Annotated in this window: 76 protein-coding genes, 1 other RNA gene and 5 pseudogenes (1 of these 82 only partly in view); 41 read left to right on the forward strand and 41 right to left on the reverse strand. The window is 41.7% G+C overall.

The window, feature by feature from the left end; genetic code table 11:
- The 3 genes from V7L12_RS08290 to V7L12_RS08300 all read right to left on the reverse strand — a co-directional run.
- A protein-coding gene (locus V7L12_RS08290) for an NACHT C-terminal alpha/beta 1 domain-containing protein (protein ID WP_335083760.1) crosses the window boundary here: on the reverse strand, positions 1-3,981 show its 5' portion. It extends 132 nt beyond the left edge of the window; the window shows 3,981 of its 4,113 coding nt (coding positions 1-3,981); it begins with the start codon at positions 3,979-3,981; its stop codon lies beyond the left edge, outside the window.
- Positions 3,982-4,250: 269 nt separating this feature from the next.
- Complete coding sequence (gene tilS, locus V7L12_RS08295; protein ID WP_335083762.1) at positions 4,251-5,273, reverse strand: tRNA lysidine(34) synthetase TilS; 1,023 nt, start codon at positions 5,271-5,273, stop codon at positions 4,251-4,253.
- 86 nt (positions 5,274-5,359) lie between these two features.
- Entirely contained in the window at positions 5,360-5,713 is a 354-nt protein-coding gene (locus tag V7L12_RS08300) for a KGK domain-containing protein (RefSeq protein ID WP_335083764.1), read from the reverse strand.
- A 398-nt stretch (positions 5,714-6,111) separates the two neighbouring features.
- On the opposite strand from V7L12_RS08300, the pseudogene nrdJ reads away from it, so the two are divergent.
- The 8 genes and pseudogenes from nrdJ (at position 6,112) to V7L12_RS08345 (ending at position 16,982) form a co-directional block, all read left to right on the forward strand.
- Positions 6,112-8,700: pseudogene (gene nrdJ / locus V7L12_RS33145) on the forward strand (ribonucleoside-triphosphate reductase, adenosylcobalamin-dependent).
- A 177-nt stretch (positions 8,701-8,877) separates the two neighbouring features.
- Positions 8,878-9,099 carry a hypothetical protein gene (locus tag V7L12_RS08315; protein ID WP_335083766.1) on the forward strand — a complete coding sequence of 74 codons (222 nt, stop codon included), beginning with the start codon at positions 8,878-8,880 and terminating at the stop codon, positions 9,097-9,099.
- Between the two features lie 295 nt (positions 9,100-9,394).
- Entirely contained in the window at positions 9,395-10,564 is a 1,170-nt protein-coding gene (locus tag V7L12_RS08320) for a pyridoxal phosphate-dependent aminotransferase (protein WP_335083768.1), read from the forward strand.
- Between the two features lie 101 nt (positions 10,565-10,665).
- The gene (locus V7L12_RS08325; protein WP_335083770.1) at positions 10,666-11,103 is read left to right on the forward strand and encodes a secondary thiamine-phosphate synthase enzyme YjbQ; all 438 of its coding nucleotides are present in this window, start codon (positions 10,666-10,668) and stop codon (positions 11,101-11,103) included.
- Between the two features lie 184 nt (positions 11,104-11,287).
- Positions 11,288-12,340, forward strand: coding sequence for an aromatic ring-hydroxylating dioxygenase subunit alpha (locus tag V7L12_RS08330; RefSeq protein WP_335083773.1), 1,053 nt, complete (start codon positions 11,288-11,290; stop codon positions 12,338-12,340).
- Positions 12,341-13,165: 825 nt separating this feature from the next.
- Positions 13,166-13,879: a 2Fe-2S iron-sulfur cluster-binding protein gene (locus V7L12_RS08335; RefSeq protein ID WP_335083775.1), complete on the forward strand. Its 714-nt coding sequence runs from the start codon at positions 13,166-13,168 to the stop codon at positions 13,877-13,879.
- A complete protein-coding gene (locus V7L12_RS08340; protein ID WP_335083777.1) occupies positions 13,876-14,871 on the forward strand; it encodes an FAD binding domain-containing protein in 996 nt (331 codons plus the stop codon). The genes V7L12_RS08335 and V7L12_RS08340 overlap by 4 nt, the downstream gene beginning before the upstream one ends.
- Positions 14,868-16,982 (forward strand): xanthine dehydrogenase family protein molybdopterin-binding subunit, encoded by a 2,115-nt coding sequence (locus V7L12_RS08345; RefSeq protein WP_335083779.1) that lies wholly within the window; start codon positions 14,868-14,870, stop codon positions 16,980-16,982. The genes V7L12_RS08340 and V7L12_RS08345 overlap by 4 nt, the downstream gene beginning before the upstream one ends.
- A gap of 35 nt (positions 16,983-17,017) precedes the next feature.
- Here the strand turns inward: V7L12_RS08345 and V7L12_RS08350 are convergent, their stop codons facing one another.
- Together V7L12_RS08350 and V7L12_RS08355 are read right to left on the reverse strand one after the other, a co-directional pair.
- Positions 17,018-17,695 carry an SDR family oxidoreductase gene (locus V7L12_RS08350; RefSeq protein WP_335083782.1) on the reverse strand — a complete coding sequence of 226 codons (678 nt, stop codon included), beginning with the start codon at positions 17,693-17,695 and terminating at the stop codon, positions 17,018-17,020.
- Positions 17,696-17,706: 11 nt separating this feature from the next.
- Positions 17,707-18,690, reverse strand: coding sequence for an alpha/beta hydrolase family protein (locus V7L12_RS08355; RefSeq protein ID WP_335083784.1), 984 nt, complete (start codon positions 18,688-18,690; stop codon positions 17,707-17,709).
- 206 nt (positions 18,691-18,896) lie between these two features.
- Here V7L12_RS08355 and V7L12_RS08360 point away from each other — a divergent pair, with 206 nt between their 5' ends.
- The 11 genes and pseudogenes from V7L12_RS08360 (at position 18,897) to V7L12_RS08410 (ending at position 30,160) form a co-directional block, all read left to right on the forward strand.
- Complete coding sequence (locus V7L12_RS08360; protein ID WP_335083786.1) at positions 18,897-19,292, forward strand: hypothetical protein; 396 nt, start codon at positions 18,897-18,899, stop codon at positions 19,290-19,292.
- Between the two features lie 432 nt (positions 19,293-19,724).
- Complete coding sequence (locus tag V7L12_RS08365; RefSeq protein WP_335083788.1) at positions 19,725-21,494, forward strand: WD40 repeat domain-containing protein; 1,770 nt, start codon at positions 19,725-19,727, stop codon at positions 21,492-21,494.
- A gap of 31 nt (positions 21,495-21,525) precedes the next feature.
- The gene (locus V7L12_RS08370; RefSeq protein WP_335083790.1) at positions 21,526-21,804 is read left to right on the forward strand and encodes a hypothetical protein; all 279 of its coding nucleotides are present in this window, start codon (positions 21,526-21,528) and stop codon (positions 21,802-21,804) included.
- A gap of 370 nt (positions 21,805-22,174) precedes the next feature.
- A pseudogene (locus V7L12_RS08375) lies at positions 22,175-24,790 on the forward strand (NACHT domain-containing protein); the annotation flags it as partial.
- Positions 24,791-24,855: 65 nt separating this feature from the next.
- A pseudogene (locus V7L12_RS08380) lies at positions 24,856-25,065 on the forward strand (pentapeptide repeat-containing protein); the annotation flags it as partial.
- A gap of 150 nt (positions 25,066-25,215) precedes the next feature.
- Entirely contained in the window at positions 25,216-25,650 is a 435-nt protein-coding gene (locus tag V7L12_RS08385; protein WP_335083792.1) for a hypothetical protein, read from the forward strand.
- A gap of 146 nt (positions 25,651-25,796) precedes the next feature.
- On the forward strand, positions 25,797-26,357 hold the full coding sequence (locus V7L12_RS08390; RefSeq protein ID WP_335083794.1) for a Uma2 family endonuclease: 561 nt from the start codon (positions 25,797-25,799) through the stop codon (positions 26,355-26,357).
- A 124-nt stretch (positions 26,358-26,481) separates the two neighbouring features.
- Positions 26,482-26,823, forward strand: a pseudogene (locus tag V7L12_RS08395) (ATP-binding cassette domain-containing protein); the annotation flags it as partial.
- A gap of 632 nt (positions 26,824-27,455) precedes the next feature.
- A complete protein-coding gene (locus V7L12_RS08400; RefSeq protein ID WP_335083796.1) occupies positions 27,456-28,448 on the forward strand; it encodes a hypothetical protein in 993 nt (330 codons plus the stop codon).
- A 284-nt stretch (positions 28,449-28,732) separates the two neighbouring features.
- Positions 28,733-28,924: a hypothetical protein gene (locus tag V7L12_RS08405; protein WP_335083798.1), complete on the forward strand. Its 192-nt coding sequence runs from the start codon at positions 28,733-28,735 to the stop codon at positions 28,922-28,924.
- Between the two features lie 90 nt (positions 28,925-29,014).
- Positions 29,015-30,160, forward strand: coding sequence for an AI-2E family transporter (locus V7L12_RS08410; RefSeq protein ID WP_335083800.1), 1,146 nt, complete (start codon positions 29,015-29,017; stop codon positions 30,158-30,160).
- Between the two features lie 6 nt (positions 30,161-30,166).
- Here the strand turns inward: V7L12_RS08410 and V7L12_RS08415 are convergent, their stop codons facing one another.
- Positions 30,167-30,607 carry a hypothetical protein gene (locus V7L12_RS08415; RefSeq protein WP_335083802.1) on the reverse strand — a complete coding sequence of 147 codons (441 nt, stop codon included), beginning with the start codon at positions 30,605-30,607 and terminating at the stop codon, positions 30,167-30,169.
- Between the two features lie 620 nt (positions 30,608-31,227).
- On the opposite strand from V7L12_RS08415, the gene V7L12_RS08420 reads away from it, so the two are divergent.
- Entirely contained in the window at positions 31,228-32,397 is a 1,170-nt protein-coding gene (locus tag V7L12_RS08420; protein WP_334822212.1) for a homocysteine biosynthesis protein, read from the forward strand.
- An 87-nt stretch (positions 32,398-32,484) separates the two neighbouring features.
- Here V7L12_RS08420 and V7L12_RS08425 read toward each other — a convergent pair whose 3' ends face one another.
- On the reverse strand, positions 32,485-33,510 hold the full coding sequence (locus tag V7L12_RS08425; RefSeq protein ID WP_335083804.1) for a hypothetical protein: 1,026 nt from the start codon (positions 33,508-33,510) through the stop codon (positions 32,485-32,487).
- 378 nt (positions 33,511-33,888) lie between these two features.
- On the opposite strand from V7L12_RS08425, the gene V7L12_RS08430 reads away from it, so the two are divergent.
- The gene (locus V7L12_RS08430; RefSeq protein WP_335083806.1) at positions 33,889-34,782 is read left to right on the forward strand and encodes a tetratricopeptide repeat protein; all 894 of its coding nucleotides are present in this window, start codon (positions 33,889-33,891) and stop codon (positions 34,780-34,782) included.
- A gap of 123 nt (positions 34,783-34,905) precedes the next feature.
- Here the strand turns inward: V7L12_RS08430 and V7L12_RS08435 are convergent, their stop codons facing one another.
- The 4 genes from V7L12_RS08435 to V7L12_RS08450 form a co-directional block, all read right to left on the reverse strand.
- Entirely contained in the window at positions 34,906-35,526 is a 621-nt protein-coding gene (locus V7L12_RS08435; protein WP_335083808.1) for a TMEM165/GDT1 family protein, read from the reverse strand.
- A 309-nt stretch (positions 35,527-35,835) separates the two neighbouring features.
- On the reverse strand, positions 35,836-36,288 hold the full coding sequence (locus tag V7L12_RS08440; RefSeq protein ID WP_335083810.1) for a DUF29 domain-containing protein: 453 nt from the start codon (positions 36,286-36,288) through the stop codon (positions 35,836-35,838).
- Between the two features lie 111 nt (positions 36,289-36,399).
- Positions 36,400-36,720, reverse strand: coding sequence for a hypothetical protein (locus tag V7L12_RS08445; protein ID WP_335083812.1), 321 nt, complete (start codon positions 36,718-36,720; stop codon positions 36,400-36,402).
- A gap of 148 nt (positions 36,721-36,868) precedes the next feature.
- Complete coding sequence (locus V7L12_RS08450) at positions 36,869-37,828, reverse strand: protochlorophyllide reductase (RefSeq protein ID WP_335083814.1); 960 nt, start codon at positions 37,826-37,828, stop codon at positions 36,869-36,871.
- Between the two features lie 426 nt (positions 37,829-38,254).
- On the opposite strand from V7L12_RS08450, the gene V7L12_RS08455 reads away from it, so the two are divergent.
- From V7L12_RS08455 to V7L12_RS08465, 3 genes are all read left to right on the forward strand, one after another.
- Positions 38,255-39,661, forward strand: a complete 1,407-nt coding sequence (locus V7L12_RS08455; protein WP_335083816.1) for an AAA-like domain-containing protein — start codon at positions 38,255-38,257, stop codon at positions 39,659-39,661.
- A gap of 139 nt (positions 39,662-39,800) precedes the next feature.
- Complete coding sequence (locus V7L12_RS08460) at positions 39,801-41,363, forward strand: AAA-like domain-containing protein (protein ID WP_335083818.1); 1,563 nt, start codon at positions 39,801-39,803, stop codon at positions 41,361-41,363.
- A gap of 178 nt (positions 41,364-41,541) precedes the next feature.
- A complete protein-coding gene (locus V7L12_RS08465) occupies positions 41,542-43,383 on the forward strand; it encodes an eCIS core domain-containing protein (RefSeq protein WP_335083820.1) in 1,842 nt (613 codons plus the stop codon).
- Positions 43,384-44,091: 708 nt separating this feature from the next.
- Here V7L12_RS08465 and V7L12_RS08470 read toward each other — a convergent pair.
- The 4 genes from V7L12_RS08470 to V7L12_RS08485 form a co-directional block, all read right to left on the reverse strand.
- Complete coding sequence (locus tag V7L12_RS08470; protein ID WP_335083822.1) at positions 44,092-44,322, reverse strand: type II toxin-antitoxin system HicA family toxin; 231 nt, start codon at positions 44,320-44,322, stop codon at positions 44,092-44,094.
- Positions 44,319-44,555 carry a type II toxin-antitoxin system HicB family antitoxin gene (locus V7L12_RS08475; RefSeq protein ID WP_335083824.1) on the reverse strand — a complete coding sequence of 79 codons (237 nt, stop codon included), beginning with the start codon at positions 44,553-44,555 and terminating at the stop codon, positions 44,319-44,321. The genes V7L12_RS08470 and V7L12_RS08475 overlap by 4 nt, the downstream gene beginning before the upstream one ends.
- Positions 44,556-44,710: 155 nt before the next feature.
- Entirely contained in the window at positions 44,711-45,019 is a 309-nt protein-coding gene (locus V7L12_RS08480; RefSeq protein WP_335083826.1) for a helix-turn-helix domain-containing protein, read from the reverse strand.
- Positions 45,020-45,087: 68 nt separating this feature from the next.
- On the reverse strand, positions 45,088-45,300 hold the full coding sequence (locus V7L12_RS08485; RefSeq protein ID WP_335083828.1) for a type II toxin-antitoxin system HicB family antitoxin: 213 nt from the start codon (positions 45,298-45,300) through the stop codon (positions 45,088-45,090).
- A 220-nt stretch (positions 45,301-45,520) separates the two neighbouring features.
- Here V7L12_RS08485 and recQ point away from each other — a divergent pair, with 220 nt between their 5' ends.
- The 4 genes from recQ to V7L12_RS08505 all read left to right on the forward strand — a co-directional run bounded on the left by recQ (position 45,521) and on the right by V7L12_RS08505 (position 50,114).
- Complete coding sequence (gene recQ / locus V7L12_RS08490) at positions 45,521-47,677, forward strand: DNA helicase RecQ (protein ID WP_335083830.1); 2,157 nt, start codon at positions 45,521-45,523, stop codon at positions 47,675-47,677.
- A gap of 49 nt (positions 47,678-47,726) precedes the next feature.
- Complete coding sequence (locus tag V7L12_RS08495; RefSeq protein ID WP_335083832.1) at positions 47,727-48,275, forward strand: hypothetical protein; 549 nt, start codon at positions 47,727-47,729, stop codon at positions 48,273-48,275.
- Between the two features lie 63 nt (positions 48,276-48,338).
- The gene (locus V7L12_RS08500) at positions 48,339-48,911 is read left to right on the forward strand and encodes a Uma2 family endonuclease (protein WP_292722106.1); all 573 of its coding nucleotides are present in this window, start codon (positions 48,339-48,341) and stop codon (positions 48,909-48,911) included.
- Between the two features lie 12 nt (positions 48,912-48,923).
- A complete protein-coding gene (locus tag V7L12_RS08505; RefSeq protein ID WP_335083834.1) occupies positions 48,924-50,114 on the forward strand; it encodes an MFS transporter in 1,191 nt (396 codons plus the stop codon).
- Positions 50,115-50,281: 167 nt separating this feature from the next.
- Here V7L12_RS08505 and V7L12_RS08510 read toward each other — a convergent pair whose 3' ends face one another.
- Positions 50,282-50,449 carry a hypothetical protein gene (locus V7L12_RS08510; protein WP_335083836.1) on the reverse strand — a complete coding sequence of 56 codons (168 nt, stop codon included), beginning with the start codon at positions 50,447-50,449 and terminating at the stop codon, positions 50,282-50,284.
- Between the two features lie 918 nt (positions 50,450-51,367).
- Between V7L12_RS08510 and V7L12_RS08515 the strand changes: the two are divergent.
- Together V7L12_RS08515 and V7L12_RS08520 are read left to right on the forward strand one after the other, a co-directional pair.
- Positions 51,368-52,603, forward strand: a pseudogene (locus tag V7L12_RS08515) (glycosyltransferase family 4 protein); the annotation flags it as partial.
- Positions 52,604-53,195: 592 nt separating this feature from the next.
- A complete protein-coding gene (locus tag V7L12_RS08520; RefSeq protein ID WP_335083838.1) occupies positions 53,196-54,923 on the forward strand; it encodes an Rqc2 family fibronectin-binding protein in 1,728 nt (575 codons plus the stop codon).
- 114 nt (positions 54,924-55,037) lie between these two features.
- On the opposite strand, the gene V7L12_RS08525 is transcribed toward V7L12_RS08520, so the two are convergent.
- Together V7L12_RS08525 and V7L12_RS08530 are read right to left on the reverse strand one after the other, a co-directional pair.
- Positions 55,038-55,364 (reverse strand): helix-turn-helix domain-containing protein, encoded by a 327-nt coding sequence (locus V7L12_RS08525; RefSeq protein WP_334822095.1) that lies wholly within the window; start codon positions 55,362-55,364, stop codon positions 55,038-55,040.
- Positions 55,365-55,445: 81 nt separating this feature from the next.
- Positions 55,446-58,076 carry a DNA polymerase III subunit alpha gene (locus V7L12_RS08530; protein ID WP_335083840.1) on the reverse strand — a complete coding sequence of 877 codons (2,631 nt, stop codon included), beginning with the start codon at positions 58,074-58,076 and terminating at the stop codon, positions 55,446-55,448.
- Between the two features lie 193 nt (positions 58,077-58,269).
- Between V7L12_RS08530 and V7L12_RS08535 the strand changes: the two genes are divergently transcribed.
- Positions 58,270-59,562 (forward strand): dicarboxylate/amino acid:cation symporter, encoded by a 1,293-nt coding sequence (locus V7L12_RS08535; RefSeq protein ID WP_335083842.1) that lies wholly within the window; start codon positions 58,270-58,272, stop codon positions 59,560-59,562.
- A 40-nt stretch (positions 59,563-59,602) separates the two neighbouring features.
- On the opposite strand, the gene V7L12_RS33150 is transcribed toward V7L12_RS08535, so the two are convergent.
- From V7L12_RS33150 to V7L12_RS08550, 4 genes are all read right to left on the reverse strand, one after another.
- On the reverse strand, positions 59,603-59,782 hold the full coding sequence (locus V7L12_RS33150; protein WP_442947877.1) for a hypothetical protein: 180 nt from the start codon (positions 59,780-59,782) through the stop codon (positions 59,603-59,605).
- A 346-nt stretch (positions 59,783-60,128) separates the two neighbouring features.
- On the reverse strand, positions 60,129-61,202 hold the full coding sequence (locus tag V7L12_RS08540; RefSeq protein WP_335083844.1) for a TIGR03032 family protein: 1,074 nt from the start codon (positions 61,200-61,202) through the stop codon (positions 60,129-60,131).
- A 443-nt stretch (positions 61,203-61,645) separates the two neighbouring features.
- Positions 61,646-63,358 carry a diflavin flavoprotein gene (locus V7L12_RS08545; protein ID WP_334822089.1) on the reverse strand — a complete coding sequence of 571 codons (1,713 nt, stop codon included), beginning with the start codon at positions 63,356-63,358 and terminating at the stop codon, positions 61,646-61,648.
- A gap of 223 nt (positions 63,359-63,581) precedes the next feature.
- A complete protein-coding gene (locus V7L12_RS08550; protein ID WP_335083846.1) occupies positions 63,582-65,321 on the reverse strand; it encodes a diflavin flavoprotein in 1,740 nt (579 codons plus the stop codon).
- A 1,167-nt stretch (positions 65,322-66,488) separates the two neighbouring features.
- Here V7L12_RS08550 and V7L12_RS08555 point away from each other — a divergent pair.
- Positions 66,489-66,944, forward strand: coding sequence for a helix-turn-helix domain-containing protein (locus V7L12_RS08555; protein ID WP_335083848.1), 456 nt, complete (start codon positions 66,489-66,491; stop codon positions 66,942-66,944).
- 471 nt (positions 66,945-67,415) lie between these two features.
- Here the strand turns inward: V7L12_RS08555 and ssrA are convergent.
- The 12 genes from ssrA to petL form a co-directional block, all read right to left on the reverse strand.
- Positions 67,416-67,806: a transfer-messenger RNA gene (gene ssrA, locus V7L12_RS08560) on the reverse strand.
- Between the two features lie 7 nt (positions 67,807-67,813).
- Positions 67,814-68,428, reverse strand: a complete 615-nt coding sequence (locus tag V7L12_RS08565; protein ID WP_335083850.1) for a class I SAM-dependent methyltransferase — start codon at positions 68,426-68,428, stop codon at positions 67,814-67,816.
- Positions 68,386-68,637 (reverse strand): hypothetical protein, encoded by a 252-nt coding sequence (locus tag V7L12_RS08570; RefSeq protein WP_335083852.1) that lies wholly within the window; start codon positions 68,635-68,637, stop codon positions 68,386-68,388. Before V7L12_RS08570 ends, V7L12_RS08565 begins: the two co-directional genes overlap by 43 nt.
- A gap of 104 nt (positions 68,638-68,741) precedes the next feature.
- Entirely contained in the window at positions 68,742-69,689 is a 948-nt protein-coding gene (locus V7L12_RS08575) for a F0F1 ATP synthase subunit gamma (protein WP_335083854.1), read from the reverse strand.
- Positions 69,690-69,857: 168 nt separating this feature from the next.
- Positions 69,858-71,378: a F0F1 ATP synthase subunit alpha gene (gene atpA / locus V7L12_RS08580; RefSeq protein ID WP_292729036.1), complete on the reverse strand. Its 1,521-nt coding sequence runs from the start codon at positions 71,376-71,378 to the stop codon at positions 69,858-69,860.
- A 161-nt stretch (positions 71,379-71,539) separates the two neighbouring features.
- The gene (atpH, locus tag V7L12_RS08585; protein WP_335083856.1) at positions 71,540-72,094 is read right to left on the reverse strand and encodes an ATP synthase F1 subunit delta; all 555 of its coding nucleotides are present in this window, start codon (positions 72,092-72,094) and stop codon (positions 71,540-71,542) included.
- The gene (locus V7L12_RS08590; RefSeq protein WP_334822081.1) at positions 72,091-72,663 is read right to left on the reverse strand and encodes a F0F1 ATP synthase subunit B; all 573 of its coding nucleotides are present in this window, start codon (positions 72,661-72,663) and stop codon (positions 72,091-72,093) included. Before V7L12_RS08590 ends, atpH begins: the two co-directional genes overlap by 4 nt.
- Before the next feature lie 187 nt (positions 72,664-72,850).
- Positions 72,851-73,282, reverse strand: a complete 432-nt coding sequence (locus tag V7L12_RS08595; protein ID WP_292781174.1) for a F0F1 ATP synthase subunit B' — start codon at positions 73,280-73,282, stop codon at positions 72,851-72,853.
- Between the two features lie 183 nt (positions 73,283-73,465).
- The gene (gene atpE, locus V7L12_RS08600) at positions 73,466-73,711 is read right to left on the reverse strand and encodes an ATP synthase F0 subunit C (RefSeq protein WP_013192016.1); all 246 of its coding nucleotides are present in this window, start codon (positions 73,709-73,711) and stop codon (positions 73,466-73,468) included.
- A gap of 149 nt (positions 73,712-73,860) precedes the next feature.
- Entirely contained in the window at positions 73,861-74,622 is a 762-nt protein-coding gene (gene atpB, locus V7L12_RS08605; RefSeq protein WP_334822079.1) for a F0F1 ATP synthase subunit A, read from the reverse strand.
- A 60-nt stretch (positions 74,623-74,682) separates the two neighbouring features.
- Complete coding sequence (locus tag V7L12_RS08610; protein WP_335083859.1) at positions 74,683-75,123, reverse strand: ATP synthase subunit I; 441 nt, start codon at positions 75,121-75,123, stop codon at positions 74,683-74,685.
- A gap of 270 nt (positions 75,124-75,393) precedes the next feature.
- Positions 75,394-75,489, reverse strand: coding sequence for a cytochrome b6-f complex subunit PetL (gene petL / locus V7L12_RS08615; protein WP_334907096.1), 96 nt, complete (start codon positions 75,487-75,489; stop codon positions 75,394-75,396).
- Positions 75,490-75,700: 211 nt separating this feature from the next.
- Here petL and aroB point away from each other — a divergent pair, with 211 nt between their 5' ends.
- The 3 genes from aroB (at position 75,701) to V7L12_RS08630 (ending at position 78,171) form a co-directional block, all read left to right on the forward strand.
- Complete coding sequence (aroB, locus tag V7L12_RS08620; RefSeq protein ID WP_335083861.1) at positions 75,701-76,813, forward strand: 3-dehydroquinate synthase; 1,113 nt, start codon at positions 75,701-75,703, stop codon at positions 76,811-76,813.
- Between the two features lie 186 nt (positions 76,814-76,999).
- On the forward strand, positions 77,000-77,578 hold the full coding sequence (locus tag V7L12_RS08625) for a Uma2 family endonuclease (RefSeq protein ID WP_335083863.1): 579 nt from the start codon (positions 77,000-77,002) through the stop codon (positions 77,576-77,578).
- Between the two features lie 317 nt (positions 77,579-77,895).
- Entirely contained in the window at positions 77,896-78,171 is a 276-nt protein-coding gene (locus V7L12_RS08630; protein WP_335083890.1) for a hypothetical protein, read from the forward strand.
- Positions 78,172-78,327: 156 nt separating this feature from the next.
- On the opposite strand, the gene V7L12_RS08635 is transcribed toward V7L12_RS08630, so the two are convergent.
- Positions 78,328-78,543 carry a hypothetical protein gene (locus V7L12_RS08635; protein ID WP_335083865.1) on the reverse strand — a complete coding sequence of 72 codons (216 nt, stop codon included), beginning with the start codon at positions 78,541-78,543 and terminating at the stop codon, positions 78,328-78,330.
- Between the two features lie 279 nt (positions 78,544-78,822).
- On the opposite strand from V7L12_RS08635, the gene V7L12_RS08640 reads away from it, so the two are divergent.
- Together V7L12_RS08640 and trxA are read left to right on the forward strand one after the other, a co-directional pair.
- Positions 78,823-79,134 carry a hypothetical protein gene (locus V7L12_RS08640; RefSeq protein WP_335083867.1) on the forward strand — a complete coding sequence of 104 codons (312 nt, stop codon included), beginning with the start codon at positions 78,823-78,825 and terminating at the stop codon, positions 79,132-79,134.
- A gap of 231 nt (positions 79,135-79,365) precedes the next feature.
- Positions 79,366-79,704: a thioredoxin gene (trxA, locus tag V7L12_RS08645; RefSeq protein WP_335083869.1), complete on the forward strand. Its 339-nt coding sequence runs from the start codon at positions 79,366-79,368 to the stop codon at positions 79,702-79,704.
- Between the two features lie 77 nt (positions 79,705-79,781).
- Here trxA and V7L12_RS08650 read toward each other — a convergent pair whose 3' ends face one another.
- The 3 genes from V7L12_RS08650 to V7L12_RS08660 form a co-directional block, all read right to left on the reverse strand.
- Positions 79,782-80,315 (reverse strand): dihydrofolate reductase family protein, encoded by a 534-nt coding sequence (locus V7L12_RS08650; RefSeq protein ID WP_334823012.1) that lies wholly within the window; start codon positions 80,313-80,315, stop codon positions 79,782-79,784.
- A 188-nt stretch (positions 80,316-80,503) separates the two neighbouring features.
- The gene (locus V7L12_RS08655) at positions 80,504-80,758 is read right to left on the reverse strand and encodes a TIGR03643 family protein (RefSeq protein WP_334823010.1); all 255 of its coding nucleotides are present in this window, start codon (positions 80,756-80,758) and stop codon (positions 80,504-80,506) included.
- 39 nt (positions 80,759-80,797) lie between these two features.
- Positions 80,798-82,600, reverse strand: coding sequence for an ABC transporter ATP-binding protein (locus V7L12_RS08660; protein ID WP_335083871.1), 1,803 nt, complete (start codon positions 82,598-82,600; stop codon positions 80,798-80,800).
- A 191-nt stretch (positions 82,601-82,791) separates the two neighbouring features.
- On the opposite strand from V7L12_RS08660, the gene V7L12_RS08665 reads away from it, so the two are divergent.
- Positions 82,792-82,971: a hypothetical protein gene (locus V7L12_RS08665; RefSeq protein WP_335083873.1), complete on the forward strand. Its 180-nt coding sequence runs from the start codon at positions 82,792-82,794 to the stop codon at positions 82,969-82,971.
- An 81-nt stretch (positions 82,972-83,052) separates the two neighbouring features.
- Here the strand turns inward: V7L12_RS08665 and V7L12_RS08670 are convergent, their stop codons facing one another.
- Positions 83,053-84,831 (reverse strand): ABC transporter ATP-binding protein, encoded by a 1,779-nt coding sequence (locus tag V7L12_RS08670; RefSeq protein WP_335083875.1) that lies wholly within the window; start codon positions 84,829-84,831, stop codon positions 83,053-83,055.
- Between the two features lie 214 nt (positions 84,832-85,045).
- Between V7L12_RS08670 and V7L12_RS08675 the strand changes: the two genes are divergently transcribed.
- Positions 85,046-86,107 carry an L-histidine N(alpha)-methyltransferase gene (locus V7L12_RS08675; protein ID WP_335083877.1) on the forward strand — a complete coding sequence of 354 codons (1,062 nt, stop codon included), beginning with the start codon at positions 85,046-85,048 and terminating at the stop codon, positions 86,105-86,107.
- Between the two features lie 525 nt (positions 86,108-86,632).
- On the opposite strand, the gene V7L12_RS08680 is transcribed toward V7L12_RS08675, so the two are convergent.
- Both V7L12_RS08680 and V7L12_RS08685 read right to left on the reverse strand, forming a co-directional pair.
- The gene (locus tag V7L12_RS08680; protein ID WP_289795047.1) at positions 86,633-86,845 is read right to left on the reverse strand and encodes a type II toxin-antitoxin system HicB family antitoxin; all 213 of its coding nucleotides are present in this window, start codon (positions 86,843-86,845) and stop codon (positions 86,633-86,635) included.
- A complete protein-coding gene (locus V7L12_RS08685) occupies positions 86,829-87,095 on the reverse strand; it encodes a toxin HicA (protein ID WP_104908170.1) in 267 nt (88 codons plus the stop codon). The genes V7L12_RS08680 and V7L12_RS08685 overlap by 17 nt, the downstream gene beginning before the upstream one ends.
- Before the next feature lie 526 nt (positions 87,096-87,621).
- Here V7L12_RS08685 and V7L12_RS08690 point away from each other — a divergent pair.
- Positions 87,622-88,392, forward strand: a complete 771-nt coding sequence (locus V7L12_RS08690; RefSeq protein ID WP_335083880.1) for a pentapeptide repeat-containing protein — start codon at positions 87,622-87,624, stop codon at positions 88,390-88,392.
- Between the two features lie 84 nt (positions 88,393-88,476).
- A complete protein-coding gene (locus tag V7L12_RS08695; protein ID WP_335083882.1) occupies positions 88,477-89,106 on the forward strand; it encodes a TenA family protein in 630 nt (209 codons plus the stop codon).
- Positions 89,107-89,311 lie beyond the last annotated feature (205 nt).

Here is an 89,311-nt window from a genome sequence, read left to right on the forward strand (position 1 = left end):
GCAGAAGGTGATAACTGCCTGATTGGTTTCGCAGCTATTGATAATTAACGCTATATTTTCTTTTTGCAGATACTTTTTAATTGGTAGAATAATACGTTCTAGTTGGAATGCATTATTAACTTCTGGTATGATTTCTAAGTTTGAAAATGTTTGTTGATAGATACGGGTGCAAATTCCTTGAGCAATAGCACTAATATCTGTTTCGTCTTGAAGTGTTTTTAGATTGAGGGTAAGCGAATGTGTTTTATCTGTAGTTTGCAGATGATTAAGGATTGAAGAAATATCTGTAAGTTGAGTTTCTAAGTTTTGAATTAGAGATGATTGACTATGCCAAACGCGATAGAATTCAGAATAACTCATATTTTTGGCACAGTACCAGACATCTTCTTTAGATTCTGTCATATATATGGATTCTGAGTTCAAATTTTCATTGAAAATTTTTGTGGGTAGTTTATCAAAGTGTAAATTTTTCCACAAGTCCTTAGCAAAGCCTGACTGCATATTAGGTGGAAACCATTGACTGAGAACTTCAGTAGCTCTGGAATTTCCTGGGTCAATTAATAATAGAATATCGGCTGCTGTATACGAAATATCTTCATATTGGCTATAACCTAACAACATAGTTAGCACATTAATTGCGTTCATGTTGTGAGTATTAATAGCAATTTTTTCCAAAGTCTCTAACGCTTGTTGCCAAGTTTTATAATCTTCAGAGTTTTGTAGTAAGTTAGCTACAGTTGCTATAGCTTTATCATTCCCTACACTAATTTTTTTTAAACTCCACATCACATTTTTGCAAGTGGATTCATCCTCACTATTAATAAGTAAGTGAATTAATGCGTCAGTAGCTTCTGTATTTCCAGGGTCAGCTATACCCAAATTTTCTGCCATTTGTTGGTGAATTCGTTCATCATAGTCATTTTTTAGCAGATCACTAAGAGCATAAATAACCTTTAAATTTCCAGTACCTATTTTCGCTAAAATATTAGAAACTTTTAGACTAGTTTCCGTTTCTTGGCTGGAGTATAGTAAATTAATTAATTTGTTAATAATTATTAAATTATCAACCCCAACTGCTATCAAAGCTTGTTCTGCATGATTACGATAATCTTCTCCAATTTCAGTAGTTTTATCACCAGTGAAAAAATCTTCGCTTTCGTACATTATTTGACTACCTTTGCAAAGTAGTTCAATTAAAATGTCAATTGCTTCTTGATTATTAGGCTCTACTTTAGCAAAAATTTCAGCGGCTGCTCCCCGAACTGATTGATTATCGCATTGTAGTTTTTTCCTCAACTCTGAAATTGCCTCTGATTCATGGAGACCAATCTGTTGGAGTAATGAAATAGCGTTGTCGTAAGTACACCATGCACTAATAGACCAACAGGATAGATTTATTAGAGCTTTTATAGCTTCAGGGTTGCCTGGGTCAATTTTATATAGACTCTCGGATGCTCTGAAATTGAGTTCAGGCTTATTATTCAGTATTTTTGAACGAGTTAATAGTTGATCCAATTCGGAAATAGAATTTGACTCCGACTCAGCTTTTAAATCTGGTGAAGCTGCAAGTTCATCATGAACAGTAGTACGAAGTACTTGAAGTAAAGCATTGATGACTTCCGAATTACCAAAAGAAATTTCTCCTAAAATCCTTGCTGCTTCTTGACGAACTGACCAATCTTGACTTGTTTTTAATAGATGAATCAGGATAGTAATAGCATAATTATTTTCAGGGTCAATTAAGCCTAAACACTCAATATCTAGTAATTTTATCTTTCCTTCTTGCCGCAGTTTATCTTCTATTAAAGATTCCAAACATTCAACTGCTAAGATACTGTTAGTTCTTCGTAGAGCTTTCCTAGCAAAATTTTGAATATACAGGGGTAAATCCTGCCATTGTTGTTCCTGCTCATTGAAACAACCAACTACCCAAAAAGAAATTGACCATACAATATTTTCGGCAATACTACAGTCTTTATACTCTATAATTACAGTCGATGCAAGTGCAATTGCTTGATACCGATAAAAACTATTACAAGCATCTTTAAACACAAATAAGCCATTGATAAACTCTTCTTTTTGGTCTTGATCTGCCTTACATACAACTTTTTTACCAAACCATAACAAAATCACTTCTTGCCATTGAGGTTCAAAAATGTGATAAATACCATCTTCTGGATTTTGGGGGACATGATTAAGAAAATAATGCCAGTTATCAATCACTAACGCAGCAAAATATTCTTGAAAGTTGGGATGAAATAAAGCATATACAGGTTCATCATTACCTGCATCTCTATCTACCAAATTTAACCAACCTACATCACAAGCTAATTTGAATAGCTTTTCCCCTATTTCCTGAACAGCTAGACTTGCTTTCAAACGAAACCTACAATTGCTGTTAATTCCTGCTAAAGCTAATTTGCCTAATGCTTGATGTAATTCTTGTTGCAGTTCATAAGAGTCAATCAACTCTTGAGCTACTACATCAGATTTCCACTCATAAAAATACCGAGTGAATATCTCGTAAAGTTGAGCTTTTGTTTCTGGTAACTCTCCTTGCCCATTTTTGTAAAAAATCTGACACAATAGGGCTAATCTAAGAGGATTTTTCACTAATTCACGAATACGCTCTTGTCTTAGTTCCTTTAATTTCGCCTGTAGTTCTTTACCACGCTGTATATTCTCAGCACAGGTAAACCATTTTTCAATAAATTCTTCAACTTCTTCTGACTGAAATTCCTGAGTTTTATACGTCTGAAAATCTATCAATATATTATTGTTGGTATTTGCATCCCAAACATTTAAGCGACAAGTCAGTACTACCCGCGCCTGTCCTGGCCAGCCCCTTAGTTCTCTAGAAATTTTGGCTAATGCTTGTACTGGTGAAGATGCACCCATCTCATCTACACCATCTAAAAGTAACCAAATACCACCTTTGCGAAAACGTGTAATTAGCTGATTCTCTATTTCTGGAGTGGAGATAAATTCAGTATTAACTAATCCCATTGCTTCTGGGAGCCATTTTTTAAGTAGATAATCTTCTAAAGTCATCCCTTGCAAACTGGCGAGAGATATACAGATGATTAAGTCTTGATTTTCGTTTTTGATGTATGAAGCGATCGCACTTAGTAAAGTAGTCTTCCCTGCTCCCGGTTCCCCAACTATAGCAATATGCTTATTTTTACCTGCGTTCCGTTGAGTAATTACCTGTTCTAGAAATTCCTTATGGGCGTAAATTTTAGTGATAGCTTCTTTCTGTAGCTGATACACTTGCTCTCGTTCAACATTTTCATTTCGACGTTGTTGCTGTTTGCGTTCTACCAATCCTAGTGGGACATGAATATTTACTTCAAATCCCATTGCTGTTGCTTTGCGCCTAATTTGCTGAGATTCTTGCTGCTTTTCTAGTATGGTGTGGCAAACTTGCTTCCAATCAATATTATTTGTATTAACTGACGACTGATTATAATTTATAACAGGTCCAGGCTGAGAGCTAATAGCTACTTCGGATGTTTTTTTAATCTGTACCGTTGATGGTAGTGAACCCAACTTTTGCTTTAACTGCTTCACTTCTTGGGCTGCTTTTTTGTCATCAATAGCAGTTAGAAGACGCTCCATGCTGTCTAATGCGCGAAAAGTATAGTCATAATCGAACTGATTTAGATCATTATGCTTAACTTTATTGCGTACATCCAGCAATTCACTCACTAGGCAGCGCTGAGAATGATCAAACCTTTGTGGCTTACGAAAAACATCGTTCCAATGGTTTAAAATTAGTTTGAGTACCACTTGAGGATCGTTCCAGTTGAGATCATTTCCTTCAATATGGTATTCCTGTAAACCCAATCTTGCATTCTGCAACCAATTGTTGCCGTATTTCTCCTTCATTTTGCGCTCAATAAAAGGTTTAAGTGCTGGTGTTAAAATTTCTTCTAAAGCTTTATCGACTATATCTTTATTAATCTTGTTTCGGCTCTGCATACTTTAAAAGTAGACTTTGTAGTTAATTGTGTTATGTAAGCCAAATTTCTTGGCATAACAGAGGCACTTACCCTTGTATATTTAATAAGCCCAAAACCCAAGGTGAAATATCAAAAATATTCAATAAAATGATTGTTTTTGATCCAATTGCGCTCGCAAGCATAAAATGAGAGTGAGCGACACTGCCATTCAAAACGCTTGTACTAAAGCAATTTGAACTTTGACACAACAAATTTTTCCTGCTTTTTATATAAAGGCTATACTCAAAACTATTTCAAACAGATCCAGTCGCCTTCTACTTGAGCGATCGCACCACCAGGAAATGGATCGGTTTGCGATCGGTTGGGCGCTATAATTAAAGCCGTTAATTTTTCGATGTGTTCAAAACTGGGCGCATCAGTCAGTATTTGCTGCAATACCTGACGCATCACCCGACGTTGCAACGCCAATGGTGCTTTCTGCAATACCCGACGATTTAACCTCAAGGGAAGAAAAGAAGTAAGAGAATCTTCTTCATGCCCGATGCCCAATTCCCCATGCCCAATGCCCGTTTCCATAGCCTTTTCCCGCAACTGCTGGGCAGCTTTTTCCAAATATTCCACTTCCGCTTGGAGAAGTTCTGCTGTTTGGGCTAAGGCTGATTCTACTTGGGGGTTGAAATTATCTCGCAAATATGGTATTAATTCTTGGCGAATGCGGTTACGGGCATATTGCAAATCTTGATTGGTGGAATCTTCCCAAATTGGTAATTTAAATTCTTGACAAAATTGCTCTGTTTGTATTCGAGTAATTTCTAAAAGTGGACGTACTAATATAATGCCTGTAATTAGAGAGCGTTGCCAAGTTAGGGCTTGTAAGCCATCAGCACCAGTACCGCGGATTAAGTTGTAAAGGAGAGTTTCGGCGCGATCGCTGGCGGTATGTCCTGTAACTATATATTGATAATTATTTGCCTGAGCGATCGCACTTAAAGCTTGATATCGCCAATCACGTGCAGCAGCTTCACTATTTATCGCTTTATTCGTTGTTTCTAAATAAAAAGATATACCCCAAGTTTTAGCTAAGTTTTCGACGTGGTTAGCATTAGCTTCGGAGTCAGAACGCCAGCGATGATCGCAGTGAGCGATACCTAAATACCATCCCCATTTGGATTGTAAATCTAAAAGTAATTTTATTAAACATAGAGAATCTTGTCCGCCGGAAACAGCGACTAATAGCCGCTGGTTGCGCTCAAATAAGTGGCGCGATCGAATTGTGCGATGGATTTTTGCATGTAGGGGAGTCCATACCATTTTGTTTTTTTTAGCGCACACGGATACAGATAATTTTCTATTATATTGGTGTCTACCAACGTGCATCGACGGTTACAATTTTGGTATTAATTTTCACTTTCCTTGAGTTGCTGCCGAAGGTCGTCGAGCGGAGAGCTTTCCTGTTTGATTTCTAATCCATTCTCTTCTGGTTTGTCTTCGATTTCAGTTTCATCAGGGCAAAATTCTAGGCGTACTCTAATTTTGCCTGTTCGCCATTGTTGACCAGGTATTAAAACATAACATTCAAATCCTTCCCCAAATATTCTTGATCCTGACGATGTACAGTATTTTGCCCAAATTTTCTTGACTTCCTTTAATAACTGAAACACTATTTGAGTTCGGGGTAAATTTTCAAATGCTTCTTGATGAAAATGCACAACATCATCATCAGGATTTAGAGGTTCCCATTCATCATTCATAATCAATTTCCTGTAACTCAATTTATAGTTCCCAAGAGTTCGGAATTAATTGTTAGATTGAACTTGCAGCCACAACTTGTTTAAATGTCACCACTGAGTTGGGGAAAAGTAATGAAGAGTCCTGAGTACTGTTAGCGGATAGCTAAGGTTGAGCCTGTACTGAGTAGTGATAATCAACCTGAAGATGAGGCGATAGAGATAATTAACTTAAAAACAATGGTGCTAATTAAAACTTGGTATATACTTCCTACCCAAGGGTCAGGGACATTATACATCATAAATTTCTGTTGTAATTAGTGCAGAGTAGAGCTAGCGTAAAGTGGACAATTTGACAATCTTTAATACTCAAACTACTTGGCGTATAGTCATAATCTGTCCGCACACAAGACACTTAATATATGGTTCAGAATCTCGAAAGAACACGCCAGAGTGCAAGGTTTCCAGAAACTGCACCGGCTGCTAATCCCGTATTTTTTAGAACTTATAGCCGCCGTACAAAGGCGGGACTAAGGGAAACATGGGATGAGGTATGCGATCGCACTCTACTCGGCTTAGTCGAGTTGGGAAAGCTAACTCAAGAAGAAGCTGTCATCTTGGATAAGATGCAGCGCAACTTGAAAGCTATGCCTAGTGGGCGCTGGCTCTGGGTTGGTGGTACAGACTGGATAACCAAGCCAAAAAATTTTTCCGGGGCTTATAATTGCACCTCTACCAATCTCGAAGACTGGAGTGCCTTCGGGTTAATGATGGATCTGGCAATGATGGGCTGTGGTACTGGAGCCGTCTTAGAACCACAATTTATTAACCAGTTGCCCCTCATTCGTAATCAACTGAATGTCACTGTACAAGGTGAAATTGGCAGCACTCCTGTCCAAAAGCGACGTGAATATACTGAAACTCATATAGAAGGCAATAACGTCACTATTCACGTTGGAGATAGCCGTGAAGGTTGGGTTGAATCATATCAAGCCTTATTAGAACTCTCTACTGATGAACAATTTTCAGCAGAAGTTGAAGTATTAGTTGATATCAGCGATGTCCGCAAAGCAGGAGAAACTCTCAACGGCTTTGGAGGAGTTGCAAATCCGGTGAAATTGCCCGGACTTTATCAGCGTTGTGCTTCCATCCTGAATAAAGCTGTGGGAAGACAATTAAATTCAGTTGAATGCTGTCTGTTAATCGATCAAGGGGCTGTCACAATTGTTGCCGGTAACATTAGGCGATCAGCTGGTATGAGGCAAGGTTCTAGTCAAGATAGTTTGTTTGCCGATGCCAAAGATAACTTATGGCAGCAAGATGAAAATGGCAACTGGCGAATCGATCCAGAGCGTGATGCACTCAGGATGGCAAACCATACCAGAGTTTTTCACAGTAAGCCGACCTTAGAAGAATGTGTTGATGCTGTCCGCAAACAATATTACAGCGGCGAGGGAGCAATTCAATGGGCTGGTGAAGCCGTAGCGCGATCGAACATTGATTTACTGCCAACACAGGCTGTGAAAGTAAATTTTTTGCAAGCTTATGAACAAGGAACAGCAAAACAATGGTTAAAAGAACGTTATCCAAATCTGGATGCTAATGAGTTAGAACATCGTTTAGCTCGTTATGGTTTAAATCCGTGTGGTAATTGATTTTGCCTCACGTTAAAAACCTCGCAAAAACGGGGAAAGCTGAGATGCTAATCCCGTGGTAATCAAAGGAAGTAAAAAGCCTTTGACACCGTACAGCGTAGAGAGTGAAACTAGATTACATCAAAAATTTGTGTCTAGAATATAATCTCTCCAAGAGTGCGGGGGCGGATGTGAAAAACACTTTTATTATCTGAAGTCACATCTGCAAAATGTACGCGGAACTACTGCGAATAATCAAGCAGTAGAACTAGGGGATAAAAAGCCTCTAGGGTAACAAATATGGAAATCATCGGTAGTAACTTCCACTGCAATTTGTCTGAGGTTCATCTCAATCAAATCGACCCACATAATTACAAAGAACAGGAAGAAGCTTTCACTGCCGGAGCGCTATCTGTAGCAGCACTTTTAAATCACAAATTCCTGGAACCACGCTATCAATACAGCCGTGAATTAGACCCGATTGTGGGAGTTTCTTTTACAGGTTTATTTGATTTCTTTGTCCATGCTTTTGGTGTTGATTGGCTGCGCTGGTGGGAAGAAGGAAGACCTGCAACTTCACAAGGATTAGCTTTCAAGCGTGAGGAAGAGAAATACCTCAATTCTTGGAGAGATATTGTACATCGGGTGGTTTGGGATTACTGCGATTGCCACAATCTCAAGCGTCCAAATCGTTGCACTACAGTCCAACCCAGTGGCACTAAAGCTTTATTAACTAATGCTAGTTCAGGGTGGCATCCTCCCAAAGCCCAAAGATTCATTCGTCGAATCACCTTCGGCAAAAATGACCCAGTAGCCTTAGCTTGTATTGACTATGGTTACAACGTCATTCCCTCTCAATCAGACAAAGATGAACAGGGCAATTTGCTTAACGATCCCTTTGATTCACGGGTGAGTGAATGGCTAGTGGAAATACCTGTTTCTGTGACTTGGGCTGATTTACCAGGGGCTGATGAAATTGATGTTTCTAAATTTTCAGTCTTAGCCCAATTTGATTTTGTCCTCCAGGTTCAACGTTGGTACGTGACTCACAACACATCAGCTACTTTGGAACTTCGCTCTGATGAAATCGAGCCTTTGGGACAGCGCATTTACGAAACCATCCAGAATGATGAAGGATATATTTCAGCGGCTCTTTTAGCGCGTTTTGACGATTTGCAATCATTCCCACGTTTGCCATTTGAACCAATAAATAAATCAACCTACGATCGCTTGACTCAAGAGGTGAAAGCGCGGCGCAAAACAGATGATTTCTGTGCAGTACTAAGCCGCTACGATTTAGGCGAAATGACAGAGGCTGGCCCTAGTGGTTGTGATTCTGATAAGTGTATGTTTCCCGATCAGCAACCAAGCTCATAAGGCGAAATGACTGTGGATTGGGGACTAGGGGCTAGGGACTGTAAAAAAGAGGAGAATAATCAATGCCCAATGCCCAATGCCCCATACCCAATCCCCAATGCCCCATACCCAATCCTTTAACACGTTACGATTAATTAAGAAGTAATAATTTTTTACGGCAGTGCCAGGAGCCTTTTTATGTTCATTGATGAATTGTCGCCTATATTCAGAGAATTTACTCGGCATCCAGTCTCATTTGTGGGTGGGTTTTTCTCTGGTGTGCTTCGACTCAATCTTGCAGATGATCCAGTTAAAAGCTGGCTAGATAAACAGATTCGCTCAAATAGTTACACTAGCAACACCATAACGGATGCACATAACGGCAAAGCCACTGGCCCTCAGCAGATTTCGATTGACTAAAGACTTCAACCATAGATAGTTGAATTTACTACAAAATAGAGAGTCAGTGCTGCTGTCGGTAGCACTGACTCCCTATTTTCTACAATAATTATTTTTACTTTGATTTTTACTTCGGGGATTGAGATGCTAACGAGTAAACATATCATTAATTTGGAATGGTGAGGCAGTCCGGTCTTGGGGGTTCCCCCCATGAGGAACTGCCGAACCCGAAGGGGTGGTTTATTTCCGCCGTACTGTACTAGTTGGTTGTTCCCCTATTAAGAGATACTAAAGGCAGGTACATAGGCAAGGAAATATGGAATCCCTAACCTCTCGTATGCAGGCGGTACAGTCGCCAATTATTCCTGTGGTTGGGGAACTGATTAAAAACTCTCCTGGAACAATCTCTCTAGGACAAGGTGTTGTTTCTTACAACCCACCACATGAAGCCATAGAATTTTTAGCCAAATTCTTAGCCGAACCAGCTAATAATTTATACAAATCAGTTGAGGGAATTCCCCCTTTGCTGACAGCACTTGCCGGAAAATTGCAAGCCTTCAACGGGATTGAAATCAACGAGGAAAACTGCATCGTTGTGACAGCAGGGAGCAATATGGGATTTATGAATGCCATTCTTGCTATCACTAACCCAGACGACGAAATTATTCTGAATACGCCCTACTATTTCAACCACGAAATGGCGATCGCAATGGCTGGTTGTCATCCAGTATTAGTTGCGACAGATGAAAATTACCAACTGCGAAAAGAAGCGATCGCTCAAGCAATTACTCCCAAAACCAGGGCTGTGGTAACGATTTCACCAAATAATCCGACTGGAGTTGTCTATTCTGAAGCCGCATTGCGCCAAGTAAATCAAATTTGTGGCGATCGCGGCATTTACCACATCAGCGATGAAGCCTATGAATACTTTACCTATAACGGGGTAAAACACGTTTCCCCTGGTGCATTTGGGAGTAGTAGCGAGTATACTATTTCTCTTTTTAGCCTTTCCAAAGCATACGGTTTTGCCAGTTGGCGGATTGGCTACATGGTGATTCCCATACACTTGCTTGTCGCCGTCAAAAAAATCCAGGATACAATTTTGATTTGTCCGCCAGTAATTTCTCAATATGCAGCTTTAGGGGCATTGCAAGCAAAAGAGGAGTATTTGAAGAGTAATATAGGTGCGATCGCTCAAGTACGCCAACTAGTATTAGACTCCCTTAACCGTCTACAAAGCTTATGTAGCATTATTCCTGCCAATGGCGCTTTCTATTTTTTCCTCAAAGTTCATACCCAGATGGATGCTTTTGAGTTAGTCAAAAGACTGATCAAAGAACATAAAGTAGCAGTTATTCCAGGTACAACCTTTGGTATGGATGACGGATGCTACCTACGCGTTGCTTATGGGGCGCTGCAAAAAGAGACGGTAAAAGAAGGTATAGAGAGATTAGTGCAGGGGTTGGAAACTATAGTTAGGAGTTAGGAGTCATTCAATTTTGGATTTTAGATTTTTCCTTAAATTTATCAGGGCGTTAAGCTGTGTTAGCGTACCTCGTTTGTAATCCCAAATATAAAATTCAACAGATGCCAATTATTAATAAGTTAATTGAAATTCAAACTAAGCCACAAATTAATATTCATAATATCACCCCACAAATTCAAGATTTTATTACCTCAACATCAATTAAAAATGGACAAGCTTTAGTCTTTTCTCGACACACTACAACAGCATTAGCTATCAACGAAAATGAAGTCAGATTATTAGAAGATATAAAAGTGTTCTTGCAAAAATTAGCACCAGAATCAAACAGCTATTTGCATAACGATTTGCATTTAAGAGATGTTCCGGAAGATGAGCCGATTAATGCTCATTCTCATTTAATGGCAATGATGCTGACCACGAGTGAGATAATTCCCATTGTGGATGGTAAATTAGCTCTGGGAACCTGGCAATCTGTGTTGTTTTTTGAGTTGGATGGCCCGCGTAAAAGAACGGTATTTGTACAAATTTCTGGCGAATAATGCAACTTCACACTCGTAGTTATCCCAGAACAACCTAAATCTGAGAAAATTACGAACACGACCAACAACTCTATCAGTTGAATTTACCTACAGCAATTTAAAACCTGAAAGAATGTTTTCCAACATAACCTTCCTTTCCACAAACCAGGACTTTCATTGTGTCAAAGGCAGACACCATTAAGTTATGAAAAATAACGATAATTTTGTATTACGTAATACTTGGTACTATGCTCTGCCTAGCAATCAAATCAAGCCAGGTATGATGATCAGCCGCATTTTCTTAGAAGAACCGGTGCTGTTAGTTCGCAGTCAGGATGGCAAAGTGTCTGCAATGACGGACATTTGTCCCCATCGTGGTGTGCCCTTAAGTTGTGGGAGATTCAATGGGCAGGAAGTTGAATGCTGTTATCACGGTTGGCGCTTTAACTCCGCTGGGCGCTGCACTGCGATACCTTCTCTTGTAGAGGAGCAGCAAATGGATTTGAGTCGCTTTGATGTGCAGTCATATAGTGTTCGCGAAGCCCAAGGAAATATCTGGATATATATGCCCGATCCCGATAAACCTCAACCGGCTTCTGAGATGGAAATTCCGGTAATTCCAGGGTTTGACGATCGCTCTCACCAGTTCGTAGAGGTGGTAAAATTCCCTTGTTTTATAGATCATGCAGTCGTAGGTCTGATGGACCCTGCTCATTCACCTTATGTTCATCGCGCTTGGTGGTGGCGAAATGAGCAACTGCACGAGGAAGTGAAGCAATTCGATGCTTCACCCTACGGCTTCACGATGCGACGACACCGATTGCCAGCGAATGGCGGTCGATTATACTGGCTGATTGGCGGTGGTGTGCCGGAAACGGAGATTTCTTTTCGTTTACCTGGCGTGAGAATAGAAGAAACCACAATAGGCAACCATCGAGTCGTTAATTTAACCGCAGTTACACCTATTTCAGACACAGAAACAGAGGTAACTTTTGCTCTTTACTGGACACTTCCTTGGGTGGGGTTTTTCAAACCATTACTACATTTGCTGGCGCGGACTTTCATTGGTCAAGACCGCACGGTTGTGGAAAAGCAGCAAATTGGTTTGCAATATAATCCTGTGCTGCGACTGATTAAGGACTCAGATATGCAGGCGCAGTGGTACTACCAGTTAAAGCGAGAGTATGCTCGGTCTGTCGCTGAAGGACGAGAATTTGTGAATCCTGTCAAGGGTCAAATACTCCGGTGGCGTGCTTAAAATTCAGATTTACGGCGTTGCATTTGGGATGATTTAGCAGCAACTAAGTACGGTTTTGCATAAAATCGTATCGTTTATTAAATGCAGAGGGATGCTATGCCATTGCAGAGGGATGCTATGCCATTGCAGAGGGACGCTATGCCATTGCAGAGGGATGCTATGCCATTGCAGAGGGATGCTATGCCATTGCAGAGGGACGTATTGCCATTGCAGAGGGACGCTATGCCATTGCAGAGGGATGCTATGCCATTGCAGAGGGACGTATTGCCATTGCAGAGGGACGCTATGCCATTGCCAAATTTAATTCGCTACGAATTAATGAAATGCTGTACTAAGGCTGATTTCTCCTGCTTGCCCAAATTCATCGCAGTGTTCTACAACGCCAGATTTACTTCTCTTACCACGTCAATAATACTGATGAATGACGCTCCACTACTGGATACTACGTATTGAGAATATATTTTTCTAAAGAGGCAGTCCAGCAGAAGTGGTTGACGCAAAAAACAAAGGTATTGTTTTAATCAAGCTTTTAGACTGAACTTCTAATGCGTAGGCGTAGCCCGCACTTCGGCTGCGCTCAGTGACCGTCGTAGACATCGCCTAAAAACCAAAACTGAGAATTTAGCCTCAAACAGCAATATCATGCTAAATCCACGGCTGAGAAGATGATCCGGCTCTTTGGGTAAGCGTACTTTGTCTGATTTTTTCCTTATTTCTCCAGACTCTTACCTGCACTCGACCTTAATTATGTACACAATATTAAATAGCTATGCATATCCCTAAGTTCTCAGAATTACCGCATTATTCAATTTAGAAGTACGAATTATGGAACACAAAAAAAGGGCAGAAATAACATCCCAACCCGGTTTTTTGGGACAGGCACTGACTGCTGCCGGAACAGCTATAGCCGCTCCCTCATTACTCAATCAGGCAACTATACCAAAGGAAGCTAGCCAAAGTAACCCAGGTGAGATAAACGTGAAACTTACTGTTAATGGTGAGCAGCAAACCCTCGACCTTGAGCCGCGTGTCACACTCTTAGATGCCCTGCGCGATCGCTTGGGGCTAGTGGGCAGCAAAAAGGGATGCGATCACGGACAGTGTGGGGCTTGTACTGTTCTAATCGATGGTGAGCGAGTTTATTCCTGCCTGACTCTGGCAGTGATGCAGGAAGACAAGGCGATCGTCACCATTGAAGGGCTGGCGAAGGGCGATACTCTCCATCCAGTGCAGGCAGCATTCATTGATAACGATGGCTTCCAGTGCGGCTATTGTACCCCAGGACAGATTTGTGCTTCTGTTGCCTTACTTGATGAAGTCAAACGTGGCTGTGCTAGCGTTGTCACCCCAGATTTGGCTAGTCCCCCACAGTTGGCTGAACTCTCTGAAGCTGAAATTCAGGAACGACTGAGTGGTAATCTCTGTCGATGTAGCGCTTACAACGGCATTGTGGCAGCAGTCCAGCAGGTAATGGGACAAAAACCGCCCTCTCCTGCCGCAGTTGTGATGGTCAATGAACCCCAGGAGATGCTCAGATGAATAACTTCACTTACACCCGTGCCACTTCTGTGAAAGATGCGGTTGAACGGGCAACAAATGACCAAAATGCGATATTGATTGCAGGCGGTACGAATTTGGTTGACCGTCTCAAAGTCTTCTTAGATGAGCCATCGCAACTTATCGACATTTCTCGATTAGAGATGAAGCGCATTGAACGGACAAGTGAGGGTGGTCTGAGCCTTGGAGCGCTGGTAACTAACACAGCAGTGGCAGACCATCCTGATATTCGCCGCGATTATCCAATCCTGTCCCGGGCGATTCTTTCTGGTGCGTCTCAGCAAATCCGCAATATGGCAACCGTAGGGGGCAACCTACTACAACGCACTCGCTGTCCCTACTACTACGATACCGCCTTCCCTTGCAACAAACGGCAACCGGGAAGCGGCTGTCCAGCAGCAACGGGGATCAACCGGATGCACGCTATCCTTGGGGCCAGTGACCAATGCGTGGCAGTTCAACCCTCGGATATGTGTGTCCCTCTTGCGGCTCTGGATGCTGTTGTTGTTGTGGAAGGCCCCAACGGGAAGCGGCAAATACCATTGACAGACTTTCACCGACTACCAGGGAACACACCCCAGCGAGATACCAACTTAGAGCCAGGTGAGTTGATTACCTCTGTGGTTCTGCCCCCAGTGCCGTTTGCCAAATCAGGGGTTTACCTAAAGTTACGCGATCGCACTTCCTATGCCTTTGCGTTAGTCTCTGTGGCAGCTGCGGTTGAGTTGGCGGGTGAGCAGATTCAGAATGTGCGCTTGGCAATGGGTGGTGTAGCCCATAAACCTTGGCGCTCAAAGGAAGCAGAAAAGTTTTTGATCGGCAAGAGTGCCAATACTGCAACGTTTCAACAGGCGGCAGAAATTGCACTTCAAGAAGCTAAACCATTAACTCATAATAGTTTCAAAGTTGACTTAGCAAAGCGGGCAATTCGTCGCGCACTCACAGTGTCAGCTAAAGGAGGAGGCGTAGTATGAACAAAGTAATTGGGACTGCCGTGAATCGCAAGGACGGACGGGCAAAGGTTACGGGCACGGCAACCTACGCCGCAGAACATCAAATTTCAGGTCTGGTTCACGGTTATCTTGTCACCGCCAGCATTGCCAATGGGCAAATTAAAAACATCGACACCAGTGTGGCAGAAAAGGCAATAGGTGTCATAGATGTTTTCACGCATAAAAACTCGCCGAAAGTGTTTATGCCAGCCAACGACTTGATGACCTCGAAAATCTACGAGGCTCGTCTGCCGTTGTCGGATGACAAAATTCACTATGCAGGGCAAATTATCGGTTTGGTAGTAGCAGACACCTTCGAGCGGGCGCGTGATGCAGCGCATTTGGTCAAGGTGGAATACACAAGCCAAAAGCCAGTCGTGGAAGCTGCACTCGCCACCTTCAAGGAGGCACCACCGCAGTTGGGTCAAGAGCTAAAGTTTGAAAAGGGGAATTTTGCGGCAGGGGTGGCGAGTGCAACAACGAAACTTACAGCCACTTACAAGACAGCCATCGAACTGCACGCGGCGATGGAACCCCATGCGATCATTGCCCACTGGCAAGATGCAAACTCACTCACTGTTTACGAACCGTCCCAGTGGGTGTTGGGAAGCCAGCGCACCTATGCACAACTCTTTGGACTGCCAACTGAACAGGTTCATGTCGTCACACCTTTTTTGGGTGGAGGTTTCGGCTCTAAAGCCTTTCCCTGGCCCCACGGTATTCTCTGTGCTGCGGCTGCCCGTGAACTTCAGCGTCCTCTCAGAGTCGTCCTCAGCCGACGGCAAATGACAGCGAACGCCGGACACCGCTCCGAAACCGAGCAAACTATGCGCTTGGGAGCAACTGCTGATGGTAGTTTAACTGCGATCGCCCATGAGGTTAAATCCTGTACCTCACCAGTGGATGTCTTTACAGAACCCTGTACCTCGGTCACGCCAGTTATGTACACAGCGCCGAATTTGCAACTGAAGCAGGAACTAGGAGTGCTGAACATCGGTACACCAACATTCATGCGCGGGCCAGGAGAGAATCCTGGGATGTGGGCGATGGAGTCAGCGATGGACGAGTTGGCCTGGATGCTAAAGATTGACCCGGTAGAACTGCGCCTGAAAAATGAAACTAAAGAACACCAACGCGAAGGTCAGCCATTCTCAGCCAAACATTTTGCTGACTGTTTGCTCTTGGGTGCGGAGCAATTTGGCTGGAAAGACAGACCAAAACAGCCCCGTTCTTTGACACGCGATGGTAAACTCGTTGGTTGGGGGATGGCGGCAGCAACCTACCCTGGCAGGCGAGGTGCAGCATCAGTCAAGGTACGGCTGCTACCAGATGGTACTGCCCATGTTCTCACCGCCGGGAATGATATGGGCACTGGCGCATATACCGTTGTTGCGGCCACAGCAGCAGATGAATTGGGGCTACCCGTCGAACAGATACAAGTAGAGTTGGGCGACTCCTTACTACCAGATGGAGGCATGGCGGCTGGTTCCATGATGACAGCATCTCTCCTCCCGGCGGTCATGTCAGCTTGTGAGCAAGTTCTGAAAACTGCTAATGCTAAGACTGTACAAGAGGCGTTTGCAAATCTGAGTCAGTCCGGCCAGGCAGCAATTGAGGCCACAGCATCCTCTGCTCCTGGCGATGAAACCAAGGAATGGTCCTTCCAATCTTGGGGCGCACATTTTTGCGAAGTCAGCGTGGATGAAGAAATCGGACGTTTGCGGGTGACGCGCTGGGTGTCAGTGATGGATATCGGGCGAATCATCAACTCTAAAACAGCAGCCAGTCAAGTCCGTGGTGGCGTGATCATGGGTATTGGGCAAGCCTTAATGGAGGAGTGCCAAGTTGATCCAAACATCGGCTACCCCGTGGTTTATGACCTTGCTACCTATCACTTCCCAGCCCATGCAGATATTCCTCGCATTCAGGTGACCTTCGTCGGCGAACCTGACTTCAACTTCAACCCAGCAGGTGTAAGAGGTGTAGGCGAAATTGCGATCACAGGTGTTTCAGCTGCGATCGCCAATGCAGTTTACCATGCCACAGGTAAGCGCATCCGTGATTTACCCATTACACCTGACAAGTTGATCTAAAAGGCATTGGGCATTGAAAAAAAGCTTTAGGGGCACTAACCCAAACTAAATTCTGCAAATTCTCTTTGCCCAAACAGCATATTTCGGTCTACGGCTGACAAAATTTTATGATTGGCGTGTTGGCTATTTAAACAGCGAACAACTAACTGGGCGACATCTGCACGATTGATGCTACCAATAATCTGCGGATCTTCGGTTAAAACGCCATTACCCGTTGCTGGTTCTGACTTGAGTCCACCAGGACGGATGATTGTATAGGTGAGTCCACTGGCAATTAAGTGTTGTTCAGCTTTGTCTTTCTCAGCTAAAACTTTTCCCAGAACCTGTAAAACTTGGGGTGACGCAGCAACAACACTATTGCCAGTACCAATGGAAGATACAAGAATAAACTTTTGCACTCCAGCTTTAACTGCTGCATCGATCAGATTTCTATTACCAGGGTAATCGGGCCTTTCTACATCTGATGGTAAACCGCCAATTGTACTGATAACAGTGTGAATAGGTTCATCTGTCTGGATGGCACGTTCTACATCGCCAACATTCAAGGCATCTCCCTGAACTACTTCAATACCCATTGTTTCTAGTTCACTAGCAACTGTTGCTGTTCTCAGGAGTGCTTTGACCTTTAGCTGTTGCGCTGTGAGATATTGAGCAATTTCTCGACCAACACCGCGACTTGCCCCAGCCAGAAAAATATAAGATGCACTTGTCATAATAAACTTAACTATTTACGCTCAAAGGATTTTATCAGAGGATTGGCAGTATTCAATAATTGCTCAAGCAACTGGGATGCTTCGGGTTGGTGGCGAACATGAGTGTCAATAAACAAACTAATGATTTCACCCATCAGCAAACGGAAGCTTTCTTGGGGTTGGGTGGCGGGAAAGTCCAACAAGGGTGTATCTAAGGTGGAGTCTGGCTGATCAACGATCGAAAAGTGATTTGCCCCATCCAAAAGTACTAGATAGCTGTCATTTCGTCCTCCAGTAATTGCTTCTTGGAATGTACGGATGACTGGGGTGGTAGTATTTCCAGGACTTACACCATAGCGATCGCTGCTGTAAGCAATCACTCCATCGCAGGTTCCTCCCATCAGTAGAAGTGGTAGGGAGTCTGGTAAGGGTAAGATAGTACCTGCTTCATACCCTAATAATAACGATCCCATAGTGTGTGAGCCATAACCAAAAGATGCTGCAACTTGAGGGAAAAAATGGGAATCAGCATTTTCGATTGCTACTCTACCACCTGCGGAGTGTCCACCTAAAATTATTCGTTGCAGATCAAGCATTCCAGCTAAAATACCCTCAGACTGTAACTGCTCCACTTTCGCTAGCAGTGTTGGCAAAGCCAAAGCAGTGGGAACACTACGATAAATTGTTGGTTTCATCTTTTCAAAATCAACCCCTGGATTCAGACTAATTATTCCTGGTATAATTTCCGCAATCCAGTTAAAGAGAATCACTACTAGTCCACGTTCAGCGAGTTTAACTGCCAACCATTGATATTGTTGAGCATCACAGTTAAAGCCGTTGAAGAAAATCACTACTGGAAAAGGTGCCTTTTCTAAATCAACTGGCAAAATTCCCCTATTTTTTTCTACCTTACCCTTCGACATCTGTACTGGATAGAGAATTTTCAGGTGAATGGTATCGTAAGGAGACTGGAAACCCTCGATTTTAGCAGCTTGGAAAAAAGCACGAACTGTCATCTGGTTCTTCCTAATATCATTTTCAGAAAATTTTTCTATTCCCCAGGTGCAAATGCTCCTAACAATCCCAATCTAGCGATCGCAAATAACTGAGTAACTATAATTACAAAAATATTAGGATAGCAATTATACTTAATCCAATTGTAGGAAGTCTTTCAGTAAACATTTGTGCAAATGTAGAAAATAACTTTTCAATGGATTGACTTATGGCTAAAAAATCTCAACCCAATCTAGAACAATACCAAGATGTCAGATTATCTGCTACCACAAGAATTTGGGTAATTACAGTAGCCATTCTGGGAGTTTGCGTCCCATTGTCAGCCGTTACTAGAAGCGGTGCTATTCTTCCTTTAGTTGCTATTGGTGGCGCAGCTGTTGGTACAGTTGCTGTTTGGCGTTCTGATGAGCAAAAATCCAAAACTAACTATTTGCACCAACAGCAAATAGAACTGCTAGAGCAAAGATTAGCGAATTTAGAAACAATTGTTAGCAGTGATGACTTGAACTTGCAAATGAAAATTAAACAGATTGAAGCAAGGGATACTTTTGGTAACTCTTCTGATGTAAGTACTACACCCAGACAACCAAAACGCAAAGGTTAAAATAATTCGTAATTCGTAATTCGTAATTACTATACTGCAAGGGTTTCATTGATTTGGAATGGGTGATTTACTTCTGCCGTGCTGTACTACGTTATTTTTGTGTATGTATTTGTTAACTTAAGGTTACTGCAATCTTTGAAATCCGTCTCAAATTCAACTTTCTTTTACAGCTAGAAGTGTTTCTAGCAAAACAGTATCTCGTTATCCATCTCCGTTAGAATTGACTGATATCATCTAATTCTATATACTTCAACCGCATCAGTTCATGAAATGTCTAAGTGCTATCCATCTATCTCTTTCACGGAAACATTTGTTAATGGCTGTGTTTTATTAGACTGTTAATATTACTGAATTTTTAATTAACTAAGGTTATAAACTTGAGTAATTGCATTTGTATAGCTTACCGTAGGTATGCAATAGTTTGCCGCAAGAATGCAGATGGATTGGATTAGCTTACTTAAAGCTCAACAAACTGACTTCCTTCAACGTGTGAAAAAACCTAAAACTTATGACTTATCTTTGCTGGAAAGTCAAGTTAAAGGTTGTCACACTGAAGTTATGGCCTTTTGGGGCGAGCCATTGGCTAGACTCCAAGAACTTTCTCGCCAACAAGCAGAAGTTCTCGCCAAAAATCCGCCGCCGACACCGCCGGAATATCCTGAGCCTCCTGACTGGACGATACCTTTTCCCAAATACTTCCAACAACAAGCCCAAGATTATCTTTTACGAGAGCATATTGTTGACAGGGTAATAACTGAACGCTTGGGCAAGTTAGTAAAAAAGGTGTCACAAGATACTTTGCAAAACATGATTTTAGATGATGAGGGGAATTTGGGTGGCGAAAGTAAATTTCCTTATATACTCAAGGATCGTCCTCAGCTAAGTGTTCAAGTTTACGTTGCTGATGGAGAAAGTTTTAATGGTATTAAGAAAGACAAAATTAGGTGGTCGGTTACTCAAGAAGATTTAAAAAATCACCAAGTATTAATTTTTCTGTGTTTGTTTTATCCATCTACAGGTAATTTAGGTTACGAGAAGCAAAGCATAATAACGGGATTTTTACCTACAAATCAACTTGAATTTAGCGAACCAAAATTGTATGTCACTCCGAGTAATTTGTTATATGCAGGGGGGTTGAGTTGGTATTTAGAATCACTTATGGGTAAAAAAGACACGTCGCCAGTAATTAACTCAAGAGCGATCGCACATACAATACAGACTCTACCATCAGAACATTGTCTCAAGGATATAGTCGGTGACTGGGAATGCTGGCAGACTTTGCAAGGACACACCAGAGGTATTAATTGCCTAGCTTTCAGTTCTGGGTGTAACAATGGCAAAGCCTTACCCATATTGGCAAGTGGTAGTCGTGGAGAGACAAAACTCTGGGATTTAAGCAAGGGTGAATTAATAGAGACATTATCAGAGTATCCTTGGGTAATATCTGGGCTGGTGGATGAAGTGAATTCCCTAGCTTTTAGTGCAGATGGACAGACTTTAGTGAGTTGCGGTGCAGATTCGACAATTAAGCTTTGGCACGTAGGCGCTTTAGACTTGATAGATATTTTGCACAAACATAATGGGGTAGTGCGGTGTGCTGCTTTCACCCCAGATGGCAGAATGTTAGCGACAGGCGGAGATGACAGAAAAATTCTCTTTTGGGATTTGATGCAACGTCAGGTAGCGATCGCACTTTCTTTAGATGATACAGCTGCTCATTCCCTGGTTTTAAGTCGAGACGGAGAAACTCTGGTTACAGGTAGCTACCGCAAAATCAAAGTTTGGCGCACCTTACCCCAAACGGGGATCAAAAGTTTAAAGGATGCACAACCACTGCATACCCTCATGGGTCATTCTCACATCGTTTGTTCTTTAGCAATCAGTGCAGATGGTAAAATCCTCGTGAGTGGTAGCTGGGATCAAACGATTAAAGTTTGGCAATTGGAGACTGGGGAATTACTTCATACCCTTAAAGGGCATAGAGATAGAGTATATGCGATCGCTTTAAGTCCCGATGGACAAATTATTGCTAGCGGTAGTGCTGATAAAACTATCAAATTATGGCATTTACAAACCGGAGAATTGCTGGGTACGTTTACAGGTCATGGCAATATAGTCACAGCATTAGCTTTCACAGCATCCGGTGAGATGTTAGTTAGCGGGAGTTTGGATAAGACGATTAAAATTTGGCAAAGAAGTTAAAAGTAATTCGTAATTCGTAATTATCCAGTCTTTGAATTCTGTTGATGAGTCTTTAATACTCGCGGGAGAGTCTTTGATACTCGCGGGAGAGTCTTTGATACTCGCGGGAGAGTCTTTGATACTCGTGCGAGAGTCTTTGATACTCGCGAGAGAGTCTTTGATACTCGCGGGAGAGTCTTTGATACTCGTGCGAGAGTCTTTGATACTCGCCGGAGAGTCTTTGATACTCGTGGGAGAGTCTTTGATACTCGCCGGAGAGTCTTTGATACTCGTGGGAGAGTCTTTGATACTCGTGAACAACAAAATTTAAAAACTCTCTGCGCCTCTGCGCCTCTGTGTGAAACTTAAAACTCTGCTAACAGCGTTTCCAGGCAGCAAGTGAAATTATATACAATAACTTATCAGTTGCCTACATTCACAGATACCGAATTAGAACTGACAGTTAAACAAGTTTTTAGCTGGTTGACTATGAGTTAAGTAATATAGCAGTTCTCAGTTAAGTGCAATATACACCTAACCCCCAACCCCTTCCCTACTAGCGTTGGGGAGTAAAATTCAAAGCCTCTCTCCTTTTAGGAGAGAGGAATGGAAGTGAGGTCAAAATCTATTGCATACAAACGAGAAGCTTTATACAACTACCTTTTTACCAAATTAATGCTGTTGGAGAATAGTCTATGGCGATGACGAAACTCTGGAAGTTTTTGCGAAACATTCAGGATTTGAACTGGGGACAAAGCGTAGAGGTAACAAAGACTGGAGCCGAAGCAGCTAAAGCCGTGCTTGATTTGGCAAAAGCAATTAAAGAGCAAAAACCCAATATTCAAAACTTCAAACCTTATGTAGAGCAGATTTCGTCGCTATTAGATGTATTTAATTCTCCTCTCGGTCAAATTACCAAGGAAGTGATTCCCTTTGCACCCGTCGCCATTACCATCCTCAAGTTCATTATTGATGCAACCAACAAAGAGCCAAGTTTAGAAAACTGTGTGCTACTAGTTAGTCAAGCTGCCTACATAGATAGCTTTCAGGATATTCTCAAACAAGATTCGGAATTACTTCAGAAAATTGATCAAAACCGTGAAGCTTCTAAGACTTTAGCTTTGCAGATTCAGAAATTAGGTGAGCAAGAATTTGATGAGCGGGAAGTGAAAAAAGCTATTCTCTATTTTCACGAATCTCAACTAGCAGAATCATTTAATCAGATTTTACAGCAACGCTTGCAAGAAGCCGGATTATTCGAGGCAGAAGCAAAAACCTTCACTGAAAGGGTGGCGCGTCACACCGATGAAAATATGCAAGAGGCATTGGTAGAAGTCGGAGAGAAAGCGGACAAACTTTGGAAATGGTATAGCGCCGGAGGAAAAGAAAAGCTAGAGAAAAATCTGAATATTGAAGATTATTTAGAACAGGTAATTAAACCAAAGCCAGAAGAAAACATTTTTGATGAAACCCATATTACATTTCGGGATTTGTATGTATCTTTGCAAGTCAAAGAACTGGATGCCAAAGACAATGCAAATGTTGAATTGGAAGAATGGGTTAAGGGAATACTGAATGACCCAGATACAAGACACAAACAAGTTTTGTTTATTCAGGGCGAAGCCGGACGTGGTAAGAGTGTCTTTTGTCGGATGTTTGCCGATTGGGTACAACGCGAATTACATCCTAGCTTTACCCCAATTTTGATTCGGTTGCGAGATTTGCGCGTACTAAAAGATAACTTAACTGATACTTTAGAGAACTATTTACAACACCTTGATTTTGTCACCAGTGATTCAGGCTGGCTGACAGATAAAAATACTCAGTTTTTGTTTTTACTAGATGGGTTTGACGAGTTATTACTAGAAGGACGAGCCAGTGGCGGCTTGAAAGAATTTCTGGAACAAGTGGAACAGTTTCAAAAAGACCGCCTTTGCCATCATCAGTTTTTGATTACTGGTCGTCCCCTAGCGCTGCAAGGAATTGAGCGGCTACTTTCACAAACCAAAAGCTTGAAGCGCGTCGAACTTCAGCCAATGGATGACTCACTTCAGCAAAAATGGCTGGAAAAATGGGCAATTGCGGCTCAAGTTAACAAGGGTGAGTTTAAAGAATTTTTGCTGGCCTGCCCTAATGAAGTCAAAGATAACCTAGCACGAGAACCTTTACTGCTTTATTTACTGGCACGGATGCACCGAGAGAACCGTCTCAATGTCCAAATGTTTGCAGACGCAGAGGGTATTAAGGCAAAAATCCGCATTTATGACGAATCGGTGAAGTGGGTACTAGAAAAACAGCGTGACAGTGAAAATCAGAATGATAACTCCCGCTTGACTGGATTAGAGAGTGAGGATTTACGGCAGTTTCTCACGGAAGCCGCTTTGTGTGTGGTGCAGTCTGGGAATGAATCTGCGAGAGTGACGATGTTAGAAGCACGGCTCAAAGACAGCAACAACCCAGCTGCAAAGTTAATTCAGGATGCCAGACAGGAGAATGCCTCCCAAAAAAATCAACAAGATAAGCTACTCAATAACCTGTTGACGGCATTTTATATTAAACCAGCCTCCGGTGATAAAGGCGGCTCAGTTGAGTTTGTTCACAAGAGTTTTAGCGAGTTTTTATTCGCGGAACGGTTACTCAAAAGCTTTGTAGATTGGATAACCAAGGTAAGCAAACGTGACTTTATTACCACGGAGGTAATGGATAAGCAGATTTACGATTTATTCGGGTATGGGAATTTAACGCCTGAGATTGTGGAATATTTGATGGGGTTGTTGGCTGAGAGTTCAGAATTTCACGATGTAGAACGCTTGTGTCAACTTTTTCAAAGATTAGTGCAATTCTACTTCCGTTGGTGCGATGGGGAATTTATTGATGCAGAAGATGCAAACCTGCCTCTAATAAAGAAAAAACAATTGCGGGAGCAATTACCAGAGCGAGAAATTGAGTTGGGATTGCGTCAGGTGGATGTGTATACAGGGCTGAATGTGATGATTTTGCTTCTAGAGTTACATCGCTATGCCCAAACAAAAGACGACCTCAAAGACAAAATTACCTTTCACCCCTGCGGTGAACCTAATAACGATCAATTTGACTCAGAACGCTTACTCGGTATTATCGGCTATAGCCATTGCCTTAGTGTCTCTGCCTTTAGCGACAACTTAGGACTATTTCTCAGCGATGCCAACCTCAGCGGTACCGACCTCAGCGGTACCGACCTCAGCCGTGCCAACCTTAGCCGTGCCAACCTCAGCGATGCCAACCTCAGCGGTACCGACCTCAGCGATGCCAACCTCAGCGGTACCGACCTCAGCGATGCCAACCTCAGCCGTGCCAACCTTAGCGGTGCCGACCCGGTGCCAACCTCAGCCGTGCCTACCTCATCGGCGCCAACCTCAGCCGTGCCTACCTTATCGGTGCCAACCTTAGCCGTGCCGACCTCAGCCGTGCCGACCTCAGCGGTGCCAACCTCAGCGGTGCCAACCTCAGCGGTGCCGACCTCATCGGTGCCAACCTCAGCCGTGCCAACCTCAGCCGTGCCAACCTCAGCCGTGCCAACCTTAGCCGTGCCGACCTCATCGGTGCCAACCTCAGCCGTGCCTACCTCAGCCGTGCCAACCTCAGCCGTGCCAACCTTGAAGCACTTGTATGGAACAGTGACACAAAATGGCTCAATGCAATAGGGCTGCATGAAGCAGTAAACGTATCTCCAGAGTTAGCCCAAGACAAAGCTTTTGGGGCTGTGGTTGCCTTGAGTCAGGGCATCAGTTGGGTGAGAGAAGGCAAAATTAAAGAAGCACAGGAAGCTTTCAAGCAAGCCCAAATATTTGACCCTGGTTTGAGAAACTCTGCTGAATTTCAAAATAGGATTTGCTGGGTTGGCTGTTTACACGGTTATGCTCAAGGTGTTTTCAAAATCTGTGAAAAAGCTGTTACCTTAGACCCTGACAATAAAAACTATCAAGACAGTCGAGGGCTGGCTAGAGTTTTAACTGGCGACTTGGCAGGGGCATTAGAAGACTTTCAGGCTGCTGTAGACAGTGGCGCACTTGATTACTCAAATGATGTGAAGCAGCGACGGTTACGCTGGATAGAAGCACTGAAGTCAGGAAATAATCCCCTCACGCCAGAGGAATTGGAGGAGTTGCGGGAAACTGAGGATTCGGCTAATTCGTAATTCGGGGGTAGTCTCATGCAAAGACGTAAAGATAAGATGCTATGCCGATGATCGCACTTTCTGCCAAAATCTCTGTCACTTGGCGATGCCTGCGGTGAGCTTGGCTAACGCGCATAATAAAACCATCCCCTTTATTTCACTCACTTATGGCGATCGCAACTCAACCCCAACTAACTTTAGAAGAGTTCCTCAAACTGCCAGAAACTGAGCCAGCATCAGATTTTATCAACGGGGAAATCATTCAAAAACCCATGCCCCAAGGTGAACATAGCCTACTGCGGGGAGAATCTTGTCATGTCATCAATCAGATAACCGAAAGGCAAAAAATTGCTTTGGCTTTACCCGAACTACGCTGTACTTTTGGTGGCGCTGCGATCGTCCCTGATGTGTCTGTGTTTCGCTGGGATAGAATTCCTAAAACTCCATCTGGCAGAATTGTTAATCGCTTTGAAATTCATCCCGACTGGGCAATTGAAATTCTTTCCCCAGACCAAAGGTTAAAAAAAGTGTTGAGTAAGTTATTGCATTGTTCGCGCAATGGTACTGAACTCGGCTGGTTAATCAACCCAGAAGACGAAAGTGTGCTGGGGATTTTTCCTGGACAGCGAGTGGAATTATACGAAGGTGCTGATAAATTACCCATTCTTGAGGGTATCGAATTGGAACTGACTGTTGAACAAGTTTTTGGCTGGTTGAGTTTGACGTAAAAAAGCGTTCCGTAAAGTTGCTGGATTCTGACTTTTCAGGTCATCTGGAAAGATCCACGAAAAACCTAACCCCCTTCCCGTTGCAGTCAGGGAAAAATTCAAAGTCTCTAACGATGGATGAAGCTTGGCAATGCAAATCCATACAGTGGTGAGTCAAGGAGGTAGTAATCTCTCTGGCGGACAACGACAACGGCTGTTGATTGCGAGGGCGTTGGCGTTCAAACCCAGGATTTTGCTATTTGATGAAGCGACTAGTGCCTTAGATAATAGAACCCAGGCAATTGTCAGTCAAAGCTTAGAGCAGTTAGTGAGGAGAATTGCGATCGCTCATCGCCTTAGTACCATCCAAAACGCTGACCGAATTTACGTACTTCAAGCTGGCAAGATAGTACAGCAAGGTAGTTTCACTGATTTGGCAAATCAGCCAGGGTTGTTTGCCCAACTCATGTTCAGACAGATTCTTTAGCGATTTCTAGTCGCCGGGTGCTTACAACTGTGGAAGTTTCAAAATATATATGTAAACTTTAATCACAAAGTTATTTATTATGCCAAAAGCAATTTAAAACCGCACAGTTTTAGCCCAGAACGATAATACCGTAGTTGTTGAAAACAACCATTATTTCCCTACTGACACAATTAGCAAAGAATACTTTCAAGATAGTAACAATTGTCTCAACTAAAGGGTGCATTAGGCTTAACGCTGTAACGCACCCAGCCTACTGCTTTGTGTTTACTAGCAAAGCCAGACTAACAGTAAGTATACTACCAGCGATCGCGCTAGTTTCTGGCAATGATTTCAATATCAAGTTAATAAATGTAATAAAAATCTATTTTCTACATTTAATTTTAGGGTTAGATGAATATAAAATCCGATACCTGTGTTGTTTATTGGTTGTTTATTGCTGTACATATTCATTTTTATAAAGGCAACTAACTAGGTCTGTTTAAACAGATATAAATAAAATTTTGACTAGACTTTACGGACACTTTATAGATAATTTAAGCTTAGTTGATATTATTAGATATCTATCCTTTAGCGTGTAAGTTAGAATGCAGCTAGACAACTAAAGCTTGGATACTGTTAATTAATAAAACATAATGTTTATTTCACAACGTGGCATTATCACCTATGCTTACGGAGCATCTTATTATCTCGAAATGGCAAAGTCATTAGCACGTTCTCTACGTCTTCATTCCCCAAACGTTCTGCGTGCTATTGTTACTGATAATGAGAAAGATCAAGATTTACTAGGACTTTATGATTACGTTATAAATATTAAATATGAATACGGTTCTAACGTAAAACAAAAGCTTCATATATATAATTATTCTCCATTTAAATATACACTTTCTATTGATAGTGATTGCATAGCAGTGAGGGATATTAACTTTATTTTTGATGATTTTAAAGGCAGAAGTTTTAGTGTGGCAGGTAATGTATATCTTCAAGCAGGCGATAAAGATAAGTTCATTGATGTAGATGACACACTCAAACGATTTAATCTCACAAAATTACCTAGATTTAATGGAGGTCTCTATTATTTTGAAAAAAACGATACTGCTAAGGCATTTTTTGAAACAGCACTAGAATTGGCAAGGGACTGGAAAAAGCTAGGTATTAGTGAATTTCGTGGTGATGGCCCTAATGATGAACGTATTTTTGGTCTAGCTATGATGCTACACAATCAAAGTATGTTTGAAGATCATGGTCAGATGATGCGAACACCTATCGGTCTTCGTGGTTCTTTTAATATAGATGCGATTACAGGTCAATCTACTTTTAAAAAATACAATCAGGTAGTGTCTCCTGCTCTTGTACACTTTGCCTGCGTTTGGGGAGAACATCCCGTATATCATCGTGAAGTATCAAAGTTAAAAAATCTAGACAAAGGTTTAGCTAACCAGGTCAAGTCTAATATATTTTCCGCAATTAAATATAAGTTTGGCTATCAGATTGCTTTCTTAAGGTATATAGCTAAACGTGTACCTAAAAATTCTAAATATATTCAAGCTAGAGTGAAAAAATTTTTGATAGAATTGCCTGAGTTGATTAAAGCTAAATATAGAATTGAGCCAGTTCGGAGCAAATAAAGTTTGGTAAAACTCTGCATTCCTTTGTGCTTAATTTAAATTACTCAAAGGCTGCTTTGGTTACTTTCTGTATAGCTTTAATAGTGTATAATCTGCTGTCTGTGGTTCAGACAGCACTAACAAAGTGCAATAGCGATCGCGCCTCACATCCTTCGCTCCTGACAGGTCCTAGAAATTATATTTTTGTGAAAACGACAAGGATTGTATCTGTGGGTTTATTCTAGAAACTACACGGTACAGCGCAAATTTGTATGTACCACAAAAATCTGTATTGCCGTACTTTTATGGAAAATCAACTAGGATTAATTCTGAAACTGCTTATACTCTCGGCTTTGTTATCAGTATTGATTAAGTATGCAGGGCCAAGTCTACCAATTCCGGCGACAGCAACCAACGCGCTGATTATAGTATTGTTACCGATTGCGATCGTAGCGATCGCTCTCCTGTGGCGATTTCAAGCACAAAAACAAAACTAACTCAAACCATTTACGCACAAGTTCCTAAAATCAGCTAATCTAGCTGAATTACAATAAAATTGCATCTCGCCAACCGTTGGGAGTTAGCCTGTGAACCTGGGTCAATGGATCGGCTTAATCGCCATACTTCTTTGTTTATACATCCTGTGGCAAATTCGGGAAGTGCTTTTGCTGATGTTTGCCGCAGTTGTGTTAGCCACCACCTTAAATCGCCTAGCTAAACGCTTTCAAAGATTTGGGATGAGGCGTGGATTCGCCGTCCTCCTAGCAGTAGCTATCTTTTTCGCAGGTGTCGTGGGTTTTTTCTGGCTAATTGTGCCGCCATTTGCCCAGCAGTTTCAAGAACTAACCTATCAAGTTCCTAAAGGGTTTGGACGCTTTAATAGTTGGCTTGATGCCCTGAGAACTCGTATTCCTGACCAGTTAGTTCCTTATATCCCAGATATCAATAGTCTCATCCAACAAGTACAGCCCTTCGCCAATCGGCTATTGGGAAACTCCTTTGCTTTTGTATCTGGTTCTTTAGAAGTCGTCCTCAAGATTTTGCTAGTGTTGGTTTTAACAGGAATGATGTTAGCCGACCCCATAGCTTATCGCAAAGTATTTGTGCGGCTTTTCCCCTCATTTTATCGGCGGCGGGTAGATGGGATTTTAGATAAATGTGAAGTCTCTTTGGAGGGATGGATTACAGGCGCTTTCATTGCCATCTTTGTAGTGGGGGTGATGAGTCTGATTGGCTTATCAATTTTGCATGTCAAGGCAGCACTTGCTTTAGCGGTTTTAGCGGGATTTTTTAACTTGATTCCCAATTTGGGACCAACATTGAGTGTAATCCCAGCAATGGCGATCGCCTTCTTGGATGAACCTTGGAAAGCGATCGCTGTTTTGATTCTCTACTTTATCATTCAACAGGTTGAGAGTAATTTCATCACGCCCGTTGTCATGGCGCATCAAGTATCATTGCTGCCAGCCATAACCTTAATTGCCCAGCTATTTTTCGTGACTTTCTTTGGCTTTTTAGGGTTATTTCTAGCGCTACCTCTAACTGTTGTCGCTAAAATTTGGTTGCAAGAAGTGTTAATTAAAGATGTTTTGGATGAATGGGGGAATAACAATAGAAAAGAGACTGAGTTTGTGATAGTTTCTGAATCTCCTGGAACAGATGATAATTGGACGGCAGAAAATCCAGATATAAATGAGAATCCCTCGATTGATGATGATATCTTGAAAAAATAAGATTAGTCACTCGGAGTTATATGAAGTCTTGCAAATTTTGAAGCGATTGGGATAATGAGTGCTGGAGTGAAAAAACAATAAGATTCCCAACTTATTAAAAAAGTTGGGAATCTCATATTTTTGAGATAAATAAGTATAGAGTTCAGCTTTTTTGGTGAGTTCAGATTTATAAGCGGCCTGCTTATAGTTCTGAGATACTTGTCTATTGATAAGCAACAAAAAAAACAAAAAAGTTAGAGATACTGCACCAGAAATTTCAACTGTTTTATCATCTGAAAAAAAAATAATAAAGAGTCCAGCAGAGACAAAAGCTGCAAGTAATAAATACTCTATAACCTTCAATTTAAACAGCTTTTTTTCATCTGATGGAGAGGATAAATTTTCAATACTATCAGAAATCTTACTTTGGTTTCTTTGATCAAGATTAGTTAATTCAGAAGTAGTCATTGCCTCTTACTCAATTCGTTATCAGGTCAAATGTAGCAATAAAATCAATAGCAATAAGTAGAATTGCTTTCAGGAGGTAGAAGTCAGAATAAGTTCGCCAGAAAGCAGCTTCTTTTTGCTTAGACATCGCTTCTATTACCGCTCTTAAATAATTTCTCCTTTCTCAAAACTTTTTAGCATCTGTTATTAACTCCCACTTTGCGATTGACTAGTTGGCTTAGAATACTTTACAAAAACCAGAAATGTTTCTTTCGGTTGACGTAAAATTATTTAAGTTCAGTAAGTCAACTTAATCATAACCATACATTTAAAGGCTTTGTTTATAGTAATTTTACGTAGAATATTTTTTTTGGATACATGCAGCTTGTTTGCCCCAAAAAATATATCATTTTAATTTTGCAATACTTGAATTGTTTTTTGGAATTTTATCCTTATTCGGGGTGTTAAGCTGTCGCGCAGAGATTGGCGATAAGTATTTCGAGATGAAATTATCCAAAGGTCTGGATCATCTGCGCTTACAAGGAGCAATGAAAATTTCTTTTCCCTACTGCTTAGTACAGATGCGATTAATCGCGTCTTTGCCCATTCCCCACTCACCAGGAAGCGTAAGCACTGATAAGATGCGAACAATTGCCGAAATTAACGAGAAAATTAAGCGCCAACGTGCAGTGGTGTTGACAACTGAAGAATTAAAAGCACGAGTTGTAGAAATCGGTGTTACTAAAGCTACTAAAGAAGTTGACGTAATTACCACTGGTACTTTTGAGCCGATGGAATCAAGTGGTGCAATTATCAATCTGGGACATACTGACCCTCCGATAAAAATTCGCCGTTGTTGGTTAGATGGCGTGCCAGCATACTCTGGTTTTGGGGCAGTAGATTTATATTTGGGTGCAAGTTGTGCTGTAGAGACGACAGATGGGGAAGAAATGCGAGAACGTGGTGGCGGTCATGTAATCGAAGATTTAATCGCTGGTAAATCTATACAAGTAAAAGCGCAAGGACAAGTAACAGATTGTTACCCCAGAGCAAATTTTGAAACTACAATTACCAGTGACACAATTAATCAGTTTTATTTATTCAATCCGCGCAATCTTTATCAAAATTTTATTGTTGGTGTAAATGGTGGCGATCGCCCCCTCTTCACCTATCTCGGCCCTTTACAACCGCGTCTGGGGAATGCTGTTTATTCTAACCCCGGTGCTATTTCCCCCTTACTCAACGACCCCGATTTGCAACTTGTTGGTATAGGTACTCGAATTTTTTTAGGCGGTGGTGTTGGATATGTCGCCTGGGAAGGCACTCAGCACTTCCCCTTACAAAAGCGTTTAGCTAATCGTACACCGATTGGGCCTTCTGCCACTTTAGCTTTAATTGGTGATGCCAAGCAAATGGATGCTCATTGGGTGCGGGGGTGTTACTTCAAAAGTTATGGCCCCTCATTAATGTTAGGGGTTGGTGTACCACTACCTGTATTAAACGAACAAGTAATTGAACACTGTGCCGTCCAAGATCAAGACTTAGTAGCCCCAATAGTAGATTTTTCCATTCCCCGGCGCGTCCGTCCCACCTTTGGTTTGGTGAGTTACGCCCAACTGAAATCTGGGCGGATCAGCATAGAGGGCAAAGCAGTACGCTCTGCCCCCTTAGCGAGTTTGTTTTTTTCTAGGCAAGTCGCTCTAGAGTTGAAAAAGTGGATCGAAGCAGGTACGTTTACCCTCACAGAACCAGTTTCTCCAATTCCGATGGAGCGATCTTTCCTACCCCAAGACCGTCGGACGGATTTTTGATTGGGGGAGCAGAGGGTAGAGGAGAAGAAGTAGCAGTAAGTCTTTCCCCTCTGCCCCTCCGCACCTCTGCCTCTTGTGCCCCATTCCCTACTCTTGAGTCGGCTTCGGTCGCTTGATGGGTTTAGGAGCAGGTGTTCTTGGTATAGGTTTTGACACCACTGAGGTGTCGCCGCCTGTACTTGTTTTCTTGATAGGACGAGGGGTTTCGCCAGTGCGTCTGGGGGGAAATGGTTTTCTACCACCAGCACCACCAATGCCAGCACGAGGCCCACCTTTAAATGGTGGTTTGCGTTTTTTGGGCAAATCAGCGATCGCCTCAGCTTTTTCTACTACTAAAACGTCTGCTTCCCGCTTGGCTTGGAAGTCCCAGAATTTACCCACTGCTTTGGTGGTTAGCACACCCCTCAATTTCAATTTAAAATACTTGGGTTTGTCAGTTGATTTGCGTGGAGCCTGCCTAATTTTAACTACCAAGCTTTTAGCATCAAAAGATTGGTATACTACTTCACCACGAACAGAAAAACCACCATCTGCAACTTCTGATGAAGGTCTGGGGGCAGTTGTATTTAGTTCAGAGTTCTCGGATAAGCCATCATCGAGTGTCTCTAACTCTTGCAACTCAAAATCCGATTCGTCCTCATCTGTTAAGTTTTTAGCCAGATTTTCTGGCTCCCAAACTCCGACGATTTGGATGTGCAAGGTATCATTTTCTTGTCTGGTACGTGGATATACTACCCACAAGTGTTCTTTTTCTAAGTCTAGATGATTCTTGACTAAGCTCATAATCCGGCCTAGGAGGACGGCGTTGAGTTCTACACCATCTGCGGTCAGCAGCGTACCTTGAGTAAATTGTTCGCTGCTAGCATGATAGCGACCCCGGACTAACCCGATCGCTCGATACTGCATCGGTTCACTGGGAGGCGGAATCGGTTGCTGGCGATTAATCAAGTTCCCATTTGAGTCAGTCTCGCTGGGGTTGACAGGCAAATTGTCAACTTCTTTAGAGGACTGGGCTGCTATATGAACATTAGCGGCTGCCTCTACGTTAGTTGGGCCCTGGTTAGAGGCAGGAGAATTGGAAGATTCAGGCAACGGCATCAGGTCGGAATTCATAAAAACTCCTTGCGGCGGAGACACATCCCATTGTGGGATTTTACAAAGGCAGCTGGAAAGAGCATTTGTGCGACTGATGAAAGTATATTGGCTTTTCACAAAATCACACTAGGGTACTCTATACAATCCTAAAGGCGCTAAATTTAATGTATAAACACTAAATGTCTAATTTAGCGGCTTTACACTAGTTTCGGAAGCATATCATAGCTACAATTCTGACGGCTCCTCCTAAAGTCATCACTTACTTTAGCAGTGTGGATAGTTAATTGTTATAAAATTCACAGGCAATTGGCGGTATTCCGCAAAGTTTTGGAAATTTTTAACTTTACGATTTGTGTAAATGATAATGTCATTAAAGTTCAGGAGAAAGACAAAACTGTGTCTCAACCGCGCAATCGTTGGATAGTTCAAGTCGTCTTAGCGGTGGCAATTCTTGCTTTTGTGGGTGTTTCGGTGATTCCCATAATTGGAGCATTTAATAATACGCCACCCTCAAGTCAGAATACTGCTAACACCAGAGGTAGTTTGCCCTCCGCTGACCAAAAATCAAAACTGGAAGACGAAGTACGGGGTTATGAACAGGTTTTGCAAAGGGAACCAGAAAATCAGACTGCGCTTAAGGGTCTGTTACAAGCACGGCTGCAATTACTGAGTCAAAAAGATAAAAGCGAGGTCAAACCAGCTGATATCCAAGTTGTCATTGAACCCCTAGAAAAGCTAGCCAAGCTGAATCCCGAACAGTCAGAATATTCAGTGTTACTAGCTCAAGCCAAACAGCAAATTGGCGATCGCGAAGGAGCCGCTCAAGCTTATCGCTCGATTTTATCTACGAAACCAGGTGATTTGAAGGCTTTGCAAGGAATGGTGGCTCTATTGATCAGTCAGCAACGCCCCGAAGCAGCCATTGGTTTGTTGCAAGAAACCCTCTCTAACGCAGCCCAAGCAAATACAATTCAGCCTGGAAGTGTAGATATAGTAGCCGTGCAGGTGCTGTTAGGTTCTGTTCATGCTTCCCAGAAACGCTACGCTCAAGCTAGCTCTGTTTATGACCAGGCAATTAAGAAAGATCCCAAGGATTTTCGCCCCGTCGTGGCAAAAGCGATGCTCCTGAAACAACAGGGCAAAGACGCAGATGCAAAACCTTTATTTGATAGTGCCGCAGCTTTAGCACCTGCTAAGTACAGAGACGAAATTAAGAAGGCAGGAACGGTTTCCCCCATTCCTAAATCTGCTTCATCTCCCGTGCCTTCATTGGGAAATACTTCTAAGTAATGGGCATTGAGCATTGGGCATTGGGAATGGGGCATTGGGAAAGAGGAGGCAGGAAGCAGTAGGCAGAAGGCAGAAGTTCTTTAATTTTGGATTTTGAATTGATTTCTCCCCTACTTCTTCTCTTCACGCTCCTTCAATGGCAGCAACAATACCAAAGACTAAAAACAGGCATCCGCCAATCAGGGTGAGTTGACGCTCAGAAATGCGTCCGGCAATCATTTTGCCGCCGATAACTGCGATCGCAGCACAAATGGAATGTCCTAAAATTGCACCTATTGTCACTCCAATGGGGTTATTGCCTGCTGCTAGGGCAATAGTGGCAATTTGGGTGCGATCGCCCCACTCGGCCATAAATGTCAACACAAAGGCTTCTATGACAATTGCTAAGGAAGTCTTTTGCTTTGGTAACTGTAAATCTGCTTGTTTCACCGCAGCCTCAGCTTCTTCTACAACTTCTGTATCACAAGCAGCAGCTGACATTTTACTAGCATCATATAACAGCTTGATACCAAAGGCTATAAATAAAGCTATTTCAGCGTAATGAATATAAACTTTTGGCAACAAAGATACTGCTTGTCCAAATATCACCGAAAGGATTGTCATCGCGGCTAGAGCAGCTGTCACACCTATAAATACCAGCCGCCGCGGGTGGTGCATTGCCAAAATTACAGCAATAAAAAATGTTTTATCACCTAGTTCTGAAACTGTAATTAGTAATAAACCTGCGGTAAAAGCTGTTAACACTCTCTCAAGCTCCTGAAGAATCGTTTACCGATGTGAAGCTTGATGAGAGCCAAAAGACCTCACCAAGTTTACACTTTTCGGTGTGAACTTAGTGAAGGTCTCGCTTTCAAATATTGATTACTTGCCACCTGAACCAGGCTCATCGCCAGTATGTTGATTCAGATGTACTGGCTTTTATGTTTTTTGCCAGCAGCTACTCCCCTTCTATGCGATCAGAATTATACATATTTTTCATGTATAAGTCAAGGTAGTAGGGAATGGAGAAGTATAACTTTAGACTGAAACAGCATATACAGAACGATTCAGTGCTTACTGAGGTAAAAACTCATCATCTGTGACTTCTGCTAGCTGGTATGGACAGTTCAGAGGAAAGGATTCCATTGACAAGCCAGTTTCAGCTTTTGCTTGCTTAACTGCTTGTGCATAACACTCAGCAAAAACTATCTCAAGATAGGATTTGAGACTAGGTGAATCATCTAGAGCTTCTTTGACGCATCTACGATGTTCAATGATGCTTCCTTCCCAGCTACCACTTCTTTTGTCAGGCTGAAATTGCCATTTGAGCAAATGCATCAGAATTACAATCAGATTACTCTTGAGACTTCGGCGCTCACTCCTTCCCATATCGGCAATTTCTTCAATTAGGTTCTCCCATTCAACGTTTGCGTAATCCTGACTTTGCAATTTTTCTACAGTCGTTTCTATCCATTGCAAGTAATCAGTCTCATATAGGGTTTGGGAATGCGCCTTTAGGGAAGACATAGCAGTTTCCATCAGAAATCTTTAGATGATATCTCACATATCTTTATAATTAACATTAGTGCGTTAAGATGTAACGCACCCTATGGACTAAAGTAATTGCCAATTGTCTAACTAATCAACTTTAAGCTTTGCTAATATCTCTAGGCGTTTTAGATAATTCTTCATGTGTTCAGCACTGTGTATTGGAACACAACCATTGTTGTATAGATAAATTGTGTCTGTATTTGAATCACCTTTGTAAGAAAGTTTTGCTGCTGTTGCTGAACCTATACCTTTCAATTTCACGCAAATAGGATACTCTTCATACTTAATGTGTTCCCTGGTCTTAAAACCAACTGGCTTGTATTCCCCATTAAGCACTACGTATCTTCCATCAGGTTGTTTTTCACTGCAATAAGGAAGAAATACTGCTCTGAAATCATTAAGCGCCATATCATTTTCTTTGTCTACAACTTTACTAAAGTCAGAGGTGACGTAATAATCACCTCAACCATTACTTACTTACCTGCACATAATACTAATTAATTCAAAAAAATGAATCTATGAATCATGCACAAGGGTAACGCCACCTCCTGTATCATCAGGCAAGTCCAACCAACTTGGCGCTTAGTTCCCACACGCGATCGCCTTTTTCGTCATCACGGGCTTGAGGAGAGACTTTTTGCACAAAAGACTTGCCATCTTTTTTCTGGCGATTTCCCCAACTCCAATAAACACCGGATTGATTATACTCAGGATCGGCAACCACCGCAGCAACCCGTTCTCCCGCCAACTCCTGAGACACATATCCCCCAGTAATATACTTCTGGAATAATGGGAAGATTTTCTGAAACAGGGGATAGTGGTTTCTAAATAGCGGCGTTTCTGCAACACATCCCGGATAAAGAGAATTGAAGACGATACCGGTTGACTCGTGATAGCGCTCATGCAGTTCCCGCATAGTTAGCACGTTGCAAACCTTGCTGTCCTTGTAAGCTTTGACTGGTTCAAATTTCTTACCATCAATCATTGCGATCGGCTCTTTAAACCCTTCTGCAAAGCCTTGCAAATCGCCCAAGTCGGGACGCGGTGGAATCTTTCCGCCCAGTTCGTCTGGATTGTGCGTGACTGTTCCTAAAATTACGAGCCTTGGCTCTAAAAATGACTTCTTCAGATCCTCTAGCATCAGGTTGCACAATAGGAAATGCCCCAGATGATTGGTGGTGACAGTTAACTCGTAACCTTCTGGACTGCGTAAAGGCTCTTTGATTAAGGGCATATAAATTGCAGCGTTGCACACCAAAGCGTCTAAAGACTTTCCAGTGGCTCGGAAGTTCTTCACAAACTGTCGAACACTTTCCAAGGAGCCAAGGTCAATATGTATGCTGGTATAACTGTTGTAGGGGATTTCCACAGCTTGAGCAGCTTTTTGTGCCTTTGCTAAATCCCGACATGCGAGTACCACATACCATCCTTTATCAGCAAGAGCTTTTGCAGCATATAAACCCACCCCCGAAGAGGCACCCGTAATTACAACCGTTGGTTTCTGATGTTGTTCCATTCTGTTCAGCGTGCATTGACTGTCTCTAGGATCTCATACCAGTGAGCCATGATTGTCATCAGCTTTTTCAAGGCTGCATTAGGCTGAACTAACCTCGTACTCCAAATAACAGAGACTAATCGTCAATAAAAAAGTATATATTTATACAAAAAATGCTAAAAAAATATAATTACAATAATATTTGCGATCTACTAATAGAGTTTAAAATTATATCAATACAATCTTAAATTTTTCTGCTTTCAAGTATTTTTTCAGATGTATATTATTATTACTGGGCCAAAAATTATATAGCGTTTCCTAATCATATAAGGTATATCATAGTCACCTTCTCGCTTGGGGGGAGGTGGTTGGAGTGGGGTTATTATACCTCACCCAACCGAGAACCGCTATAAGTAAATTGCCTAGCTGTTTAACAATTTATACACTGTGGATAAGCTTCTACAATCTGTAAAAAAAATTCTCCAAGACAAGCCTCTCGATTCAATTCAGTGGTTTGTGCTTTATCAATCGTGGTTAGGCAAAACTTACAGTGAAATGGCAGAGGTATCAGGCTACGGCAACAATTACATCAAGGAAGTTGGTTCTGAGTTGTGGCAAGACCTTTCTATAGCACTTGGAAAAAGAATAACGAAAAAAAATCTGCATTTAGCCTTGAATAACCACTTGCAAGACGAGATAGGTAATCAGGAAAATCAGATCCAACAAAAGTTCGGTGAAGAATTTAGCTTAGAAATGATTTCTTCAGACTTTTTTTTAGCAAGCAAGATAGAATTTCCTAGCGGCCCTGTAGCACTAGGTTCTCCTCTTTACATCAATCGCCCTTCCTTGGAAGAACTTGTTTGTAATGAGATTTTACACCCTGGTTGCTTAATCAGGCTCAAAGCACCTAGAAAGATGGGAAAAAGTTCCCTGCTCAATCGGATGATTGCTTATGCTAGAGAGCAAGATTATCAAATTGTCTATTTGGACTTTCAAGAAGCTGACCAAGACGTTTTTGCTTCCCTGGATAAATTTTTGCGTTGGTTTTGTGTGAATGTTAGTAGGCAGTTAAATCTCCTTCCTTGTCTAGATGATTTTTGGGATATGGAAATGGGTAGCAAGGTAAGCTGCAAAATCTATTTTGAAGCTTATCTGTTGCAATACATTGATGATAGTCCTGTAGTTTTGGCTTTGAATGAAGTCCATCGGATTTTTGAACATCCCAATATTGCCCAAGACTTTCTGCCAATGCTGCGATTTTGGCATGAACAAGCAAAGCAAGATCAGACTTGGCAAAAATTGCGGATGGTAGTGGTTCACACAACAGAAATTTATATTCCGCTTAAGCTCAACCAATCGCCTTTCAATGTAGGGATAACAATTACACTGCCACCATTTACCCTTAAGGAGGTACAGAATTTAGCATTACGTTACGGACTAGATTGGGCAGGAAACTCGGAAGGGACAAAACGCCTTGTACCCCTACAAGCAATGGTAGGAGGACATCCCTATCTGGTGAGCCTTGCATTTTATCATCTATGTCAGGGAGAAATGACGCTGGAGGTGTTATTAGAAACTGCATCTACACCAGTAGGAATTTATGGTCAGCATTTACGAGAACTGTTGACACTACTGCAAGAAGAACCAGAATTAATGTCAGCTATGCAACAGGTAATTGCAACAGTTCAAAAAGTAGAGTTAGATGCGATCGCTGCTTACAAACTAGAAAGTATGGGTTTAGTTCAACTAAACGGCAATCAAGCTAGTGCCATGTGTGAGTTGTATCGTCTTTATTTTAGTCAACAGTTTGAAAAGCAAAATAGTGCTAATACTTCTAGTAAATTTCCAAGCTAATTTTGAGAGATCATAGTAAGCACTAATGTTTTTACTATAAACCTAATTTCTCATCGAGCTTATAGGAATTTTATCAACTGTAGCAAGACAAATTTCTTGATTGAAATATAGAAAAAATTTAAAATTAAAAATTAATTAAATGAAAAATTATCGATACCAAGTTGGTGGTACTCTTACTAATGATGCTCCTAGCTATGTTGAGCGCAGAGCGGATGTGGAACTTTACGAAGCATTGAAACAGGGTGAATTTTGCTACATCCTAAGCTGTAGGCAAATGGGTAAATCCTCACTTATGGTAAAAACAAAGCACCGCTTGCAAAAAGAGGGCTTTAGATGTGCCACTGTTGATATGACTAATATTGGGTGTGAAAATATAACTCCAGAGCAGTGGTATAAAGGAATTGTTGGTGACTTATGGTTGAGTTTTAAACTATTAGGAAAAGTCAATTTAAAAACCTGGTGGCAAGAACAAAACGATCTTTCCTTGATTCAGAAAGTCAGTCGGTTTATTTCGGAAGTTTTGTTAGCTCAGTTTCCTAATGAAAAGCTATTTATTTTTATTGATGAAGTTGATAGTATACTCGGCCTCGATTTCTCGGTTGATGACTTTTTTAGCTTGATTCGGTTTTGTTATAACCAACGAGCAATTAATCCAGAGTATCATCGGATTACATTTGCAATTTTTGGGGTTGCTACACCTTCAGACTTAATTATATATCGAAATAATATTACCCCCTTTAATCTTGGTAAAACCATACAAGTAAATGGTTTCACTTTTGAAGAAGCTCAACCACTTTCCTTAGGACTAGATATTAAAGACAATCATCCTCAGAAAGTTTTGAAAGAAGTATTAGCTTGGACAGAAGGGCAACCATTTCTTACTCAAAAACTGTGTCGTTTGCTTGTAAATTTATCTCAAGATGATATGGGTAGAAACCTCAAAATTCCTCCTGGTACAGAAGAATTTTGGATAGAAAATGTGGTGCGATCGCAGATGATTGAGAAATGGGAATCACAAGATGAACCGGAGCATCTGCGGACAATTCGCGATCGCATCCTCAGAAACGAAAAATTTGCCGCCAGATTGCTAGGAATTTATCAACAAATTCTCCAAGGAGTGAAAGTACCAGCCGATGATAGTCGAGAACAGGTAGAATTATTGCTGTCTGGCTTGGTAATCAAAAAACAAGGTTTTCTCCAAATAAAAAACCGAATTTATCAAGAAGTTTTCAATTTAGAATGGGTTGGAAAAAAACTAGCTTACTTGCGTCCTTACTACGAAAACTTCAATGCATGGGTAGCCTTAGAAGAAAAAGATAAATCTCGCCTATTGCGTGGACAAGCGTTGATAGATGCCCAAACTTGGGCAAATGGTAAAAGCTTGAGCAACTTAGATTATCGATTTTTAGCTGCTAGTGAAGAATTAGATCGGCGAGAAGCACAACAGGCATTAGAGGCTGAACGCGCTCAAGAAGTCGAAGCACGACTTGCAGAAGAACAAAAAAGGCTGGCTCAACAAAAGAAAAATGCCACAATAGTGACACTTTTGCTTGTGGGCATGACGATTAAGTTGGTGATTTCTATAGTGTGGGGAATGTCGCTTTTACGAAAGATTGATGCTTTAGAATCACAGAGAAAATGTACCCAGATAGGGCATCAGGGCAAAACATTAACTGCAAATTCTCGGTTAGGTGGATGCTGAGGCGAATTTTCGATTTTAATTTTTGCGTAATTAATTAAAAGTTACATTCTGGGAACAGTAATCTCTATCTGAAGAGAGATGAATAGGTTTTTTAGCAAACAAATAATTCGATGCAGTATATGTATTTTTTTGATAAAGATATTAACCAATGTCAGTAGACCGAAAACTGAATGTCAGGTTGACTGCAAATAAAGAACTTGTAAAAACAATGCACAATAAAAGATTGTCAAAGACTCCCTCATCCATTAATAGCAATTCCCAAGCAGCAGAACAAAACCCTAAATTGGCGTACAGACCGTTTGGCAGCCAAATTCAAAAAGCATCGGTTGCACCAGTGACAGAAACGGATATAGAAGATGTTGCCTTTGCAGAACAGAAGTTTGAGGCAACGGGACTGGAATTACAAGCCAAATATGGCAAGATTACGCCAGAGGGGCAGGAACGGCTGACTGTGTTGCAAGCCAAGATGGATGGATTATTGAATTCTCGACTGGAACACGCAACTCGATTTGGTCATACCTTTGCCAATATTCCACTAAGAAGACCAGATATACCAATTCAGGCAAAGCTGACAATTGGAGAGCCTGGAGATAAGTATGAGCAGGAAGCTGACGAAACAGCACGTCAGGTTGTGCAACGGATTCATCAGCCACACAGTGAGAAACTTCAGCGCGAGTCATTGCCTGATGAAGAGGATGAATTGCAAATGAAACCAGAGCGCAACATACAGCGCGAGTCATTGCCTGATCAAGAAGATGAATTGCAAATGAAGCCGATGATGCAGCGTGTGTCAGACGGTGGTATGGCAGCAACACAAGATTTGGAAGCATCCATCAATCAGGCACGGGGTGGGGGACAGCCATTGGCAAAGAATATCCGTGAACCGATGGAGCAAGGATTTGGGGCTGATTTCAGTAGGGTGAAGGTTCACACTGATACTCAGGCTGACCAGTTGAATCGGTCGATACAGGCGAAGGCGTTTACGACGGGGCAGGATGTGTTCTTTCGGCAGAGGGCGTATGAGCCAGGGAGTCGAGGGGGGCAGGAGTTATTGGCGCATGAGTTGACTCATGTGGTGCAGCAGAATGGGGGGCAGTTACAAATGTTTAAACAAAGAAGTGTTTTACAACGAATGAATACAGATCATAAAGATGATTTTGGAGATTTTGCAAGTCCTGAAGATGATTTTGGAGATTTTGCAAGTCCTGAAGATGATTTTGGAGATTTTGCAAGTCCTGAAGATGATAAACCTAGAGAAATTGATAGGCTTGTCAGAGAAAAGAATTTTAATCACGCGCTTAAGTTAGCAGCTGAATTAGCAAATATAGATGTAAATGGTTTCAGCATTTTAGCAACTAGTAATTATAATTCTGTCATTCCAGAAAAAGAGGAAAAACCTCGCGGTATTCCTCATGGAGTTACGGTTCCAGGAGAAAATCAACAAAGCATCATCTATATTCACGAGACATGGATTAAGGAATGGGTAGAGTCTAACACTATTGGCAACTTACTTTCTACAATTAAACATGAGGTAAAACATGTACAGCAAAACAAAGTTAAAGAAGAGAAACTTGACCATGATAAAAGAGAATTTGAAGCTTATGTGGAAGAAATTAAGGAAGCTAATACAGAACTGAAAAATGGTGAGAAGAAAAATTTGCCAGAAAAAAGACATATAGAAGATGCTTTTGAGAAAGTAAATGAGCATTACAACAAAATAAGCACGAATAAGGACAAATACAAAAAAATATTAGAAGAAATCAAACCTATTTATGAGGAATTATATAAAGGTCTGGACAGTAATGACAAAAATTTAAACAGAGATGAGCAAGAAAAAATGGCTCTAGTTAATTTAATCGACCAGGTGTTAAACGAAGAAAAAATTGACGACGATATCTATAAAAAAATCAATCGTTTATACTTTAAATTGCCAAGTGAGGATCAGAAAGCATTAGACAAAAAGATGAATGAAGTAACAGACATAAATAAAAAGGCAAACCAAAGCAAACCCAACAAATAACATCCGTGCGAAAAACAAACTGGTTTGCGATCGCCTGATCTTCCAAGTGTGATCGCCTATGTGATAGCGAGAGTCAAATAATAAAAGCGATCGCTCAATATGTTGGTTGATGAGCGTGCGATCGCACCATTATTTGCTAATTAAACCTGATCTAAAAACGATGCTTATGTGTGATGATTGATGAGCGTGCGACGCCGAATAGCCCGTCGTAGACATCGCCTGATCTTGCAAGTGCGATCGCCTATCTGATAGCGAGAGTCAAATAATAAAAGCGATCACTCATGTATTGTAAGTTGATGAGCGTGCGACGCCGAATAACCCGTCGTAGACATCGCCAACAGAAACGCAGGTCTGACCAAAGCTGCCGATGATGTGAGTTAAAATCCTGATATCTTCATAACTACTCACGCAGACAGCCCCCGAAAAAGCGATCGCTCCTAGCACGAAGGTTGATCAGCGTGCGATCGCCTTATATTCCAAATGCGATCGCCTATCTGATAGCAAAAGTCAAACAATAAAAGCGATCGCTCCTAGCATGAAGGTTGATCAGCGTGCGATCGCCTGATATTTTAAGTGCAATCGCCTATCTGCTCGCGAGAGTCAAACAATAAAAGCGATCGCTGCTAGCATGAAGGTTGATGAGCGTGCGATCGCCGATCTTGTAGGTTGGGTTTAGTACCGACATCAAACAATAAAATTACACCTAATTTATTTTCCCAATAACTCAAAGAAAGTTTCCTTATCAATACCAATATCCTGAATCAGACCCATTAAAGTCCCTTGTTTTAGGTCTTTTCCCGAATGAATAGGAACAACAACCCTTTGTCCATGACTATCCTTGTAAATAGCATGACTCCCCTTTTGACGGTCAAGATAAAAACCTAAATTTTCGATGACTTTGATAAATTCTTTAGCTTTGACACTGGGAAAATTACTCATGCCAAGATGCTTAAAGGCTTAACAATTAAATCATCTCTAGGAATTAACTGATTATCAGCCCTTAAACTTTCAATATATAATTCAATAGCTTCTGTAATATTCTTGATGGCCTCTTCAAAAGAATCTCCTTGAGAATGACAACCTTTTAGAATAGGACAAAAAGCGTGATAACCTCCATCTGATTCTTTTTCGAGAAGAACTGTGTAATTGTAAATTTGTTTATTGTTGTCCATATATTTTCAACTTGTTTGTGATCTACCTACTTTTAACTTAGACTGATTTCATAATAAAGGCTTTTAGGTTATGTTGGTAAAAGCAGTGCGAACGCCGATGATTTTGGGAAGTGCGACCGCCTGATCTTGTAGCGACAGTTTAATCTTCAATTTTATCACTGTCCAAAGTCAAGAGCCGTTAGGGAAAGCCCAGAATAATGGTCATTAAAAAACTTAGCTAGGGACTCAGCTTGAGATTGGCTAACTTTCCGTTGACCATTAACCACTTCCCTAACAATCTCAACAGTGCCAAAAACCCCGACTAAAGAAGTTGGCTGCACATCAAACTCATGCATAAGGGATTCCAAAGTAGCGACAGGTTTTGATTCACCCATCGAATAATGACGTTCTTCGTAATTTTCAATTAGAAGAACCAACAACTCAAAAAGTGCAGTTTCAGCCTCTGTCAACTCGCCAGACATCATCCCCTCTACTGCTGTTAAGGCTCTGTTATACTCCTGTTCTGTTTTGATTGGCTTAGGCTGATACTGAATCAGTAAGTCAGTATAAGTTTGTTGACGCCCAGAAAATCCAATGAATCCTGTTCATCCTCAAATTCCAAACAGAGTGCGATAGCTTCTCGGATACGTTCTATCAACTCATCTAAAGATTTAGCTTGCGTATGACACCCAGCAAGATTAGGAACCGAAGCGACAAAGTAGCCATCTGTATCCCGGTCGATAATCACATTAAATTCTCGCTTCATGATTAGCTGCCCAAGATTATTACTCCATTCTCTCACGATTACCGCCAGTACCAGCTAAGTGAAAGCAGCGCTGTGAAAGCTGAGGTAAGAGAAGTTCTGTTAAGACAATTGCGATCGCCAACAGAAACGCAGGTCTGACCAAAGCTGCCGATGATGTGAGTTAAAATCCTGATATCTTCAATCACTACTCACGCAGACAGCCCCCGAAAAAGCGATCGCTATGCTTCAGTATCCCCATCTCGAACAAGCGCTAAAATATCACTTCGGTTACGACCAATTTCGCCCCGGACAACGGCAAATTATCGAAGATGCGCTGCAAAATCGAGATTTAATGGTTGTGATGCCGACTGGCGGGGGGAAATCTCTATGTTTTCAGCTACCAGCATTGTTAAAAAATGGACTAACGGTGGTGGTGTCGCCGTTGATTGCTTTGATGCAAGACCAAGTAGAAGCACTGCGAAATAATAATATTAATGCGACATTTCTCAATAGCAGTTTGAATGCTTACAAAGTGCGATCGCGGGAAGAAGCCATCCTCAGCGGTAAAGTAAAATTACTCTACGTCGCCCCGGAACGTCTCCTCAGTGAAAGGTTTCTCCCGTTTCTCGATTTAGTTAAAGAAAAAATCGGTATTTCTAGCTTTGCTATTGATGAAGCGCACTGTGTTTCGGAATGGGGACACGATTTTCGTCCAGAATATCGTCAGTTGAAATCTCTGCGGAAACGCTATCCTGATGTCCCTACAGTCGCCCTCACCGCTACAGCAACCGATCGCGTTCGTAGTGATATCATTCAACAACTAGGACTAAAGCAACCTAGCATTCATCTTGCCAGTTTTAACCGTGAAAATCTTTATTACGAAGTATGTCCTAAAACTAAATATGCTTACGCTGAATTGTTAGAACTAATTCGAGAAACTGAAGGTTCGACAATTATTTATTGTTTAACTCGTAAAAAAGTTGATGAACTCACGTTTAAACTCCAAAATGATAAAGTTGTTGCTCTGTCTTATCATGCCGGATTAAGTGATGAGGAACGTAGTAGTAATCAAACGCGATTTATTCGAGATGATGTCCGGGCAATGGTGGCAACAATCGCCTTTGGGATGGGGATTAATAAACCCGATGTGCGGTTGGTAGTTCACTTTGATCTGCCCAGAAATATAGAAAGTTATTATCAAGAATCGGGTAGAGCCGGTAGAGACGGAGAACCATCTCGGTGTACAATATTTTTCAGCTTTGGTGATGTTAAAACAATTGAATGGAGTATTGATCAAAAAACTGACCCTCAAGAACAGTTGATTGCCAAACAACAATTGCGGCAGATGATCGATTACGCTGAAGGCACTGATTGTCGGCGAACGATTCAACTAGGTTATTTTGGAGAAAGGTTTCCTGGAAATTGCGGTAACTGTGACAATTGTCGTCATCCCAAACCAATGCAAGATTGGACAATTGAAGCCATGAAGTTTTTATCTTGTGTGGCGCGTTGCAAAGAAAGGTTTGGGATGCTACACATAATTGATGTGTTGCGGGGGGCAAAAAAAGACAAAATTATCCAGTATGAACATGATAAACTTTCTACCTACGGTATTGGTAAAGATAGAACTCTAGATGAATGGCGAATGTTGGGGCGATCGCTTTTACATCAGGGGTTAATAGAACAAACTAGCGATGGTTACTCAGTTTTAAAACTAAATGCCTTAAGTTGGCAAGTAATGCGAAAACAACGCACAGTTTCGCTAGCTGTAACCACAGTTCAAAAGATTACTTGGGAACAGGGGAGTGAAAAGGCAGAAGTTGCAGAAATATTATTACAGAAGTTGCGATCGCTACGTAAACGATTAGCTGATGAGCAATCTGTACCACCTTACGTTATCTTCCACGATTCCACTTTAAAATTGATGGTACAGGTACAACCCCAAAATTTAGCTGAATTTGCCAAACTTTCTGGTGTAGGTAGTCACAAACTCGCTCAATATGGCGAAAAGTTCATTACAGAAATTCGCGCCTACCGCCAAGAAAAAGGTTTGCAAAATAAATCAGTTACTTCCGTATCATCTCCCAACTCAGCTTCTTATACCGAATTGCACACATTACAATTGCATCAACAAGGTTTAAATATTCCTCAAATTGCCCAAAAACGCAACCTTAGTCCGGCAACAGTTAGCAATCATCTAGAAAAACTAATTGAGAAAAATCAGCCAGTTGATTTAAATCAATTAGTAACTTTAGAACATCAACAAAAAATTTGGCAAGTTTTAGAAGTACTCGGCGATATTTCCCTCACTCCCATCAAAGAACAACTAGGTGAAAGTTACAGTTTTGATGAAATTCGTTTAGTACGGAGTAAGTGGCGGCGCGAAAATCGCAAGTGATAATTTGCTGAGGACAAATAATCCAAAACAAAAAAATTCTTTTTTTGTTATGAATGACAATCAAGAAAATAACGAGACAAATAAATCAAAACTCTCAAATATGCCAAAATCAATACACTGCTTCAACTTTATATATTTGCTTTTTTGTGTTTCGCTTATTGCATTTGGAGTCAAGTTAATATCTGCACCAGAGAAGATTACAACTTTCTGTTGTGAGCGAACACCAAAACACATCAATTGTCAGTTGACTAATCGAGATTGGTGGGAGTCCTCTGTAAAAATCTATTCTGAATTAGATTTGTGGATGGGCGTAGAAGTTAAGGCAATTCATGATGGTGGAGAGAACCGATATTATGTCAACCCTGTTATTAAGAATGGGGAAGACTATCGCATTTCTCAACCTTCCTTCTGGCAACCATCAGCACAAAAACTTGCTGACAAAATTAATGTCTTTCTAAACGATTCTCAACAGAAAGTTCTGACGCTCACTCAAGACAATTCTAACCCACTTATATTAGGTGGTTGGTTTTGCGTTTTATTTGGTGCATTTTGTTTAAGTCTTACTATTTACTCATATATTTATTTTTTGAAAAACTAGATAAGGAAGCTAAACTTAAATCTTATGATTAAAATACAAAAGCTAGATTAAAGGAGTTAGGCAATGAGTCAGATGCTTAATACAGGAGTACGCTGGACAACTCAGGATGTGGAACTCTTCGCAGAAAATGAAGGGACGCGCTACGAGATAGTTGATGGAGAATTATTTATGACCAGGGCACCTCACTTTAAACATCAGCAAACTTGTGGCAAGATTTTTCGACAACTTGATGTTTGGTCAGAGTCTACTGGTTTAGAAGAAGCTGTAATCAATCCCGGCGTTTTGTTTTCAGAATCAGATAATGTGATTCCTGATGTAGTTTGGGCTACTAAAGAAACCTTGGCGCTAACATTGGATGAAGCGGGACATTTAACTGGCGCACCAGATTTAGTAGTCGAAGTTTTGTCTCTTAGCAACGAAGACCAAAGACGAGATAAAGAAGCAAAACTTAAACTTTATTCTACTAGAGGAGTAAAAGAATATTGGATTGTTGATTGGCGATCGCGTAAACTAGAGGTCTGTCGGCGCGAACAAAGTCAACTTAACTTGCTAGCAACCTTATTTAGTAGTGATAATATAAGTTCTCCGCTATTGCCTGGTTTTAGCTGTACTGTAAACCATTTTTTTCCTGTATAAATTTTAGATTTAATGGAAAAACAAATCTCAAGTAACGGATTAACTAAAATCCAGGTAGTGATTATGGCGATCGCAGCTGGTGTCTGTGTTGCTAACGTTTATTATAATCAGCCAATCCTCAAAGATATTGCATCATCTTTTGGAGTCAGTGAAGGCGAAGCAGGTAGCATCTCTGTGCTGACGCAAGTTGGTTACGGTTTGGGGCTTTTCTTTTTAATCCCCTTGGGCGATAAAATCAACAAGAAAAAATTAATTCTTTGCTTACTGGGATGTTTGTTCTGTTTGTTGATAGCCATGACGTTTTCACAAAACATCGTCCAAGTTTGGATATTGAGCGTAGCAATTGGGATTGCGACAGTCTCCGCTCAAATTATTCTTCCTTTAGCAGCAAGTATAGATAGAGTAACTACAGGTCAAACCGTAGGCAACATTTTTACTGGTATATTGATTGGGATTTTAGGAGCAAGGGTTTTTAGTGGATATATTGCTGAATGGTTGAGTTGGCGTTATGTATATGGATTTTCGGCAGTAATGATTTTAATTGTTATTGTTTTACTAAATATATATTTACCTAATGTAAAAAATGAATTTAATGGTTATTATTTAGAATTATTAAGCTCAACAATCCAGCAATTAAAACGTTTTTCATTATTAAGAGAAGCGTCTTTAATTAGCGGGTTATTGTTTGGTGTCTTTTGCTCATTTTGGACAACGCTAACTTTCCATTTAAGCGGGCCGCCTTTTCATTTTCAATCTGACGCAATTGGGATGTATGGCTTTGTAGCGATCGCAGGTGCATTGATGGCACCAGTTTTTGGTAAACTAGCCGATCGAGGTAACTCCCAACGTTCTTTAACTATTGCTGTATCGATGGTGATTGCAAGTTTAGTAATTGCTAAAATTGCTTCTCATTCTGCGCTCGCGATCGCTGTTGCTGTATTGTTAGTAGATGTAGGTGTACAGGCAGTCCAAGTCACCAATGTCGCAAGGATATACACTCTTGATGCTCAATCGAATAGTCGCATCAACACAGTTTACATGACTATTTATTTTATTGGCGGTGCTGTAGGTACTAGTATTGGTCTATTATGCTGGGATCTTGGTGGCTGGAATTTAGTTACCTGGCAAATGTTAGTTTTTACTTTGCTGGCATTTTTTATTATCGTCAGACCTAAAATAATTACAGCAAGAACCAATAAATAATTAAACTCTCGTTTTTGATTAAAATAACAAAAAGTAGAAGGTCGAAGTTAGCACACTCATTCTTTTCCCAAAACAAGATGTGTATAACTTATGGTTCAGATATCGCCTTGCACCAATAACTAAGTTTTCTCCTCATCAAGGCGATATCTACAGATAATCAGTTTACATTAAGAAAAACTGGGAATTTCTGAGTTGGAATCTTGTGATGTAATAGCAGATTTTGAAGGCTCAGTGTTTTGGTTTTTTACAGGCAGAATTACAGATAGCAGCTTAGGCAGTGCTAGGCAGGCAACAGTATTTAACAGCGTCAAAAATATACCATCTATCCAACTCATGTATTAATCTTCTCCGTTTGAAAATTGGTGATGACTATATTTTTAGTTTGAAGCAAAATCAGTAGAATTGCTTAAAAACAGAATTTAGATTTCTTTTAGTGAATATAAGCTAAATAAATATATTTTTATCCTAGAGCAATCAGATTTGATTTTTTCAAAAATCAAGTATATGTAAGAGATGTTATCGCGTAGCGTAACGGCGTTCGTCACAAGCCAAACCTATTTATAATCCCAGCTTACCTAGAGATATTGCTGATTGTCCGCACCCAGATGGGAATAGGACAGCAAAATCTGGCGTTGCATATTTGCGGGGTGATTTTGCTAATTTTGTGGGATGGGCATCTTGCCATTGGTGTCAACTTAACGTGAAAGCCATCCTATAACTAGCTTTTAGATTGTCTCGTTTCCAGTCTGAGACTGGAAACGAGATTTGAAAAGGGTTTTAGGTTAAATTGACACCAATGGTTCTTGCTATTTCCCCTTGATTCTTTGGATGCAGTGTCATGCCTCTACTTTTTATATTTCCTGACTTCTTGCTCTGAGATGTTTTAGGGGGTCTTACCCCCTATTCGCTAGCTGTATCCTCACAGAATTCGCGATCTGAGTCTTTAGATATAGAGCAAATTAAAATTGCCATATCTATTGCCATATCTATGAAATTAGAGCTAAAAAATAATGAAAAATACAATTTTATCTATCAAAAGTATGAGATATAAATATAACAATTTCCTATATCTAAAGAAACTAAATATTTGTATTTAACCTAAACAGTCTACTTCTGACAGAGGATGTAAAAAGAAATTAGATATAGTAAATTAAAATTAATAATAATCAAAGTTCCTAAACAATTCAGGCAAGTGTGTTATACACGTGCATGGAACAGCCTAAAACTTTGTTAAAATCAGCAACACACAAACTATGAACTCTACCACCGAAAAACGTATCGCCTTGATTTCCGTCCACGGAGACCCAGCGATTGAAATAGGGAAAGAAGAAGCTGGGGGACAAAATGTTTATGTGCGCCACGTAGGTGAAGCACTAGCGCAACTAGGATGGCAAGTTGATATGTTTACCCGCAAAGTGAGTCTGGAGCAAGACTCGATAGTTGAACATAGCAACAATTGTCGAACTATTCGTTTAAAAGCTGGCCCCCTTGAGTTTGTGCCGCGAGATGATCTTTTTGAATATTTGCCAGAATTTGTAGATAATTTCCTCAAATTTCAAGTAAAAAACGAAATTACATACGAATTGGTTCACACTAATTATTGGCTCTCTAGTTGGGTGGGGATGCAGTTAAATAAAATCCAAAAGAGTAAACAGGTTCACACCTACCACTCCTTAGGAGCAGTAAAGTATAACACTATAGAAAATATTCCTTTGATTGCTAGTCAGCGATTAGCAGTGGAAAAACGGGTGTTGGAAAATGCAGATCGAATTGTAGCGACGAGTCCGCAAGAACAGGAACACATGCGATCGCTAGTTTCTACAAAAGGTAATATCGACATTATTCCCTGTGGTACAGATATTCAGCGCTTCGGCTCCATTGCACGAGAAGCAGCTAGGGCGGAATTGGGAATTGACAAAGAAGCTAAAGTTGTAGTGTATGTAGGGCGTTTTGACCAACGCAAAGGTATAGAAACCTTGGTGCGGGCAGTAAACCAGTCTGGGTTACGCGATTCCAACAATCTTCAGCTAATTATTGGTGGTGGTAGTACTCCAGGTAACAGTGACGGAATTGAGCGCGATCGCATTGAGCAAATCGTCAACGAATTGGGAATGAGCGACTTTACCACCTTTGCTGGTCGTCTCAGTCAAGATGTTTTACCAACTTATTACGCCGCTGCCGATGTTTGCGTTGTTCCCAGTCACTACGAACCCTTTGGACTAGTGGCGATCGAAGCGATGGCAAGCGGTACACCAGTGGTAGCAAGTGATGTCGGCGGACTTCAGTTTACTGTAGTTAGTGAAGAAACTGGTTTATTAGCTGCACCGCAAGATGTAGATGCTTTTGCTTCTGCTATTGACCGAATTCTCTTAAGTCCAGAATGGCGAGATGAATTGGGTAAAGCTGGTAGAAAGCGCGTCGAAACTAAGTTTAGCTGGGATGGTGTCGCACATCAACTGAGTGAACTTTACACCCAACTGTTGCAGCCACAACCAGTAGCGTCAACAGCAAAAGAACTAGTACACTCAACTGCCGAACTAGTGCAATCAAAAGCAAAAGAACTAGTACACTCAACCACAGAACTAGTGCAATCAGCAGCAAAAAAACCAGTTTTGGTTGCTGAGTAAGGCTTTTGCTTAAAAGATAATGGTGAGTAAGTAACTCGGATAATATTTTGGGTTTAACAAAATTAGAACTCAGGAGTCAGAAGCCAGAATTTAGAATTGAATTCTGTGAAACTGGTGGATAGTGCAGCGTTAACGAGTCCGCTAGCGTCTGAATCAACAGGTTTAAGTCTCCCACGAGAGTAATTCTGACTCCTGAATTCTGAATTTTGAATACTTCTTCAACTTTGGCAGCGATCGCCTGAGCTTGGAAAACTCAACACCAAAAACAAACTGTATAAAAAACTAACTTATCACTTAAACGCAGAACTTATCTGATGATAATTTCTGTGTTTTTTTATTCGCAGCTATCACTAAACCAAGTAACCGTTATGATAGTTGAGGTCAGTTATGCTTTAACTAAACAAAAATAAAAGCATAGCGATCGCTACCATTAGAATGTTAACAAGTAATCGCTTTGCAACCAGTTGACTTTACCACTCTCACAGCTGCTTGTAGCGAAATCCGCGCTAACTGGCTACCATCACGCTTAGAACAGGTTTACCAGCGCGATCGCTACACGATTGCGATGGCATTACGCACCCTAGAACAGCGAGATTGGCTACAGATTTCTTGGCATCCCCAAGCTGCACATATTTGTATCGGCGATCCGCCACCGCGATCGCCAGATACCTTTACCTTTAGCCAACAATTAATACACCAATTGGGTGGTTTAGCACTGGTGGCGATCAAAGCGATCGCTCCTTGGGAGCGTGTTATTGATTTGCAATTTGCCCGTCGTCCTGGAGAAAGCGCCCTATATCATGTCTATGCAGAAATCATGGGCAAGTATAGCAACGTCATTCTCACCGACGCTAATAATATAATTATCACCGCCGCCCATCAAGTCAGTCAGCAACAATCTAGTGTCCGTCCCATCCAAACCGGACAACCTTATGAAACACCACCGAAACTAACTGGAACTGTCCCCTACTTGAATGAATCTCAAGAACGTTGGCAAGAACGGGTAAGTTTAGTACCAGGAGCAATCAAGCGGCAATTGCTCAAAAGTTATAGTGGCTTGAGTGCTGCACTACTGGAGTTAATGCTGCTAGAAGCAAATATCGCACCAGAAACATCCACCGATACTCTTAACTCCGACGACTGGCGACGGCTGTTTGAGCGTTGGCAAGAATGGCTGCAAGCCTTGGATTCTAGTAAATTTCAACCCGCTTGGACAAAAGATGGTTACACCGTAATGGGTTGGGGTGAAGTTGAAAAGGTCAAAAATATCCAGGAATTGCTCAACCGCTATTATAGTAATCAGATTGATCAACAGTTATTTTCCCAATTGCGTCATCAGTTGAGTCAGAAATTGAATAATATTCTGGCGAAATTACGGAATAAAGCTCAAACCTTTAAGACGCGCTTGCAGCAATCAGATCGAGCCGATGATTATCGGCAAAAAGCTGATTTATTGATGGCTCACTTGCAAAATTGGGAACCGGGGATGAAAGAAATTATCCTTGCTGATTTTGAGACAAATTTGCCAATAGCGATCGCTCTGTTGCCAGATAAAAATGCTGTCCAAAATGCCCAAAGTCTTTACAAACAGCACCAAAAGCTGAAACGCGCTCGTGCTGCTGTGGAACCGCTACTATTGGAAGTGCAGACAGAAATTGAGTATTTAGAACAAGTAGAAGCTGCGATCGGCCAAATAGATAACTATCAAACAGCAGAAGATTTGCGAGCTTTAGAAGAAATCCGCGAAGAGTTGATTGGACAAAAATATCTAGAAGATCCAGAATATCGTAGCCGCAGTGCCAATGAACCCCCCAGCACCAATTTTCATCGTTACCTTACTCCCAATGGCTTTGAAGTATTAATCGGTCGTAACAATCGCCAAAATGACCAATTAACCTTTCGTGTAGCTGGGGATTATGACTTATGGTTCCACGCTCAAGAAATTCCAGGGAGTCATGTGCTACTACGTCTAGAACCGGGTGCTGTTACAGAAGAAGCTGATTTGCAATTTGTAGCTAATCTTGCTGCATATTACAGTCGTGCCCGTCAGAGTGAGCAAGTGCCAGTAGTTTACACTCAGCTAAAACACGTCTACAAACCCAAAGGCGCAAAACCGGGAATTGCCATTTATAAGCAAGAAACCATCCTCTGGGGAAAACCACAAATAGTCATTAGTCATTAGTCATTGGGCATTGGGCATTGGGCATTTCTCTCTGCTCCTCTGCTCCCTGATGCCCCTCATTTGCCTACTCCCCACTACTACTTTGCCAAGAGCCAACATCGCTTCCATCCTGCTTTATAGCGATATCACAGTTTCAGCAGATTGTCCCGGCGCATGACGAGGGCGAAGATGTAAGCTGATTTCCATATCGAGACGCTTGAGGAAAATGAGCAGTTTGCCTTCGCTGAACCTTTGAAACTCTCCTTTCATCAAATGAGATACTTCTGGCTGGGGAATGTCAAGAAGTTTGCTGATTTCGCGCTGTTTCAGGTTGCGTTGAGAGAGGAGGCGCAATACCTGAATCCCTATCTTGCCTCGCGTAAAAAGCTCCGAAGCATTCGACAAACCGAGGTCAGCAAACACGTTGCCACTGCTTTCTTCAAAAACTGGTTCCTGTGTCATTGTTGTTTCTCCCTTGCCACTGCGTCCTTATAGCGTTGTTTAATCAGGTCAACATCAGCTTAATTTCCACTGCCCGTCCTCTCATTCCGGCAAACCCTCTACCCGCATTAAATCTAATTCGTGTTCAAATATTTCATCAATTGGCAACATTTGACCATCAACAGTCATAAATTTATGGTCTTTTGTTGCCCGAATTATTGAACCATCTTCCAAGCAATACTCAAACACCTCTTGTTGTCCGCGATCGTGCCACTGTGCCACAGGTTGCGTATAAATATTTCCATGATTATCAACGCTATATACAGTACATTCAATGCCTTTTTCTACAATTTCTCCAATCGGCATTAATCCATATTCTACGGTCAATATTTCCGTGTCATAGCTTAAACAATATTCAGCAAACTTCAACATTTGCTCAAATAATTCATCCGCAACTTTTTTCTGAACACCGTTTTTCGCTGCACCATCCACGAATTTTTCTCGCTGCTTTTGCATCTCAGAAACTTTCTTTTTACCCATCGCCCGACGCAGTAAGTCAGCTTGTCCTAAAGAATATCCCGCCATATCTTGAGCAATTTTCATGATTTGCTCTTGATAGACCATAATTCCATAGGTTTCGTCTAATATTGGTTCTAGAATAGTATGTTGATAATCAATCTTTTCTCGACCATGTTTACGGTCAATAAATTTAGGAATCAGTTTTGCATCTAATGGCCCCGGTCGATAAAGTGCCAAAATTGAAGAAATATCTTCTATATTAGAAGGCTTCAAATCTCGCACAATCTGACGCATCCCAGAAGATTCTAATTGAAATATCCCTTCTAACTCACCTGCTTCTAATAGTTCATAAGTTTTTTGCACATCTTTTGGTAGAGTGCTATGTTCGCCTTTAGCTAATATCCTCTGGGCTTTTCTTTCCTGACGCGGAATTTCATCAGGATCGACCCGATATCCTCTAGTTTCTTGAATTAAATCAACGGTCTTTTGAATCAGTGTCAGGTTCCGCAAACCCAAAAAATCCATTTTCAACAAACCCATTGATTCCAGGTCTTCCATAAAATATTGGGTAATCACAGAACCGTCATTATTCTTCTGTAGCGGCACAATTTCATCAAGTGGATCGGCGGAAATTACTACACCTGCTGCATGAACACCAAAAGTTTTGTTAGTTCCTTCAATTCGCATCGCCATATCAAGCCAATGGCGAACATGAGGTTCTTTATCATATTTCTCTTTAAACTCTGGTTCTGGAGTTTGATCGGAAATCATCACCTTGAGTTTCGTTGGTTTCCCGCGCACCACAGGAATTAGTTTCGCCATTTTGTCAGCTTCCCCGTAGGGAATATTTAATACTCTGGCAACATCTTTCAAAACTGCTTTAGAAGTTAGACGGTTAAAAGTAATAATTTGGGCAACTCTATCTGCACCATATTTCTCAGTTACATAATCAATAACTTTATCCCGTTGTTCAATACAGAAATCTGTATCAATATCAGGCATGGATTTCCGTTCTGGGTTCAAAAAACGCTCAAATAGTAACCCATGATGTACGGGGTCAATATTAGTAATTCGCATTGCATAAGCAACTAATGAACCAGCCGCCGAACCCCGACCTGGCCCCACAGGAATATTGTTATCCCTAGCAAATTTGATGTAATCCCATACAACTAAAAAGTATTTGGAAAAACCCATCTGCTGAATCATTTTTAGTTCGTATTCCAATCTTTCTTTATAGACGGAATCAACTTCTTGACGAGATTTGCGATTTAAGCGTTCTAAAAGTCCACTCCATGCAACATCTTCGGCGTAAGTGTCAGCAGTATGACCGGAAGGAATGGGAGGTGTAGGAATCTGAGGCTCACCCATAATATGGTAAGGCTCAACTTTATCGGCGACTTCTTCAGTAGTAGCGATCGCTTCGGCAATCACATCATCCGGCAAATGGTCACGAAATAGCTGCCGCATCTCCTCACCAGACTTGAGATACTCTGTACCGCTATAACGCATCCGCTTATCTTCAATAATTAACTTGCCCGTTTGAATACATAGCAAAGCGTCGTGGGCTTCAACGTCAAAACAAGAAATAAAATGTGAATCATTGGTAGCAACAAATTTAATCCCTAGCTCCCGCGCAATTTTGACAATTTCCACATTCACAATCCGGTCTTCTTGAGAGCCGTGATCTTGAATTTCTAAATAATAATCATCACCAAATACCTCTTTATACCATTGGGCAACTTTTCGGGCTGCATCTGGTCGATTACTGAGAATCGCTTGGGGAACTTCTCCACCCAAGCAAGCGCTGGTGACAATCAAGCCTTCATGATATTCTTTTAGTAAATCTTTATTAATACAAGGACGAGAAAAAATTCCTTTACCTTGAACACCTTGAAGGTGAGAAATTGTGGTTAATTTGACTAAATTTTTGTAACCTTTGGTATTTTTAGCTAAAACGACTTGATGATATTTGGGGCGGCGTTCTTGTTTCTCAATATCGCCGTTAATGATATACATTTCATTGCCGATAATCGGCTTAATATTTTGACTACGGCAGATTTTGATCAGTTCAACGGCTCCATACATGACACCATGATCGGTCAGAGCGATCGCTTTCATTCCCAGTGCGATCGCTCGATCCACCAACTCTGGAAGCTGACTTGCCCCATCAAGCAAACTATAGTCACTGTGAATATGTAGAGGAACAAAGGACATAAGCATCTCCAACCACAAGCCAAGATATCTCTAGGGGCCTACCTTGTGGTATACCCTTTCGAGCCAGATTTTGTAAAGCAACGGAATCTTAGATTAACAGTTTTTAACCAAAATTAAAGCTGTTCTTTTTCGGGAATTATCACTATCATTAGTGTTGTTTTAATAGTTACAGCAGTTAACCAGTATCTAGCCAATGAGTCAAACAGAGAGAACAACTTCGCCTGAAACCAAAGCTAGCCCTTGGTGGCAGCGTATCCCTCTCACGTTGCAAATTCTCATCGCCTTAGTAGTGGCAGTCAGTGTCGGAATTGCCCTTGGTGCGGGGAATCCCAATCCCAGCAACGCCGCTTTAATCAACAATTTAGCAATTCCGGCTGAATTGGTGCTAAAGGCTCTCCGCGCCTTGGCTACACCCCTGATTCTGGTAGCGGTGCTGCATACTTTGATGACTACCAATATCCCTGGTACAGCCGGACGGCGGTTGGCAGTGTTACTTTTAACCAACACTACCGTAGCTATTTTGGTGGGACTTTTCGTAGCCAATGTACTGCGTCCAGGAACTTGGGGCAATGTAAGCACCTCAACAAGTACGGCAATAACTCCTCAAAGTCTCGATCCTTGGGGAATACTCAAAGATGCTGTACCGGAAGCTGTCCTGAAGCCATTAGTTGATAATAATGTCATTCAACTGATTGTGATTGCCCTGAGTTTTGGCATCGTCTTGCGGGGATTAAAATCTGAACAAATCGCTCAAGGCAAGAATGGATTCCAACCGATAGAGGATGTCATCGGAATTTTATTTGAAGCGGTAGTCCGCATCCTCAACTGGGTAATTGCTTTAGTGCCGTTCGCAGTATTTGGGATTGTGGCTAAAACTATTGCGATGCAGGGCTTTGCACCGTTTAAATCCTTGGGTGCATTTATCGTCGCCGTATTGTTAGCACTGGTATTGCAAGCGTGCTACTATCTCATTAGAGTAAAATTTGGTTCTTGGGTACACCCGTTAAAATTCCTAGCTGGCGGTTCTGATGCCTTTTTGACAGCTTTCTCAACTTCTTCCTCTGCGGCAGCAATGCCCGTAACCTTTGAGGTTTTGCAAACAAAAGTCGGTTTAAGAGAATCTTCTGCTGCCTTGGGGGCATTAGTCGGGGCAAATTTCAATAATGATGGCACTGCCCTTTATGAAGCAATGTCTGCGTTGTATATTTCCCAACTAATTGGGCAACATCTGAGTCTGACACAGCAGTTAATTGTCATCCTTACCTCAATTTTTGCATCTGTAGGTGCGGCAAATATTCCCAATGCAGGACTGGTAACGATGACACTAGTGTTCACTTCTGTCGGTTTACCTACCCAGTACATCGCTTTGCTAGTTACTGTAGACTGGTTTTTGGATCGCTGCCGTACCGCGATTAATGTTATGGGAGATATGACTGTCAGTGCTTTACTTGACGGCAAAAAGCCACGTTCTGTAGACGAGGCTTAGTTTGTCAGCTTTTAGTTGAGTTCAGTAGCTTTTCAAATATCTAATGCTGCTGAGGCCCTTTGGCGTCACATTCTTTAGTCCAGCAACGTTCTAAAAGTTGCAGACGCCAGATCAATACAAAGCGTTTGGGATTCAATACTAATTTAGTATCCCGACTAAATAAGGGCTGGTTCAGATATTGCCAAAGAGGAAATTTAATTTTGGTGTGTTTTGCAGTCATAAGAATAACAAAATAATATAAAAGTTTTGTCTAGCAACTGCCTGATACTGTTTTTCTAGTTAAAGGCTACCCTGCGTTTTTGCAATTGTCTTTGTGGCAATTGCGGAATTTCAGCAAGTTAATTTATGTTGTTTCCGCTTTAATACTGAGAATTGCACGCACCATTTTTGTGATTCCATATCCTGTGAAATCTTATGACTTTTCACGAAATTCTTGCTTCAAAGACATTGCTAGGGGCATACATAATAAGGTTCGCTTGAGGCAAACTGTTATATAAAGCCGTTGCTGCCGTTAAGATTAAATAGGTGAACAATTGCTGAATTTGACATAAATTTTGAATTGCTTCTCATCCCACCGTTACTACCCGCCGAATTTCGTCACTGCGAAACCCGATCGCCATTGGACGACGTACCCCCAAAAGTGCTACCACGTCGTACAATTCCAGCACCACCCCTTCTATTCGCAGGGAATGGACAATATCGCCGCTTCTCAGGTCAATTACTAGTAACCCACAGCGAGGCTCAACATTTTTCTGGTGCAATTTATCGTCCAAAGCCAAGCCGCTGAATGTCTTGTTATGCCTGGGTTGGGAAATTCCCACTACTGCAAAGTTGCCATAAAATGCACAACCGCGCAGATATCCCGGACAGAAGGCGACTGGTTCAAACACTCCCCGCTTTAAGTCGGCAAAGCCAAACTCTCCTGCGCCTGAGTTGAGCAGCCAGAGTTTTTCCTGATGCCAACGCGGGGAGTGCGGCATAGACAACCCCTGCAAGACGATTTCATTGCTTTCTACATCAATGACACAGCCCCCACTGAACCGATGCTCTCGCCAGCCTTCGGCTACGTCCGATTGGCTGACAGCAGTAACGTATTTGGGTTTTTCTTGCTGCATTGCTAACCCATTCAGGTGACATCTATCCTCTGCCGCTAGTTTGCTGATAAAATTTGGTTGCCATAGAGGAACGAAACTGTGGGTTTCGCTAACTGTTCCCAAACAACTAAATAAAGTATTGACAAATAATAGCTTTTGTGAGTTTAAATCCTTCTCTTCTGCTTTACTCAAAGCGATATCGTGAATATCTAAATCTCCGGTCACATAACTCATCTGGGGCAAATAAAGAGCATCGTAGCCTTGGTGGTTTTGTCCAGGTTGGATAATGTTTTCAAATCGCCACAGTTGGTACAGGGAACTCATGTAGAGGCTGTTGCCATTGGCATACAACCCCATGCACCGCTCAAAGCTACGTTCAAATACAGACAATTTGCCGTTTGGTTGCAAGCCGATGAAAAATAATTTCCCCGCTTGATAGGTAGTGAAGGACAAACTGAGGTTTTGCTCATACAGCCAAGCGGTAAACTGGCGAGAAGCGTTGATTTCTAAAGATGGTTTGTCAACGTTGCTGTCACTGGAATTCACTTGGTTTAGACTCCTTGATAACTCTGGTGTTTAGGCGATGAAAATTTCGTTGCAGGGCAGAAAAAACCTTTAACTCGATACTCTTACTATTGGACATAAGCTGCGTCAGCTGCATTGAGCGATCGCACTCGACACATTTCGTAGTCAGTAGTTCCGTCATTTCAGAAATTTACCAGAGTATTCTCGGAGTCTTTTTAAAACAATAGATGGTTTTGTAAGATATAAGTATATTGTGTGTAATCTAAAACTTAAAGACTTCCAATATCTGTCTAAAGATAGGTAACTTAGTAAATAACTAAAATTTCCTTGGGCGGACTCTATATCTCGACAAAAAAGTGGGACGAACAAGATGTCCATCCCACAATAAAAAGAAGATTTTTCTAATAAAACGCCTTGGCTATATTTAAGCTAAAGCGGTTTCGTCAAGTTAAACTTCTGACTATCTAATAATGAGTGCCAGTTCTTCGATGGTTGATGGCAGTAACAGCATCAGGCTTGAGTAATTTCCCTTCGTCCACAGTTGCATAGACAACCCAATGGTCGCCACATTCCAAACGTTGGTTGACTGAGCATTCCAAATATGCTAAGGCGTCGGTGAGGATGGTACAGCCGTTATCTGCAACTGCTGTACTAAAGTTGGCAAATCGATCTTCCCCAGGCGCGAAAGATTTACGGAAATGCTTCATGTACTCTTGATGATTGCCTTCAGGTAGAATGTTTAAGGCAAACTTACCGCCTGGATACATCAAAGATTCGATCGCTCGGTCTTTAGCGATCCCCACTGTTATTCCGGGTGGGTTGAAGGTGGCTTGAGAAACCCAAGCGCCTAACATTGCGGTAGACACTTCTCCAAGTTTCGCTGTTACCACGCAGACGGAACCAACAATCCGGCCAACAGCCTGTTCCACTGGAGTAGCGGCTTGTTGTGGTACACGTACTTTTTTAGCTTTTTTCAGTGCTTGGGCAAAGTCTGTACCTAGTTCTTCACAGAACTTGAGAGTAACATCATCAGGTTTAAACTTCACCTTCAAGGTGTCAAAGCCAAAGCGATATCCAGAATCCCGGAGTTTACCTTCGATTAAGTCAAATGCTTCGCCACTCCAGCCATAAGAACCAAAGACCCCAGCGAGTTTGCTGTTGTCACCACTCGATATCACAATCCCTAAAGCAGTATGAATGGGAGTTGGCGCATGACCACCGATGGTAGGAGAACCAATGATAAAACCCTCTGACTGTGCGAGGTTGATGCGAATTTCATCAGGGGTAGCAAATTCGCAGTTAATCGATTTGACTGCAACTCCACCTTTAGTTAGTCCCAGAGCGATCGCTTGTGCTAAAGTTGCTGTATTTCCGTAAGCTGAAGCATAAAGTAAGGCAACGGAAATTTCGCGCTCGTTGTGAGAACGGCTCCACTCTCCATAAGCTTTGGTGAGTTCGATTAAGCTGGTGCGTACTAAAGGCCCATGACCCACAGCATACATTCTCACCTGCAAATCTGATATTTTCTCCAAAGCTGCTTGCACATGAGGAATTTGGGGAGCCATCAGGCAGTTAAAGTAGTAACGCTGGTCTTCTTTGAGCGCTTCCCAGTTATCATCAAACACTTCATCACCACAGAGATGGGTTGCAAATAACTTATCTGTGTAGAGAATTTGGGTTTGCTGATCGTAGGTACAAAGTCCTTCCGGCCAACGCGGACTAGGAGTGGGTAAGAATTTCAAAACATGACCCTTGCCTAAATCCAGAGTTTCTTTCCCCCGCATTACCAAGACATTTAAATCTTGCTCTAAGAAAGCAGCACGCAAATTGTTCGCACCGGGAAGAGAACAGACAAAAGTTACCTGTGGTGCGAGTTCTAAAATTGCTTTGAGGGTTGCAACTCGATTGGGACTAAAATGACCCAGGATTATATAATCCAAACTTTGTAAATCTAAAGTCTGCCGCAATGCCTCTAAATAAATTTCGGTAAAGCTTTCTGGCGGTGGATCGATAAGTGCGGTTTTATCAGCTTCAATTAAATAGCTATTGGAGGTAGTACCTCTTTCAAGTGCGTATTCAATTTCAAACCGCAGACGTGACCAACTACGTGCTCTGATAGCTTTAGTATTTGTAGCAATTGGTAGAACTTGTACGTCGCGTGGCTTGGAATTGGTCATAGCTGTTAAAAGTTGGGGAATTGGGCATTGGGCACTTGTACTGAGCGAACGCGAACAGCGTCTCTAAGAGTTGCCGTTGGCGCAGCCTCTCCAAGAGTTATATTGGGAATGGGCAATGGGGAATGGGGAATGGGGAATGGGCAAAGACTTGTACAAGTTCTCCTCTGCTCATAAGTTCCCCCGCTTCTTTATTCCCTACTCCCTACTCCCCATTCCTTCTTTCTTAGTAGTAATTACCTACTTTGCGATGGCGAACGGCTGTCAATCCATCGTTTTTGGAGACACGACCTTCTTGGACGGTGCAGTATAAAATCCAGTGGTCGCTGCATTCCATAGTGGTCTGTATTTCACATTCCATGTATGCCAAAGCATCTGCCAGAATCGGCGAACCGTTTTTCGCGGTTTGAGTTTTCACTCCTGTAAAGCGGTCAGCACCAGGATGCAAGCGCTTGAGGAAGTGTTTCTTGAGTTCTTGATAATTGCCTTCTTCCAAAACGTTGAGGACAAAGCGATCGCCTACTTGCATTAAGGAATCAATGGCGCGGTCTTTAGCAACGGCTATTGTGAATCCTAATGGTTGCAAACTCGCTTGCGTTACCCAGGATGCCAGCATTGCACTTGAGACATTATCTTTTTTTGTAGTGACTATATATAGTCCGCTGCTAATGCGACCGAGAGCCTTTTCCATGTTGACATCGAGGGACTTGATTTGCTTGATGTTGCGATCGCGCACCAGCAATTGTCCGATGTCTTTACCCGCTTCTTCACACAACTGGAATGTTGATGCGCTGGGAGCTTCTCTAATCCGAATCGCTGGGAAGGCTTCTTTGATGCCAGAGTCGAGAAATTTTCTGCGGAGTGTATCAATGGGTTCATCATCCCCACCGTAACATTCAAACAGCCCAATAAATTGCTTGTTCTTGGCGACAGCTAGCACCGAACTGATACTAGCTTGGGCGGCGGCGGAGGTAGTTGGGGGCATACCAATAATGATGCCAGCTGCTCTACCAGCTAGTTCTTGGATTTCTTGGCTCTCAGCAGTACTCAGATCCAGTACTTCTACCCCAACCCCAGTTTTTAGTATACCTTCGCCAATTGCGTGACCAAGGCGTTCGCCATACCCATATTCTGAGACAAAAAACAAGCCAACTGTGGTTTCTGCTTTAGCTTGTTTTTGGCTCCAATTTTCGTAGCACCCGGTTAGAACATCTAGATGGTGATGTAATAATGGGCCGTGACCGTTAGCGATAATATTAATCTTTCCGAGATCGCCCATCCGCTTCATGGCATTCAGCAACGAACGAGCGTTAGGGCCCATCAAGCAGTCGTAGTAAAATCTAAAGTCAGCTTCGATCGCTTCTAAATCTTCGTCGAATGTGCGATCGTCACAGAAGTGCATCCCAAAAGCATCACAGGTGTAGAGAATTTGGGTTTTGCGGTCAAAGCTAAAGATTGTATCCGGCCAGTGCAGGTTAGGCGCACTCACGAATTCCATTTCGTGTCCTTTGCCGATATCGATGCGATCGCCAGTTTTCACAACCCGCTTGGAAAAAGGATCGTGTACTAAGCCTTCCAAAAACTGAAGCGCAACTTTTGAGGCTAAGACGGTAGCTCTAGGAGCTAACTGGAGGACATCTTCCACCAAGCCGCTATGGTCTGGCTCTGTGTGACTGACAATGATGTAATCAATTGTTTTAGGGTTAACAAGACCTTTTAGAGTCTCTAAATACAGATCGCGAAACTTCTGGTGAGAAGTATCAATCAAAACTGTTTGTTCGCCCCTAATTAGATATGAATTGTAGGTTGTACCGTTTTGCAGTCCGAATTCGATATCAAAGCGATCGCGATCCCAATCAAGAGAGCGAATCGCCGTTGTGTTAGGGGCAATTTCTACAGTTTGTATAGTTAACCGATGTTGAACGTTCTCTGCGTGGGCCTTGCCGGTCGTAGACATCGCTACCATTATTCGTCTCCGAGCGCAAATTAATAGGTTTTTCTTCTACCCCCATTGTCTCTATTATTTTTATTTGAAGTTGTAATGAATATCAGTTTTTGAAAATTTTAACTTGTATCAATTATTGCTGTTTTTTCGCAAAAAATATGACTCAAAAAATATACTAAATATTAATTTATTCCTAAACTTTACTGAGTACTTATTTTTGCTATTCATCTGTTTTTATCTTAATTCAAAAATATCATAGCAATTATATTTTTTAACTAGACAAGCATAATTTAAACAATATTAGATGGCTAGTAGAGCTACCAAATATAAATTACTTTTAATACTTAATATTGTCAGAGAATATATTTATAAAGTAGAAAAACTTATGTTTTTCGGGTATCCTCTTAATTAGAAAAGGTAGAAAAGGTAGGAAAGGTAGGAAAGGTAGGAAAGGTAGGAAAGGTAGGAAAGGTAGGAAAAGTGGGAAAGGTAGGAAAGGTAGGAAAGGTGGGAAAGGTAGGAAAGGTGGGACAACCTTTATTAGGCTTCCAACAACTATCAAATAAGCTGTTAACATTAGTGTATTCAATGGATATTGAATATATTGTTGTCTTAATCAAAAATATGGTGGCATAGAATATAAACTTTATGTAAAGTCGATAATACAAATATTTTTTGGAGATAATTAAGGCAAATTTCCAGAGACTAGTTGAATAAATAGGAACTAGGCTTGTATATATTTTTCCGCTCATCCAAATGGAAACTAGCATAAAAAGAATTTTTAAAGTTTCGATAAACCTCCGTAAGCATAGGAATAATCTCATGAATTTAATGATACAGTCCTTTATTATCGACTTTAAACATTAATCAAGACAACGCCAACAAATTCTTCTTGTCATAGCTATAAGCTACAGCTTCAAGCTATCAGATAAATTTGCCCATATAGATTAATGGTGTCAGATTGATGTGCCTAACTTTTTATAAAAATCCATTGTTGATGAAAAATTGCAAACTTTGATAGTGTTCTCAAACCAATACTTATCGCGTAGCAGCCTTATAGACGCCGACATCCCTAATACTTGTAGTTCAGTTTTTTAGAATGTATTATGAAACACCTAAGTGATTAAGTAGACAGGCGTAAATAGATACAAAAATGACAAAAGTTGATTGTGTAAAAGGTTATTGTTTATGGGATGCCGATTAAAAGTGTTTCTCACAGAAGAAGAAAAGCTGACTTTAGAAGAATTAAGAAAAGCCAAAGATGTTCCTCAACGTACTAAGGATCGCGCTCAAGTTTTACTGCTGAATACTCGCGGCTTAAAAAATGAGCAAATTGCAAAAGGCTTGAACTGGGCGATTTCAACAGTACGCCAAACCCTTCATCGCTGGGAAAAGATGGGTTTAGCAGGTTTATGGGATGCTCCTGGTAGAGGAGGAAAACCCCGATATTCGGAATCAGATTTGGTTTATCTCGAAAATTGTTTAGCTCAAGAGTCAGAGACTTATAACTCTAAACAATTAGCAAAAAAACTGGCATCTGAGCGTCAAGTAAACTTGAGTGCAGATCGACTACGACGCGTACTGAAAAAAAGGGGAAGGAGGTTTGGAAGCGCACGCACACAAATCCAGAAACAGCATAATTAGCTAATTAAACCATCTTGGACTCGAATCACTTGTTTCGTTTGGGCTGCGATCGCTAGATCGTGGTTGACAATCAAGATTATCTTTTTGACAAGTTCTTGCTTTTTGCAGAGATAGTGCTTGTTGTTGCTTTACTTCTACACGGGCTTAATCAATATCTTCTTGACGGGTTCCTGCTTTTTGCAGAGATAGAGCTTGTTGCGCTTCTTTCTGTTACTTGGGCTTGGGTGCTGTTGAGGTCTACACATTTTTGGTTTAAGGTTTGCCGAGAAACTTGTAGAGACACCTGAGCGCAGCAGGGTAACAGTCCAGTTTCGCATCTTTACCAAAAATTTTGGGCTTAACTGAACGGTATTGCTATATTAACCGTTGAACTCAAGTTAGCTATGCATTAGAGAAAATTCTGATGGGAGTTTCCTATAAAACAAAGCCCACTTACACATCATAGTGCCAAGTGGACTTGTTAACTATTTTTAGTGGATCCGAGCAGAGTCGAACTGCTGTCCAAATTGGGTATTGACCCCCCGCTCATTCACAGGTTTAGCCTTTCTGATCCTCAAGGCGGGAATCGTTCATTATCCCGAACGTAGGATGCTCTGATTTAATCTTAGCCAGCAAGCCAACCAGAGAACGCTTGCTAGAGCATCCGTTGGGGTTTGGTCTTCAGTCCTTAACGGAGTCAAACCGAAGACGCTCGAACCTGTAAGAGGTGTTTTAGGCTGCTACTAGAGCATCCTTACGAGCAAAGTTAACGATGTTATTCGCATTTACTTTTTGTTTGAGCCTTTGATTTCCGAGAGGAGACTCACTCTCGACCTGAATCACAGAGCAGCGTTCGCCAACCTGTCGAAACCGTGACGGACCCATGCACTTCATAGTTCAATTATAATACGCAATTCTTGAAATGTGTTAACAGACAAAATTTTTTGCTTTATGCGAGTGCTGCTGATAAACACTAGAGTGTCTTGGTAGAAGCTTGGCTGGAGATGATCGCTATAGTTGGCACACAGGGTAATGTCTTTATAGCCGTTTTCCCTTAAACACATGATAAATTCTTCACGCCCAAACCAATGTAGGGGAAGATTTTGTAATTCTGTAGCAACAAGTTTGCCGTCTTTCCATTTTTCATAGCGAATCACAGTTGTGTTAAGTTGATTAAGCCAGTCTATCGAAGATGTAGATTGCAAAAGGATTGTTGAACCATCAGGGCAGTCAATTGGCGATTGCTGTTTAACAATGTTCTCTATTTTAAAATCTTCGATAGGCAACTCTAAATCAATAAAGATTCGCCCTTGTGGTTCCAGATGTCGAGCAAAAGCTTGCAGAGCGGACACAGCAGCAGTTCGCTTTTCGAGCAGCATGAATGAGCCTAAGGAAACTGCGATCGCACTAAATTTACCATGAATGTCAAGATTTTCTACACAACCTTGATGCAAAATAGGATTTAAATTCCGCTCATTACAGTGCTTTCGACAAGCAGCCAGCATCTGTGGTGAAGTATCATTCCCTCAATATTGATACCCGCTTCTAGCAGTCGAATGAGTAATCGTCCCGTCCCAACCATCGCCTCCAAAATTCTGCCAGCAATTGACGAAAGGTGTCTGATGTAGTATATAACATCAGGATAATCTTGATTAATGGGCTTGGTTATTTCATAAACCTCAGTACATAAAGGCCCATATCCCGTCAATGTCATCTAGTTAAAAGTCCCAAATACTAAAATAGCCAATCGCTAATCTTAAAATAATTAGCAAGTGGCTATATATTACAACGCACTACAAATAAATAATTAGCTATACCCTAAGTTAGTGCTTCAGCACCGCCCACAACCTCAAGGAGTTCTTGGGTAATTGCAGCTTGTCGAGCTTTGTTGTAAGACAGCGTGAGGGTGTTAATCAGTTCACCAGCATTTTCACTGGCATTACTCATAGCTGTCATCCGCGCTGCCAGTTCACTAGCTGCCGATTCTTGTAGCGCCCGCAATAGCTGATTACTCAGATACAGGGGCAATAGAGAATCGAGAATCTGCACGGGATCTTGCTCAAAAATCATGTCAGGAGCCAACGTGCGGACTTGGTTAGTCACTTTCTCCCGTTCGACTTCAAATTTACCACCACGGGTTGTCAAGCGGAAGATCTCATCATCGCCTGCTTCTAGACCTTGTGGATCGAGGGGCAGTAAGGTTTGGATCACAGGACGGGAGCTAACTAAGGAAAGGAATCTGGTATAGATTAATTCGATGCGATCCACTTCTTCGGAAAGGAACAAGGAAAGTAGTTGATCGGCAATCTGATTGGCTTCCGCTGCGGTGGGAATTTGCTCTAAACCGCTGTAGGTGGCATCAATGGGCTGATCGCGGCGTTGAAAGTACTGTGTAGCTTTGCGCCCAACGAGTACAAATTGATAGTTTAAACCTTCTGCCTGGATTTCTTTGGCGCGGTTTTCTGCACGACGGATAACGTTATTATTGTAGCCGCCGCATAGACCGCGATCCCCTGAAATAACCAACAACCCGACTGACTTAACTTGGCGTTTTTTCAGTAGTGGTAGGTTTGCTTCTTCAAAGCGCAGACGACTTTGCAAACCATACAATACTTGTGCCAAGCGATCGGCAAAGGGGCGAGTTGCTAGCACTTGTTCTTGCGCCCGGCGCACTCTAGCCGCAGCGACGAGACGCATGGCTTCTGTAATTTTTTTGGTGTTTTTGACCGACTGAATGCGATCGCGTATTGCTTTTAAATTGGCCATAACTTTAAGTTCTGAGTCCTGAGTTCTGAGTCCTGAGTGCTAGAAAGTGCTGAATGCCAAGCTTCATAGGAATTGGAAATGTGAGAACTTGTAAGCATCATGCTCATGTATCTTCACTTTTGACTCCTCTTCTCACTCAGCACTCAGCACTCAGCACTCAGCACTCTATTAAGCTGTCGCTTTGAAGGTCTTCTTGTATTCGGTAAGTGCTTCCTTCAAAGCAGCTTCTTCTGCGTCACCTAGTGCTTTAGATGCTTGTACTCCTTGGGCATACTGGGTTTTCCCAGTCTTTAAGTACTCACGTAAACCGGCGGTGAAGGTAGTTACTTGATTTACAGGTACATCATCTAAATAACCATTAATCCCAGCGTATAAAATTGCTACTTGTTCGTATACCGAGAGTGGCGAATTTTGTGGCTGCTTGAGGAGTTCGCGCAACCGTTGACCGCGTGCCAACTGGTCTTGAGTGGCTTTATCTAAGTCGGAAGCAAATTGAGCGAAGGCTTGCAGGTCGTCAAATTGGGCTAGTTCCAATTTAATCTTACCGGCAACTTTTTTCATTGCCTTGGTTTGAGCGGCAGAACCCACGCGGGATACTGAAATACCCGGGTTTACAGCGGGACGGATACCAGCGTTAAACAAGTCAGAAGACAGGAATATCTGACCATCGGTAATGGAAATTACGTTGGTGGGGATGTATGCTGAAACGTCACCTGCTTGGGTTTCGATAATTGGTAGGGCAGTCATACTGCCTTTACCTAATTCGTCACTCAGCTTTGCGGCTCTTTCTAACAAGCGGGAGTGAATGTAGAATACATCTCCGGGGTAAGCTTCGCGTCCGGGTGGACGACGCAGCAGTAGGGACATTTGGCGATAAGCTTGGGCTTGCTTGGAAAGGTCATCATAAATTACCAGGGTAGCTTTGCCTTTGTACATGAAGTACTCAGCAATAGTTGCGCCTGTATAGGGAGCTAGATATTGCAGGGTTGCTGGTTCACTGGCGCTAGCAGCAACGACGATGGTATAATCCATCGCGCCTTTTTCTTGCAATGTTTGCACCACGTTAGCAACTGTGGAAGCCTTTTGACCGATCGCAACGTAGACACAAATTACATCTTCTTCTTTTTGGTTGATGATGGTGTCGATCGCGATCGCAGTTTTACCAGTTTGGCGATCGCCAATAATCAATTCCCGCTGACCACGACCAATAGGAATCATTGAGTCAATAGCTGTGATACCCGTTTGCATGGGTTCGTGTACAGACCGACGGGCAATGATACCGGGTGCTGGAGATTCAATCAAACGGCTTTCTGGGGACTTGATGTCTCCTTTACCATCGATAGGACGGCCCAAGGCATCTACAACTCGTCCAATTAGGGCTTCTCCTACTGGGATCTGGGCAATTCTACCAGTAGCAGTTACAGAACTACCTTCTTGAATTTCCAGCCCTTCACCCATCAGCACCGCGCCCACGTTATCTTCTTCTAAGTTCTGGGCGATGCCAATTGTGCCATCTTCAAATTCCAAAAGTTCCCCAGACATAGCCTTTTCCAGACCATAAATCCGGGCAATACCGTCACCAACTTGGAGAACAGTACCAACGTTAGCAACTTTGACCTCTTGATCGTATTGCTCGATTTGTTGTTGGATAATACTGCTAATTTCGTCAGGTCTAATTGATATGCTCATGTGTCTATCTTTTTTGCTTTCGAGACGGAAAAATTCAATAGTTAGGAGTGATGAGTTAAGAGTGATGAGTTAAAAAAGCAAAGCTTAAAAGTTAAAAGTCAAAATAAATTAGTATTTACTTAACTCCTAACTCCTAACTCTTAACTCCTAACTCCTAACTCCTAACTATTAGTTAGGCGCAATGAAAGGCGGCGCAACTGACCTCGTATACTAGCGTCAATTACCTGCGAACCTACTTTAATGATCACACCACCAATTAACTCGCTGTCTACCCTGGTTTCTAGTTCTACCTGGCGAGCATTCGAGATGGCGATGACCTTTTGGATGATTGCCTGCTGTTGAGCTTCTGTGAGGGGAACGGCTGAAATTACTTCCGCTAATACGGTTTGATTCAGCTGCCGCAACAGCGCCAGATACTGTTGAAAAATATCTTCCAAGAATGCAATGCGCCGCTTATCTACCAGTATCAGCAAAAAATTGCGTAAGTAGGGATTAGAACCTTCACCGAGTATTTGTTTGATGAGAGCTTTTTTGTTCTCAGACTGAATAAACGGGTTGCTGAAGAAGTTGTGTAGCTGTTTGTCTGCCCTGAGCAGTCCCAGGAAAGTCCGCGCATCTTCCCCAAACTCTTCTGTCAAGTTTTTCGATTGCGCTATTGACAAAAGTGCCTGTGCGTAAGGTTGGGCTACTTCGGCTGACGCTACCTGAGTTGTCATACATTGCCTCCCAGTTGTGCGATGCTGCGGTCAATTAAACCTTGTTGAGCATCGTCGGCAATCCCGCTTTTGAGTTGCGATTCGACTTTTTGCAATGCTAGTGTAGCTACCCGTTGCCGCAGTTGAGCGATCGCTCGATCAGTTTCACTGTTTAAATCTGCTGCTGCTGTTTGTTTTAAGCGTTCTACGTCTTGCACTGCCTTCGCTAACAAGGCTTCTTTCGCCTTTTGGGCGTTTTCTGTGGCAGATTTGCGGATGCGTTCTGCCTCTGCCTGAGATTGCTTCAATTGCTCTTGCGCTTGGGAAAGGGCAGTCTTTGCCTCTTTTAAGCGCCCTTCTGCTTCCTGAATTGCAGTGGCAATATTGGATTGTCGCTCGTTCAGGATATTGCTTAAAACCTTACGTCCGAAGTAGAATAGTATGCCAATCAGAATCGCTAGATTAATTAGATTGGTTTCAAAAATGTCTAGGTTTAGACCGAAACCACCTTCTGCTGCGCCTTCTGCCAATTCAGAGTGAACAGCGTTCGCTTCTGCGGCAAGTAATAAGAATGTCCCCATGATACCCATTTACAAGTGCGCTGCTCGCTGCTAATACGTTGTATTTTCCCGAAGGGAAATTAAGTATCTATTTCCCCGCAAGGAAATTAAGTATCTTTCCCCAGAAGGGGAAAAAGTGCCTTTTTTGACACTTAATTAAGCGCTCTGGACTAGTGGCCAGTTGCGCGTATGCTTTCACAGAACCAGTCTAGTTAGCTTATCTAACTGGAGTTGGCCCCAATAGTTTTTCTAGAATCTGCCTGCTTAAAGCATCAACTTGTTGCTCTAAGGTGCGAAAAGCTTCCTGCTTTTGTTGTTCTATTTCAACAGAAGCTTGTTCTCGTTGAGTCTGAGCTTCCTTTTGGGCTTCAGCGATTTTCTCGGCAGTAATTTTTTTAGCTTCCAGTTGAGCTGCCTCTACAGTCGCTTGCGATTGTCTGCGAGCGTCTGCGAGTTGCTGCTCATATTCGGTAGCCAAGCGCTCGGCTTTAGCCAAGCTCTCCCGCGCTTCCAGGGTATTCGTTCGGATATAATTATCGCGATCGTCTAGTACCTTGGTCAGTGGCTTATAGAAAATTGCATTCAACAAAGCTGCTAAGAGCAGGAATTGCAATGCCATGAAGGGCAAGGTAGCATCGAAATCAAACATTTGTCTCCTCTTTGGCTGGAGTAGCAGTTTTCCTGGCTAGCAACATCATCCAACCTTTCATAATTTTAGAGACCCATAGCCAATAAGGGTCAACTGAACATTAGAACTATTAAGATACCCAAAACATTTCGATTGTAGAGGCGTGATGGTTCACGTCTCCACACTCACAAAAACTTTCAGGTATTAGGCGAAGGGGTTAGCAAACAGCAATACCAGGGCAATCACTAGACCATAGATAGTCAAGGATTCCATGAAAGCCAAGGTTAATAGCAGAGTACCGCGAATTTTTCCTTCTGCTTCAGGTTGACGAGCAATACCTTCTACTGCTTGTCCAGCAGCATTTCCCTGACCAATACCAGGGCCAATTGCAGCTAAACCAATCGCTAAAGCAGCAGCGAGAACTGAAGCAGCCTGAACTAATGGATCCATGTTGATTTTCCTTGCTTTGATTACAAAACTAACAAACATTACGTTAACGACTAGAAACGTGTTTTTCACGCTGCACCGGGTTCTTTAAATCGCGCTTTGCGATGTTTTGAGCGAACATGCTCTGGGAACTGTGCTATCAACTGAGAAGTTTAATGCTCCTCATGTTCTTCTGAGCCATGCCCCTCCATTGCCTCATGAATGTATGCTCCGGCTAGGGTGGCAAAAACCAGGGCTTGAATGGCACTGGTAAATAAACCTAAGGCCATTACAGGCAGAGGTACAAATAGAGGAACTAGCAGCACCAGCACCGCTACTACCAGTTCATCCGCCAAAATATTACCAAATAGACGGAAGCTTAGGGAGAGGGGCTTGGTGAAATCTTCTAAAATTGCGATCGGCAACAAAACAGGTGTTGGCTCTATATATTTCTTAAAGTAGCCCAAACCCCGTTTGCTAAAACCTGCGTAAAAGTACGCTAAAGAGGTCAGCAGTGCCAATGCAACAGTCGTATTGATGTCATTGGTGGGAGCTGCCAATTCACCCGAAGGTAGCTTGATGAGCTTCCAGGGAATCAGCGCACCTGACCAGTTCGATACGAAAATAAACAAGAACAATGTGCCAATAAATGGCACCCAAGGGCGGTACTCTTTCTCACCAAGTTGGTTTTTAGCCAAATCACGAATAAATTCTAGGGCGTATTCCATCAAATTTTGGATGCCCTTGGGAATTCTTTGTGCGTTGCGAGTAGCAGCTATTGAAGCCACTACTAGAATACTAATCACAAACCATGAGGTGAGAAAAACTTGCCCATGAATTTTAAGATTGCCCAACTGCCAGTAGAAATGATGTCCTACTTCTAATTCGGCGAGGGGAAAAGAATTAAAGGCGTTTAAGACACTAAGCATTTGCATTCTTCAAGCATTTTCCCCAACGAGCGAGGATGGGATTACTATCTTTGTGAGCCTGACTTTTTAAGAATCAGGAATGAACGCAATTTGCACCATATAGACGAGGAGCGTGGCTTTGTAAGTTAGAAATCCCAAAAAAATGGGCAAAATCTGTAGCTCACGCCATTGAGTTGCCACGATCATCACTCCCATAAACAGAGCAAAACGAGTTTTGCTCAGACTGGTTTTCTCACTACCGAGCTGCTCAACGTCTCTAGCCAACATTTTTAAGTAAACCACACCTGTACACGACCCAATTAAATAATTTAGGGCAATGTTTAAGGAATAAAAAATCCACACAGAGATAAAAATAACCCCCGTCAAGACAAGCGTGATTACCAACAATCGCTGGAAGAGTTGATGGAACTCTTGCATGGAGTTACCTGATTCTGTGTCTTCAGAACCAGTTTTAGCATCTTGTTGCGTTGTCGGAGTGGGCGCAATTGATTCGTCAGACAAGCTCACGGGACTTGAAACCAGTACAGTTAAATATGATGACTGCACATTCAGTCAGCTGAATCATATCACGATGCGGTAACAATACTTTAGGAAAAAACAATTAACTTCTTGTCAACATTCGGAGAGTAAGTACCGACAGACTAAAGCCTACAGCACTTTTACCAAGTTCGCCGAGGTGTACTTGGTGAAAAAGTAAGGGTTTTATAAGATATTCATAAATAGAGGGCAGGCAAAATGCCCGCCCCACAATAGTCTTGGGTTGAATATACCTCTCGATTAAATTATCTTGGCAGTCCGCAGACCGAACAGCAAACCTACAGCTAAACCAAAGAATAAACCCAAGAAGACGATATAAGATACAATTGCAAACATTTATTGCTCTCCAGAATACTTCCTAAATCTATTGAATCATTAGTTGTTGGGTATTGGGCATGGGGCATGGAGCATGAGGATAGATAAGAAATAGTACTGCACTTCTTTGCTGCTTCCCTGCTTTTTACCAATGCCCTATGCCCTATGCCCTATGCCCATTTCCTAGATTGCGATACAATACAGCCCACGGGCGCTTGTTTGGGGTTGGGCAATGACTTCTGTAATTAATGTAAATCTACCTGAGCAGTCTTATGAGATTGCGATAACTTCGTTGAGCTACGCTAACGCACCTTCAAGTTTAGATCAACTAGGTCAACAGATGGCCAGTCTCGAGCTGGGCAAGAAGGTATTGCTGGTTTCTAATCCGGCGATTTTTAAGCATTTTGGCGAAAGAGCAATTACATCCCTAACATCTGCTGGATTTGAAGTTGCTAGCTGCAATCTACCACCTGGTGAACGCTACAAAACCCTCAATTCCATCCAAAAACTCTATGATGTAGCCTTGGAAAACCGCCTAGAACGTTCTTCTACGATGGTAGCTTTGGGCGGAGGTGTCGTTGGGGATATGACTGGCTTTGCAGCTGCAACTTGGCTACGCGGTATTAATGTTGTCCAAGTGCCTACCTCTTTGTTGGCGATGGTAGATTCGGCAATTGGCGGCAAAACTGGCGTGAATCATCCCCACGGTAAAAACTTAATTGGGGCATTCCATCAACCGCGCTTGGTTTTGATTGACCCAGATGTGTTAAAAACTCTACCTATGCGTGAGTTTCGAGCAGGTATGGCAGAAGTTATTAAGTACGGTGTGATTTGGGATGCCGAATTGTTTGCCCAGTTGGAAGCAAGTAAACGCCTCGACCAACTCCGCTATGTCAAACCTGACCTAATAACCAACATATTAACGCGCTCTTGTCAAGCTAAAGCTGATGTTGTTGGCAAAGATGAGAAAGAAGGCGGATTACGCGCAATTCTCAACTATGGACATACCATTGGTCATACAGTGGAAAGTTTGACTGGTTATCGTTTAGTAAATCATGGTGAAGCGGTGGCTATTGGTATGGTAGCAGCCGGTCAAATTGCTGTGGATTTGCGACTGTGGCACAAGGAAGACACAGAACGTCAAAATGCTTTAATTCAAAAAGCGGGTTTACCTACTCAGTTACCAAATGGGGTAGATATTGAAGCAATTATTGAGGCGTTGCAATTAGATAAGAAAGTCAAAGCGGGGAAAGTGCGGTTTGTTTTACCAACAGAGATTGGTGTAGTAACAATTACCGATGAAGTGCCATCGGATATTATTCGGCAAGTGTTGCGAGGAATGTGAATAATTTGAAGAAGAATTCAGGAGTCAGAATAAAAATTAGTTGCTCTGTCCTTCAATTACGAATTACGTTAGCGTAGCGTTAGTGACTCCTCTCCCTTGGCGTTAGCCTCTCCCTTTGGGAGAAGGGGAGACGCTAAGAGCGAACGAGCGTCACGAGCGTCATTATGAATTACGAATTATTGAGCCATGATACTCCAAGCAAAGAATCAATTAACCTTACAAGAGTTCTTAAATCTTACAACAGGTGAGGGAGATATAACTTATGAGCTTGTTGACGGTCAAGCAATTCCTAAGATGTCACCAAAAAAATTCCACTCGAAACTTACCCGCGCCCTTCTCAATTTAATTGAGCAATGTTGTGAGGGAAAAGGAGAAGTTTGCCCAGAATTAGCTGTCGCATTAACTCGTCGAGGACGAGATTGGATGCCAATACCTGATATTTTATATATTTCTAATGAACGTTTACCCCTTGATTGGGAGCAAGAAGGAATATGTTCTATTCCTCCTGATTTGGTGATTGAGATTATTTCGCCAGGACAAACCTTTGGACAAATGGCGGCTAAATCCAAAGACTATTTGGATGCTAAGGTGCTGCGGGTATGGGTGGTAGATAGTAAAGCCAGAAGCATTACTGTTTTTTATCCAGATGCAGCACCACAAACTTATATGGGAGAAGAATTACTCACAGATTCTTTGTTTGAAGGACTGGAATTTACTGTTGAGCAAGTGTTTCAAAAGGCGAAAATTCCATTAGATGCCGAATAGCACACTTTTTGCATCTAGCACAATTCTCTTGCTTTCAACATCCATAGAAATTTAAAGTGACGGAAGTTTGCCTACCTTTAGAAACTTGCTTGAGCAACTTGTCTGGTTAATTGAGATGGTAACTGGTTTTACGCCGCACTTTACGAATAGTTTAGCTGATTAATTCATCCATTTGTAGGAGGTAATTAGCAAGGTAATAAGTATACTTTATTTATAATCAGACCAACACTAATATGGTTGGAAACTGTATTCACGCAACAGATGTATAAACTATGTTAAACCTAATATTCACAGGATGTATAAAAATAAAACTATTGGTGGTTTCAACAGCTTTTCTACTGGCTGTACAGACTTCTGCCAATGCTGAACAAGCAGTTCCTAATTTAACTCCAGGACAAGCTCAACATTTCTCCCGTGACTTAGTGCCATATAATTCTCAAGACTTTTTTAGACAAGGAAAAGATTCAATTGAGAAAGAAATTCAAATTCTTAATCAGAGGCAACAGCGCCCAATTAAACCTATTCTCAAGATTGATTCAGTACCGCAAAGCAAAAGACCACATACTCAGCAAAAACCCCAACGTCTTATCTAAGTAAAAATCATCACCCTTCTATGGCTCCTTCTTGTGCTGTTAATTCTTAAGCTGTAGCACATTAACTACATCCCCAGGCATCAGAATTACTATGTTTTGCTTTTGTATAACAGAGGTTTTGTATTTTAAAGAAATTTGCAACATAATTTTACAATCTTATTCGTCTAGCAAACTCATCAACGCCTGAATTTCAATGTCTTGCTCTTGCGGCTCTGATAATTGAGACTGTAGCTTTAATAATTGACTCTGTAATTCTTTTGCTACATGAAGCATATCAGACTCTTGTGCAATTTTTAGCTGATTTTCTTTAATTTTGATTTTTTTCAGCAAGTTATTTTCAACATGAATTGAATTGTAATGTTGAGCAATCATAGCTTTACATTTATTATCAATCTATGGAGTGCAATTAAGTTTACCACCTATGTATTATTCCACACTTTTCTCATTTTTTAAATATAGCTATTCTTAGTGAGCTACAAAAACCCTACCCTTAACCCATGCAAGCAAGGAAGGGACTATGATGTACCCGATATGATTAGGAAAGGTTGTATAAGATTGATTGACTTAAGGCGGATTTTTAGGTAGACACATTGACTTGTCTGTAGTTCACCGAGTCTTGTAGATATGTTAAAAAATTTTTTCGTGAACAGTATGAACTTAAAGTTGATAAAAAAAAATATTTACACCTTTGTAAAAATTATATCTACAGTGCTTATAACCAGCGCAATTGGATTGGAATCGTGGAATATTTATGCAGTAATAAATAATATTAATGTACCAGCCAGCCTTAATCTAGTTTTTTGGATTGAGCGTTTTGCTATGATCAGCCATTTTATTGAGAGCATTATAGCAGCTTTTTATGCACCTTCAAGACAAAAGATGCCAATAAAATATGCTACTTATACTTTTTTTGTAGGCACAATTGGGTTGTTAGAACTGTTTGATCGGCAGGATGACTATTGACGGTTCTACGCCTTGAAGGTATGGGTTTTTGGATTAGGTTGGTTGGTAGGGTGCGATCGCACCCTACGTACAAAGATTATAAGTAATTAAATATACGCTACTAAACAAAACTCAGATGTGGACTTTCTCAATGAATGTAGGTAACTAATGAATCTGACACTCGGAAGGGAGTATAGTTTGTATAGTTAGCTTTATTGCTGAAATTTTAGTTTGCCACTAAGGAATTAAAAAATGTCTACTGATACTGACATAGTTGCTTACGTTGAAGAAAGTGAGTTTGATGTCGTTTTAAACGGAAGTGAAGAGAAAGTTGTTGTCGTTGATTTTACTGCTACTTGGTGTGGCCCCTGTCGTTTAGTTAGTCCGTTAATGGATCAACTTGCCCAAGAATACAAAGGTCGCGCTAAAGTCGTTAAGGTAGACGTTGACAACAATAAGCCAATTTTCAAAAAATTCGGTCTTCGCAGTATTCCAGCGGTTTTAATTTTTAAAGATGGTATTTTAGTAGAAACTATAGTGGGGGTTTCTCCTTACGAAGACTTTAGCAACGCTGTTCAGAAGCTTGTTTAGCTAATTCGTAATACTTCGGCTACGCTCAGTACAAGTTCGTAATTCGTAGAGAAGATCATTAAGGATTACGAATTATTTTAACCATTTACTTTTCGCCTATAATGTGCTTGGAGTAAACCAGTAGAATATTGTTGTGAGTTAATCAGCTCCAATTTTACTTCAGGGATAGGTGGTGGGAAAAGATATATACCGCCACCTAAGATAGTTGGAATAGTTGAAATGATATATTCGTCAATCAAGCTGTGCTGAAGAAACGAGTTGATTAATTTTGCGCCACCAACTAGCCAGATATTTTTAAAACCTTGAGCCTCTATATTAGCTAACGCCTGTTTTACTGGGTCAGAAACAAACACAATGTCCTCACGATCGGATTGGAAATTACGCTGGGTGAATACGAAGGATTTTTTTTCTGGATAAGGCCATTGATCAAAACCCAGCCCTACTTCATACGTCTTGCTGCCTAAGACGATCGCATCAATCGATTCGTAAAAATCAGTGTACCCGTAGTCTTCACCTTCTGTATCAAGGATTGATAGCCAATCAATTCCACCATCGCTGCGAGCAATGTAGCCATCCAAACTAGCTGCAATGTAAAGTGTAACTTTCGTCATTGTGCTTGGTGAATTTAGTAGTTTGCACTCAATTAATGCAAGCGAACGCAGGCTTATTTTTTCTACAGGATTTTAGCCTTTGTTGATTTATATCACAAAAGAGCGATGTCTACGATGGTCACTGAGCTTTGTCGTTCGCGCAGCGTCTCGTAGAGAAGTGCGGGCTACGCCTACGCTTACCCAATTACTTACGTTTTTTGATTGTGCGATTTAAAACGACCTGCAATAAATTCTCGCTGAGATAAATGCTTTGTATTGCGTCTGGTGACTCGCTCTCGCCACATCTTGAAACTAGATTCTTTCATTTCGCGCCTCATTAGGGCAATTACCTGTTTCTCCAGCAGCCCAAACTGAGCCTCAATAGCATCAAAAGATGTTCTATCTTCCCATGCCATTTCAATGATGCGATCGATGGTTTGTGAATCGAGGTTAGGTAGTTTCATTCTTTTGCTGGCAATTGATAAATTCGAGCTATATATATTTTACTTTTCGTTTTGAAGAACTGTTGTCTCTGCTGCACCCAGTTGGAGAGCATAAAGGTTGGCATAAACACCCTGCTGATTGACGAGTTCGGCGTGAGTACCCTGTTCGACAATTTGTCCCTGCTGAATTACTAAAACCTGATCTGCCTGAGTAACTGTACTGAGGCGGTGGGCAATTACGAAACTGGTACGACCTTGGAGCAAACGGGCGATCGCACTTTGCACTAGCGCTTCTGTTCGGGTATCAATACTGCTGGTGGCTTCATCAAGAATCAGAATTTGGGGATTAATTAATACCGCGCGAGCAATACTGATTAGTTGTCGCTGTCCTTGGCTCAGAGGCGCTCCCCGTTCACCTAATTGAGTTGTATAACCCTGTGGTAGTGAGGTAATGAACTCATGCACATTTGCCAGTTGTGCAGCCGCTTCGATATCAGCTTGGGTGGTGTAAGGAGCGCCAAAAGCAATGTTTTCGGCGACGGTGCCGGTGAACAAAATATTATCTTGCAGGACAATGCCTATTTGACGGCGCAGACTTGCTTGAGTCACGCTACGCACATCAATATCATCAATTTTCACTGCACCGCCAGATACATCATAGAAGCGCAAAATCAAATTAATAATTGTACTTTTTCCTGAACCGGTTGGCCCGACTAACGCAACCATCTGTCCTGGATAGGCGTGCAAATTTACCCCTTTGAGAATCAGTTGATCTGGGTTATAGCCAAACTTGACATTCTCGAATGTTACTTCACCTTGAATAGGCGGCATTTCTGTGGCATCGGGTGCATCTTTGAGTTCTGACGGTTCATCTAGTAATAGAAAGATTCGCTCTAATCCGGCGAAGGCAGATTGAGCTTGGGTGTAAAACTGGCTGAGAATTTGGATCGGGCGGAAGAATTGCTGGACGTAAAGTAAAAAGGATGTCACCACACCCACTGTTGCAGCTCCTGTTACCGCCAGATAACCGCCATAGGCTAATACGCCTGCGGTTGCTAGTGTGTTGAGAAAATCGATAGAGGGCAAGAAGGCTGAAGTAATTGCCACAGCGTCAACGTTGGCATCTCTATTGGCGGCGTTAAGAATGTCGAATTCTTCGATATTCATCTGTACACGATTAAATGCTTGCGCTTCTCGCACACTGCCAATATCTTCTTCTAACTTGGCGGAAAGTTCCCCAATGGTTTGTCGGGTGACGCGAAATCTGGTTCTTGCCCAACGTGCAAATAAGCTTGTGGTAAAAATCATCAGTGGTACAACTAGATTGCTCAATAAACCAAGTTGCAGGTTGATTGAGAGCATTGCAATCACAATGCCAACTAAACTGAAAGTGTTGCCCAGCATTTGGGCAATCGTCAGTCCAAATGCTTGATTCACGGTGTTGACATCATTCAGCAATCGGCTCATTAAATCGCCTGCTTCGCTGCGATCGAAAAAGCTGAGTGGTAGACTTTGGATTTTAGTGAAAATATCTTGCCTCAGTTGAGCCAGCAATCGCTGCATAATCCAGCCGACTCGAAGAATTTGACCCCGAATTGCTAAGACGCCAAGTCCATAGTTCAGCCCTAGTAGCCCTAATAACAGCAGCAGTCCTTGCAAATTCCCTTGTGCAATCAGATGGTCGATCGACCAGCCAATAAAGAATGGCCCAACTGCCTGAGTTAGGGCACCAATAAATACTAATGTCAGGGCGATGGGAATTTCTTTGCGATAAAGTAGCGCGTATTGCAAAAAGCGCCGCAGGGTGGAGGGTTGCTGACTCGCGTTTTCCTCAGATGCAACAACGGGAATAGTGCCTCTCATAAAAATTTTGGATTTTAGATTTGGGATTTGAGATTAAAAGTCTTTATTAGAAAGCTGCGATCGAATTTTCCAGCTAGAGTAATTATGCTATGGCGCTTCTGAGTTGAGTGCAATACAGACCTAACAAGAACAGCCCCTTCCCTGCAAGGGAATGGGAGTGAGGTTTTCCTAGATCCTGTGAAAAGTCAGCATTGTCAGTCGAAACAATGGCATTGTCAGTCGAAACAATGGCATTGTCAGCCCAAACAATGGCATTGTCAGCCCAAACAATGGCATTGTTAATCGAAACAATGGCATTGTTAATCGAAACAATGGCATTGTCAGCCGAAACAATGCCATTGTCAGCCGAAACAATGCCATTGCTACTCTAAAAGACTTGTGTGTACACCGTAGCCTTTTAGGAGAGAAGTCAAAGTGGATTGCGTCCAAACTAGAACCGCTATAATTGGAGATCATTTTTTCTCCTTCGGCTTTACTTGAGATTCCAAAATTACACCGTAGAGTGGGCTGCTTTGCATCAATTCCTCGTGAGTGCCTTGTGCTACCAATCGTCCTTTGTCTATGAGAAAAATGCGATCGGCATTTTTGATGGTGCTAATGCGTTGAGCTACTACAAAGGTTGTACAAGCTTTTTGGCGCATTAAGCCATCTAGTTTGGCTTGAATTTGGGCAGCGGTTTTGGCATCTACGGCCGAGGTACTATCGTCCAAAATCAGAATGCTGTAATCGGTTAGTAAGGTACGAGCGATCGCAATTCGCTGCTTTTGTCCACCAGATAAGCCCACGCCCCGTTCGCCCACAATCGTCTCGTAACCATCGGCTAGACCGCTAATAAAATCGTGCATTTGGGCGGTTTTTGCAACTTCAATCACCTGCTCTAAAGTTGCATCAGGTTTGGCGTAGGCAATATTTTCGCGGATTGTGCCAGAGAAGAGGGTGGTTTCTTGAAATACAATGCCAATACGCGATCTGAGGCTTTTGAGTGTGAAACTTGTTACATCTCGTCCGTCAATACGAACTGCTCCCTTAGTGGCATCGTAAAAGCGGGGAATCAGGTTCATAATTGTGCTTTTTCCGGAACCAGTCATGCCTAAAACGGCGATTAGCTCGTTAGGCTTGGTTTCAAAGGATACTTCTTTAAGAGTTTCGGTTGTCGCTCCTGGATAGCGAAAGGAAACATTTTCAAAGGTAATTCTACCACCGCAGGTGTCAAATGGGACAGCGCCGGGGCGATCGCGAATTTCTACCTCTGCATCCACAACTTCATAAACACGTTCTGCAGAAGCAGCTGCTTGAGCGATCGCGGGTGCGGCAAATCCAATTAACAAAATCGGTTGGAGAATCAATGCTAGGTAGGAGTTAAACGCCACCAGTTCGCCAATGGAGAACCGATTTCCAATCACCTGCGCTCCCCCATAGGCGAAAACTGCCAGTGTTACTAAATTACTCAGCAAAAAGATCAACGGGAAGGTAGCACGGATGGCGCTAATGGTCTTCATGTTTGCCTTGACTAGGCCATCATTCAGAGTTGTATAACGCGACCTTTCGGTTGACTCCCGCACAAAAGCTTTCACTACCCGGATTCCTAGCAAGTTCTCTTGCAATACAGCATTCAGGTTGCTCAGTTGCTCTTGTACTTGTCGAAAAAGCTTATTATTTTGGTTGATGAATCGCGCCATTAACCATGCAGCTATGGGCACTGCTGTGAGAGTAATTAGTGCTAATCGCCAGTTCATCACCAGCAAAAGCACCGAAATACTCACCAATGTCACCATTGAACCGATGACCTGAATTAAGCTAGTGCCAATAAAGGTACGAATCTGCTCAATGTCGCTGGTGACGCGGGTTAGCAGTTGGGAAGTCTGCGCCTGGTCATGAAAGCTGAAACTGAGATTTTGAATCTTGCTGAAAATTTTGTTTCGCAGGTCATAAGCAACACCCTGAGACGCTGCTTCTGCTAAATAGCTTTGTCCAAAATTAAATACACCACGAGCGATCGCTGCAACTACCATCCAGGAAGCACTGTATAGCACAACTTGGAGGTTTTTTTGCGTGATACCCTGATCAATTCCCCACCGAAATAGTTGTGGGGTTACAGCGTTGGCGATCGTCAACAGCAACAGGCTGACTAATGCTCCCAGTGAAGTCCAACGGTAAGTGCTCAAACTTTTAAGCACGCGCTGGGTTGACTTTATCGACGAAGTTTCCTGGAGTTCTGGTTGCTGAACCACTGCAATTCACCCCTGTATCATTGGAAAATTATCTCGTACTTTGATTGTAAAAAACCAATTTATTCTTTGAGAGTGGAGAATGTGAGATAGAGAACAGCCCTGTTCTTTGTGATGAAAATTCCAGGTTTTGAGACAGTGGCATGGGAGAATACATTTTTAGCAAGCATTGCGGCTAATCAATTTCAAGACCGAAGAAAACCAAAGAACAAGAATAATGGCTCAAAATTTTCATAGGAATTCCCAACTCCCCTTAGATATTTCACCTGCTATCAGTCGCACAGCAAAGCCAAGTTCTGAGTTCTACTCTCTTTTTTCTGAAGAAGAAGTTTTAGGGATAATTCATGCATTAGAAGTCAGACGAGAAATCCCTCTCAAGTATTCGTACAAAGGGAGAGGTGCAAAAATTTGGGACGATTTCTACCTAAAATATGTTATTCCTAGATGGTATGGAAGAGCAAATGTAGAAATTGACCTTTTAAAAGATAATTTTAAATATCTGAATGGCAATATAAACAGTGGTGAAAAAGTAAATATTATAGACGTTGGTGCAGGTAACTCCTATCCAGTTAAAAGGTTTATCCGCAGACTGAACAAATTAGGAAAGGTTAATAAATATATTGCTTTAGATATTAGTGAAGAATTACTCTATTTATCCAAAAATAATTTTAAAAAATGGTTTCCACTAATCGAGTTTATCAGTTCTACAATTGACATAGAAAGTAGTTGTGTACCCAAAACTTTGTTCCAAAATCAAGCTAGCCTTGAAATGGACGACACAGCAAAAATATTTTTACACTTAGGAGTTACCATTGGGAATCATCAAAATAGAGAGGAGGTGTTCAAAAACTTTAGAGATAGCATGGGAAAAAATGATTTTTTAGTATTCACTAACGAAACAGGTTCTAACTCTAAATGGGACGGAATAGTTAGAGGTGGCTGCAAGTATCATGTAGAAGAAGTCTATGGATGGGTTAAAAAGAAGATTGGGATTAAATCTGAAGATTGTGAACTGGTGAGAAAGTACGATTTAAAAACAGATAGTATTGTTGCTAATCTTAAACTACGTCATGATTACACTATAAATTTTAGTCAGATGGGGATAGATAAAAATATTGAAATCTCTAAAGGTGAAGAGATTACTATTTGGCGACATCACAAGTATGAAATACCCAAACTGTTGCAAGAACTAGAACGTTCTGGACTACAACTTCTTCACTATACTACTAACAAATACAAATCACATATTATGGTGATTTGTAAGGTTGCTAGTAACTAAGTTCTTCAAGTAGACTTACTCTGTCATCTTCAAAATACTGAACTTACAGAACCTTGGCGTATACCGTGGTTCTCGCATGGGTAAGGTGCAGACAAAAATAATTAACCACAGATGAACACAGATACTCGTAGGGACACAGCAATGCCCATTGGTGTCAACTTAACGTGAAAGCCAGCCTATAACCAGCTTTTAGATATTGTCTCGTTCCCAGTCTCCGACTGGGAATGTCGTCCTTGGGGCTGCCGCCTCCCTTGCTGGCGGCAGAGCCACCAGGAGCAGCATTTCCAGCCTCTGGCTGGAAACGAGGTTTTAAAGAATTTTCAGCTTAAGTTGACACCAATGAACAATGCCGTGTCCCTAGCCATGTACCTATTCAAATGAGAATCGCTATAACTTAGATACGATAATGGCAGCTAGTAGAATTTTTTAGGTCTTTTAACGAAGATTTTTCTGATCCGTATCTAATATCATATTAAATATTTCTGATGATGCTAAAAAATCAGTTAAACTTGGTTTGTGTATCAATTAAATGTACATCAAACGTGGTCTAGGTTCAGGAACTGGACGCCCCAAATCTTTAGCAGTTTCTATCCATTCCTGCACAACTAATTCTACATTATGCAGGGCTTCTTGATAAGTATCACCGTCAGCAGCACAGCCTGATAACTCTGGCACTTCAGCAATAAAGGCTTGATCTAATTCACTCCAATAGAGAATAATTTCATACCGAAACATCATTTTTACTTCCTAGCTTATATTTGAGAATCACTGCCCGAACTTGTTTAATTTGATAGCTTTTGGCTTTTCCTTTTTTATGTTGCAGGTTCAATATCTCCTCAACATCGGCTTTGACAAAAATACGATGATCGCCACGAATCCGTTCTTCAAAACCTAGTGTATATAAAAGTTGCCACAGTTGGGCGAAGGGGATATCTGTATCAGAAGTCCCAGAGAGAATTTTTTCTAATAGTTTGTCTTGCTGACTCACGTTTTTCTGACTGTCTTAATGTTTCTATAGTCTCATATTTATTTAAAATCAGGGTATCCAAAAGTAAATCTATCATTTTGCTCCTGAGTTAGAGCATCCCTGATGACAATGACTAGTCCAGTTATCAGGGCAAACTTTAGGCTTGGATACTGCTCTACTAATTTACTTGATTTGAAAAAATACTAATTATCTGGATGTTACAGTTGCTTTTTTTGAAGCAATATTTGGCAGCGAGTTTAATTTTGTCACACCAGTTTCGCCTCTAGTGGAGTGTATCATTTATCTTGACGAATGATGCTCATTTACCCTTTTTACTGGGGTTGTCAGTCTTAATATCGGCTCGATTTATACTTTCACGACTTTTATAGAATCCTTTAGCGTAACATTCCATAGAAAAGGTATCACCAATTTATAGGTGATGTAGGCAACTACAGAGGGCAAATTGTTGAGATTGCTCATATCATAATGCTGAGGTATAAATCCATCTCAGTTAATAATGTTATTGAGTAAAAAATATTACACAAATATGCAAAACCAGTTTCTAAGTGCAGTTGCATTTTTAACCACGATTAGTTTGACAACAACCGTACAAGCAGCAAATTCTGAACATGTTAAACAGTTATTGGCAACCAAACAATGTCAAAACTGTGATTTGACGAGTGCAGGTTTAGTGATGGCTGATTTATCTGGAGCCAATTTAAGCGGTGCTAATCTCACAGGTGCTAACCTCAGCCGCGCAAACTTGAGCGGTGCAGATTTGCGGGGTGCAAACTTAAGTGGCGCGAGTTTATTTGGCGTTAACCTGAGCGAAGCTAAATTAAATGGGGCAAATTTGACGGGTGCTGATTTGAGAAATACTTATTTAGCAAATGCAGAAATGACTGGCGCTTACTTGAATGGGACTAACTTCCAAGGTGCAGTTGCTATACCATCACAAATTGCTTCACCAGCAGAATTTTATGCTTTGGGTGTAGCAGAAGGGCAAAAAGGCAACCAACAGCAAGCAATCAGTTATTTTAATCAAGCGATCGCAATTAAACCAGAATATGCAGATGCTTATCTAGCTCGTGGTGTCGCCCGTTACCAAATACTAGATAGACAAAGTGCATTCCAAGATGCTCAAGTTGCAGAAAAATTGTTTACATCCCAAAACAACAGTACTGGAACCCTAACAGCCCAAGCTTTTATCAAAGAACTGCAAACGCCCATTAATGAGAAGATAAGTACTGGTAAGCCCAACTTCGTTGACTTTTTGGGAAGTATTGGCTCAGTCTTGCTTCAGTTCTTCCCTTTTTAAAGAGGATAATAACAGTTAACAAATGACAAAGCGCAAAGTCTGAGCGCCGGCTTCCGGCGAACAGAACTTTGTAAGAGAGGACAAATGACAAATGACTTATCTAAAGAATTATGGGCAGCAAATCAAGACTTAGCCCAAGTTTGCCTAGAGCATCCTTTCGTTCGAGGCATTGGTGATGGTACTCTTGAGCGAGCTAAATTTGCATACTACGTAGGGCAAGATGCTTTTTTCTTAGAAGCTTTTGCGCGTGCCTACAGTATCGCCGCAGCTAAAGCACCAGACTGGTTAGGTTTCACCACATTTCATAATTTAGCTAGTGGAATTTTAGAAGAACTGCGGCTGCATAGTGGCTATGCTTCTGAGTGGGGAGTCAATTTGTATTCTGTAGAACCTGCATCTGCCACCCGCCGCTATACTGATTTTTTGTTAGCAACTGCTTGGAGTAAAGATGTAGGTTTAACTGCTGCGGCGATGTCTCCCTGTATGCGTTTGTATGCCTTTTTAGGAGAAAAATTGGCTTCTAACGGTATTCCTAATCATCAATATGCAGACTGGATTCGTACTTATAGCAGCGCAGATTTTCAACCATTAACACAACAATTAGAAAATTTGGTTGACAATTATGCTGCTACCAATTCTGTTGTGCATTCAACTTATCGTTATGCGATGTTTTGTGAGCGCGACTTTTTTCAGGCTGCGTGGATATTCAGTTGAGCAAATTCATATAGCAAAGTGCTGAGTGCTGAGTAAAAACCCAGTTTTTTCACGGCTTTGAGCGATCAACACTGTCCTAACATATCTGACTACGGCTGTATCTAGCAACCTTTATAGAACCCATTTGACATCTAAGAAGGTGCTGCAAGCCTCTTAATCATTAGCCTGATGAAGCAGAGATTGAGTTTGGCAGTGGCACTAACCA

The sequence above is a fragment of the Nostoc sp. genome (assembly GCF_036918245.1).
Taxonomy (GTDB): Bacteria; Cyanobacteriota; Cyanobacteriia; order Cyanobacteriales; family Nostocaceae; genus Nostoc.

What these genes read in the sequence shown, in the direction of transcription:
- tilS (WP_335083762.1), bottom strand. Translation starts at nt 5,273, where the DNA reads ATGGTATGGACTCCCCTACATGCAAAAATCCATCGCACAATTCGATCG.
- V7L12_RS08300 (WP_335083764.1), bottom strand. Translation starts at nt 5,713, where the DNA reads ATGAATGATGAATGGGAACCTCTAAATCCTGATGATGATGTTGTGCAT.
- V7L12_RS08315 (WP_335083766.1), top strand. Translation starts at nt 8,878, where the DNA reads ATGTTCATTGATGAATTGTCGCCTATATTCAGAGAATTTACTCGGCAT.
- V7L12_RS08320 (WP_335083768.1), top strand. Translation starts at nt 9,395, where the DNA reads ATGGAATCCCTAACCTCTCGTATGCAGGCGGTACAGTCGCCAATTATT.
- V7L12_RS08325 (WP_335083770.1), top strand. Translation starts at nt 10,666, where the DNA reads ATGCCAATTATTAATAAGTTAATTGAAATTCAAACTAAGCCACAAATT.
- V7L12_RS08330 (WP_335083773.1), top strand. Translation starts at nt 11,288, where the DNA reads ATGAAAAATAACGATAATTTTGTATTACGTAATACTTGGTACTATGCT.
- V7L12_RS08335 (WP_335083775.1), top strand. Translation starts at nt 13,166, where the DNA reads ATGGAACACAAAAAAAGGGCAGAAATAACATCCCAACCCGGTTTTTTG.
- V7L12_RS08340 (WP_335083777.1), top strand. Translation starts at nt 13,876, where the DNA reads ATGAATAACTTCACTTACACCCGTGCCACTTCTGTGAAAGATGCGGTT.
- V7L12_RS08345 (WP_335083779.1), top strand. Translation starts at nt 14,868, where the DNA reads ATGAACAAAGTAATTGGGACTGCCGTGAATCGCAAGGACGGACGGGCA.
- V7L12_RS08350 (WP_335083782.1), bottom strand. Translation starts at nt 17,695, where the DNA reads ATGACAAGTGCATCTTATATTTTTCTGGCTGGGGCAAGTCGCGGTGTT.
- V7L12_RS08355 (WP_335083784.1), bottom strand. Translation starts at nt 18,690, where the DNA reads ATGACAGTTCGTGCTTTTTTCCAAGCTGCTAAAATCGAGGGTTTCCAG.
- V7L12_RS08360 (WP_335083786.1), top strand. Translation starts at nt 18,897, where the DNA reads ATGGCTAAAAAATCTCAACCCAATCTAGAACAATACCAAGATGTCAGA.
- V7L12_RS08365 (WP_335083788.1), top strand. Translation starts at nt 19,725, where the DNA reads ATGCAGATGGATTGGATTAGCTTACTTAAAGCTCAACAAACTGACTTC.
- V7L12_RS08390 (WP_335083794.1), top strand. Translation starts at nt 25,797, where the DNA reads ATGGCGATCGCAACTCAACCCCAACTAACTTTAGAAGAGTTCCTCAAA.
- V7L12_RS08400 (WP_335083796.1), top strand. Translation starts at nt 27,456, where the DNA reads ATGTTTATTTCACAACGTGGCATTATCACCTATGCTTACGGAGCATCT.
- V7L12_RS08405 (WP_335083798.1), top strand. Translation starts at nt 28,733, where the DNA reads ATGGAAAATCAACTAGGATTAATTCTGAAACTGCTTATACTCTCGGCT.
- V7L12_RS08415 (WP_335083802.1), bottom strand. Translation starts at nt 30,607, where the DNA reads ATGACTACTTCTGAATTAACTAATCTTGATCAAAGAAACCAAAGTAAG.
- V7L12_RS08420 (WP_334822212.1), top strand. Translation starts at nt 31,228, where the DNA reads ATGCGAACAATTGCCGAAATTAACGAGAAAATTAAGCGCCAACGTGCA.
- V7L12_RS08425 (WP_335083804.1), bottom strand. Translation starts at nt 33,510, where the DNA reads ATGAATTCCGACCTGATGCCGTTGCCTGAATCTTCCAATTCTCCTGCC.
- V7L12_RS08440 (WP_335083810.1), bottom strand. Translation starts at nt 36,288, where the DNA reads ATGTCTTCCCTAAAGGCGCATTCCCAAACCCTATATGAGACTGATTAC.
- V7L12_RS08445 (WP_335083812.1), bottom strand. Translation starts at nt 36,720, where the DNA reads ATGGCGCTTAATGATTTCAGAGCAGTATTTCTTCCTTATTGCAGTGAA.
- V7L12_RS08450 (WP_335083814.1), bottom strand. Translation starts at nt 37,828, where the DNA reads ATGGAACAACATCAGAAACCAACGGTTGTAATTACGGGTGCCTCTTCG.
- V7L12_RS08460 (WP_335083818.1), top strand. Translation starts at nt 39,801, where the DNA reads ATGAAAAATTATCGATACCAAGTTGGTGGTACTCTTACTAATGATGCT.
- V7L12_RS08470 (WP_335083822.1), bottom strand. Translation starts at nt 44,322, where the DNA reads ATGAGTAATTTTCCCAGTGTCAAAGCTAAAGAATTTATCAAAGTCATC.
- V7L12_RS08475 (WP_335083824.1), bottom strand. Translation starts at nt 44,555, where the DNA reads ATGGACAACAATAAACAAATTTACAATTACACAGTTCTTCTCGAAAAA.
- V7L12_RS08480 (WP_335083826.1), bottom strand. Translation starts at nt 45,019, where the DNA reads ATGATGTCTGGCGAGTTGACAGAGGCTGAAACTGCACTTTTTGAGTTG.
- V7L12_RS08485 (WP_335083828.1), bottom strand. Translation starts at nt 45,300, where the DNA reads ATGAAGCGAGAATTTAATGTGATTATCGACCGGGATACAGATGGCTAC.
- recQ (WP_335083830.1), top strand. Translation starts at nt 45,521, where the DNA reads ATGCTTCAGTATCCCCATCTCGAACAAGCGCTAAAATATCACTTCGGT.
- V7L12_RS08495 (WP_335083832.1), top strand. Translation starts at nt 47,727, where the DNA reads ATGAATGACAATCAAGAAAATAACGAGACAAATAAATCAAAACTCTCA.
- V7L12_RS08500 (WP_292722106.1), top strand. Translation starts at nt 48,339, where the DNA reads ATGAGTCAGATGCTTAATACAGGAGTACGCTGGACAACTCAGGATGTG.
- V7L12_RS08505 (WP_335083834.1), top strand. Translation starts at nt 48,924, where the DNA reads ATGGAAAAACAAATCTCAAGTAACGGATTAACTAAAATCCAGGTAGTG.
- V7L12_RS08510 (WP_335083836.1), bottom strand. Translation starts at nt 50,449, where the DNA reads ATGAGTTGGATAGATGGTATATTTTTGACGCTGTTAAATACTGTTGCC.
- V7L12_RS08525 (WP_334822095.1), bottom strand. Translation starts at nt 55,364, where the DNA reads ATGACACAGGAACCAGTTTTTGAAGAAAGCAGTGGCAACGTGTTTGCT.
- V7L12_RS08530 (WP_335083840.1), bottom strand. Translation starts at nt 58,076, where the DNA reads ATGTCCTTTGTTCCTCTACATATTCACAGTGACTATAGTTTGCTTGAT.
- V7L12_RS08535 (WP_335083842.1), top strand. Translation starts at nt 58,270, where the DNA reads ATGAGTCAAACAGAGAGAACAACTTCGCCTGAAACCAAAGCTAGCCCT.
- V7L12_RS33150 (WP_442947877.1), bottom strand. Translation starts at nt 59,782, where the DNA reads ATGACTGCAAAACACACCAAAATTAAATTTCCTCTTTGGCAATATCTG.
- V7L12_RS08545 (WP_334822089.1), bottom strand. Translation starts at nt 63,358, where the DNA reads ATGACCAATTCCAAGCCACGCGACGTACAAGTTCTACCAATTGCTACA.
- V7L12_RS08550 (WP_335083846.1), bottom strand. Translation starts at nt 65,321, where the DNA reads ATGGTAGCGATGTCTACGACCGGCAAGGCCCACGCAGAGAACGTTCAA.
- V7L12_RS08555 (WP_335083848.1), top strand. Translation starts at nt 66,489, where the DNA reads ATGGGATGCCGATTAAAAGTGTTTCTCACAGAAGAAGAAAAGCTGACT.
- V7L12_RS08565 (WP_335083850.1), bottom strand. Translation starts at nt 68,428, where the DNA reads ATGCTGGCTGCTTGTCGAAAGCACTGTAATGAGCGGAATTTAAATCCT.
- V7L12_RS08570 (WP_335083852.1), bottom strand. Translation starts at nt 68,637, where the DNA reads ATGACATTGACGGGATATGGGCCTTTATGTACTGAGGTTTATGAAATA.
- V7L12_RS08575 (WP_335083854.1), bottom strand. Translation starts at nt 69,689, where the DNA reads ATGGCCAATTTAAAAGCAATACGCGATCGCATTCAGTCGGTCAAAAAC.
- atpA (WP_292729036.1), bottom strand. Translation starts at nt 71,378, where the DNA reads ATGAGCATATCAATTAGACCTGACGAAATTAGCAGTATTATCCAACAA.
- atpH (WP_335083856.1), bottom strand. Translation starts at nt 72,094, where the DNA reads ATGACAACTCAGGTAGCGTCAGCCGAAGTAGCCCAACCTTACGCACAG.
- V7L12_RS08590 (WP_334822081.1), bottom strand. Translation starts at nt 72,663, where the DNA reads ATGGGTATCATGGGGACATTCTTATTACTTGCCGCAGAAGCGAACGCT.
- V7L12_RS08595 (WP_292781174.1), bottom strand. Translation starts at nt 73,282, where the DNA reads ATGTTTGATTTCGATGCTACCTTGCCCTTCATGGCATTGCAATTCCTG.
- atpE (WP_013192016.1), bottom strand. Translation starts at nt 73,711, where the DNA reads ATGGATCCATTAGTTCAGGCTGCTTCAGTTCTCGCTGCTGCTTTAGCG.
- atpB (WP_334822079.1), bottom strand. Translation starts at nt 74,622, where the DNA reads ATGCAAATGCTTAGTGTCTTAAACGCCTTTAATTCTTTTCCCCTCGCC.
- petL (WP_334907096.1), bottom strand. Translation starts at nt 75,489, where the DNA reads ATGTTTGCAATTGTATCTTATATCGTCTTCTTGGGTTTATTCTTTGGT.
- aroB (WP_335083861.1), top strand. Translation starts at nt 75,701, where the DNA reads ATGACTTCTGTAATTAATGTAAATCTACCTGAGCAGTCTTATGAGATT.
- V7L12_RS08625 (WP_335083863.1), top strand. Translation starts at nt 77,000, where the DNA reads ATGATACTCCAAGCAAAGAATCAATTAACCTTACAAGAGTTCTTAAAT.
- V7L12_RS08635 (WP_335083865.1), bottom strand. Translation starts at nt 78,543, where the DNA reads ATGATTGCTCAACATTACAATTCAATTCATGTTGAAAATAACTTGCTG.
- V7L12_RS08640 (WP_335083867.1), top strand. Translation starts at nt 78,823, where the DNA reads ATGAACTTAAAGTTGATAAAAAAAAATATTTACACCTTTGTAAAAATT.
- trxA (WP_335083869.1), top strand. Translation starts at nt 79,366, where the DNA reads ATGTCTACTGATACTGACATAGTTGCTTACGTTGAAGAAAGTGAGTTT.
- V7L12_RS08650 (WP_334823012.1), bottom strand. Translation starts at nt 80,315, where the DNA reads ATGACGAAAGTTACACTTTACATTGCAGCTAGTTTGGATGGCTACATT.
- V7L12_RS08655 (WP_334823010.1), bottom strand. Translation starts at nt 80,758, where the DNA reads ATGAAACTACCTAACCTCGATTCACAAACCATCGATCGCATCATTGAA.
- V7L12_RS08660 (WP_335083871.1), bottom strand. Translation starts at nt 82,600, where the DNA reads ATGAGAGGCACTATTCCCGTTGTTGCATCTGAGGAAAACGCGAGTCAG.
- V7L12_RS08675 (WP_335083877.1), top strand. Translation starts at nt 85,046, where the DNA reads ATGGCTCAAAATTTTCATAGGAATTCCCAACTCCCCTTAGATATTTCA.
- V7L12_RS08680 (WP_289795047.1), bottom strand. Translation starts at nt 86,845, where the DNA reads ATGATGTTTCGGTATGAAATTATTCTCTATTGGAGTGAATTAGATCAA.
- V7L12_RS08690 (WP_335083880.1), top strand. Translation starts at nt 87,622, where the DNA reads ATGCAAAACCAGTTTCTAAGTGCAGTTGCATTTTTAACCACGATTAGT.
- V7L12_RS08695 (WP_335083882.1), top strand. Translation starts at nt 88,477, where the DNA reads ATGACAAATGACTTATCTAAAGAATTATGGGCAGCAAATCAAGACTTA.